Origin of the sequence: Bhargavaea cecembensis DSE10 (genome assembly GCF_000348905.1) — a bacterium.
Lineage (GTDB): Bacteria > Bacillota > Bacilli > Bacillales_A > Planococcaceae > Bhargavaea > Bhargavaea cecembensis.
Map to the genome: position 1 here is coordinate 288356 of NZ_AOFT01000001.1, position 86185 is coordinate 374540.

68 protein-coding genes and 1 other annotated feature (1 of these 69 only partly in view) are annotated in these 86185 nt (G+C 54.1%); of the genes, 53 read left to right on the top strand and 15 right to left on the bottom strand.

Annotation, left to right across the window (positions count from 1 at the left end; genetic code table 11):
• A protein-coding gene (locus tag C772_RS01330) for a C40 family peptidase (protein WP_008296733.1) crosses the window boundary here: on the bottom strand, nt 1-89 show its start. It extends 862 nt beyond the left edge of the window; only the first 89 of its 951 coding nucleotides appear in the window; its start codon is at nt 87-89; its stop codon lies beyond the left edge, outside the window.
• 361 nt (nt 90-450) lie between these two features.
• On the opposite strand from C772_RS01330, the gene C772_RS01335 reads away from it, so the two are divergent.
• The 9 genes from C772_RS01335 (at nt 451) to C772_RS01375 (ending at nt 15686) form a co-directional block, all read left to right on the top strand.
• The gene (locus C772_RS01335) at nt 451-2949 is read left to right on the top strand and encodes a phosphodiester glycosidase family protein (RefSeq protein ID WP_008296734.1); all 2499 of its coding nucleotides are present in this window, start codon (nt 451-453) and stop codon (nt 2947-2949) included.
• A 173-nt stretch (nt 2950-3122) separates the two neighbouring features.
• Nucleotides 3123-4583, top strand: coding sequence for an MBOAT family O-acyltransferase (locus C772_RS01340; protein WP_008296736.1), 1461 nt, complete (start codon nt 3123-3125; stop codon nt 4581-4583).
• An 11-nt stretch (nt 4584-4594) separates the two neighbouring features.
• Entirely contained in the window at nt 4595-5638 is a 1044-nt protein-coding gene (locus C772_RS01345; RefSeq protein ID WP_008296738.1) for a hypothetical protein, read from the top strand.
• 260 nt (nt 5639-5898) lie between these two features.
• Nucleotides 5899-7056: a polysaccharide pyruvyl transferase family protein gene (locus tag C772_RS01350; RefSeq protein ID WP_008296739.1), complete on the top strand. Its 1158-nt coding sequence runs from the start codon at nt 5899-5901 to the stop codon at nt 7054-7056.
• Nucleotides 7053-8141, top strand: a complete 1089-nt coding sequence (locus C772_RS01355; protein ID WP_008296740.1) for a glycosyltransferase — start codon at nt 7053-7055, stop codon at nt 8139-8141. The genes C772_RS01350 and C772_RS01355 overlap by 4 nt, the downstream gene beginning before the upstream one ends.
• On the top strand, nt 8138-9643 hold the full coding sequence (murJ, locus tag C772_RS01360) for a murein biosynthesis integral membrane protein MurJ (RefSeq protein ID WP_008296741.1): 1506 nt from the start codon (nt 8138-8140) through the stop codon (nt 9641-9643). The genes C772_RS01355 and murJ overlap by 4 nt, the downstream gene beginning before the upstream one ends.
• Nucleotides 9644-9842: 199 nt before the next feature.
• Entirely contained in the window at nt 9843-13631 is a 3789-nt protein-coding gene (locus tag C772_RS01365) for a S8 family serine peptidase (protein WP_235046360.1), read from the top strand.
• A 212-nt stretch (nt 13632-13843) separates the two neighbouring features.
• The gene (locus tag C772_RS01370; protein ID WP_008296743.1) at nt 13844-14884 is read left to right on the top strand and encodes an SEC-C metal-binding domain-containing protein; all 1041 of its coding nucleotides are present in this window, start codon (nt 13844-13846) and stop codon (nt 14882-14884) included.
• Between the two features lie 115 nt (nt 14885-14999).
• Nucleotides 15000-15686, top strand: coding sequence for a hypothetical protein (locus C772_RS01375; protein ID WP_008296744.1), 687 nt, complete (start codon nt 15000-15002; stop codon nt 15684-15686).
• 83 nt (nt 15687-15769) lie between these two features.
• Here C772_RS01375 and C772_RS01380 read toward each other — a convergent pair whose 3' ends face one another.
• Entirely contained in the window at nt 15770-17098 is a 1329-nt protein-coding gene (locus tag C772_RS01380; RefSeq protein WP_008296745.1) for an O-antigen ligase family protein, read from the bottom strand.
• 268 nt (nt 17099-17366) lie between these two features.
• On the opposite strand from C772_RS01380, the gene C772_RS01385 reads away from it, so the two are divergent.
• The 3 genes from C772_RS01385 (at nt 17367) to C772_RS01395 (ending at nt 20933) form a co-directional block, all read left to right on the top strand.
• Nucleotides 17367-18773, top strand: a complete 1407-nt coding sequence (locus C772_RS01385) for an alanine/glycine:cation symporter family protein (RefSeq protein ID WP_035000999.1) — start codon at nt 17367-17369, stop codon at nt 18771-18773.
• 87 nt (nt 18774-18860) lie between these two features.
• Nucleotides 18861-20180, top strand: a complete 1320-nt coding sequence (locus tag C772_RS01390) for an NAD-dependent malic enzyme (RefSeq protein WP_008296749.1) — start codon at nt 18861-18863, stop codon at nt 20178-20180.
• 42 nt (nt 20181-20222) lie between these two features.
• A complete protein-coding gene (locus C772_RS01395; protein ID WP_008296750.1) occupies nt 20223-20933 on the top strand; it encodes a glucosamine-6-phosphate deaminase in 711 nt (236 codons plus the stop codon).
• A 51-nt stretch (nt 20934-20984) separates the two neighbouring features.
• On the opposite strand, the gene C772_RS01400 is transcribed toward C772_RS01395, so the two are convergent.
• The 3 genes from C772_RS01400 to secA2 form a co-directional block, all read right to left on the bottom strand.
• Nucleotides 20985-21539 carry a hypothetical protein gene (locus C772_RS01400; RefSeq protein ID WP_008296751.1) on the bottom strand — a complete coding sequence of 185 codons (555 nt, stop codon included), beginning with the start codon at nt 21537-21539 and terminating at the stop codon, nt 20985-20987.
• 116 nt (nt 21540-21655) lie between these two features.
• Complete coding sequence (locus C772_RS01405; protein ID WP_008296752.1) at nt 21656-22549, bottom strand: accessory Sec system S-layer assembly protein; 894 nt, start codon at nt 22547-22549, stop codon at nt 21656-21658.
• The gene (gene secA2, locus C772_RS01410) at nt 22546-24903 is read right to left on the bottom strand and encodes an accessory Sec system translocase SecA2 (protein WP_008296753.1); all 2358 of its coding nucleotides are present in this window, start codon (nt 24901-24903) and stop codon (nt 22546-22548) included. The genes C772_RS01405 and secA2 overlap by 4 nt, the downstream gene beginning before the upstream one ends.
• A gap of 254 nt (nt 24904-25157) precedes the next feature.
• Between secA2 and C772_RS01415 the strand changes: the two genes are divergently transcribed.
• Nucleotides 25158-26201: a glycosyltransferase family 4 protein gene (locus C772_RS01415; RefSeq protein WP_008296755.1), complete on the top strand. Its 1044-nt coding sequence runs from the start codon at nt 25158-25160 to the stop codon at nt 26199-26201.
• Nucleotides 26202-26828: 627 nt separating this feature from the next.
• Here C772_RS01415 and C772_RS01425 read toward each other — a convergent pair.
• The 3 genes from C772_RS01425 to C772_RS01435 all read right to left on the bottom strand — a co-directional run bounded on the left by C772_RS01425 (nt 26829) and on the right by C772_RS01435 (nt 29673).
• Nucleotides 26829-27872 (bottom strand): LCP family protein, encoded by a 1044-nt coding sequence (locus C772_RS01425; protein WP_008296757.1) that lies wholly within the window; start codon nt 27870-27872, stop codon nt 26829-26831.
• Complete coding sequence (locus tag C772_RS01430; protein ID WP_008296759.1) at nt 27869-28891, bottom strand: LCP family protein; 1023 nt, start codon at nt 28889-28891, stop codon at nt 27869-27871. Before C772_RS01430 ends, C772_RS01425 begins: the two co-directional genes overlap by 4 nt.
• A 149-nt stretch (nt 28892-29040) precedes the next feature.
• The gene (locus C772_RS01435; protein ID WP_008296761.1) at nt 29041-29673 is read right to left on the bottom strand and encodes a YigZ family protein; all 633 of its coding nucleotides are present in this window, start codon (nt 29671-29673) and stop codon (nt 29041-29043) included.
• Between the two features lie 123 nt (nt 29674-29796).
• Here C772_RS01435 and C772_RS01440 point away from each other — a divergent pair, with 123 nt between their 5' ends.
• From C772_RS01440 to C772_RS01525, 18 genes are all read left to right on the top strand, one after another.
• Nucleotides 29797-30975: a sensor histidine kinase gene (locus C772_RS01440; RefSeq protein WP_008296763.1), complete on the top strand. Its 1179-nt coding sequence runs from the start codon at nt 29797-29799 to the stop codon at nt 30973-30975.
• The gene (locus C772_RS01445; RefSeq protein WP_008296764.1) at nt 30972-31646 is read left to right on the top strand and encodes a response regulator; all 675 of its coding nucleotides are present in this window, start codon (nt 30972-30974) and stop codon (nt 31644-31646) included. Before C772_RS01440 ends, C772_RS01445 begins: the two co-directional genes overlap by 4 nt.
• 161 nt (nt 31647-31807) lie before the next feature.
• Nucleotides 31808-32389, top strand: a complete 582-nt coding sequence (locus C772_RS01450) for a YybH family protein (RefSeq protein WP_008296767.1) — start codon at nt 31808-31810, stop codon at nt 32387-32389.
• A 95-nt stretch (nt 32390-32484) separates the two neighbouring features.
• Complete coding sequence (locus C772_RS01455) at nt 32485-33324, top strand: DegV family protein (RefSeq protein ID WP_008296769.1); 840 nt, start codon at nt 32485-32487, stop codon at nt 33322-33324.
• A gap of 86 nt (nt 33325-33410) precedes the next feature.
• Nucleotides 33411-34784, top strand: coding sequence for a DEAD/DEAH box helicase (locus tag C772_RS01460; RefSeq protein ID WP_235046355.1), 1374 nt, complete (start codon nt 33411-33413; stop codon nt 34782-34784).
• A 37-nt stretch (nt 34785-34821) separates the two neighbouring features.
• Nucleotides 34822-35394: a ComF family protein gene (locus C772_RS01465; RefSeq protein ID WP_008296773.1), complete on the top strand. Its 573-nt coding sequence runs from the start codon at nt 34822-34824 to the stop codon at nt 35392-35394.
• 97 nt (nt 35395-35491) lie between these two features.
• Entirely contained in the window at nt 35492-36061 is a 570-nt protein-coding gene (hpf, locus tag C772_RS01470) for a ribosome hibernation-promoting factor, HPF/YfiA family (protein WP_008296775.1), read from the top strand.
• A gap of 237 nt (nt 36062-36298) precedes the next feature.
• Complete coding sequence (secA, locus tag C772_RS01475; protein ID WP_008296777.1) at nt 36299-38809, top strand: preprotein translocase subunit SecA; 2511 nt, start codon at nt 36299-36301, stop codon at nt 38807-38809.
• Between the two features lie 72 nt (nt 38810-38881).
• Nucleotides 38882-39983, top strand: a protein-coding gene (gene prfB / locus C772_RS01480; protein ID WP_152419669.1) for a peptide chain release factor 2 whose coding sequence is annotated in 2 segments (ribosomal slippage) — nt 38882-38953 and nt 38955-39983 — 1101 coding nt in all. Because the reading frame shifts where the segments join, the coding sequence is not laid out codon by codon here.
• Between the two features lie 277 nt (nt 39984-40260).
• A complete protein-coding gene (gene cccB, locus C772_RS01485) occupies nt 40261-40629 on the top strand; it encodes a cytochrome c551 (protein WP_008296781.1) in 369 nt (122 codons plus the stop codon).
• 275 nt (nt 40630-40904) lie between these two features.
• Nucleotides 40905-41594 (top strand): cell division ATP-binding protein FtsE, encoded by a 690-nt coding sequence (gene ftsE / locus C772_RS01490; RefSeq protein ID WP_008296783.1) that lies wholly within the window; start codon nt 40905-40907, stop codon nt 41592-41594.
• Complete coding sequence (gene ftsX, locus C772_RS01495) at nt 41584-42468, top strand: permease-like cell division protein FtsX (RefSeq protein WP_035001010.1); 885 nt, start codon at nt 41584-41586, stop codon at nt 42466-42468. The genes ftsE and ftsX overlap by 11 nt, the downstream gene beginning before the upstream one ends.
• A gap of 65 nt (nt 42469-42533) precedes the next feature.
• Entirely contained in the window at nt 42534-43868 is a 1335-nt protein-coding gene (locus tag C772_RS01500; RefSeq protein ID WP_008296786.1) for a murein hydrolase activator EnvC family protein, read from the top strand.
• A 156-nt stretch (nt 43869-44024) separates the two neighbouring features.
• Nucleotides 44025-44645: a hypothetical protein gene (locus tag C772_RS01505; protein WP_008296789.1), complete on the top strand. Its 621-nt coding sequence runs from the start codon at nt 44025-44027 to the stop codon at nt 44643-44645.
• The gene (locus C772_RS01510) at nt 44642-45271 is read left to right on the top strand and encodes a redoxin domain-containing protein (RefSeq protein ID WP_008296791.1); all 630 of its coding nucleotides are present in this window, start codon (nt 44642-44644) and stop codon (nt 45269-45271) included. Before C772_RS01505 ends, C772_RS01510 begins: the two co-directional genes overlap by 4 nt.
• A 163-nt stretch (nt 45272-45434) precedes the next feature.
• Nucleotides 45435-46862 (top strand): S41 family peptidase, encoded by a 1428-nt coding sequence (locus C772_RS01515; RefSeq protein WP_235046356.1) that lies wholly within the window; start codon nt 45435-45437, stop codon nt 46860-46862.
• Nucleotides 46863-46946: 84 nt separating this feature from the next.
• The gene (locus tag C772_RS01520; protein ID WP_035001014.1) at nt 46947-48116 is read left to right on the top strand and encodes a PDZ domain-containing protein; all 1170 of its coding nucleotides are present in this window, start codon (nt 46947-46949) and stop codon (nt 48114-48116) included.
• Between the two features lie 30 nt (nt 48117-48146).
• Nucleotides 48147-48404: a CsbA family protein gene (locus C772_RS01525; RefSeq protein WP_008296796.1), complete on the top strand. Its 258-nt coding sequence runs from the start codon at nt 48147-48149 to the stop codon at nt 48402-48404.
• A gap of 52 nt (nt 48405-48456) precedes the next feature.
• Here the strand turns inward: C772_RS01525 and C772_RS01530 are convergent, their stop codons facing one another.
• Both C772_RS01530 and C772_RS01535 read right to left on the bottom strand, forming a co-directional pair.
• On the bottom strand, nt 48457-48768 hold the full coding sequence (locus tag C772_RS01530; protein ID WP_008296797.1) for an AzlD domain-containing protein: 312 nt from the start codon (nt 48766-48768) through the stop codon (nt 48457-48459).
• Entirely contained in the window at nt 48768-49493 is a 726-nt protein-coding gene (locus C772_RS01535) for an AzlC family ABC transporter permease (RefSeq protein ID WP_008296798.1), read from the bottom strand. The genes C772_RS01530 and C772_RS01535 overlap by 1 nt, the downstream gene beginning before the upstream one ends.
• Before the next feature lie 136 nt (nt 49494-49629).
• Here C772_RS01535 and C772_RS01540 point away from each other — a divergent pair, with 136 nt between their 5' ends.
• The 7 genes from C772_RS01540 to C772_RS01575 all read left to right on the top strand — a co-directional run bounded on the left by C772_RS01540 (nt 49630) and on the right by C772_RS01575 (nt 62005).
• Entirely contained in the window at nt 49630-50283 is a 654-nt protein-coding gene (locus C772_RS01540) for a TVP38/TMEM64 family protein (RefSeq protein WP_008296799.1), read from the top strand.
• 108 nt (nt 50284-50391) lie between these two features.
• Nucleotides 50392-53892, top strand: coding sequence for a helicase-exonuclease AddAB subunit AddB (gene addB, locus C772_RS01545; RefSeq protein ID WP_008296800.1), 3501 nt, complete (start codon nt 50392-50394; stop codon nt 53890-53892).
• Nucleotides 53867-57589 (top strand): helicase-exonuclease AddAB subunit AddA, encoded by a 3723-nt coding sequence (gene addA / locus C772_RS01550; RefSeq protein WP_008296801.1) that lies wholly within the window; start codon nt 53867-53869, stop codon nt 57587-57589. The genes addB and addA overlap by 26 nt, the downstream gene beginning before the upstream one ends.
• Nucleotides 57558-58718, top strand: a complete 1161-nt coding sequence (locus tag C772_RS01555) for a DUF418 domain-containing protein (RefSeq protein WP_008296803.1) — start codon at nt 57558-57560, stop codon at nt 58716-58718. The genes addA and C772_RS01555 overlap by 32 nt, the downstream gene beginning before the upstream one ends.
• Nucleotides 58719-58797: 79 nt before the next feature.
• Nucleotides 58798-59700 carry a fumarylacetoacetate hydrolase family protein gene (locus tag C772_RS01560; protein WP_008296805.1) on the top strand — a complete coding sequence of 301 codons (903 nt, stop codon included), beginning with the start codon at nt 58798-58800 and terminating at the stop codon, nt 59698-59700.
• Nucleotides 59701-59772: 72 nt separating this feature from the next.
• Complete coding sequence (locus C772_RS01565) at nt 59773-60144, top strand: YisL family protein (RefSeq protein ID WP_008296808.1); 372 nt, start codon at nt 59773-59775, stop codon at nt 60142-60144.
• 406 nt (nt 60145-60550) lie between these two features.
• On the top strand, nt 60551-62005 hold the full coding sequence (locus C772_RS01575; RefSeq protein WP_160162828.1) for an alpha-amylase family glycosyl hydrolase: 1455 nt from the start codon (nt 60551-60553) through the stop codon (nt 62003-62005).
• A gap of 45 nt (nt 62006-62050) precedes the next feature.
• On the opposite strand, the gene C772_RS01580 is transcribed toward C772_RS01575, so the two are convergent.
• Genes C772_RS01580 through C772_RS01590 form a run of 3 tightly spaced genes read right to left on the bottom strand, consistent with a single transcriptional unit; the run spans nt 62051 to nt 65106 of the window.
• Nucleotides 62051-63394 (bottom strand): FAD-dependent oxidoreductase, encoded by a 1344-nt coding sequence (locus tag C772_RS01580; RefSeq protein WP_008296811.1) that lies wholly within the window; start codon nt 63392-63394, stop codon nt 62051-62053.
• Between the two features lie 20 nt (nt 63395-63414).
• Nucleotides 63415-64269 carry a DegV family protein gene (locus C772_RS01585; protein ID WP_008296813.1) on the bottom strand — a complete coding sequence of 285 codons (855 nt, stop codon included), beginning with the start codon at nt 64267-64269 and terminating at the stop codon, nt 63415-63417.
• Nucleotides 64270-64281: 12 nt separating this feature from the next.
• Nucleotides 64282-65106, bottom strand: coding sequence for a Cof-type HAD-IIB family hydrolase (locus C772_RS01590; RefSeq protein ID WP_008296815.1), 825 nt, complete (start codon nt 65104-65106; stop codon nt 64282-64284).
• 145 nt (nt 65107-65251) lie between these two features.
• Between C772_RS01590 and C772_RS01595 the strand changes: the two genes are divergently transcribed.
• The 3 genes from C772_RS01595 (at nt 65252) to C772_RS01605 (ending at nt 68676) form a co-directional block, all read left to right on the top strand.
• Nucleotides 65252-66028, top strand: a complete 777-nt coding sequence (locus C772_RS01595) for an alpha/beta hydrolase family protein (protein WP_008296817.1) — start codon at nt 65252-65254, stop codon at nt 66026-66028.
• Nucleotides 66029-66065: 37 nt separating this feature from the next.
• On the top strand, nt 66066-66374 hold the full coding sequence (locus C772_RS01600; RefSeq protein WP_035001153.1) for a metal-sulfur cluster assembly factor: 309 nt from the start codon (nt 66066-66068) through the stop codon (nt 66372-66374).
• A gap of 172 nt (nt 66375-66546) precedes the next feature.
• Entirely contained in the window at nt 66547-68676 is a 2130-nt protein-coding gene (locus tag C772_RS01605; RefSeq protein WP_081607093.1) for an ATP-dependent Clp protease ATP-binding subunit, read from the top strand.
• A gap of 52 nt (nt 68677-68728) precedes the next feature.
• Here C772_RS01605 and C772_RS01610 read toward each other — a convergent pair whose 3' ends face one another.
• Nucleotides 68729-68914 carry a YjzD family protein gene (locus C772_RS01610; RefSeq protein WP_008296820.1) on the bottom strand — a complete coding sequence of 62 codons (186 nt, stop codon included), beginning with the start codon at nt 68912-68914 and terminating at the stop codon, nt 68729-68731.
• A gap of 183 nt (nt 68915-69097) precedes the next feature.
• Here C772_RS01610 and C772_RS01615 point away from each other — a divergent pair, with 183 nt between their 5' ends.
• From C772_RS01615 to opp4C, 7 genes are all read left to right on the top strand, one after another.
• Complete coding sequence (locus C772_RS01615) at nt 69098-70030, top strand: beta-ketoacyl-ACP synthase III (protein ID WP_008296821.1); 933 nt, start codon at nt 69098-69100, stop codon at nt 70028-70030.
• A gap of 74 nt (nt 70031-70104) precedes the next feature.
• Nucleotides 70105-71349, top strand: coding sequence for a beta-ketoacyl-ACP synthase II (fabF, locus tag C772_RS01620; RefSeq protein ID WP_008296822.1), 1245 nt, complete (start codon nt 70105-70107; stop codon nt 71347-71349).
• A gap of 292 nt (nt 71350-71641) precedes the next feature.
• Nucleotides 71642-72673 carry an ABC transporter ATP-binding protein gene (locus C772_RS01625; RefSeq protein ID WP_008296823.1) on the top strand — a complete coding sequence of 344 codons (1032 nt, stop codon included), beginning with the start codon at nt 71642-71644 and terminating at the stop codon, nt 72671-72673.
• Entirely contained in the window at nt 72670-73677 is a 1008-nt protein-coding gene (locus tag C772_RS01630; protein ID WP_008296824.1) for an ABC transporter ATP-binding protein, read from the top strand. The genes C772_RS01625 and C772_RS01630 overlap by 4 nt, the downstream gene beginning before the upstream one ends.
• 36 nt (nt 73678-73713) lie before the next feature.
• Nucleotides 73714-75453: an oligopeptide ABC transporter substrate-binding protein gene (gene opp4A, locus C772_RS01635; protein ID WP_008296825.1), complete on the top strand. Its 1740-nt coding sequence runs from the start codon at nt 73714-73716 to the stop codon at nt 75451-75453.
• A gap of 154 nt (nt 75454-75607) precedes the next feature.
• On the top strand, nt 75608-76573 hold the full coding sequence (gene opp4B / locus C772_RS01640; RefSeq protein ID WP_008296826.1) for an oligopeptide ABC transporter permease: 966 nt from the start codon (nt 75608-75610) through the stop codon (nt 76571-76573).
• A 15-nt stretch (nt 76574-76588) separates the two neighbouring features.
• Nucleotides 76589-77506 (top strand): oligopeptide ABC transporter permease, encoded by a 918-nt coding sequence (opp4C, locus tag C772_RS01645; protein ID WP_008296828.1) that lies wholly within the window; start codon nt 76589-76591, stop codon nt 77504-77506.
• 265 nt (nt 77507-77771) lie between these two features.
• Here the strand turns inward: opp4C and trpS are convergent, their stop codons facing one another.
• A complete protein-coding gene (gene trpS / locus C772_RS01655) occupies nt 77772-78764 on the bottom strand; it encodes a tryptophan--tRNA ligase (protein ID WP_008296832.1) in 993 nt (330 codons plus the stop codon).
• 46 nt (nt 78765-78810) lie between these two features.
• Nucleotides 78811-79020 (bottom strand) — a binding site (T-box leader).
• A 132-nt stretch (nt 79021-79152) separates the two neighbouring features.
• On the opposite strand from trpS, the gene C772_RS01660 reads away from it, so the two are divergent.
• The 5 genes from C772_RS01660 to pepF all read left to right on the top strand — a co-directional run bounded on the left by C772_RS01660 (nt 79153) and on the right by pepF (nt 85343).
• Nucleotides 79153-80349: a putative glycoside hydrolase gene (locus C772_RS01660; protein ID WP_008296834.1), complete on the top strand. Its 1197-nt coding sequence runs from the start codon at nt 79153-79155 to the stop codon at nt 80347-80349.
• A gap of 435 nt (nt 80350-80784) precedes the next feature.
• Complete coding sequence (spxA, locus tag C772_RS01665) at nt 80785-81183, top strand: transcriptional regulator SpxA (RefSeq protein ID WP_008296836.1); 399 nt, start codon at nt 80785-80787, stop codon at nt 81181-81183.
• Between the two features lie 238 nt (nt 81184-81421).
• The gene (gene mecA / locus C772_RS01670) at nt 81422-82081 is read left to right on the top strand and encodes an adaptor protein MecA (protein WP_008296838.1); all 660 of its coding nucleotides are present in this window, start codon (nt 81422-81424) and stop codon (nt 82079-82081) included.
• Nucleotides 82082-82331: 250 nt separating this feature from the next.
• Nucleotides 82332-83480 (top strand): competence protein CoiA, encoded by a 1149-nt coding sequence (locus tag C772_RS01675; RefSeq protein ID WP_008296840.1) that lies wholly within the window; start codon nt 82332-82334, stop codon nt 83478-83480.
• A 48-nt stretch (nt 83481-83528) separates the two neighbouring features.
• Nucleotides 83529-85343, top strand: coding sequence for an oligoendopeptidase F (pepF, locus tag C772_RS01680; protein ID WP_008296841.1), 1815 nt, complete (start codon nt 83529-83531; stop codon nt 85341-85343).
• Nucleotides 85344-86185 lie beyond the last annotated feature (842 nt).

Genomic DNA, 86185 nt, shown 5'->3' on the forward strand with positions numbered 1-86185 from the left:
GTTTTAACGGAAGCCGCTTCTGCTTCGATCTGCGGCGAGAAGGCAGTTATAGTCGCAACGGCTGCAAGTGTGCAAAGAAAACGTTTCATGTTCTTCTCTATTTCCCCTTTCAGGCAATCAGGCGTTGCCTGTTGTCTGGTGATTTATATCTGTTCTTGTCTATTCGCTATTCAGGTTAAGATTCTACGATTCTCTTTTTTAGTACAAGAAGAGTTTAGCATAGACTTATAACGGGTATGGTTACAGTTGGGTTACAAAGAGATTACAAGTTTCGAGGCTAATGACCTAAATGATATATTGTCGAATGGGACCAATCTAATCGGTTTTTCGGTGTCAGAAAACCGCAAAAAAGCAAAAAAATCGGCAGAAGCTATGAAAATAGTTCTTGCCATTCCTCTGGAAGTTTAATAAAGTTATTCCGAATTAAACTGCAGATGGAGTGGATACATAATGAAAAAAACAAAAGCAGCTCTTTCGGCGGTGTTGGCATCAGTCATGGTTTTTTCTGTGGCTGCCGTTCCGGCGGATGCCAGGCAGGTCACGGTCACGCCGGGTGTCGAGCATATTTCAGGAGCGTCGCAAGGAAGCAATATACATAGGCTATCTGTGGACATGACGCGTCCGGGAGTTTCGGTGGAAGCGCTGACCAATGAGCCGATGGACCAATTGCTGCGAACTTCTGTCTTGTCCCAAAAGCATTCCCGTGATGGGCATACGGTGGTGGGAAGTATTAATGGTTCGTTCTTTCATATGGGCGCGGTCAATCCGCTGAACTATAAAATGCCGGCTTATCTTCTGATGCGGGACGGCGTAGTCAATACATATGGCGTGATCGAAAACGACCCGAACGAGTACATGAACGTTCCGTCCGCCTTCGCGGTCACGAAAGACGGTCTTGGACACATCGGAGAATTCGGTTATGAGGCAAGCGTGATGGCCGGAGGAAAAAGTCATCCGATCACATCGGTGAATAAGAGGATGAGGGAAACCAATGAAGTCATCCTTTATACCGACTCTTATAGCTACCGGCAGACCCGACAAAATGAATATGGAATGGAAATTGTCCTGACCAATTTCAACAAACCGATCGAGGATGATTATCGTCTGGGCAATACGGTTGAAGCCACTGTAAGCGGAATTTATCACAAGAAAAAAGGAGCGGAAATCCCGGAAGGCGGGGCTGTCCTGTCCATTCATGGTCATGAAAATATCGTTGATTTCGGCGGAGTGAAGGTCGGTGAGAAACTGGCATTAAATGTTGACCTGACGTCTCCGTGGAATGAGGCCGAATTTGTGCTGGCCAGCGGACCGCTGCTTGTCCAGGATGGCCAGGTGGATATCGAAATGAAGTCGACGAGCGACAGGTCCCGCACACGGTCTCCGAGAACAGCGGTTGCGACCAATCGTGACGGGAGTGAAGTCTTTCTTGTAACGGTCGATGGCCGTGGTGCAGGCGGAAGCAAGGGAATGACGCTGCCGGAATTTGCGCAGTATCTGAAATCGATCGGTGCCTATAATGCCCTTAACCTTGACGGCGGGGGCTCCACAACAATGGCTGTCCGTCCTAGAGGGTATCAGTACCCGACTGTGGTCAACCGTCCTTCCGACGGTGCGGAGAGGGCGGTATCCACCATCCTAAGTGCCATTTCTTATGAAACCACAGGTGCTCCGGTTTATATGAGTGCCTCGATATCCAGTTCAGCCATACCGAAAGGCGGGCGTGCCAAAGTGACTGTCGACTATGTCACTGACAGCAACTACCACCCGGTCAAAGTCGATGCATCCAAGCTCACTTACTCCGTGGAAGGGGCGATCGGAACCATTTCCTCCGACGGGACGTTTACAGCGACTGCTCCCGGGAAAGGGACTGTCACGGTCCGGATGGGGAACGCCGCCAAATCGTTCCCGGTTGAAGTGACGGCATTACCCGGGAATACAATGATTCATGGGTTTAACGATGCATCTGTCTGGAAAGCTGAATCGGCCCGCGCGAAAACCACGCTTCGTTTTGATGGGGCAAAGGCCCCGAAAAAGGAGGGGGCGAACGCGCTCAGCCTCCAATATGACTTTACCGGCACCAGCGGTACGTCTGCTTCTTATGCCGTAACAGATTCTATCAAGATGAGTGTCCGGCCTGAACGCCTCGGTATCTGGGTATTCGGTGACGGAGCGAAGCACTGGCTCCGCGGGACCATCCAAGATGGAACAGGCAAAGAGTACACAATTGATTTCACAGAACAGGGCGGCCTGGACTGGATTGGCTGGAGATACCGTACCGCGGATATACCGGCCTCGGCAGTAAGCCCAATTGCATTGAAAAAGCTCTACCTTGCTGAGCCTCTCGACTCGAATAAGAACAGAGGCACCATCTATCTTGACCGCCTGATCGCCGATTATAATGGGAACCATATCGAACCATTGTTCAATGATGTGCCTCTATCCCATTGGCACCTTGAAGAAATCAGGATGGCTGTCGACAACGGCTGGATCAATGGATATCCGGATGGGAACTACCGTCCGGCCGAGCATATCAGCCGTGCGCATGCGGCGGTTCTGATCAGCCGTGCGCTCGGAATAGAAACGAAAGAAGTCACTGCTGATCCGTTCAACGACGTTTCAAAAGATTATGGCTATGCGCCCGAAATAGCATTGGTAAAAGAACTTGGCATCATGACAGGAGGTCCGACAGGAAACTTTAATCCCTATGCGAATCTGTCCAGGGCGCAAATGGCAAAGATTCTGCAGGAGACCTACGATCTGAAGCCCAAGCAACCGATTCCGGAAATTACCGATGTGGATAAGGACAACTGGTCTTATGGGCCGATTTCGACAATTGCCAGCCATGGATTGACGATTCTTGGTGAGCACGGTGATTATCGTCCGAACTCATATGTATCCAGATCACAGTTTGCCGCATTTATCGCAAGGGCGGAAGCATTGCAACAATAAAATCTCCTGAAGATCTATCAATAGGCCAGGACACCGGATGACCGGAGTCCTGGCCTTCTTGTTTCACAAATTTGCTGGTCATTTAACTTAAATGAAGCAGGAAGACGCTGCAGACTGGACATGTGATAAAATATGAGGGATTTGCATTATGCTTTACAGATTGGGTGAGCTCTTTGATTTTTTCATCGGTTGAATTTATTTTTATATTCCTCCCGATTGCCTTTGGTTTGTATTTCCTGATTCACCGTCTTGGGCTACATAGACTTGCGCTCATTTCACTATTTATAGCATCGCTGTTTTTTTATGGTTTTTGGAATCCCGACTATTTATTTTTGATTGGATTTTCGATAGTATTTAACTTTGCTTTTGGCCGGTTGGTCTCTAAGGTAACATCAAGAAAATCCAAAAAAGTGATCTTGGCATTTGGGATTGCCGGAAATCTCGCCCTACTGGGTTATTATAAATATTTCGATTTTCTTGCCGAGAATCTGAACGTCTTGTTCTCTGCCAATATTGCGCTGCGGGAGTTGCTCTTGCCGCTGGCGATCAGTTTTTTTACGTTTCAGCAGATTGCCTATTTGGTGGATGCATACCGCGGGGAGACGAAGCAATACAATTTCTTCACTTATGCTTTGTTTGTTACTTTCTTTCCACAGCTTATTGCGGGCCCAATTGTTCACCACAAAGAGATCATCCCGCAGTTTCTAGATTCTAAGAAGTATTCAATGCGCTCTGAAAACATGGCACGGGGGATCTTTATTTTCTGTATTGGACTGGCCAAAAAGGTGGCAATCGCAGATACGCTTTCTATTTGGGCTAATGAAGGCTATGCAAATGTGGAGAGTTTAGGGCCGGTGGATGCCTGGATAACAACACTTTCCTATACAATGCAACTTTATTTTGATTTCAGTGCATACGGAGACATGGCTATCGGTATAGCATTGCTGTTCAATATTAAACTACCTATCAACTTCTACTCACCTTATAAGTCAAGAAATATTCAGGAATTCTGGAGAACCTGGCACATGACGCTAAATCGGTTCCTGACACAATATCTATACTTTCCTCTTGGCGGAAGCAGAAAAGGCTCTTTTCGGACCTATGTCAATATCGCAATCATTTTTCTGGTAAGCGGCATTTGGCATGGGGCAGGTTGGACGTTTATTATTTGGGGAGCACTGCACGGCCTCGCGTCCATTATTTGCAGGTTATGGGGAAGGGCCGGAATCCGGCTTCCATATGGAGTAAGCTGGATTCTCACATTCCTATTTGTCCACTTAGCCTGGGTCTATTTCCGTGCAGAGAGTGTGGTGCAGGCCCATACTATGTTTGATGCCATGTTCTCATTGCCGGATTTCAGTTACAAACTGTTTGCTGAAGGTCTGGCATTCATGGCATCCTGGGAAAGCTTCAAGGTGATGGAATTCGCGCCGATGGTCAGCCCGGTCTTCACAATTGCATTTCTGGGAATCGCCTCACTGGCTACATTTGTATTGCCCAACTCCATTCAACTGTTGGAACGATACCGGCCGGGCTACCTTTCATTGGCCATCTCCGGAACTTGCGTTGGATTGGTGATGACGGCGGCTTATTTCGTTCATAAAAATAGTGAATTTCTTTACTTCAATTTCTAGGAGGAGACAGGTTGACAGACAGACAATGGCTCGCTTCCTTCGCTGCAATGCTCGTACTCCTGTCTTTGCCGGCGGGAGCTGTCATGGCGTTTAACTATTACATCGATCCGCATTGGAATTTTAAGCTGGATCACGAGCTGAATGACTTTCAGGTCGGATTCGACGAACGTCAGCAGAAACTGAATTATCTGTTTTCCCGGAAACCCGATTATGACAGTATTCTCATAGGGACAAGCCGGACCACATACATGAATTCGGAATCTTTTCAGACTGAGGACGTCTTCAATTTGGGCCTAAGCGGTCTTCATATCAAAGAATATGCTCCCTATCTTCGATACGCAGAGGAAGCAACCGGCGTGAAACCGGAACGAGTTTATGTAGAAATGTATCTTGATATATACAATGGAGATTTGGACTTGCCGCTTGAGCCCCCAGAGGCATATCGTGATCGTGCGAAGAATCCGTTGCTGAAGTTCACTAATCTTTACTCTTACGATACATACAAAAAGGCGAAAGAAAATTATCAGTACTCTAAAGAGGATTATTATCCGAAGGAACGCGCTTATACGAGGGATAATCAGGTAACCACCACTTTCCCGGGGGTGGATATGGAAGCGGCCAGGAAGAGGAATCAGGAAAAAAACCGGCTCAGGTCCAACGAATATCCTTATAACGAATCATTTAAGCAGGAATTGCTGAAAATCCGGGAGGCCGCGCCGGATGCCGAATTTGTTGTCTTCTCGGATTTGGAACGGCTTGACCGTTTGGCCGGATATTTTGAACTGCCCGCTTATATGGAAGCCTATGAGCGCTCTGTAAGGGAAATTGTAGAAGTCTTTGGAAGTTACCGTTCCTTCTATCTGAAAAATAAATATACAACTGAGGACCAGTATTGGTTTGACTATGTTCACTTCTATCCCGAAGTAGGCGATCAACTGATCAAAGCCTTGGAGACGGGGGAAGGTGAAGGAACATTTTTCATTGAGGTTGACAATTCGAATATCGATCGTTATTTTGCGCAGTTGCGCGAACTGGTCGGAGCGGATACTAACTGAGCAGCCGGAATCAGGAATGTGCGATATGTGCATTCCATATTACTGACCTCAGTAATCCAATCATGTCCAATGCCTCAAAGATAAAGGTTCCTGGAGGCCATCTGTAATTCGTAACCGGCTGATGCAACGTTCCTTCGTTTGGCGCGTCCTCCTTTGGAGAAGAATGAACCGGTCAGTGTTGTAGTGTGCTTTTTTCAACTGTGTTATAGTTAACAAATGGGATAGAACCGTGAACGAAACATGTATAAAGGAAGAACAGAATGAGAATCGGTATTGTGGGCAACTACGGCAATAACAATAATGGAGACGAGGCAATTCTCGCCGGGATTATCGAACAGGTGAAGGATTTCTATAAAATTGAGAATGATGCGATTACCGTCTTCAGCAATAATCCGCCGCAGACTTCAAACCGTTACGGGGTGAAGGCGGCGCCGCTTTACTATAAACGTTCGTCGGCGACGATGACGTTCATGGAAACGGTGAAGAAAAACTCGCCACTGATCCGTGAACTGGACTTGCTCGTCATCGGAGGCGGCGGTATTCTGATGGATTTCTATAACCGCGAAGCGCAGCTATTCGGTTCCTACGGGCTCATGGCCAAATGGAGCAAGGTGCCGTACATCATCTATGCATGCGGGGCGGGACCGATTAATTCGTCGATCGGCAAGTGGTTTATCCGGAAGCTGGTGAACGGTGCAGAGAGTGCGTCGGTCCGTGATCCGAAGTCGAAAAAACTGCTGCAGTCGATCGGCGTCACAACCGACCTGGACATCATCGGCGATCCTTCGTTTGCACTGGAGGCAGGGGAGCGCAGGCCGTATGGCGGACGGATCCGCCGTGTCGGCGTGACCGTTGTGCCGTACTACAGCCTGGCTTACTGGCCCGAGGCAAATGACGTCAAGTATGAAAGTTATGTTAAAGGCATGGCGGATAACCTGGATCGTCTGCTTGAGGGGCGGGATATCCGCCTGACATTCTTTTCGACAAAGTATCCGCATGATGTCGATGTTTCCGTCGAAATCCGGAACAGGATGAAGGAACAGGACAAAGTGGATGTTGTCGAGGACAATCTGATGCCGGCAGATATTCTCCGCATCAGCGGGGAACAGGATCTCGTCATCGGGACTCGGCTGCACTCGGTTTATCTGTCGCTCAACGCCGGAACGCCGGTGGTCGGGATTGCCTACCATCACAAGGTGAAGGATTTCCTGGACATGGTGAACCTGTCGGACCGATGCCATAAGATCGATGAACTGGCGAATGACGACGGCATCCTGCTTCGTGAATTCGAAGCCCTCGATGGTGACTGGGACCGGGTTGTCTCGGAGACGCAGGAGCTCAGAAAGAACTTGAAGGCAAGTGCCGATCTTGGCCGGAAGCAATTCACCCAGGTCGGCATGAAGGAGACGGTGAAATGAAGATCCTTGTACTCAGCAACATGTACCCGACACCGGAACATCCGACATACGGCATCTTCGTCCGCAATCAGGTGGACCTTTTGAGGGAAAACGGCTTTGAAGTGGACGTGGCCGCGATCACGGATCCCGGCAAGGGGAAGGCTGCTACACTCCGGAAATACGGGGCTTGGGCTCTGCAGTCCTCAAGCCGGCTCTTCCGGAATCGTAAGGCTTATACCGTCTCCCATGCCCACTATGCATTTCCGACCGGCCTCTTGTCGCTTCTCGGCAAGAGGCTGTTCGGCGTTCCGTATGTGGTGACCGTCCACGGCGGAGACCTGGACCAGATGGCAAGGAAGAATGCGAAAATCCGTGACCTGACCCAGACTATCCTCCGGGAGGCTGCCCATGTGATCACGGTCGGGGATCGGCTGTACGGGGAAGTGACCGGGCCATACGGGATTCCGCAGGAGCGGGTTTCGGTGCTCAGCATGGGTGTGGATACGGATGTCTTCAAACCGGTTCCAAAGCAGGAAGCAAGGAAGAAGCTTGGAATTGATCCCACTGGCCGTGCGATCCTGTTTGTCGGGAATATCATCCGGGCAAAAGGCACAATGGAACTGGCCGAGGCGATGGCAGATCTCGGAGAAGCAGGAGTTTCGCTTTATTATGTGGGTTCGCGGAAGGACAGCGGATATGTCACAGAGCTCCGTAGGAAAATCGCTGAACTTGGCCTGGAGAACGTGCACTTTATCGATCCGGAACCGCAGGACCGCCTATCTCTATGGATGAGCGCATGTGACGTTCTGGTGCTCCCTTCCTATCACGAGGGCTTCGGCCTGGTCGCGCTTGAAGGGATGGCCAGCGGCATCCGCGTTGTCGGCAGTGATGTCGGCGGATTATCTGTACTTCTCGGTGAAGGGCGCGGCATCGCCGTACCGCCAAAAGACCCGGCTGCCCTTGCCGAAGGGATCCGGGAAGCACTCGATCCGGCAAGCGGGCGCTTTGATCAGGAATCAATCAGGCGGGAAGTGGAGCGGCATTCGAAACAACGGATCTTGGAGCGGCTGACGGCCATCTACCGGGAAGCGGCTGGCAACAGATGAACCGGATTCTAAAAATTATCGGTGCTGTCGCCGTCATCAATATTGTCGCCCGCCTGTTCGGCTTCGCCCGCGAAGTGCTGATCGGGCATCAGTTCGGCACCGGGGCCATTGCGGACAGCATCATCACGGCCTACACGGTGCCGAATTTCATTTATCTGATCGCCGGAGGCGCGCTGACGACTGCATTCATTTCCGTGTACCACCGATCCGAGCAGGAAAAGTGGTCCCTGGTCAGGGAGACATTTACCGGAATCAGTCTCTTCATCTTCCTGGTCACTGCGCTTCTCACTGTCTTTGCCGGTCCGGTGCTCCGCCTGTTGTTCGGCGGCCTGGAAGGGGCAGGGTACGCGCTTGCGCATAAGCTTTATCTATGGATGATGCCGTCCGCTTTTTTCCTTGTTTTGTCGACTTGGCTGAGCGGACTGCTGAATGTCAACGACCGCTTCCAAATGTCGAGCTTCGCGGTGCTCCTGTATAACTTCCTGTTCTTTGCCATCCCGTTTGTTTTCACCGGTACGTTGGGGGCCGAGAGCTATGGCTATGGTGCGCTCGTGGCGGCGGTGCTGATGGCCGGGTTCCTGTTCTGGGGTGTGCGCAGGCTCAAGATGTATTCCTTCCGGGCGAAATGGCCTTCCGGCGGCAGCCAGGGCGCGCTGTGGAAGATGGCGTTACCAATCATGCTGGGCGGGGCGACGCTCCAGTTCTACTTCCTTATCCACCGGATCTACTCGGCCGGCCTCGGGGAAGGGACGGTGGCAGCCGTGAACTACGCGTCGAAGCTGACACAGTTCCCGCAGGCCATTCTCATGACTGCGGTGACAACTGTCATTTATCCGCTTCTCAGCAGGAAGATGGGGGAAGGGGACCATGCGGCCGTCCGTTCGGTTTACCGGCGGGGTATCCGTGCGCTGACGCTGCTCGTTATTCCGGCAGCCATCTTCATCTGGTTTTTCGCCGAGCCGATGACGCGGCTCGTTTTCGGGCACGGGAGCTTCACGGAAGAATCGCTTGCCCTCACGGCGCCATATGTCCAATTGTTCGGCCTGTCGATTTACTTTATCTCCCTGAATACATATATCACCCGGTTTTACTATGCGGCCGGCAATTCCCATGTCCCGGTCCTGTTTTCGATACTCGGTGTGTTCCTCGTCAACATCGCTGTGATTCAGCTGACCATAGAGGAAATCGGCGGAGCGGCAATCGCCTGGGGAACCATAGTGGGATCCGCCGTGAATGCGGGTGTCCTTATGGTTTATGCAGCCCGTAAACTGAGTCTTTCAGTTGGTGAAGACGAAGGTTCAGGGTGGAGACTGCCTGCGGTCCTCCTCCTGCTGATCCCGGCGGCTGCAATGACCCGATGGCTCTCAGGCGGCGCATCCGCAGGTGCTTTCTCGGAGGCAGCCGGAGGCGCACTGATTTTTGGTCTGATCTATCTGCTGCTCCTCTGGGTGTTCAAGTTGCCGGAAAGCAAGCAATTGATGAACATGCTGAAACGCAAATAAGATTGAATAAAAGCCCGACAGTCCTTCGTAGACCGAAAGACCGTCGGACTTTTTTTGTGTGTGAAAATTTACCTACTCCAAATTCTGCTAATAGATTCTTCCGGCATATTCCTGAATTTTGAATATAATGATAAATTCATAATTGCCACTCTATTAAGGAGTGAAATCATGAATTCATAAGGGGGAAAATGGCTTGAAAATGATGAAGCGGGCATTGCTTTTGGCACTCGCGTTTGTCCTTTCATTCAGCACGGCTGCCTTCGCGGCAATTCCGTCAGCCGGCAACGTGCCGGCTTCAGGCAAGCTTGCGCTGGAAAAGCCTGCGCCGAAGCTGCCTGAGCGGCTGGCAGATCCGGAAAAGCCGGAGGAAGAGGTGCGGGTTATCGTCGAGCTGAATGAAAAGCCGGCGATCGAGGAAGCGACGAACAGGGGAATTCTTTACAAGGACCTCTCCAAGTTCCAGAAAGAAAGCACACAACAGAAACTTAAAAACGCTCAGCAAAATGTGCTGAAGAACGCAAAAGCCAAAGCGCCGAGCATGAAAGTGAAAAACCAGTTCACCACGGTTTTCAACGGATTCTCGGCAAATTTGAAAGCGAAAGAAGTAAAGGCGCTTTCCAGCCTGAACGGCGTCAAGGCGGTCTATGAGACAACCGAATATGAACGCCCGGCGGAAAAGCCTGAAATGATCTCTTCCAAGGATCTCGTACAGGCCCAGCGTTTCTGGGAAGAGTACGGATTCAAAGGTGAAGGCATGATCGTTGGCGTCATTGACACCGGCATGGATCCGAAGCACCGTGATATGGTGCTGACAGATCCGTCCACAGGTGAGCTGACGAAAGCGGAAGTTCAGAAGGAACTGGCTGCGGGAACGCTGCAGGGCGGTAAATACTATACGCCTAAAGTTCCGTTCGGCTACAACTATATGGATGAAAACGACATTATCGGCGACATTGCACCGGATGCATCCATGCACGGCATGCACGTGGCCGGAACTGTCGGGGCTAACGGTGATGAAGAAAACGGAGGAGTGAAAGGGGTCGCACCTGAAGCGCAGATTCTAGCGTTGAAGGTATTCGGTAACGATCCGAACTATCCGTCCACTTACGGAGATGTATACGTTAAGGCTATGGATGACGCCATCCAGCTTGGCGCTGACGTCCTGAACCTGAGCCTCGGCTCCACTGCAGGCTACGTCGATGAGACAAGCCCTGAACAGCAGGCGGTCTCCCGCGCTGTTGAAAACGGGATTCTGGTCGCGATTTCTGCAGGGAACTCCGCGCTCTATGGAGATGGCTACTTCTATAACTATGCGGAAAACCAGGACTATGGCGTGACAGGATCCCCGAGTGTTTCGAAGGATTCTCTCGGGGTCGCATCGTTCGAGAACGATATTGTCCGTACGATGAGCTTCGGCTATTCAATCGGCGGCGGTGAAGAAGAGCGGAGCGGCTATTTGCTTGCCAATGACGTTGATCCACTAGCCCAAGAACAGAAGACGTTCGAAATCGTGGATGCCGGCTTCGGTCATCCGGAAGACTTTGAAGGCAAGGACTTTGACGGCAAGTATGCCCTCATCTCCCGCGGTGACATTGCATTCACAGAAAAAGGCCTGAACGCACAGGCAGCAGGTGCAGCAGGCGTCATTATCTACAACAATACGGCTGGCACCATCAACATGGCATCCGACCCTGCGATCCGGATTCCATATATGTCGATCCTCCAGTCGGATGGTCTGGCAATGTCTGTGGCGGCAAAGGCCGGCGAGGCTGTCACAGTCACATTCGACGGTGAATATGTTGATACGCCAAATGCCAATGCAGGACAGATGAGCGATTTCACATCTTGGGGTCCGACACCGAACCTGGACTTCAAACCTGAAATCACCGCTCCCGGCGGCAACATCTTCTCCACACTCGAGAACAATCAGTACGGCATCATGAGCGGTACATCGATGGCGGCGCCACACGTTGCGGGCGGTGCAGCACTCCTGTTCGAACGCGTCGATGAAGAGTTCGGCCTGACAGGGCGCGAGCGTTCCGAATTCGCCAAGAAACTCCTCATGAACACGGCCAAGCCGGTCGTTTTCGATGAAGAAAACGGTGACTACGTTTCGCCACGCCGGCAGGGCGCAGGCCTGATGCAGCTGGCAAACGCCCTCAACACAGATGTTGTGGTCACTGAATCGGCAACAGACGAAGCCAAAGTGTCGCTGAAGGAAATCAAGAACAATACAGTCACCCTGTCACTGACAGCGGAGAACTTCTCCGATGAAGAGAAAACATATAATGTCTCCACTGAAGTCCAGGCGGACCAGCCGGTTAACGCGAGCGGCTACCTTGTAACAGCTTCTAATCTCATGGGCTCCATGGTTCTCACAGAAGATGTGACAATTGATGCGCCTGAAACCGTAACAGTTCCCGCCGGTGGCACAGCATCTATCGAAGTTTCGATCGACCTTTCGGATGTGGAAGATTTGAGGACGATCTTCACGAACGGATACTTCGTGGACGGTTTTGTCTTCCTGGAAGACCCGAATGAAGACATCACAGGCAATGTCCCGCTTTCCGTGCCATTCTTTGGTTTCAACGGCGGCTGGGATGACGCTCCGATCTTCGACTACTTTGCATGGGACGAGCTTACTTACTGGGGCTACACCGCCCTTGCGGATGAGCAGGGCGAGTTTGTCGACGGAGGCGGAAACTTCGATACGGACCGCTTCGGCTTCTCCCCGAACGGCGACGGGCTCCGTGACCAGGTCACACCGGTCTACTCGCTGTTCCGGAACGCCAAGCAGATGGAAGTGAATGTTTTGGATGCGGAAGGCAAGAAAGTCCGCACGATCCGGACTGCTGCCGACCTCCGCAAGCACTACATCAGTTCCGCTACGGCACTGCCGTATACGTACAGCATGAACTATGCGTGGGACGGCAAGATCAACGGCCAGCCAGCAGAGGACGGCCAGTACTTCATCGAACTCAAGGCGGTCATCGACTTTGAAGACGCCGAATGGCAGTCGATCAAGTTTCCTGTTAAGGTGGACACCGCAGCACCTGAAGGCGAGTTCTCTTACAATCCGGAAACCGGTGTCGTGACTGCCGGCAACTTTACGGATGAAGGAACAGGCGCAGATGTATGGGAAGTCATCCTAAACGGTGAAACAGTCGATACACTGCCGGTCAGCGAAACCACTTTCGAAATTGCAGCGGATGAGGACGATGAGCTGAAAGCGCGTGTCTATGATGCGGCAAAGAACGTGAATGAGTATGAGATTTCCACAGAACCTGCAGAGAAGAACCCGCCGGTTATCTATATCGATGATCCGACCAACTTCTCCGTATACGATACCAATGAAGTGACAGTGAGCGGGCATGTCGAAGATGAATCCGCAGTGTCTTCCGTTACGGTAAACGGGGAAGCGGTTTCTGAATTCGACGGCACAAACTTCTCCCACACCATCACGCTGGAAGACGGATTCCAGACAGTGAAGGTCGGTGCGACGGACGAACACGGCAACGAGATGTCCATCGCCCGCAGATTCTTCGTTGATGCGACGGCTGCACAGCTTTCCATCAAGTCGAAGCTTCCTAAAAAGACCGAAGAAGAATCTGTCACTGTTCAGGTACAAGTGAAGGATAACTTCGATGACATCCGGCTCTATGTAAATGACAGCGAAGTGTTTGGCAATGACCTCGGCGAGCCATACGGTGCAAACAGGAGCTTCGATCAGACAATCGAAGTGGACCTTCCGCTCGTTGAAGGCAAGTTCGACTACACCTTCAAGGTGGTAGACCTCGGTGGACACGAAACCACTGAGACGGTCACAATCGAACGGAAGCCGGCAAAAGGCAAAACGCCTGGACCGGGCAAGCCGGATAAACCAGGTAAGCCAGGTAAGCCAGGAAAACCGGGTAAGCCTGAAAAACCAGGCAAACCAAGTAAGCCCGGTAAGCCAAGCCAGCCGGGACAACCGGTACTCTATTATTGACATAATCGGTCAATGAAACAGGCAATCCCGAAATCCGGGATTGCCTGCTTTTATTTCATTGTAACAAGCATGTAAAGGCCCTCTTTTTTTAAAATAATGAAATGAGAAATACATGGCTGGAGAATATGGTACAATAAGGATTCACAAAGTTTTACAAAGAGTTTATTCGGTATTTGGTTTTATGATACAATCGCCATGAATGAGGTGAAGAAATGGCAGAACGAATTGGTCGGAATGACCCATGCCCGTGCGGCAGCGGAAAGAAGTATAAAAAATGCCACGGCCTTCTTAACCAGACAAATATCGAGCAGCTGATCGATGAAGAGCTTAATCAAGTGATTGGGCAGTTTTATACAAGGGTTCCGATCCCGGCCCATGTAAAGGCAAATGCACAGCTGTTTACGGAGTGGGAGCGGAGACTGTCCCCATTCTATGACAGGGAAACTATACATAGCCAGGCTGTCGATTACATGTATCTATTGCAGGCACCTGAATATTGGCAGTCCCACGTCCGCCAAAGTTCTGAGAAATCCTCCAGGCCTGCGGTCAAAGATGTACTGTCTTCATGGGGATCGCCAATCAGTATTTTTGGCAAAGTTGAATCAATATCTGAAAGTGTTGCATATCTACGTGATGTGCTTGGCGGCGGCAACTATACGCTCCAGTTGCCGGACGACATGGACCTTTCTATAGGGGAGGCTGTATTCGGCCATTTCCTTCAGGACAACCGCTTGGAGGACAGGATCATGCTCATGAACGGACTGGTCTTCCTTGAGTCAGGAAATCCTGATGTAATCAGTGCTGCAGAGTGGTTAAGAGAAAAAAAGAGCCACTTGGATCAGCGGGAATTCCTCAAGCTTTATGCGCTGGACCTGTATGAAATGATCGGTCGTGATGAATCTGTTTTCCCTGCAGCATCCGTAGCTGAAGAAAAGGGCCAGACAGATAAGGGCGTTGAAGATGAGGGATCGGATGTTTTGTCGCTTCTTGGCCAATTCCTTTCGGAGAATGAAGTGGAATCATCCGGGCTTGAAGAAAAGACCGGCTATTTCCTGCAGCAGGTGAATCCGAAAGCACGCAAGCCGGAAGGGGTTGCTGCCGGTGCAATTCGCTACGGACAGATGGCAGGATTGCTTGAAGATCTTGACATTCCCAAGACAAGAATTGCCGAACATTTTGATGTATCTCCTTCAACCGTGCAGAAGTATGCAGATGATATGATGAAATTCCATGAGGAAAAAGCAAAGGTTTAAACTTTAAAGCGCCTGACCGTTTGAAAAGACGGTCGGGCGCTTTGAATATCCTGTTCGTTTCGGCATTCCTGTTAGCGGGTATTTTTAATGTACGACCCGACAGGAGGGAAACGATATGAACCGAGAATTTGATCCAAAACAAAACAAGCAACCATTGGAAGATGCCCATTTTGCGGGGTTGCCTGAAGCAGCCGGTCCGTTCATGGAAACCGGGCGGACTGATCCTCCGTCGCCTGAGCTGGACGGGGATCTGACGAGTGCGACGATGCCATCTGATGCGCTGCTGGAAGATAACCTGCACCCGTCCGAACAGCGGGGCTTCTATAATGCGGAGGACCGTGAAGAGGCGATCAGGGAAGGCCGGCTTGAAGAAGACGGCCGCATCGGTGTGGCGAAGTCTGAAGAAGGGATTGCTGTTACCGGCGGGGACCGGGATGTGCACGATACGTTCCGGAAACCGGATAATGGGGACAGCGATGTCGTCGGAATCGAGGATGGCAGCGTGAATGCCCCTGGAATCGACCGGGCGCCTGATGAAGGATCCGTCAGCATCGGTCCGGATGCAAGGGAGTTCAAGGAAGAGCAGTTGAACCGGAGCGGCAGCAACGCTGCCTCGGAAGGCAGGATTCCCGCCGAACTGGTGGATGAACAATATTATGACGGCGGAGTGCCTGCTCCCGGTGCGGACCCAAACCTTGGACCTGCACCGTTCGGCGAGGAAGTGGAACCGGTCATCGACAATTATGAATCCAACGTGACACGGGACCGGATTGATGATCGCCATCGGGAGAGATTCCTGTAGATTCCCTAAGTGTAAATATCCTATATTGCAAAAGCACCCGCCTCATCATGAGTCAGGTGCTTTTTGTATTTATTATCAATTGTTCAGAGTCCGGCTTGCCGCTTAATGGTGGATTTTCCAAGATAAAAGAACATGGCGAGCATAATCATAAAGTAGATACTGACTGCGGGAGCGAACCAGATATGGCCTGCTACGAATGATACCCCAAGGACAAGGAGGCCGCTGAACGCAAGCAGGATTTTTCTGTCGTTTCTGTTTTTGGAAAACAGCTCCTGAACACCCGTCCTGATCGCTTTATAGACAAAGTAAAGCATGCCGCCCGTCATGACGATTCCAAGGATCAATCCATAGGAGAAGAAGAAGTCAAAGTAATCCATCTCAACCATCTTTGCCTCTTTCTCATACTCAGAAGCGTACCCCATGCCGAATACTTTGCGGAGCGGGTGAGCGTCTTCGAAGAATTCCGTGTGCATGAGCACGAAGAGATCTCTGGAAGAAAGGACTTGTGTAAGCACCGGGTGGCTCATTGCCCGATAGCGCTGATACATGTTAATCTGCTCTACAATTTCTGGCGTGTAGTGCTTTTCTTTTTCTTTGTACATTTCCTGCCGGATTTGATTATGTTCTTCAACCACTTTCGCATTCTCTGCAACCGGAGACTGCAAAATGCCAAAGAAAGTTCCGGCTAATGCAATGAAGATAACTGCAGACTTGATCCAATTTTTTCTCAGCAGCAACAATAATGCCATACATAGTGAAAGTAAGATAAATGAACCTGTCGCAACTTTAGTTCCGATCAGGTAAACAGAAATGGTAATGCCGATTATAGCTATAATGGCCAATGGATCCCAAGTCCGTGTCCTTAAATAGTACAAAAGCGTAAAGGCAAACAAGATGACCAGGATAGCCCCGGTTTCATTGGCGGCATTAAACCAGCCGATCGAACCTGCGAAATAACTATTGTAGGACTCAAAAGAGATGCCAAATATTGTTGGAAGTACGATGATTCCAGATACTACGATGGCATTGATGGATAATGTTTTCAGGAGTTTTTCAAGTGTGATCAGCTTTTCCTTAAAGATTATGTAGAAGGCGATGAAAAGGAAAATTGGATATAGAGTTTTGACCAAGAAAGTGATCTCAGCCCCGAAACTGAACGGATCTTTGAAGAAGAAGTTAACGACAAGGCTGATAAGAAAGTAGAGGCCCAGTATGCCAATCCAAGTCAACGGCTTCCACTGCTTATTTGAAATGTAATGCTCAAAAACAAAGTAAATGACGTATAGCAAGAACACAGCCCTGATGATGATTCCCACCGAAAGTGGAGTATTGAAGACGTTTAGCATCAGGCTGGTAACAAGGTCTAATATCGGCTGTAGTAAAATAAAATAAAGCCATAACTTCTCTTTCAAACTGTACACTCCTCGACTAACACTGATTAAGACGCTCGATTAATTACAAATCAAGAAAAGGTTACTCTATCAACCCAAGAGCGTCAAGTTTATTATTGTTTGAGACGAATTTATCTTAAAATTGTTTCATTATATTATCACATTTAACTATTGGACAGGCACCTCTCTGCGGATATCCAATTCATATGCTTGTTTGTTGTAAAGTAGGGAAAGAAAAAGAGAATGCCAGGTGGGGCAACTTAAATACATATTGAAAGGGGAACCGAAAATGTTCCAGGAAGCGCTTGAGTGGATTGTCGGAAAGGGGAATGACCTTCTTTGGTCATATGTTCTGATCTATGTCCTCCTCGGTATCGGAGTGTGGTTCACGATCAGGACCAGGTTTGTACAAGTGAGGCTGTTCGGAGAAATGTTCAGGTTGATCACCGAGAAAAAAGAAGACAAGGACGGAATTTCGCCGTTTCAGGCGTTTGCCATCAGTGCGGCATCGCGTGTCGGGACCGGCAATGTGACCGGTGTGGCGCTTGCAATCGGAATCGGCGGGCCGGGTGCGGTGTTCTGGATGTGGATGGTTGCCCTTGTCGGGATGGCGACTGCTTTTATCGAGAGTACGCTGGCACAGGTGTATAAAGTTCGGGACGGGGATACGTTCCGGGGAGGGCCTGCCTATTATATGGAGAAAGCGCTCGGCAACCGGCCGATGGGCATTGTTTTCGCCATCCTGTTGACGCTGTCTTTCGGATTCATCTTTAATGCAGTTCAGGCCAATACCATCAAGGAGTCGTTCAGCAGTGTGTTTGCACTTCCTGACTGGGCAGTCGGCCTTTTATTGATCGGCCTTACCGCAGTGGTCATTTTTGGCGGTGTCAAGAGGATAGCGAGTGTGACACAGTTTCTGGTCCCGATCATGGCGGTGATTTATTTGCTTGTCGTGCTGGTCGTATTGGTCATCCATCTCCGTGAAGTGCCTGCAATGTTCTCTCTGATCGTTTCCGAGGCATTCGGCCTGCGGGAGGCAGCGGGAGGCGCAGTTGGCGCCGCCATCATGCAGGGCGTCCGCCGGGGCTTGTTCTCCAACGAGGCCGGGATGGGCAGTGTGCCGAATGCAGCGGCTACGGCCAGTGTTTCACATCCTGCCAAACAGGGTCTCGTACAGAGTCTGGGTGTCTTTTTTGACACGATCATCATCTGTTCGGCAACCGCCTTCATGATCATCCTGGCAGGAGTCTATGACTCAGCTGAGCAAGAGGGGATTGTGCTGACACAGGCATCTCTGGATGTGCTGGTCGGTTCCTGGGCCCCTTATTTCATTGCGGTCGCGATTTTCTTCTTTGCATTCAGTTCAATTCTCGGGAATTACTATTATGGTGAATCGAATATCGAATTCATTCACCCGAACAAGGCATGGCTGACGATCTACCGCATCGGTGTCCTGGCCATGGTCATGTTCGGTTCGCTGACACAGGTTCAGCTTGTCTGGAACATGGCGGATCTGTTCATGGGCACGATGGCCATCATCAACCTCATTGCGATTCTTCTCCTCGGGAAAGTGGCTTATCAGGTGCTCGAAGACTTCATGCTGCAGAGGCGCAGGGGGGAGAATCCGGACTTTCATGCATCCTCCATCCCCGGACTCAAGGGGGCTGAATGCTGGGAAGACAGAGAACAGGGATAACTATGCAGAAGAAGCTTCCGGTTTACGTGACGGGTACACAATAGTAAAATAAGTAGGCACTGTCGACAGCAGGAGGGAAACTCATCAATGGAATATAGCATCATCAGAAATCTAATCGTCGAAATCCCGCAGGTGCCGGGGAATTTCGCAAAGGTCGTCTCGGTAATCGGTTCTGAACAGGCTGATCTTGGAGACATTGAAACACTGAAAATCGGAACCCATTCAACAATCCGGGACATTTCTGTCCAGTTTGAGGACGAAGCGCATATCGAACGTGTCGTTGAGAAAATCAACCAGATAGGCGGGGGCATCACGATCCATGCGGTATCGGATGATGTGCTGAAGGCACATGAAGGCGGGAAGATCCATATGGGCAGCCGCAGGGAAATCCGTTCGCTCGGTGACCTTCGCCGTGTCTACACACCGGGAGTGGCGAACGTCTGCAAGGCCATCGAGAAAGATCCCGATCAGGCCAACTACTTCACCAGCATCGGCAACAGCGTCGCCATCGTAACGGACGGCACCGCGATCCTGGGCCTCGGCAATATCGGGCCGGTCGCGGGAATGCCGGTCATGGAAGGGAAAGCGGTCCTGTTCGACCAGTTCGTCGGCATCAGCGGCGTGCCGATCCTGCTGGATACAAGTGATCCGGATGAAGTGGTCGAGACGATCAAGCATATCCATCAAGCCTACGGCGGGATTCTCCTTGAAGACATCGGTTCGCCTCACTGCTTTGAAATCGAGGACCGTCTCAAGGCGGAGCTTGATATTCCCGTGATGCATGATGATCAGCACGGTACGGCCGTAGTGACGCTTGCAGCCATTCTGTCCGCCTGCCGGACAGCGGGTGTTGACCTGGCAAAGGCGAAGGTCGGCCAGATCGGCCTCGGAGCAGCTGGCCTTGCCATCTGCAGGATGCTCATGGCCTATGGGGTAGAAGAAATGTACGGCAGCGATCTGAGCGACGATGCCAAGGACCGCCTTGAAAAAAGCGGCGGGACTGTCGTTTCCTCTGTCGATGAAATCATGGAGAAAAGTGATATCGTTGTCGCGACTACAGGCGTGCAGGGCCTGATCAAGAAAGAGCAGGTCAGGAAAGGCCAGATCATCCTGGCACTGTCCAACCCTCATCCGGAAATCAAACCGGATGATGCGCTTGAGGCAGGGGCTGCATTCGCGGCGGATGGCCGTCTTGTAAACAATGTGCTTGGCTTCCCGGGCATTTTCAGGGGCGCGCTTAATGCCAAGGCGAAGGAAATCTCCTACCCGATGCTGATTGCAGCCGCACAGGCGATCGTGGACAGCACGCGGGAGGGAGATCTCGTCCCGCATCCTCTTGATCCGAACGTGCACGTGGCAGTGACTGAAGCGGTCGAGCGGGCAGCGAACACCGGGCAAGTTCAATAAGGGTCCATCAGGAATGGACCATAAACGAAGGACGTGAAATAATTGGCGAAAAACATTCGGTATGTGAAAGTGGCGGACAAAAATGAGGCTGCAGGGATTGTTCTTGAGCGGATGCGCGAGGAACTGGCAGGCGGCCTGGAAGTATTGGGCCTGGCGACAGGCAGCACGATGGAACCGATTTATGAGGCATGGGCCGGCTCGGATCTTGACTTCTCGGGTGTCACCTCGTTTAACCTGGACGAATATGTCGGCCTGGGTGCGGATAATGCGAACAGCTATGCCTGGTTCATGAACCAACATCTGTTCAGCAAGAAGCCGTTCAAAGAGACAAATATTCCGGACGGCACCGCCGACAACCTTGCAGAGGAATGTGAGGAGTATGAGGCCCGCCTCCGTGATGCAGGCATCGACCTTCAGTTCCTCGGTGTCGGGGAAAATGGGCATATTGCATTTAATGAACCGGGCACACCGTTCACATCGATCACGCACGTGACCCAACTCACCGATTCGACACTTGGTGTCAACAGCCAGTATTTCGAAGACCGGTCCGCAATTCCTGAAACGGCGCTGACGATGGGGATTGCCTCGATTTTATCTGCGAAGAAGATCATTCTCATCGCATTCGGAGAGAAAAAGCGGCATGCACTGGAGCAGCTGGCAAAAGGTCAGGAAACAACTGAGTTTCCGATCACGGCACTTTTAAGCCATCAGGATGTGACCATCATCACCGATCTCGACAACATCCAGCCATAATCAAAGGATCCCGCAAGCCATGTTTGCTTGCGGGATCCTTTTTGATTTTTATCAGAGCCTTGGCTGTCCGGGGCCTTCCAGGTCATCGAAGAAATCGTCAAGCGGCTCCTGTTCATCATAGCGTGACAGGCGCTCTTCCTCGCTCAGCATGTTCGCTTCGCTGCCATCATAACGGCCTGTCGGATCGCCGTAAACTGCCTCGGTCCCATAGTCGGCGCGGCTGCCTTCAGTTACATCCTCAACGGCCGCTTCTCCGCCTACCGCACCCAACTCCGTAAAATCGGAAACCGGCTGCTGTTCCGAGTAGCGGGAAGCCCACTCAGAAGTGTTGTCCTGTTCGCCGGCTGACTGGCTGCCGATATCAGGGACTGCATCAAGCTGGGCACCGTTCTGGTATTGGTTGCGTGTCTGGTATTCAAATTCACCGGCCGCATGCTTCCGCTCCTGGCCGTTCCAGCCGGTACTGCTATGATCCTGGCCGGAACCGTCTTCCATCTTTGCTCCATGGCGATCTTTCACGTCACCGAAAATCTCTTTCGTCTTGCCGGCCAGTTCTTCAAGGGAATCTTTCGCTTTGTTGATGAACTCCTTGTTGTCTTGTCCCATCCGAAATGCCTCCTTTTGGATTCTAATGGTCTTCTATAGAATTCCCGCATCTCAGGATTCGTAAACAATTGGCCGAAACAGAAAAAAACCGGCCGATCGCCGGCCGGCAATTCAAGTTATCTTGGAACACGAGCCGTCCAGCGGGACAGGTCGGCGTCAGGTTTTTGCACGGAGTCCGCCGGGAAGATGAATGTCCACGGCGTGGTCGTGTTGGCATCCACCTCAAGCGGCGGCAACTGGAACGTTCCTTTGGCGATAAGGTCGCCGGCTCCGTCAATCACTTCAAGCGGCAGCTGTTCAAGATTGATGCGGCGCGAGTAGCCGTTCCGGATCAGCAGAGCGACCGCCAATTTGCCGTCTTCCTGATAAAGAGCCTGGAAACCTGTCATGTTCAGCTCGCGCGGCTTCAGTTTCGGGAGGGAGTCGACAACCTGCTGAAGGGCTTTTTTCTGGTTGTCTGCTAGGCTCTGCTCCCACTCCGGTTTCAGCGCAAGACGGTGCGGCATAAGCGACTGGACGTTGAAGTTCAGCGTCCAGCCGGATTCCGGAGCTTCCTTAAGGAACTGTTCATTCTTGCTGAAGACGAACACCCAAGGGCTAGCGGTAGCAGGTTTGATCTCACCGAGTTCCTGCATGTCAAATTCTTTGGAGGCTGCCAGCTTGCCGTCTTCGGTCACGAGTAGCAGCTCGACAGGCCCCATCTTGACAGGCTGGCTGACCGAGGACCGGAAAAAAGCCTTGACGAGCCAGTCTCCGCTCCGGTCATCCACATCAATATCGATCCCGGCAAGGGACAGCTGATTCGGTTTCAGAGGATTAAGATCGTTTGCAAGGAACCGGAGCACATATTCCTGTTCCTGGGGCACCGTCCATTCCGGGTGAAGGCTGAGGATTGTATCGACGAGCTTGTCTTCTTCACTCACAGATTGGATATCTGTCAGCTCTTCGGATGAGACTGAACTGTCCGCACCTTTTCTTTCTGTTTTTCTGAATCGGGAAAAGAGATTCATCTGATCGCCTCCTGTTGTTGTTCCAGCAGCCGGTTCATGTCCCTGAGGATGATCCGGCGCATTTCCTGGAAGTGTTTTGCGAAAAGGTGAAGCCCTTCGCGCTGGTAAATCCGCATCGGGTCCTCCTGCTGATAGCGGCGGAGACCGATGCCTTCTTTCATCCGGGTCATCGCTTCAAGGTGGCGGACCCACATCGTATCGACCCGTGATAGGATCAGGCGCCTCGCCACAGATGCATACTGTTCATCTTCAAGAGCCGCGTGAAGCTTGTCCTTTGAATCTGTGACGGCCTCTTCGAGCGACTGGCGCAGCTCTTTCTGTCTGGTAATGCCAGTATCGATGGCAGGAGCAGCAGGGAGGAGGGAGGCAAGCACGTTCTCCAGTTCCTGGAGGTCCCACTCATCCGAGGCTCCCTGTTGCGGCGCATGTTCCTCGATTTCGAAGTCGATGGTGTCATCGATCAGCTTATCCAGAAGCTCTGAGAGTTCACTTCCATTCAGTGCCTGGTTGCGGAATCCGAAGACGACCTTGCGCTGGTCATTGATGACATCATCCAGCTTCAGGTTGTACTCACGTTGCGAGAAGTGGGCGCCTTCGACGATGCGCTGTGTCCGTTCGGTCAGCTCATGGACATTGCTGTTCAGAACAAGTCCGTCATCATCTGTCTTGATGTTCTTCTTGAACTTCTCCGTGTCGTCTTTTGCGAACCGGCGGAACATATCGTCTTCAAGCGAAATGAAGAATCGGCTCTCGCCGGGATCACCCTGGCGGCCCGAGCGGCCGCGCAATTGATTGTCGATCCGACGGCTTTCATGCTTTTCAGTACCGATCACATAGAGCCCGCCTGCATCTGCTGCGCCTTCTCCGAGCTGGATATCCGTTCCGCGTCCCGCCATGTTCGTTGCGACGGTAATGGTGCCGTACTGGCCTGCATCCGCAATCAGCTGGATTTCCTGCTCGACGGATTTGGCGTTAAGCAAATGGTAGGGGAGATTGTATTTGTCGAGATAGTCCGCCACAGCCTCAGACTGGAGGATCGATGTCGTGCCGACAAGGATCGGCTGGCCTTTAGTGTGCCGTTCTTTGACTTCACGTGCGACCGCTTCATATTTATCATGGGTGGTCAGATAGACACGGTCAGGCTGGTCGATCCGCTGCTTTGGTCTGTTGGTCGGAACCTGGACCACTTCCATCCCGTAGACACTCCGGAATTCCTTTTCCTGCGTTTTCGCAGTTCCTGTCATCCCGCACAGTCCCGGATACATGCGGAAGTAGTTTTGGATGGTGATCTGGGATTGCGCCTTGTTCTCCTCTGTGATCTCGACGCCTTCTTTTGCCTCGATCGCCTGGTGGAGCCCGTCGGAAAGGGAACGGCCTTCCATGATGCGTCCGGTGAACATGTCAACGAGCGCGATCTTGCCGTCTTCCGTGACGATGTAGTCGACGTCCTTCTTGAAGATGACATGGGCCCGGACGGCCTGGATCACATAGTGATACAGCGTCTGGTGGTCCATTTCGTACAGGTTGTCGATGCCGAATGCCTTTTCGACTTTTCCGATGCCGGCATCGGTGAGCGTAACGGCTTTTGTCTCCGGATCGAACTCATAATCGACATCCATTTCAAACCGCTTCATCAGAAGGGCGGCAATGCGATGCAGTTCGGCTGCGGGCTGCATCTTCCCGGCAATGATGAGCGGCGTCTTGGCCTCGTCGATCAGGACGCTGTCCACTTCATCGATGATGGCGAAGTGGTACGGACGCTGGACTTTCTGCTCCGGCTCGGCGACAAGGTTGTCACGCAGATAGTCGAAACCGAATTCCGTCCCGACGCCGTAGGTGATATCCGCCTGATAGGCAGCCTTTTTCGCCTCGGGGTCCATCATCGGCACATTCAGTCCGGTATCCAGTCCGAGGAACTGGTGGATCTGTCCGATTTGCTCAAAGTCGCGGCGGGCAAGGTAATCATTGACGGTGATAACATGGACGCCCTTTCCGGACAGTGCCCGGACATAGGAAGGGAGGGAAGCGACAAGCGTCTTTCCCTCACCGGTTGCCATCTCGGCAATATTTCCTTCTGCCATGACCAGTCCGCCAATCATCTGGACATCGAAGTGGCGCATGCCGAGCACACGCTTGGATGCCTCGCGCACGACAGCGAATGCCTCGGCTGTGATGGCTTCCAGCTTTTCACCTTCAGCAAGCCGGTCGCGGAAGCGGGCGGTCATGCCCCTGAGTTCATCATCAGACATTTTTTCATAGACAGGTTCAAGCTGGTTGATTTGGTCAACGGTCTTTTTATATTTTTTGAGCTGCCGGGATGTGGTGGCAGCCGGTTTTCTGAAGAGAGATAACATGATGGATGCTCCTTTAGATGAAGTCCTTGTGCGGACACTGTTTCATTTTAGCAAAAAGGCAGGCAAAAGACTACTTTACCTGAAACTTCATCGTGGTTGGAACGTCCCATATTCAGGACCGTTTGACTTATGGTTTTCAGGGAATGGATAAGTAAAAAAGCTCTGTTCTCCGGTCAGATGGTGTTTTTGACAATTTATCATGCTATAATACTTAAGATCAAAATAGATGGATTCATCTTTTTGGGAGGATCGATATGACAATCCTGCTGACAATGGTCGCAGCCTTCGTTGCTGCGCTCCTGTTGACACCGCTGGTAAAGCGGCTTGCGATCCGCCTCGGTGCGGTCGACAAGCCCAATCATAGAAAAGTTCACGCAAGAATCATGCCTCGAATGGGCGGGCTGGCGATTTATGCAGCTTTTGTCCTCGGCTACGTCCTCCTGAGACCGGAAAGCGAATATGCGGCAGCCATCATGATCGGTGCGACAATCATCGTACTGACCGGGCTGCTGGATGACTTCCTGGAAATTACCGCAAAGGCCAAGATGGCAGGGCAGCTGCTTGCTGCCGGAATCGTCGTCTTTTATGGCGGGCTGGACATCGACTTTATCAATCTGCCGTTTGGCGGCACAATCGACTTTGGTTACCTCAGCATCCCTCTCACGATTCTCTGGATCATTGGGATCACCAACGCCATCAACCTGATTGACGGCCTCGACGGCCTGGCTGCCGGGGTATCGACGATTGCCCTCATTACGCTCGCCGTGATGGCCGGATTTATGGACAACATCTTTGTTGTAGCAGTGGCGGCGATCCTGGCTGCATCCTGTGCCGGCTTCCTTGTTTTCAACTTCCATCCGGCAAAAATCTTCATGGGGGACACCGGTTCACTGTTCCTCGGATTCATGATCTCTGTACTGGCGCTGACCGGCTTCAAAAACGTTACGGTCATCTCGCTCGTCATTCCGATTATTATCCTCGGGGTACCGATTTCCGATACATTCTTTGCGATCGTGCGCCGGATCCGGATGAAGCAGCCGATTTCGGCACCGGACAAATCTCACCTTCACCACTGCCTTCTGCGGGCAGGTTTCTCTCACCGTCAGACCGTTCTGATCATATACTCGTTCGCGGCGCTGTTTGGCCTGGCTGCCATTCTGTTCTCGCAGGCAACCGTATGGGGCGCATTCCTGATCATCGGCATCATGCTCCTCGTCATTGAACTGTTTGTCGAGATCATCGGGCTTGCCGGACAGAACTACTACCCGCTCCTGAAGCTGGTTAAGGTGAAAAAGTGAACAGTAACAGGTGAACAAGCCATCACTCATTATTTTGAGTGATGGCTTTTATATTCGGCAAAACAGGAAACGAGGGTGCCTGAACCCTGTACAGAGATAGGAATTCCTTTTGGGATTCGTAGTGGAACTCGCTTTTTCTCAGATAACCTTTTTTCCCGCGCGGCCTGGTGTAAGGCAGACAAGGGCGGATTCCGTTATCAATCATGACCTTTGCTATGTGAGGCGTTTTGTATCCAGCATCAGCAGCAACGGCAATCGATTTTGAAAGCATATCCATCACCCGTTTTGTAGTCTGTTAACTCGATTATAGTAACAGGTACCGTTTGCCTCAATAAGCCTTATGGCGCGGATCGAAGCGGAGGGCCCGAGACACCTGCGGGAAAAGCGTTAGCCGAAGGCCCCGCAGAGCGCAGCTCGAGGAGTGCAGCTAATGCCGCTCAACGCTTTCGCTTTTGAGCGCAGACGCCAAACTTCGCATTGGCGTCGGCAACGCCCGCGGTAAGCGAGGGCCCGCAGCAGAAATCCGAAGGATTTTCAGTAATAGAAAAAACTGTAGACAAAGGAGTATTCCACTCACTTTGTCTACAGTCTGACCCCATCCGAAATTCGGATGGGGTTTTTGTATGTTCACTCCGGCTGGTGGCCGGCAGCAAAGTCATCGTCATCTTCTTTATTGCCCTCAGTCAGGCGGGTGGAGCCCTGTTTCAGGCCGAGGTGGACCTGGAGGTTATCCTTTACATCTGCAAGATTGCTTTCGTCCAGGATCCAGTAGTAGGTGCCTGTACTCATGTCATCGGTTCCTGCTAGCTGTAGCGGTTCGATCTCCGGCATGCCGTTCTTAAGGTAGGCCGCGAGGGACATCAACTCATCCATCTTCATGTTCGTCTTCATGTTCTTGCCGATTGCATCCAGCACATCACCGTATTTGGTAAGCGACTTGACGTCCGTCGCTTTGTCGGCGAGGGCTTCCAGGATCATCTGCTGGCGTTTGCCGCGTTCGATGTCGTTGTCGAGCATCCGTGTCCTGGCCAGGGCCAGGGCATGCCGGCCGTCCAGTTCCTGGAGGCCGGGCTCCAGCTGGATGGTGTACTGGTCGTTCTCGTCTTTCTCGAGCCGTTCGTAAGGGACATCCACTTCGATGCCGCCGAGCGCGTCGACCACATCGATGAAGGCATGGAAGTTCATCTCCACATAGTAATCGATCGGGATGTCCAGCAGTTCTTCAACCGCATCCATCGACGCTATTGTCCCGCCGTAGGCATGGGCATGGGTGATTTTGTCCTTGTAGCCCACTTCAGGAATATAGACAAGAGAATCACGGGGAATGCTCAACAGGCTGACCGATTTGTCCTTGTTGTTCAGAGTGGCGACAAGCAGGGCGTCGGACAGGCTGCTGTCCATTCCCTTGCCGCGCACTTCGCTGTCATCGACCCCGACAAACAAAATCGAGACATTGTCTTTAAGCGGCTCGACCTGCTCATCCCGCAGTGCCGACTGGTCACGGCCGATTGATTCATACGCCTCATTGGCGGCACTTTCCGCTTTCTGCATCAGGTGGACGGCATAAGCCGCCACACAGAGAAGCAGGCAGAGGGAAGTGATGATCAGGCCCTTAAGTATCGGCTTGCGCCTGGCCTTCCGCCGTTTTTTCTGATAGTCTTTCCGTTTCATGTGGATGCCCCTCCGGCTTCGGAGCCGTCCTCGCTGCCGTCTTCCGTGCCTGGCTGTTCAAGGCCCAGGTGGGAGCGGAGAAGCTGTGACGTCTCTTCCAGTTTTTCCTCGTCCAGACGCCAGTAATAGGCGCCTGTTGTCATATCATCATAGCCTTCCAGCGTGATGGATTCAATAACGAGTTTTCCGTCCTGCAGATAAGCGGCGAGTGCCTTCATATCGTTGAAGGACAAATCGGTGGTCATATTGTCGCCGATCGCCTTGATGACATCGCCGTATCTGGAAATGGAAGAGACCGAGCTCGCCTTGTCCATGAGTGCTTCCAGAATCATCTGCTGGCGCTTTCCGCGCTCCACATCATTATCGAGCATCCGTGTCCGGGCCAGTGCGAGGGCATGCCGTCCGTCCAGTTCCTGGACACCGGGTTCGAGCTGAATCGTATATTGATCGTTTTCGTCCTTTTCCAGTCGTTCATAGGGAACATCAACCGTGATCCCGCCAAGTGCATCCACCACATCAATGAAAGCGTGGAAATTCATCTTGACATAATAGTCAACCGGAACATTCAGCAGCTCCTCGACAGTCTCGATCGTTGCTTCCGGGCCGCCGAATGCGTGGGCATGCGTGATCTTGTCCTGATAGCCGACTTCGGGAATATAGACGAGGGAGTCCCGGGGGATGCTGACCAGCTTGACCGATTTGTCGTCGTTGTTGAGCGTGGCGAGCATCACGGCATCCGAACGGCTGTGTGATTCGTTCCGCACCTCGCTGTCATCGACGCCGATAAACAGAATGGATACGTTGTCCTCGTACGGTTCGACTTTCTCATCCCGGAGTTTCGACCCGTCCCGGTCAATGGATTCGAAAGCGCCGTCGGCGGCAATCTGGGCCTGGCGGTACAGATAGACCGCATAAGTGCCTGCGAGAATCAGGAATGCAGCGACCAGCACGCCGATGACTTTCAGGATGGTCTTTTTCCTGGAGGATGATTGCTTTTTCCGATATTCAGATCTTTTCATTTTGTCGCTCCTCCGTACAGGGTCGGGGCGGTTTCCGCGTCCGGGTAATCGGACGCTTTAAATAGTCATTGGTTCCGTTTGTTCCTCCCTGACGCCAATCCTATTTATTATACTACCTGCACCGGCCCTGCGTAAAACGGAATAGCGCTTTATGCGTCGAACTCCAGAAATTCCTTCCGCTCCAATCCGACAGTTCCCTGGCCATTTGTCAGATTGGCGATCCAGTCGCGAAATTTGTCTTCTTCTGCTGCCGGCACATAGACATAAGCCGATACCGCTTCGGCATAATCCAGGCGGTCCAGGGGGTAAGGCGACATATGAAGCTCATTTTCGACTTTTCCGAGCCAAGTGTAGTCAATTGTCACTTTCATGAGGTGGTGGAGCCGCCGTTCGACAATCCCCGTGTGGTTCAGCACATCGGAGACCGCGCTGCCGTAAGCCCGGATCAGTCCGCCGCCGCCCAGTTTGATGCCGCCGAAGTAGCGTGTCACGACAACGACAGTGTCCTTCAGGTTCTGCTTTTTGAGCACTTCAAGCATCGGGACGCCCGCAGTGCCGCTCGGTTCGCCGTCATCATTGGCTTTCTGGATCTGATCGTGCTCGCCGATCAGATAGGCCGAGCAGTTATGGGTGGCGGAATGATGGGCCTGCTTGATTTTCGCGATGAAGGCCATCGCCTCTTCTTCGGTCTCGGCACGGGCCGCATGGCCGATGAAGCGGGATTTTTTGATGATCAGTTCGCTTTCTCCGTTTCCTTTCACGGTGCGATAGTCGTCTCTCATGTCATCAGCCTCCTTGCTGTAATGTAATTTTAATATATTTCAACCGCTGTAATGCTATAATAAACACAGTCTAAACTCAAATGCCGGAAATTACCGGTTCCGGATGATGAGGGGATAGAAGAAATGCCTGTAGATAAAGTAGACATACATGCACTCGATGCGATCTTCAGCTCGATGGTCCGGTCGCTTGACCAGTCCAAAAGCGATATTTTCATTATTAATGAAGAAAGCCGCCGTCAGCTTGAAGAGCTGAGGGAGGATCTGAGACGGACCGATGAAGAAATTTCCCGGGCAATAAAGGAAGGGGAGAAGCTGTCGGCTGCTTCCCTGGCGGCGCGGGAAAAGCTTCAGCACGTCTCTGTCCATTTCGCTGACTATACGAAGGATGAAGTGCGCCAGGCCTATGATTCCGCACATGAAGTACAGCTGGAATTCATGCTGAACAGCACGAAAATCCGCCAGCTGAGTGACCTGAAGCTCCATCTAGAGAACCGCATCCGGACATACGAGGATTCGATGGAACGGGCAGATCATCTGGCCGGCCACGTGAACATCGTCACGAAGTACCTCACTTCGGAACTGAAGGATGTCGGCCCCGCGCTGGAGTCGGCCAAGATGCGCAAGCATTTCAGCATGAAAGTGCTGGAGGCCCAGGAGGAAGAGCGGAAGCGGCTTTCCAGGGAGATCCATGACGGCCCTGCCCAGATGATGGCGAACCTGGTGATGCAGCTCGGACTCGTTGAGCGGGTGTTTAATGACAAGGGAATGGATGCCGGGCTTGACCAGCTCGGTTTCACGAAGGAACTCGCCAGAAACACGCTGTCTGAAATCCGGCGGATCATCTACGATCTCCGGCCGATGGTGCTTGATGATTTCGGGCTAGTGCCCGCGCTCAGCAAGTATGTGGAAAAGATGCAGGATTACCATCCGGACATCCGGTTCACATTCGAATCAAAAGGGATCATGGCAAGAATTCCTCAGAGCACCGAAGTGGCCGTTTTCCGATTGGTCCAGGAAGCTGTCACAAACGCCATCAAGCACAGCGGGGCTGCAGTGATCGATGTCCGGATTGAGATTTGTGAAAACTGGATCCGGGCCTCGGTCACCGATGATGGTCGGGGATTTGATCCGTCAGAGACCGGCGATTCATCGTTCGGCCTCCAGGGCATGACGGAACGTGTGGCACTACTTAAAGGCGAATTTGAAATCAGGACAGAGGAAGGGGAAGGGACTGAAGTGCTTCTCACCCTTCCGCATGATCAGCACGCAACAGATAAAGACGCAGGGGGGAAATCAGGATGACGAACATTATTATCATCGACGATCACCAGCTCTTCCGCGAAGGCGTGAAGCGAATTCTGGACTTTGAAGAAACATTCAATGTAGTGGCAGAAGGCTCTGACGGGGAAGAGGTCATCGGACTGTACGAGCAGCACAATCCGGATGTCGTCCTGATGGACATCAACATGCCGGGCAAAAGCGGGATTGAAGCGACCGGTGAGCTGATGGCCGCCCATCCGGAAGCAAAGATCATCATCCTCTCGATCCATGACGACGAGTCTTATGTCACGCATGCAATGAAGACCGGCGCGCTCGGCTACATGCTGAAAGAGATGGATGCAGATGCCATCGTCCAGGCCATCAAGGTGGTGGCGGCGGGCGGATCGTATCTCCACCCGAAAGTCACGAAGAATCTGGTGGCCGAATTCCGCCGCCTAAGCGCGAAGGAGCATCTTGGTTCGTTCCACCAGGCGGAGATCCGCCGGCCATATCACCTTCTTACCAAGCGGGAATGCGAAGTGCTCCAGCTTCTGACCGACGGACAGAGCAACCGTGCCATCGGGGAATCGCTGTATATCTCCGAGAAGACGGTGAAAAACCACGTTTCCAGCATTCTTCAGAAAATGAATGTCAACGACCGAACCCAGGCTGTCGTCACGGCCATCAAGAACGGCTGGGTGGAAGTTCGCTGACTGCATATTAAACTACTGCCCGGACTTGTCCGGGTTTTTTATGTGCAGATTTAAAATCAACTGCTGAACTTTTCGTTCACCGCTTCGTCAAATGTATCGGATAGTCAATCCGTTGCATCGGAACCAGTTCCTATGCCAAACTATCCGAGGAGGGAATTGACATGAAAAAAATAAAATGGCTTCTGGCTCCGGCTGCGGCACTCCTGCTGTTGGCGGGCTGCGGCGGAGATGAGGAAGGAAATACGAACTCAACTGATGACAGCAATGCGCCGGCAGGACAGCAATCTGCCATCGGACATGGCACGGAAGACGGGGCCATCGGCTTTGAGATGGCGGATGACGGCTCAATTGAGGAAGCATCCGGCGTCCCTGAAGAAGAAAAGGCAGCCATCCTGGAAGCGTTTGACCGCTACATCGGGACATTCAATAATGGAGATATCGATGGTTACCTGGAAGTCCTGGCAACGGGAGAGGACGCATACGATCCGGATCAGGAACGGGCGGCATTCGAGCAGATGGCAGCCCAGTATGACAAGGTCGAGAGGACGCCATCGGATATGACAGTCGTTTCCTATGAAGAATCGGAAGCCCAGCTGTTCGCGAACCTCGAAACGACACTCGTCGAAAAGGAAACCGGTGAGTCCTTAACCGAAAAAGGGCGGCAAGTGACCGTCTTCACCAAGCAGGACGGAAAATGGAAAGTAAAGGAAGTCTATTACGTCGGCAATGCGCCGGGTCACTGACTTCCTGGAGCCCGGGCGGGATCCCGCCCGGGCTTTGATATTGATTCCGTTTTCCATCGGGATTTAGTAGAATGGGAACAACGGAGGTAGATAGAATGAAAACGGCCATCGTGACCGACAGCACCGCTTATCTGCCCGGTCCGGAACGGGACCGGCTGGGCATCCGTATGATCCCGCTCAGCGTCACCATCGACGGGAAAACCTATGAGGAAGAAGTCGACCTCGAAGCGGATCAGTTCTATGATCTCGTAAGGGAAGGGGAACTCCCTAAAACCTCCCAGCCTCCGATCGGAAAGTTTGCAGACTGTTTCGAGACCCTGAAGCAAGAGGGGTTTGAGGCGGCCGTCGTCGTCACGCTCTCAAGCGGCATCAGCGGAACGTTCACGTCCGCCGGTCAGGCCGGAGATCTGGTGGATGGTCTGGATGTCCAGGTGTTTGATTCCGAAATCGCCTGCATGCCCCAGGGATTCTACGTCTTAAGGGCGGCAAAGATGGCCCGTGACGGTGCTGCGCCGGAGGCCATCATCGCGGAACTTGAAGAGATGAAAAACTCCCTCCGTGCTTATTTCATGGTGGATGATCTGGCCCACCTGCAGCGTGGCGGCCGCCTTTCAGGCGCTCAGGCGCTGATCGGCGGATTGCTGCAGGTCAAGCCGCTGCTGCACTTCAAGGACAGGGTGATCGTCCCGTTCGAGAAAATCCGCACCCGGAAAAAAGCGATGAACCGCATTGCCGATCTGCTGGCACAGGACGCAGGAAACGGCCCGCTGGAAGCGGCCATCATCCATGCAAACCGCAAGGAAGAGGCGGAAGCGTGGCGGACGGAACTGAGCCGGAAGTTTCCGGATGTCGAATTTAAGATCAGCTATTTTGGCCCTGTGATCGGCACCCATCTCGGGGAAGGGGCGATGGGTCTCGGCTGGGTGAAAAAGTGACCGTTTATGGCGGTCATTTTTTGCAAGTTCCATGTTCTGAAAATTCTGTTCAAAGGGGGAGAGGGGGAATAGGCATTCACGATGAGTTGCAGAAATTTCTGCAGGGGCGCATTTGGCTGCGGGAACTCCTGCCGGTCGGGAAAGAGGAAGCCGGGGACCTGATCAGGGAGGGTCTGATCGGGACCGTTCCCGGTGTGGCGACCATTCGGAAATGGCATGGCGGAACCCATTCCAGGTGCAGCCGGTGTCTGACTGAAGATGCCCGGCATTTTCACGCGTTCAACTGCAGGAAATGCGGAAAGGTTTGCCGGTACTGCCGTCATTGCCTGAACATGGGGCGTGTCGCCGAGTGTGATGAACTGGTTTACTGGTGCGGTCCGGAACGTCGGACTGCCTGCAATGCGGTGCTGACCTGGGAGGGCCGGCTCACCCCGCTTCAGGAGCGGGCGGCAGGGGAACTGGAAGAGAGCCTGCTGGACGGCAAACCGCATCTTCTTCATGCCGTCTGCGGTGCCGGGAAAACGGAAATCCTTTTCAGGCCGGTCCACCGCCTTTTGTCGGAGGGGAAGCGGGTGTGCATCGCGACACCGCGCACCGATGTTGTTCTGGAGCTTCTGCCGAGGTTCGAGAAGGCGATCGGCGGGACGGTCATCCACGGACTGTATGGCGGTTCGGGCAATGGGGAAGGTCTTGCCGGACTCGTCATTGCAACTACGCACCAGCTTTATCGTTTCAGGGAGGCGTTTGATGCCGTGATCGTCGACGAAGCGGACGCATTTCCATATTCGTTCGACAGGACCCTCCGGCTGGCGGTCAGGAAAGCACTGAAACCGGGAGGAGTGCTCGCCGTCGTCACGGCGACTCCATCGCCTGCCATCTTATCGGAGATCGGAAGGGAGGGCCGCAGGTCGGTCATCCCGGTGCGTTTCCACGGACATCCGCTTCCGGTGCCCCGCATTGTTCCGCTTTTCGGTTACAGGAAAAGGATCTCCGCCGGGAAGATGCCGGAGCGGCTGAAGGCCTGGACGGAAGAACGGCTGAAGAGGAAGGAGCCTTTCCTCATTTTCTTCCCGTCCGTCCCGCTTATGGAGCAATGTCTGCCGCTTTTCTCCCATCTGGATGCCGGAATCGGCGCGGTGCATGCAACGCATCCGGACAGGCGGGATCTGGTCATGGCACTTCGCGAGGGCCGGATTCCCGGTCTTCTGACGACGACCATCCTGGAGCGGGGAATCACGATTCCGCGGCTCCAGATTGCCGTGGCCGGTTCTGAAAATGTGGTATTTGACCGTTCCGCCATCATCCAGATCAGCGGTCGGGCAGGCAGGTCACCGGAGCATCCCGACGGGGACGTTGTCCTGTTCCACCACGGTGTCACCCCCGAGATGGATGCGGCAGTGCGGGAAATTCGCAGGCTGAACAGGGAAGGGGTGAAGACCATTGGATTGCCTGCTCTGTGACGGCCCGGTATCAAGACCTCCCACTTGGAGGGGTCTATTGACCGACCGGGGGAAAAGCCTGCTTTGTCCGCGGTGCGAGGGAGGATTTGTTCCCGCAGACAGTATGCCTCCGCTCGGCGACTGGAACGGGACACCGTACGAGGGGGCGCTGGATGCCGCAGTCTCGCTCTATGCCTATAACGATGCAATGAAAACCTGCCTGCGCCAGTACAAATTTTTGAAAGATGCGGCCCTGGCCGCCGTGTTTTCGGATGCACTCCATCATGCAGAAATTTTGAAGGGCCGCACGGCGGTGCCGGTGCCGATGCATCCGGTTCGTCTCGTTGAGCGAACGTTTCCGCAGGTGGAGGAACTGCTTGTGCAGGCCGGCATCCCGTATGCCCCGTTGCTTGAAAAGACGACGGCACTGAATCTGGGCAGGCTGGGCCGGAAGGAACGGATGGCGTCTGATCCGCTTTTCCGACTGGCGGATGGTGCAGAAGTCCGTCGGGCCGACTATGTGCTTGTCGATGACCTGTATACAACAGGAACGACATTGCATCATGCAGCCCATGTGCTGAAAAAATCCGGAGCCCGCTCGGTTGCCGCCCTGACGCTGATCCGCGCTTAAATGACACCGATTCGACAATTCCGGCTTTGTTTCCAAGAGGGATATCGAGGGAAGATGTAGAATAGAACATATATAGCCTGACAAAGGAGGAGTTCATATGCTGAATTTCAATATCCGCGGGGAAAACATCGAGGTCACGCCTGCCATCCGCGAGTATACGGAGAAGAAAATCCAAAAACTCGAACGGTATTTCACGGATGAGGTGAATGCGACGGCGCATGTCAACCTGAAGGTGTACAACGACCGCCAGACAAAGGTCGAAGTGACGATCCCGATGAAGAACCTGACCCTCCGGGCGGAAGAACGGAACTCCGATATGTATGCGGCAATCGACCTGATTAACGAAAAACTCGAACGCCAGATCCGGAAGTACAAGACAAGGGTGAACCGCAAGTTCCGTGAGCGTGAAGGCGTTGCCTCCTACTTTGCAACCGTGACCGAAAGCAATGAGACGGCGGCTGCGCAGGAGGAAGGAGATGGGGAGTTTGAAGTCGTGCGCACCAAGCAGTTCAGCCTGAAGCCGATGGACCAGGAAGAGGCGATTCTCCAGATGAACATGCTGGGCCACTCCTTCTACATTTTCACCGATGCCGAATCCAACGGCACGAACATCGTGTATAAGCGAAAGGACGGGAAATACGGCCTCATCGAAACCGAGGTCGAATAACCCGCCAAAGCCTTCCAAGGCCCGCCCCTTCCGGCGGGCTTCTTTTCATTTCCCGGACGGAAAGGCGTGATTCCGGAATCGGCCCCTGAACATGGCAGTATCGGGAAAAACAGCGGATTGGCCTTCGAATCTTTCAAATTTCGATTGTTTCCGTGCGGATCTGCCGCTCGCGGATGTTTGCAACGGGTGCATGGCGGGTGTTAAAATGGACTTTGAGACTAGTTAGGAAGTGACGACATGCTAGGCGTTTTAAATAAAATGTTCGACCCGAATAAACGGGATGTCAAGAAGCTGGAAAAGGTTGCAGATGCGGTTGAATCCCATGCCTCTGCGATGGAAAAGCTCTCCGATGCGGAGCTGCAGGCAAAGACCGAAGAGTTCCGGAGCCGGATCGCTGCAGGCGAGTCGCTTGATAAGATCCAGCCGGAAGCATTTGCCGTTGTCCGCGAGGCGGCTAAGCGCGTAACCGGCATGTTCCCGTTCCGCGTCCAGATCATGGGTGCCGCTGCACTGCATGACGGAAATATTGCCGAGATGAAGACCGGGGAAGGGAAGACCCTTACCTCGACGATGGCCGTCTACCTGAACGCCCTTGAAGGCAAGGGTGTCCACGTCGTGACGGTCAACGAATACCTCGCAAGCCGTGACGCATCCGAAATGGGGCAGATCTATGAGTTCCTGGGCCTCACGGTCGGCCTGAACCTGAACAGCATGGACAAAGACGAGAAGCGGGAAGCCTACCAGGCGGATATCACGTACAGCACGAACAACGAGCTTGGTTTCGATTACCTGCGCGACAACATGGTCCTCTACAAGGAAGAACGTGTCCAGCGGCCGCTCCATTATGCGGTCATTGACGAAGTCGACTCCATCCTGATTGATGAAGCGAGAACCCCGCTGATCATTTCCGGCCAGGCCGAGAAAAACGCGAGGCTCTATATCCAGACGAATGCGTTCGTCCGCACACTCAAGAAAGATGAGGACTACTCCTATGATGAGCAGTCAAAGGGCGTCACGCTTACCGAGTCGGGGATCGAGAAGGCCGAGAAGGCATTCCAGATCGATAACCTGTTCGATTTGAGCCACGTCCGCCTGAACCACGCGATCAACCAGTCGCTCAAGGCGCATGCAAGCATGCACAAAGACGTCGACTATGTCGTGGAAGAAGGCAAAGTCGTCATCGTCGACTCGTTCACAGGACGTCTGATGAAGGGCCGCCGTTACAGCGACGGCCTGCACCAGGCGATCGAGGCGAAAGAAGCCCTCGAAATCCAGAATGAATCGATGACCATGGCCACGATCACGTTCCAGAACTTGTTCCGGATGTATGACAAATTGTCCGGGATGACCGGTACGGCCAAAACCGAGGAAGAGGAACTTCGGAACATCTATAACATGAACGTCATCGTCATCCCGACCAACAAGCCGATTGTACGGGATGACCGGCCGGATCTGATCTACGCAACGACCGAAGGGAAATATAAAGCGGTCGCGGAAGAGATCAAGGAACGCCATGAGAAGGGCCAGCCGGTCCTGGTCGGTACCGTTGCGATCGAGACATCAGAGATCATCTCCGCCTATCTGCGCAAATACGGCATTCCGCACAATGTGCTGAACGCGAAAAACCATGAGCGGGAAGCCGAAATCATCACGGAAGCCGGCAAGCGCGGTGCGGTCACCATTGCGACGAACATGGCGGGCCGGGGAACCGACATCAAGCTTGGCGAAGGCGTCCGAGATGCCGGAGGCCTCGCGGTCATCGGTACGGAACGGCATGAATCCCGCCGGATCGACAATCAGCTCAGAGGGCGTTCCGGCCGTCAGGGAGATCCCGGCATCACTCAGTTTTACCTGTCGCTTGAAGATGACCTGATGCGCCGCTTCGGTTCCGACAACATGAAGAACATGATGTCGCGTCTCGGTATGGATGATAACCAGCCTATACAGTCGAAAATGGTCTCCCGCGCGGTTGAATCCGCCCAGAAGCGGGTAGAGGGCAATAACTTCGACGCACGGAAGCGCCTGCTCCAGTATGATGATGTCCTTCGCCAGCAGCGCGAAATCATCTACAAGGAACGCAACGACGTGCTCGAAACCGATGACATGCGCGAGCTCGTGGAATCGATGATCGACGATGTCATCGAGCGCATGGTCCCTGTGTATACAGCAGACGAGAAAAGCGAAAACTGGAACCTGAAAGGCCTGGAAGATTTCCTTGCTGCGAACCTTCTTCCTGAAGGCGCGCTGACTGTATCCGACCTGCAGGGCAAATCGCAGGCCGACATCATCGGCACGGTGAAGGAAGCGGTCAGGAAGCGCTACGACGAGAAGGAAGAGGAAATGACTCCGGAGCGGATGCGGGAATTCGAGAAAGTCGTCCTGCTCCGGTCCATCGACACCAAATGGATCGACCACATCGACGCAATGGATCAGCTGCGCCAGGGGATCCACCTCCGGGCATACGGCCAGAATGATCCGCTCCGCGAATACCAGAACGAAGGGTTCCGGATGTTCGAAGACATGGTCGATGCGATCCGCGACGATGTTGCCAAGTATGCGATGAAGGCTGAAATCCGCCAGAACCTGCAGCGCGAGGAAGTCGCCAAGGGAGAGGCCGTCAACCCGAAAGAGGGCGGCGGCGAAGTGAAGAAAAAGCCGATCCGGAAAAAAGTGATCGTCGGAAGAAACGATCCATGCCCATGCGGCAGCGGCAAGAAGTTCAAGAACTGCCACGGCAGCACGGCGTGACAGCCCGGACGGCGGACAGCCGTCCCGCATGATCTGAGTGCAGTCCGACATATTTAGGAGGAATTCATTATGATGGAACTTGCTGACGCAAGAAATCAGCTCGATACTACAGCCGGGAAACTGGCGGGCTTCAGGGGGTCTCTTTGACTTAGAAAACAAAGAGGCACGGATCCAGGAACTCGACGAGCGCATGCTCGAGCCGGGTTTCTGGGACAATCAGGATGAAGCCCAGAAAGTCATCTCCGAGGCGAATGGCCTGAAGGACGTCGTGAACGAGTACCGCCGTCTGGAAGAAACCCAGGAAAACCTTGAAATGACGCTGGAACTGCTCCGCGAGGAAGACGACCCGGATCTCCACGCGGAACTTTCGGATGAACTCCAATCGTTCGGCGAAGATCTGGAAGCATTCGAGCTTGGCATGCTTCTTAGCGAGGAGTATGACAAAAACAATGCCATCCTCGAGCTTCATGCGGGCGCTGGCGGAACGGAGTCCCAGGACTGGGCTTCGATGCTTCTGCGCATGTACACCCGATGGGGTGAAAAGCGCGGCTACAAGGTGGAGACGCTTGACTACCTGGCCGGTGATGAAGCGGGCGTCAAGTCGGTCACCATCAGCATCAAGGGCCATAACGCCTACGGCTACCTGAAGGCTGAAAAGGGCGTGCACCGGCTCGTCAGGATCTCGCCGTTTGATTCATCGGGCCGCCGCCATACTTCGTTCGTTTCGTGTGAAGTCATGCCGGAGTTCGACAATGAAATCGAGCTGGATATCCGTACGGAAGACCTGAAAATCGATACGTACCGTTCAAGCGGCGCGGGCGGACAGCACGTCAACACCACCGACTCCGCGGTCCGGATCACGCACCTTCCGACCAATACGGTCGTCACCTGCCAGTCCGAACGTTCCCAGATCAAGAACCGTGAACAGGCGATGAAGCTCCTGAAGGCGAAGCTTTATCAGCTGAAAATCGAGGAACAGGAAAAAGAACTCCTGGAAATCCGCGGTGAACAAAAAGAGATCGGGTGGGGCAGCCAGATCCGCTCCTACGTTTTCCACCCGTACTCGATGGTCAAAGACCACCGGACGGACACGGAAACAGGCAATGTCCAGAACGTCATGGACGGCGATATCGACCTGTTCATCAACGCCTATCTGCGATCCCGGCTTTCATGAGACGCTGCAGGCAATAAGTTAACTGACCGGACGGAGGTAGCACCAAACAGGTGCCGCCTCCGTCTGTTTTGCTTATGGCCAACCGGAGTTTGATCCGCTGATTGCCAAATTACGGGCGTCTTGCTTTGAGCACCACTGATCTATAAAAACACAATTATTTCCTCCAAATTCATCCCTTTGTCACGAAAACCAAGACAGACCCGGCGTTTCATGTTTGAAATCAGGACGGTTTGGTATACTAATGGGGAACACATGTCGAAACTGGAGGGATCAGAGAATGAAAAAGAAACTATTGGCAATGCTGTTCGGTTCTGCACTCATTCTGGGTGCCTGCGGAGGCGGCGGAGATGACACAGCCGACGACGCAGCCGATACAGGCAACGACGACGCAGCCACAGAAGAATCCGCAGGCGAGAGCGCATCCGGCGTGGATGCTGAACAGGTTGTCCAACAGAAGTGTATTTCCTGCCACGGTGAAAACCTTGAAGGTCAAGGAAACTTCCCGGCACTTAATGATGTCGGCTCCCGACTGTCGGAAGATGAGATCCACGATATCGTTGCAAACGGTAAAGGCGCCATGCCTGGCGGACTCGTTGAAGGCGAAGAGCTGGATGCCGTCGTACAATGGCTTTCCGAAAAGAAATAATCAACAGCCGTCTTCCCGGTACCCATTCCGGGAGACGGTCTTTTTTTGTCATTAATTTGATTATTCTCTCCCTTTATGGATGAAACCATTCCCCGCCTGAGGCATGATTCTCCAGCAACTTCCCTCCTTCTTTGTCAAGCGACACGAATCCACTTATATCAACGATTTCTGTAGTCAAAATGAAATATACTTGTAATAAAATACGAGATTTATAGTGTTATAATGAGCCTGCCGGAAAATTTTAGCCCGGATAAAGGGCGTTAGGTGATTTTTTTATGATTAAAATGAAAGACGTTTACAAGAAATATGCCAATGGTGTCGTTGCGGCGAACGGATTGAATGTCAGAATCTCGCCCGGTGAGTTTGTTTATGTCGTCGGGCCGAGCGGTGCAGGCAAATCGACATTCATCAAAATGATGTATCGCGAGGAAAAACCGACATCTGGAGAAATATATGTCGACGGGACCAACCTGGCCACGCTGAAGAACAGGGAGGTCCCGTTCGTCCGGAGGAAAATCGGTGTTGTTTTCCAGGACTTCAAATTGCTTCCGAAGCTGACGGTATACGAAAATGTCGCTTTTGCAATGGAAGTCATCGAGGCACCGTCCGATTCCATCCGTGATCGGGTGACGGAAGTGCTCGACCTGGTCGGACTCAAGTCGAAATCCAGGATGCTCCCTACGGAACTGTCCGGCGGAGAGCAGCAGCGCGTGTCCATCGCCCGCTCGATCGTCAACCGCCCGAAGGTGGTTATCGCGGATGAGCCGACAGGGAACCTGGACCCGGAAACCTCCTGGGGCATCATGAACGTGTTCAGGGACATCAATGAACAATTGGGGACGACCATCGTCATGGCGACCCACAACAAAGATATCGTCAACCGGATCAGACACCGGGTCATCGCCATTGAGGGCGGACTGATTGTGCGGGACGAAGCGGAAGGGGTATACGGCTATGAAATTTAGGACCCTCCGCCGCCACTTCCGCGAAAGCTTCAAGTCGCTTGGCCGGAACGGCTGGATGACCTTTGCATCGGTCAGCGCGGTCACGGTCACACTGCTTCTCGTCGGCGTGTTCGTGGCCATCATGCTGAATCTGAACAAGATCGCAGATGATCTGGAACATGACGTCGAAATGAAGGTTTATGTCGAACTTGCGGCAGATGAAGCTTCGACAACAGCGCTTGAAGACCAGATCAGGGAAACACCGGGCGTCGCGGAAGTCATTTATTCGACACGCGACCAGGAACTGGACCAGATGATCCGGGACTTCGGTGAGGACCTGAAGCTATATGAACAGAGCAACCCGCTCCGCGAGGCGTTTTATGTAAAAGCGAGCGATCCCCAGCAGACGGCTAAAGTCGCACAGACAATCGATGAGTACCCCAACACCTATGAGGTGGTCTACGGGGAAGGCAAGGTCGAAAAACTGTTCGACTTCCTGAACTTTGGGCGCAACGCAGGCCTGATCCTGATTCTCGCCCTTCTCTTCACTGCGATGTTCCTTATCTCGAATACGATCCGCATCACGATCGTGGCGAGAAAGACCGAAATCGGAATCATGAAGCTGGTCGGGGCTTCGAACAGCTTTGTCAGGATCCCGTTTGTCCTGGAAGGGATCTGGATGGGCATTCTCGGATCGATCATCCCGATCCTGGTCGTTGTATTCGGCTATCTTGAATTCTATGACTATGCGGAACCGCGCCTCCGGGGAGAAATGATCCAGATTCTGGCGCCCGTACCGTTCCTATATATCGTTACCGGCATCCTGTTCTTCATGGGCGTCTTCATCGGAATGTGGGGCAGCTTCATGTCGGTGCGCAAGTTCCTGAAAATCTGAATCACACATAAAACAGCATGTTCAGACAGAAAGAATCGCAGTGTCCTGAAAGGGGAAATGAAAAGTTGAAGCAGTCGAAGCCACTGATCGCCACCGTGGCCGCCACGATGGCACTGAGCTTTGGGCTCGGCACGACCGGCGTGTCGGCAAGCAAGCTCAATGATCTCCAGAACCAGCAGCAACAGATCGAACAAAAGAAAAATGAGTTGAACCGGGGCATCCAGGAGAAGGCCTCCAACATCCAGGCGAACTCCGAGAAGATGGACAAGCTTCTTGCACAGATCAAGGACCTGCATGGGAAGATCGAAGCGAAGCAAAACGAAATCGCCAAGCTGGAGTCGGAGATTGAAATGACCAAAGCCGAGATCGAAGCACTTCGTGCCTCCATCAAAGAGCTGGAACAGAAAATCGCCGACCGCGATGCCCTGCTCCGCGACCGTGTACGGGCCATGCAGGTCACCGGCGGTTCCACAAGCTACCTTGATGTCCTTCTTGGGGCAAGCAGCTTTTCCGACTTTATCGACCGGGTCTCCGCGGTCAACACACTGAGGGAAGCGGACCGCCAGATCATCACCGAACAAAAGGCGGACAAGGCGACCCTTGAAGACCAGAAACAGCAGGTAGAGACCAAGCTTGCAAGCCAGGAAGAAAACAAGAAAAAGCTTGAGGCCGCAAAAGCGGACCTGGACCGCCAGAAAAAAGACCTTGACGGACTTGTCAGCCAGCTTGAAGCCGAACAGCAGCGCCTGGAGAAAGAACAGGCAAACCTGGAAGCCGAGTACTCCGAAGCGCATGAGATGAGCGCGGAGCTTAAGCAGCAGATCGTTGCCGAACAGGAGCGCCTCGCCGAAATCGCGCGCAAGGCAGAGGAAGAGCGCAAGCGCAAGGAAGCCGAAGCACGCAAGAAAGCGGCTGCTGCAGCAGCGTCCAAGCAGGCTGAAACGAACCGCAAGTCCGGCAGCTCGGTAGGCTACACGAGCGCGCCGGCACCGGCTGTGTCGGGCGGGACATGGACCCGTCCTGCATCAGGCCGGATCACATCGACTTTCGGCTACCGTAACCTGAGCTGGGCATCTTCCAACCACCAGGGTGTCGACATTGCCAATGCGACGGGCACACCGATCGTGGCGGCAGGCAACGGCATCGTGTCTTCCACGGGCAGCCACCGCACGCTCGGGAACTACATCATGATCACCCACTCCGTGAACGGCCAGAACATGACGACGGTGTACGGCCACCTTTCCGCGATCAACACAAGCAAGGGTGCGCAGGTCAGCAAAGGCCAGCTGATCGGAAAAATGGGTTCGACGGGACGTTCCAGCGGCCCTCACCTTCACTTCGAAGTCCACATCGGAACGTACGGCAATCCGGTCAACCCGATGCGCTACGTACCGCTATAAGCAAGATATCCATCCCGCCTTCCAAAAGGCGGGATTTTTCTTTTGCCGTGTCATAGAATGGACAATATTCGTCTCCGGGCCTGTGCCGGAAGGTGGACGGGCAGGCGCTCCATCCTCTAATCTTGTAGATGAAAACATCCGTCCGGAGGCGCAGCCATGCAAGTGACAGAAGCCATCACAATCTTTAAATTATCTGTGCCGTCCTCCCATCTGTCGGCACTTGCTGCACTGATCGCTGCTTATATCCTCCTCCGTGTCAGATTTGGCAGCCGGCAGGCCGGGATTTATGGGGATGCGGCGTTTTATTTTGTGCTGGTCTGGAAAGGCAGTTACGTGCTGACCGACTTCGGAAACTTTATGAAAGCGCCACTGTCCCTCCTTTACTACAACGGAGGGCTTACCGGCGCACTGGCCGGTCTTCTGGCAGCCCTCTTCTTTATCTGGAAAAAAGGCGCGGCCGGTTCACCGGCAGTCCTCATGGCGGCGGTCACTGTCCAAAGCGTCTATCAGATCATGATGGCGCTTCTGAACAATAACGGACCGGTTGCCGAGACGGTCACTGTCGTCTTGTTCGGTATCTTGCTCCTTCTGGCCGTTTTAAGGTCGGACGGCACGATTCTCAGGCAACGGCAGCTGACCGTGCTGTTTTTGGCGGTCCATCTGATGGCGGCAACTGTTCAGCCTGACGGTTTCAGCGGGTTGTCGTTTGTTTCGACCGTTATTTTTGTTGTTTATCAATTTATTTTTTTATCGGGAGGCAGGAGGCATCACGAATGAGTAAAAAGTGGATCGGTTCAATCATCGCACTGGCCGTGATTGCGGCAATGGTCGGCATCATGCTGAAAAACACGGCGGATGACGGCCTGAGCGGTCAGAAAAAGCAGCTCGAGCGGCAATTGTCCCAGTCGGAATCGCAGAAAGAGACAGACACCGGCACCGCGGCGGAACCCGAGGAGGGGATTGCCGAAGGGGAGGCGGCCCCTGACTTTACACTGGAGACGCTGGACGGCGGAGAACTGACACTGTCGGATCTCCGCGGCGAGAAAGTGATCCTGAATTTCTGGGCCTCTTGGTGCGGGCCTTGCCGCGCGGAAATGCCGCATATGCAGGAGTACTACGAGGAGGAAGCCGAGGAGGCGGGTGTCCGGGTGATTGCCGTCAATCTGTCGACTTCCGAACGCGGCGACAAGGAAAAGGTGATGGCGAATATCCAGTCGTTTGTGGATGAATTCGGCCTGACATTCCCGATCCCGCTTGACGCGGAAGGGGAGCAGATGGACGTCTACAAGGTCATTACAATCCCGACCACCTACATCATCGATACGTCCGGCATCATCCGCCATGTGGTCCGAGGACCGATGGATGCTGAAATGATGAGGAGCCTGACAGCCAGTATCGACTGAGGGGGCGAGTATTAGGCCGGACTCCCGCTTGTTTGGAAAACGCCTTTGAAAGTTAATTAAAGTTCTTTAGCCCCGGTTTTCCGGGAGATAAAAATCGGCCATGCGTGTCGTATGCTTACCAGTCTGTTCATACACTTGGACGGAGGAGGGATGCCAGATGCGCATGAGCCGATTTTTAATGTTTGTGGCGGTCTGCGCGGCAGCGGGCGGAATCTTTTACTTTGTCCAGAACGGGAAAGGCGAATCGGCGGAAACCGTAAGCGGCAAAAAGCCGATCGACGAAGCGTATGACCTGATTTTGGAAAAGGCCGTCCACCGTGTAGGAGGGGACGAGCTGGTCGAAGGGGCTGTCAGGGGGATGGCCGATGTGCTGAACGATCCGTACAGTACATACATGACCGAAGAGGAAGCGGCCGCCCATGAGGAATCGCTGTCGGACGAGCGTGTCGGAATCGGGGCGGAAATTACGGAATCCCGCGGGCGCTTTATCATTGTTGCCCCGGTCCGTAATTCCCCTGCTGAAAAAGCCGGCATACTGCCGTACGATGAAATTGTCCGTGTAGACGGGGAGCGTGTGGACGGCAAGACGATGAAAGAACTGCTTTCCCTGATCAAGGGCGCCGAAGGGACGGATGTCACGCTGACGGTTTTCCGGCCGGATGAGGACAGGCATCTGGAAGTCGCAATGAAGAGAAGCGCGATTCCGGTCAAGACAGTGGACAGCCGGATGATCGAGAAAGACGGCTATCAGGTCGGGGTGGTATCCATCTCGATGTTCGGGGAGGAGACGGCCGCTGAGTGGGAGAAACATACAAAGCAGCTGATCAGCCAGGGTGCCGACGGATTCATCATCGACGTTCGGGGCAATCCCGGCGGCTACTTGTTCAGCGTGTCCAAAATTGCGGGCAGCCTGCTTAGGGAGGGAACGGTCTTTGCCTTCATGCAGAACGCGGAAGGGGTCAAGGAGCCGGTCCGGTCCGAACCGCCCGAAGACGAGGAATACGGGAAGGCGATGCGCCGGATGAATACGGTGCTTCTCCAGGACAAGGGCAGCGCATCGGCAAGCGAAGTGCTGAGCGGTGCGCTCCAGGACAACGGTCGGGCGTTCATCATCGGGACCGTCAGCTTCGGCAAGGGGACGGTTCAGGAAACGTGGCCGCTCTCAAATGGCGGTGAGATGAAACTCTCGACCCACAAGTGGCTGACCCCTTCCGGACAGTGGATCCACGGCAAGGGAGTCAAGCCGGACCTTGAATCCGAACAGCAGTCGCTTTACGGGCTGCCCGTCATTCCGGTCGAGGGCAGCTTCCAGCCCGGCGACTACGGAGAAGATGTGGGGTATGCGCAGCGGGTGCTGGCGGCACTCGGTTATGACGTGACCCGCGAGGACGGTTACTATGACGAGACGACACTGAAGGCGGTCGAGCGGTTCAGGGACAATGAGGATCTGGATCCCGGCGGTGCCATGGACGATTCGTTTTTCCGGGCCCTCCGCGCCAAAGTGGTCGAATACAAGGCGGACGACAAAAATGACGATCAGCTGCAGCTTGCCGTCGGCTATATGAAACACGTATTAAAGTCCGGCAACTAAAACCATTCTCATCCCACCCCGGTTTTGATAGAATGAAGTAATGAAGTTGGTTTGTTGTTTAGAACCGGGGATGGTGACAGTCTGATGTTCCAGGAAATCATGTTCGAATTGTTGCATGGCGCGGGAAGGTTTTTCATGAACCCGCTGTTTTATATCATTTTGCTGTTCTCGGTACTGCTCGGCTACACGAGGGTCAGGCGGGAGCGGAAGCATTTCCGGGTGAGGGTGGATGAAGGCCTGGCCGAATTCCGCGGTTTGCTGAAGGAGTCGTGGCTGGCCGCACTCGTCCTGTCACTGATCATTACCGGTGCCGGGCTTGTCGTACCGAAGGGCTGGCTCGTGCTGTTCTGCGGCTTTATGCTGGCCGGCGTGCTTTTGTTCCGCTACCAGGCTGGGGCTCCGATTTATGCAGCCGGACTTGCCGCGCTTGCCTACTGGCTGCTGGGCCGCTACGATGTCGCGACGGACTGGCCGTTCATCGGATGGACTTATGCGGGAGTGACGGGAGAGGAGGCTGTCACCATCACGGTGATTGCCGGCCTGCTCACGGTTGCCGAAGGGATCCTGATCCGCAAGTACGGAGCGCGGGATGCCTCCCCGCTCCTGCAGGAGACGGCGAGGGGACTGCAGGGAGCCGCCTACAGGACCAAGCGCCTCTGGCTCCTGCCGCTCCTTTTCGCGGTCCCGGGCGGCCCGATTGGGGAAATGCTTCCTTATTGGCCGCAGTTCACGCTCGGCGGAACGTCTTATTACCTGATTTTCATTCCGGCCGTGATCGGTTTTGAACATACGGCCAGGCACGTGCTGCCGGGACAGGTTTACGGCGGATACGGCAAGGCGGTCTTTGTGGCTGGACTCGGTGTTACGGCAGCCGCTTTCCTGGGGCTCTGGGAGCCGCTGGCCGGATGGGCCGTCCTTGCACTCGGGTTCATCATGCGGGCCATGATCACCATCAGGGCCGCCGTGCGGGAAAGCAAAGGGAACTTCGCGGTCGCACCAAGAAGTGACGGTGTGGTCGTGGCCGCAGTCCTTCCGGGATCCCCTGCAGACAAAATGGGGATCCTTCCCGGCGAAACCATCCGGAAGGTGAACGGCGTCACGGTGACGGACGAACGGGAACTGTACGAGGCCATCCAGGTAAACGCGGCCCATTGCCGCGTCGAGGTGCTCAACCGGGAGGGGGAGCTTAGGCTCTGCCAGCATGTGATCTTCCGGCATGACCACCACCGGATGGGCCTGCTCGTCGTCCGCTGACCGGTATTCGCAGGGGAGGGGGATCGGCCTGTGGAATCTTACGCACTTAAAATCATCCTGGCGCTTTTCCTGCCGGCGGCACTGGTCGTCCTGTTCACCCGGGTGACCTACCACCATGTGGTCGGGCTGGTCCTGACTGTGGCATTGATTGCAGCGTCCGTCTATGCGGGATACACGCACACGTGGCTCCTGTATACGATTGATGCGCTTTCACTGACTGCAGGATTCTACATGGCCGGCAGGATGAGGGAACGGACCAGGCAGGGGCAAAGTCAAGATAGGGAATGAAAAATGACCCGGCGCAAAAGCGCCGGGTCATTTTTGGGGTTTGCTCACGCAGCTAGCCGACGAGAAGGCTATAAACTGCAAGTACAGCAATTGTGCCGAGAACGGTCCCCATGACGCCTCCGCCCAGCCAGGCGATCAGCGCGGCAGATGCAAAGCCGATCACTCCGAACAGCAGATCATCGGGCTGTGCATACAAAATCGCCGGGAAAATCAGCGCACCGAGTACGGCGTACGGGATATTGCGGAGCACGCCGGATACGGCCGGCGGCAGTTCTTTCCCTTCAAGGAAGGTCAGCGGGATGGCGCGCGGCAGGTAGGTCACGACCGCCATGCCAAGCAGCATCCACCAGTACCAGCTGCCCATCAGGCCCCCTCCTTTCGTTCAACCGCACGCCGGAGCACATTTCCGCGGCGGGCGTAGAGCACTTCGACAATGACGGCAGAAGCGAGCGTCGATACCATGATGGCCCAGCCGGTCGACAGCAGTTCCGTCCAGAAGAAAAACCCATTGATTGCGGCTGCCGTCAGAGCAAGCAGGACGACCTTCCGGTTGCCTTTCAGGGACGGGATGAGAAGCGCAACAAACATGGCGTAAAGCGCAATCGACATCGCTGCCTGCAGGAATAGCGGCAGGTTGGCCCCGATCACATGGCCGATTCCGCTGAAGATGACCCAGCTTGCATAGGACAGGACAATGACCCCTGCCGCATAGGAAGTCCGGACACGTCCCTCGCCGGTTGTGGAGATCACGGAAAATGTTTCATCGGTGATGCCGAATGCGTAGACCGCTTTTTTCCATCTGGCGTCAGGCTGCATCTTTTCATTGAGCGAAGCCGTCATTAGAAAGTGGCGGATATTGACGATGAACGTATTCAGCACAATCAGCACGGGGTCCACCTTGGCCGCAATCAGGCTGAGGGATATGTATTGGGCGGCACCGGCAAAGACAAAGATGCTCATGGCAACCGTCTCAGTCAGGGAAAGCCCGGTCGTCTTGGCCAGCAGCCCGAATGTCAGCGCCACAGGGAAATAGCCGATGGCAATGGTAAGCCCCGCCTTCAGGCCGGCGGCAAGGCCTTCTCTTTGCATGAAATCCCATCTTTCTTGCATGATTATAATTAGAATTATACTACAAACATTTCCCTTCGGGCGCCCGATTTTGTAGAGTTGCATGAATAGCGTAAAATAAGGGAAATGACACTTCAAACCGGGTCGGGGGTAGGACATGGAGAATTGGCTGGATCTTGACACCTTGTATGAACTGACATCACATTACCGGGCGCTGGGGCCCCTTCTGGGATTTTTGCTGCCGTTTATCGAGGCATTCCTGCCGTTTTTGCCTCTTTTTGTGTTCGTCCTTGCGAATGCCAATGCGTACGGATTCTTTTTCGGTTTCCTGATCAGCTGGGGCGGAACGGTTGCGGGGTCCTATACCGTGTTTCTCCTGATCAGGAAATACGGTGATGCGAGAGTATTCCGGTTCCTCACGAAAAGTGAGCGGGTCCGGAAACTGATCCAATGGGTGGAGCGCAACAGCTTCGGACCGCTGTTCGTTCTGCTCTGCTTTCCGTTTACGCCGTCCGCTCTTGTGAATCTCGTGGCGGGCCTTTCCAATCTGAAAAAGAAAGTGTATCTGATCACTCTGATGGCCGGAAAATTCGTGATGATCGCCATTGCAAGTTTTATCGGCCATGACCTCCGCTCATTGGTCACCCAGCCGGGACGGACGGCGGTAGTCGCGCTCGTCATTTTCCTGCTCTGGCTCGGCGGCAAGCAGTTGGAAAAGCGGCTCGATAAGCGTGTGGAAAATGACTTCAGGTCGATCCGCGAAGAACAGACGGCTGCGGAGGAGGAACAACGCCGGGAAAAGGAGAGCTGACTGCAAGGCGGCCCCGGCCCGGCATGCTTTATCTTACATATCAACAGAACGTTTGTTCGTTTTTGTATCTACTATTATAATAGACACAAACAGAAAGGAGTGGGGCTGATGTCATTCAGGCTGATTACCGGCCGGGCCGGTTCGGGAAAGACCACAATGATCCGGAAAGAGATTGCCGGCAAGCTGAAGGAAGATCCCCTCGGTTCGCCGATTTTTGTCGTTGTCCCGGACCAGATGTCATTTTCCATGGAGAAAAGCCTGTCGACGGAGTTCGGCCTTCGAGGAACGATCCGCGCCCAGGTGGCGACGTTCAAGCGACTGGCCTGGCGCATTCTCCAAGAGACGGGCGGGATCACCCGGACGGAAGTGAACGGCTTCGGTTACCGGATGCTGATCCGGAGCCTGCTGGCAGAAAACAGGGACGAGTTCAAGCTGTTCCGCCAGGCGGCCGACAAGCGGGGATTCACCGAGCAGCTGGAAGACCTGCTGAAGGAGTTCAGCCGTTACTGCCTCGATTGTACGACGATGACCGATATGCATGGCGAGCTCCAGCAGGCGGGTGCGCCGCGCGCGCTGCTGGACAAAGCCGATGACCTGGAACTGCTCATGAGCAAGATCGAGGAACGGCTCGGCACCGCCTATGTGGACAGCGAAGGCTATCTGGCGCTTCTCGCCTCCCAGATCCGGCACTCTGATCTGGTGAAGGACGCTGAAGTGTACGTGGACGGTTTCGTGACATTCACGACACGGGAGCTGGAAATCGTCGAAGAACTCATGAAGCACGCCAGACGCGTGACCGTTGTGCTTCCAATGGAAGATCCCTACGGGGGTCCGACAGGGTCACAGCTGTTCTTTAATGCGCAGGGAAGCGCCGCCCGGCTGATGGATGCCGCCAAACGGAACGGGGTGGAGACCGAAGACGGCTTTCACCTGGGAATGGCTCGCCGTTTCAAAAGCAGGGCACTTGCCCATCTTGAATCGGTGTTTGACCAATACCCGGCGGCGACCGCATCTGCAGAAGGCGATGTGGAACTGATGCGTGCGGCGGACGCAAGGGCGGAAGTCCATGCCGTGGCGAGGAGGATCCGGAATCTGATGATGTCCGGAATGCGCTATCGGGACATCGCGATCCTGTATCGCCAGCCTGAGGTGTATGACGAGCTGATAGAGACGGTGTTTCCGCTCTATGATGTCCCGGTCTTCATCAGCCGGAAAAAGCCGATGCTCCACCATCCGCTGATCGAGTTCAGCCGATCGGTGCTCGAGGCGGTGGCGGAAGGATGGGAGTATGAAGACATCTTCCGGGCCGTCAAGACCGACCTGTTTTTCCCGCACGGGGCAGATCCGTCGGAATGGCGGGACCGGGCGGACCGGCTCGAGAACTTTGTGCTGGCAAACGGCATCCGCGGGGAGCGCTGGTTCGATGAAAAACGCTGGCAGGTAAAACGGTACCGCGGCCTGGAATTTCACCGAAACGTGCAGACAGATGAAGAACTCGCGATGCAGGAAGACATCCATCTGATCCGGGATGCTGTCCGTGAGCCGCTCGCCAACCTTGAGGCGCGCCTGCGGAGGGGAAGGACGGGACGTGACATCGCGACGACCCTCTTTACGTTCATGGAGGAACTGCATGTGTTCGACAAGATCGTCGACCTGAGGCGGCGCGAGGAAGAGGCCGGCCGGCTGTTCGAGGCGGCGGAGCATGACCAGGCCTGGAATTCCTGGATTGAGGTGCTGGATCAGTTTGTCCTGATGTTCGGGGACAAGGAGCGTCCGCTCGCAGAGTTCATCCGGATTCTTGATGAGGGATTCGATACACTCGAGTTTGCCCGCATCCCGCCTTCGATCGACCAGGTAACGGTGACGACTGTCGACATCTCAAGGCTGATGGACATGGAAGCCGTCTTCATCATCGGCGTCAATGACGGCGTGTTCCCGAAACGCATCGACCAGGAAGGACTCCTGTCCGACCGCGAGCGGGAATGGTTCATGGAAATCGGCTTCGAACTGGCGCCGACGACAAAGATGCGTCTCATGGACGAGATGTACATGGCGTACCGTGCCTTCACGACGGCTTCCTCGAAACTGTTCATCTCCTATCCGGCATCCGACGGGGAAGGCAAGGCACTGATTCCGTCGCTGTACCTGAAGCGCATCCGGCAGATCCTGCCGGATGTGGCTGAAACCGATGTGCTCAATGACCCTGCGGGCCTGCCGGAAGAGGAAAGCTGGCAGGAATACATCAGCCATCCGAGGGCGACGCTCCGGTACGCATCCGCGCACCTGCGGCTAACGGAAAACGAGGAAGAACTGTCCGGTCCGTGGCGGACTGCCATCGACTTTTACCGGAACGATCCGTACTGGTCGATGATCTTCGGGAAGGTGTTCCGCCCGACCAGGCGGCGGGAGACGGAACGGCTTGAACCGGGGGTCACGGCTGCACTTTACGGCGAAGAAATCGGTTCAAGCGTCTCGCGTGTCGAGTCGTATTTCAGCTGCCCGTTCCAGCATTACGCCAGTTTCGGGCTGAAACTGCGCGAGCGCGGTGAATTCACGCTGGACCCGCCGGCCCTCGGCGACCTGTTCCACGCCGCGCTGAAGTGGATCTCGGATGAGACCGGACGGCGGAACTTGTCTTGGGGTGCGCTCAGCCGGACCGAATGCCTGACGCTGGCCAGAGATGCCGTGGAGTCCATCAGTCCGTATTTCTTCAATCAGATCCTGCTGAGTTCAAGCAGGTATGCCTATATCAAGCGGAAGATCACAAGGATCATCCAGCGTACGCTCCTCGGGCTCTCCAAACAGGCCAAGCAATCCGGGTTCAACCCGGTTGCCATCGAGGCGGCATTTGGCCCGGGTGAGAAATTCCCGCCTCTCCGCGTTCCCCTGAAGAGGGGCCGGACGATGCAGCTGAGGGGAAGGATCGACCGGGTGGATGCTGCGGAAGTGGACGGAAAGCCGTTTATCCGTGTCGTCGACTATAAGTCATCGGCCAGGGCACTGGACCTTGCGGAAGTCTACTATGGCCTGTCGCTCCAGATGCTGACCTACCTGGACGTCGCACTCCTCAATTCCGACGAGTGGTTCGGCAGGGAAGCGCTGCCTGCAGGCGTGCTGTATATGCATGTGCACAACCCGATGCTCCGTGCCGAGTCGGGCGTGATGGACGACGCGGAGATCGAGGCGGAGGCGATGAAGTCCTACCGGATGAAAGGCTATGTCCTGGACAACCCGGATGTCGTATTGGAAATGGACAAAAACCTCGATGGATCTTCCGATACGCTCCCTGTCCGGATGAACAAAAACGGCACATTTTCGAAAACGTCCAAGGTGCTCGGGCCGGAAAGCCTCTCGCTTATGCGCGAGTATGTGCGGCAAAAGCACAGGCAGGCGGGCGATTCCATGATCGACGGCGACACACGGGTACTCCCATACCGGATGAAGGACCGGATGCCTTGCCAGACATGCGCGTACCGGTCGGTCTGCCAGTTCGACCCTGCAGACCCGGCCCAGCGCTACCAGGCGCTGCGCCAGCTGACTCCCGAAGAGTCGATCAAATTGATGCAGAAGGAGGTGCTTGGAGATGAAGATACCGGTGAAACCCGCTGATGCAACGTGGACGGATGCCCAGTGGCGGGCAATCCATGCCTCGGGCAGCGACCTGCTCGTCTCGGCTGCGGCCGGATCGGGGAAGACGGCTGTCCTCATCAACCGCCTGATCGGCAAGGTGACCGATCCGGATGATCCCATCGACGTCGACGAACTGCTCGTTGTAACGTTCACGAACGCGGCAGCGGCGGAAATGCGCCATCGGATGGCGACGGCGCTCGAAGAAGCCATTGAAAAAAATCCATCTTCATCGCGTCTCCGGCGGCAGCTAAGCCTCCTGAACAAAGCGCAGATTTCGACGCTCCATTCGTTCTGCATGAACATCGTCCGGCAATACGCCTATGTGCTGGACCTCGACCCGGGCTTCCGCATCGCGGATACCGCGGAGGCGGCACTGCTCAGGGATGACGTGGTCGGCCGTGTGCTCGAGGAGGCGTACGGCTCGGAAAATCCGGAGCCCGTCTACCGGCTCGCGGACAGCTTTACATCCGACCGCGACGACCAGGCGATCGAAGTGCTGATCGACAGGCTGTACGACTACTCCCGCGTCCACCCGAAACCTGAGGAATGGCTGCGGGACATCCCGCGCCAGTATCATCTCCCGCCTGACGCGGACATCGACAGCCTGCCGTTTATCGGTCCGCTCAAGGAGGCAATCCGCCACCAGCTGGAAGAGGCGGCATCGATGGCGGCGGAAGTGGGCCGCATCGCCCGGCTTCCGGATGGCCCGGCGCCACTTGCTTCGACTGCGGAAGAAGATGGAGCCCTCATCGGCTCCCTTCTCGGGATCATGGAAGGCGGCACATGGGAGGAGGCATACCATGCCTTTTCCGCCATCAAGTGGGCCAAGGCCGGCACCATCCGCAAAGACAGCTGTGACGAGGAGCTGGCGGAGCGGGCCAAGAAAAAACGGAATGACATCAAGAAGCTTGTAAACGGGCTGAAGGAATCATACTTTGTCCGGACGCCTGCCCGTCTGCTGGAAGAGATGCGGCTCATGGCACCGATGATGGACACACTTGTCGGACTCACGATTCGGTTCGGCGAGCGGTATGCAGAGGTGAAGAGAAACAGGGGCATCGTCGACTTTTCCGACCTGGAGCACCTGGCGCTCGACATCCTTTCGGAAGAGCGGGACGGGACGCTTGTGCCGTCGGAGATCGCCCACGACTTCCGTGACCGCTTCCGGGAAGTGCTGGTCGATGAATATCAGGATACGAACCGCCTGCAGGAGACGATCGTCTCGCTTGTCAAAAGCGGGGAGAACAAGGACGGAAACCTGTTCATGGTCGGTGATGTAAAGCAGTCGATCTACCGGTTCCGCCTGGCAGAGCCGATGCTGTTCCTCGGGAAATACCTCAGATTCAATGGGGATGCGGATGGAACCGGAATGAAAATCGACCTGAACGCCAACTTCCGCAGCCGGAGGGAAGTGCTGGATGCGACGAACTATGTGTTCCGCCAGGTGATGGGTGCGCGTGTCGGTGAGATCGACTATGACGAAGCCGCGGAACTGAAGCCCGGCGCCCCATATCCGGGGGCGGGCAGCCCGGCCACACTGACGATCCTCCATGAGGAACAGGAAGAAGACGCAGATGAATCGTCAGCATCTGACGAGGAACTCAAGCAGCCCCAGCAGGAAGCGAGGGCGATCATCCGGGAAATCAGGAAGCTGATGGAGTCAGGAGCAGAGGTGACCGATCCGTGGTCGGGCAGCACGCGCCCGCTCCGTTACCGGGATATCGTCATCCTCATGCGTTCGATGACCTGGTCGGGTGAAATTGCGGAAGAGCTGAAGCATGCGGGCATTCCGGTATATGCGGAAACGTCGGGGGGCTACTTTGACGCCATCGAAGTGATGATCATGCTGAACACGCTCCGGGTCATCGACAATCCGTATCAGGACATCCCATTCGCCTCCGTGCTCCGGGCACCGTTTATCGGGCTCGGTGAAAACGAGCTGGCGAAGATCCGCCTGGCGGCACCTGATGAGCCGTACTATGAGGCGCTCAAGCAATATGTACGGAACGGGGCTTCCGCCGGCATTCCGGCAGGGACTGAAGAGAAGATCCGAAGGTTTTATATCCACTTCGAAGAGTGGCGGGATCTGGCACGCAGGGGGTCTCTTGCAGACCTGATCTGGCAGGTCTACCTGGATACCCACTACTACGAAATGGCCGGCGCCATGCCGAACGGCAAGCAGCGCCAGGCCAACCTGCGCGCCCTGCACGACCGGGCGATCCAGTACGAGCGGACATCCTTCCGCGGGCTGTTCCGCTTCCTCCGCTTCATCGACAGGATGAGGCGACGCGGTGACGATATGGGCACCGCAAAAGCGGTCGGCGAGCAGGACGACGTCGTCCGGATCATGACAATCCACGCGTCCAAGGGGCTGGAGTTCCCGCATGTGTTCGTCGCAGGAGTGGGGCGCCAGTTCAATAAAATGGACTTTAACCAGCCGTATCTCTTTGACCAGCACTTCGGCCTTGCGGTCAAGGCGGTGGATCCTGACAATCGGATCCAGTATACGTCGTTGCCTTTCCTTGCAATCAAGGAAAAAAAGGAGCTTGAGATGCGTGCCGAGGAGATGCGGGTCCTTTATGTCGCCATGACACGCGCCAAGGAGGCCCTTCATCTCATCGGATCCGTGAAGGACCCGGACGCGGCGGTCATGAAGTGGCAGGAGGGCCAGCTTGCCCCGGGCGAGCGGCTGCCAGAGTATATCCGGTCGCGCGCAGCCGGCTACCTCGACTGGATCGGGCCCGCAGTGGCGCGCCACCGGGCGTTTGCCCCACACGGAACGGTTCCCGGCGGACAGCTGCTCGATGACGGCTCTGTCTGGAATATCGAGTTTCTTGCTCCTTCCGATCTGTCTTCTGAAAGCGGACCGGCTGCGGAAATCGCAGCGGAAGCGGACCGGGAGGAGAAGACGCCGGACAGCGGGGCGGAGGAAGAGGTGCTCAGCCGGTTTACCGCCTCCTATCCCCATAGTGCCTCTGTCCGGAAGCGTTCGAAGCAGTCGGTCAGTGAAGTGAAGCGGATGTGGCTGCTGGAAAATGCGGAAGAGCCGGATCCGTTCATGTCCCGCTCCGATGAAATCCGGCCGATGTACATGCACGATAGGCCGGAATTCATGCAGGAGCGGACGCTTACGGCGGCAGAAATCGGGACGGCGATGCATACGATCATGCAGCATATCGACCTGTCCCGCCCGCAGACCGTCCGGGAGGTGCAGAACCTCATCACTGACCTCACCCGCCGGGAACTCATCACGGATGAAGAGGCAAGGGAAGTGGATGCTGCTGCAATCTCCCGTTTCTTCGGAACCCCTATCTATGAACGCATCCGGAAGTCCCCGGATATCCGCCGGGAGCTGCCGTTCACCTATGGGCTTGACGCGGGGGACGGCGACCGGCAGATCCTGCAGGGGATCGCCGACTGCCTCTTCCGTGAAAAAGACGGCTGGGTTCTGCTCGATTATAAAACCGACCGGACAGGCATGTTCCGTTCGGAGGCATCGCTCGAGGCTGCAATGGCCGAGCGGTATGGAGTCCAGCTGTCGCTCTACGCACGGGCGATCGGGGACATCCTTGACATTAACATTAAAGAGAAGCTCCTGTACCTGTTTGACGGGGAGCGAGTATTGACTATCCGGGGGGATCATTTTGCCGACACTAAAACCGACCGCATCATCTGAACGGATTGCGGCGCTGGACTATTTGAGGGGGTTCGCCCTGCTCGGCATCTTCGTCGCGAACATGCTGTTTTTCCATACACCGTACGTCTATATCGATCCGTTCACGTGGTTCCGGTCGCTCAGCGACGAGGTCTCCCACATGTGGGTGGACATCCTGTTCCAGAGCAGCTTCTATCCGCTGTTCGCGATGCTTTTCGGCTATGGGATGAACATGCAGTATGAAAAAGCAGTCAGGCTCGGAAGGCCGTTTGTTCCGACTGCCGCCAGAAGGATGGGCGTTCTCCTGCTTTTCGGGATTGTTCATGCTTTTCTCATCTGGCCGGGTGATATCCTGATCACCTATGCACTGATGGGCCTGATCTTCATGTGGATGCTCCGGCTCCCGGCAGCGGCACTCACGGCAATCGGGGCGGTCGTTTATATCGTGCCGATGGCGCTGCTGACGCTCCTGACCTTCTTTGCGGAGAAGCTGGATCCCGACGGCATGATGGGGGCGTATGCGGACATCACCAATGTCAACCGTTCAATTGATGCCTATGCCGGCGGATCGTTCGGTGAAGTGACCGCACAGCGTGCCGCAGACTGGCTGTTCATGAATACGGCATCGATTCCGATGGGAGTCTTCATGATCCTGCCGCTCTTCATGTTCGGGGCCGCGGCAGGGAAGCTCCGCCTGATCGAGAAGGCATCGGACAGCTGGAAAAAGTGGATCCTCCCCGCGGTTCTCTTTACGGCAGCAGGGCTTGCCCTGAAATCGCTGCCTTACTTCACCGATCTGCGCTTCACCACACAGATGGTGCAGGATTCAATAGGCGGGCCGCTCCTGACTGTCGGCTACGTCGGGCTCGTCCTGCTGCTCCTGCAGTCGGGACTCATCCGGAAAGTGTTCCATCCGGTCGCATCCGCGGGACGGATGTCACTGACCGTCTATCTGACCCAGTCGATCATCGCGACCCTGATCTTCTACTCTTACGGCCTCGGCTATTACGGCAAGGTGTCCGTATCGCTCGGAACCTGGCTTGCGGTGGCCATATTCGCCATCCAGTGCATCCTGGCCGACCTGTATTTCCAGAAATTCAGGCAGGGACCGCTCGAACGCATCTGGCGAAGGCTGACTTACGGTAAATGACGAAATATAAAGGATTTTCCGGATATCTGTCGTAAGTAAAGAAGAATAACCAACCCAGAATGGAAAGGATGGCGTCAAGATGAAACTGTTATCGTTCCGGTACGAAGGGAATCAGCGCTTCGGCCCCAAGGTGAAAAAGGAGGAGGCCGTATGGGATCTTGCGGCCATTCACGAAGAACTCGGGGAAGGGGAGCCGTTCCCGGCGCATATCATCGACGGCATCGCGGAAGGCCATGAATTCGTGGAGGGGATCCGCCGGCTGGTCGAGCGTGCGGAGACGTCCGGCAACCCGGAGGCCTACAAGCACGGATTCGACGAAATCGAATGGACTGCGCCCATTCCGCGGACACCGAAAAACGTCATCTGCATCGGGAAGAACTACGCCGATCATGTGACCGAGATGGGCGGAGACCGCCCTCCGGAAAAACTGGTCGTCTTTACGAAATCCCCGACTGCCATTGCGGCAGATGAAGAAGAGCTTCCTGCCCATGCCGGCATTACGGAAAGCCTGGACTATGAAGGCGAGCTTGCCATTATCATCGGGAAGGGCGGGCGGAATATCCAAAAGGCGCTTGCCTATGATCATATTTTCGGGTACACGATCGCCAATGACATCACCGCGCGGGATGTACAGGCGGCCCATGTGCAATTCTTCCTGGGGAAAAGCCTCGACAAGTCGTGCCCGCTGGGACCTTACCTCGTGACAAAAGATGAGATTCCGGATCCGCAGAACCTGTCGCTCGTGACAAAAGTCAACGGGGAAGTGCGCCAGAACGGCAACACCAAAGACATGATTTTCCCGATCGACGAACTGATCTCACAGGTCTCCCTTTATGTAACGCTTGAACCTGGTGACGTCATCCTCACGGGAACGCCGTCGGGTGTAGGAAAAGGGATGAACCCGCCATCCTTCATCAAGGCGGGCGATACGGTGAAGGTTTCCATCGAAGGAATCGGGACCCTGTCCAACACATTCGCCTGACCATCCCGCGTGATTGCCGGTGCCCGCTTGTGGTAGGATAAGAGGGCAATCATAGAAAATGAGGTGGAATAGTTGGGCGTCTTTACGGATACGACACATCTGCACATCTTCACCTGGGTCGTTGCAGTCATTCTTTTCCTGGTGGCAGCGGTCATGGCAAAAGGGAGCAAGGGACGCAAGGTGATTCATATGATCCTCCGTCTCTTCTACATCCTCGTCATTCTGAGCGGGGCTTTCCTGTTCTTTGCCTGGTCCAGCTCCGATGCAGCCATGTACGGGGTCAAGTTCCTGCTTGGCGTCGTGACGATCGGATTCATGGAGATGGTGCTTGTCCGCCAGAACAAAGACAAGCCGACCAACGTCTTCTGGGTGCTGTTCTTCATCAGCCTCCTTGCGACGATGTTCATCGGCATGAGCCTGCCGATCGGCATGGACTTCTTCTGAGCGGACAAAAAGCCGGAAACGGGTCTTCGGACCGGTTTCCGGCTTTTTTCTGTTATCCGGGAAAGATTCAATTCGGGTGAGATGTTGACGATCTTATGTGAGACGTTGACTATCTTGAGTGAGACGTTGATTATCTTGAGTGAGACGTTGACTATCTTGAGTGAGACGTTGACTATCTTGAGTGAAACGTTGACTATCTTGAGTGAGACGTTGACTATCTTGAGTGAGACGTTGATTATCTTCTTTAATATGTCGATCATCCAAGCCCAGGCATCGACTAGGTGAGGCAATTTCACATTTTTGCCCCATTTCACCGGGTTTTCATCTTCCGGTTTTCCAAACCGGTCGCCGGCTCCGGGATGGAGTGATAAAATAACGGGTGATGGAGCAAGGAGTGAAGATAGACGTGTTCAAGAAAACTGTTGCCGCATTTGGTGCGGCTTTGCTGATCGGGACCGCTGCGCTGCCGACTGTTTCGGCGGAAGAGCGGAATGTCCTCGATGAAAGCATTTACGATACCCTCGTCGACCGTTTCTTTAACGGAACGACGGAAAATGACCAGGGGGCCGACCCGACCGATAACTACGACTTTAACGGCGGTGACTTCGCCGGTCTCCAGGAAAAACTGGAGTATATCCAGGACATGGGATTCACGGCCGTATCAATCGGCCCGATTTTCGAGACGGCGACCTATGACGGCCGTGCCGTCCTCACCTACGGGGCCATTGAGGACCGCTTCGGCACGGACAAAGAGCTGAAGGATATGATTTCTGCCTATCACGATGCCGACATGGAAGTCTATGCGGACTTTCCGCTTGGCGGCGTCAGTCAGGACCACGAGTGGGCCTCTGGCCGGGAGGGCTGGGCCGTGCCTGCCGAAGACGGCGAGTCAGTTGACTGGGATCTCGAAAATGAAGAAGTGCAGGATGCGCTGATCGATGCAGCCGTCACATTTGCGGAAGAAACGGGGATCGACGGTGTCCGGCTGACCAGATTCGGCGATGCCGATACAGCTTTTCTCGACAGGATGATCGCTGCGCTGAAGGAAACATCTCCTTCGCTGGTTGTCTTTTCCGACGCACCATCCGAAGCGGAATTCGATCTCGACTATGACCCCGCTGTCATGGAGATTCTCCGATCCGCGTTTGTCGAGATGGATCCTGATTCTTCCGGCATGGACGAGCTTGGGCTCACTGACCCGCCTACGATGATGTTCTTTGATGACCTGAACACCACAAGGTTTACGACAGAGATGGTGGACCGGAAGATGTTTCCGCCGACCCGCTGGAACGTGGCCGCCACCGCGCTCTTTACTTTGCCGGGTGTGCCGGTGATGACGTACGGTTCCGAAATTGCGGTTGCGGGCAAGGAAGCCCCAGGTACGCACCCACTCCACAATTTCAAGACGGATGAAGAACTGAAGGACCATATTGCCGATGTGAACGGCATCCGGAACCAGTCGGAGACGCTCCGTACAGGTGATTTTGAACTTCTTCATAACGACAATGGCCTGATCGTGTACGAGCGGTCCAGTGACGAGGAAACATGGGTCATCGTCCTCAATAACACAAGTGAAACGCAGCGCGTCGATTTGACCGCTGAGCAGCTCGGGGAAGGGAAGAGGCTGCGTGCGCTGATCGACAATAACTTGGTCAGCCAGGCCGACAGCGGCGAATACCGCATCGTCCTCGACAGGGAGGCGGCCGACCTGTTCATCGTCGAGGAAGACACCGGACTTAACATTCCGTATATCATTGCAGCGATCCTTGTTTATGCTACATTCATCGGATTCATCTACATGGTGTGGAGAAAAGGGAAGCAGCGTGCCAAAGACGGGAAAGCAGGCAAGTCAAAAGCATAACCGCAAAAAACAAGACCGCCGTCCGGAATGGATGGCGGTCTTGTCTTAATGTTGGTTGGAAGATTTCATTGCCCTGTAACCGAGCATATTGACGGGATCTTTGGGTGACCCATAAGGTGGTGCGTATGCCGTCTCGATGGCGGAGAGGTCGTCGACGGTGAGCCCGCCCCGGATCGCTGTTGCAATCACATCGATGCGCTTGTCGGCCCCTTTTTCACCGACCGCCTGTGCACCGTAGATGGCGCGGGTATCCGGGTCATAGTGGACTTTCAGTACGAGCTTGCCGCTGTCCGGATAGTAGCCCGCATTCGAACGGCTTTTATGGATGACGGTCTCATAGTTCATGCCTTCTTCTTTGAGCATCTTCTCTGTCATGCCGGTCATCCCCGCAGTGAGGGAAAACAGTTTCGTGATGGAGGTCCCGAGAAGCCCGTCCATTTCCGTGTCGCCGCCTGCCAGGTGGTTTGCAACGATAAAGGAAGCCCGGTGGGCAGGCCAGGAGAGCGGTACGCGTTTCGGCTTGCCGGTAAACCAGTCCCGGCCTTCTGCCGCGTCACCGATGGCATAGATGTCCGGGTCATTCGTCCTCATGAACGGGTCGGTCGCAATCCCTCCGGTCGGCCCGATCTCGAGACCGGCTTCTTTGGCCAGCAGGGTATTCGGCTCAAGGCCGACGGCGGTGGCGATAAAGTCAGCCTCCATTTCGGTCCCGTCATCGAGCGTGACGGTCCTGCCTTCGATCATCCGGAGTTCGCGTCCGAGGTGGAGGGTGACGCCGTTTCTCTCCATCTCCTCTGCGAGCAGTTCCGACATGTCCTTATCACCGATCGGCATGACATGTTCATTGTGCTCGATCAGGGCCGTTTCAATGCCGCGGTGCCGGAAGTTTTCCGCGAGCTCCACGCCGATGAATCCGCCGCCTACCACTATGCAGGAGGCCGGCTTTTCTTCGTCAAGAAAGTTCCCGAACTGTTCCAGGTCGCCAAAGTGGCGGAGTGTGAACAGCGGGATGCCGGGTTTTCCGGGCACAGCGGGCTTTCGGGCCCGTCCGCCGGGAGAAAGTATGAGTTTGTCGTACGGCAGGATATCGGTTTTGCCCGTTTCCATATTGCAGACGTGGACTTCCTTTTTGGCACGGTCGATTTTGGTGGCTTCATGGAGGAGGCGGACGTCAATGGATTTCTCTTTTCCGAATCCCTCCGGGGTTGCATGGACCAGGTCATCCGCGCTGCCGATCACTCCGCCCAGCACGTACGGCATGCCGCATGTGCCAAACCCGAGCTCAGAATCCTTCCCGATCAGCGTGATGTGGGCATCCGGCAGAAAGCGCCGGATCTGAGAAGAAACGGTCGCCCCTCCGGCGACCGCTCCGATGACGACAATCTTCATCCAATCATCCTTTCTGGCTTTTATTCGGTATCGGGACCGAGGAAGAAAAGGGCGATGGTACCCGGCCCGGCGTGGGCACCGATCGCGGAGCCGATCTGATAGATGCCGACTGACTCCGGACGGTGGGTCTCCTCGATCATCCCTTTCAGGGTGAGCGCCGCTTCCTCGTCATCCCCGTGGCTGATGGCCACATGCTGGCCGGAAAAACTGCCGCCCCGTTCTTCCATAAGGCCGATCATCCGCTGGAACACTTTTTTGCGTCCCCGGTATTTCTCGATCGGCACAAGCTTTCCGTCCTCGACATGGAGAAGCGGCTTGATGTTCAGCAATCCGCCGATAAAAGCACTTGCCTTGGACAGCCTGCCTCCCTTTGCGAGATAGTCAAGGTCTTCCACGGTGAACAGGTGGACGACGCGGTCCGCCAGGGTGCGGATGGCGGCCGCAATTTCATCACGGCTTTTGCCGGCATCCCGCATCCTCACGGCTTCCCGGACAAGCAGGCCCTGGCCGAGCGAGGCACCTTTCGTGTCAATGATCACGAGATCCAGTCCGGGGTGTTCATCCATTACCTGGTCACGGATGACGACAGCTGTACTGTATGTACCGGAAAGTTCGGAGGAGAAGGCGATATACAGGCCTTCTTCACCGGACTCCGCCAGTTCGTTCCACATTCTTGTAAACAGCTCCGGCGACACCTGGGAAGTTTTTGGGCGTTCCCCGTTCCGGATCCTTCTGAATATCGTGGAGGAATTGATTTCCGATATATCATCATATGTGTCTCCCCCGATCTCCACACGGAGGGGGAGGAGAGTCACATCTTGTTCCTCAAAGAATGAAAGCGGGAGGTCTGACCCGCTGTCCGTGAACAGTTTCATCATTCTTCCTCCTTAGATCTTGCTTTCCAGTTTAAGATTCAGCCGCTCCTCGAGCACAGCGGCGATGCCGTCCTCGTTGTTCGTGCCCGTCACTTCATCCGCGATGGACTTCAGTCCGTCGATGGCATTGCCCATCGCGACACCCGTCCCGGCGTATTCGATCATTTCATAGTCATTGTCCTCATCTCCGAAAGCGATGATCCGTTCCTGCGGGATATTCAGCCACTCGGATACTTTCGAGATGCCGACCGCTTTGTTCAGGCCGTGCCGGATCACTTCGATGACATGCCAAGGCGCTCCCCAACGGCGGTGGTCGATGACTTCCGCATGGACGTCCGCGAGGTGCTTGCGGATCTTTTCCTGGTCCTCCAGTTCCGGGTGGATCAGGAGGCTGGTCGGGTTGTCAGTCAGATAGGAGCGGAGGTCACCGACTGTCACCAACGGCTCGCCCATCGTGAAGATGTTCAGGAGTTTTTCGTCATGCCGGTGGATGTATACATCATCCATCACCTCCGCCACGACATTATGGACATTGAAATCCTGCAGCGCTTCGACTACCTCACTGACGACCGGCAGGCTGATCGGCTCATGGAACGTTTTCCAGCTCCGGTCCGTCGGGTGATGGACAAATGCCCCGTTAAAGTTGATGATGGGAACATCCAGGTTCAGCTGCCGGTAATAAGGCTCGCTGGCGCGGTACGGCCGGCCTGTTGCAATCATGATCTGGTGGCCGGCTTCTCTGGCGGCCTTCAGTGTCTGCTCCGTCTTTGCGGAAATCACTTTTTCGTCGGTCAGCAGTGTGCCGTCCAGGTCAAGTACGATCAGGTGCTGTTTCATATTCGATCTCCCCCTTAATACCGAGTTTAGACCTCACAGGGAGGCCAAGTCAAAAATAGCCCATAAAACAGGGCCTGTTGCCGTTCAGGTTTTGTTTTCCCGCTCTCTCTGATACGATGAAAAGAAAAAATAGGAAGTGCTGCACATGGAGATCAGAGAAGAACAATGGGCGGGCATCCCGCTCCTGCATATATACCCCGAAACGGGCGGGGAATCCTCCCCGGTCGTCATATTCCTCCACGGTTTCACAAGTGCCAAGGAACACAATCTGCATTATGCATACAATATGGCCAAGCGCGGTCTCCGTGTCATTCTTCCTGAGGCCCACCTCCACGGTGAAAGGGAAGAAGGGCTTGATGAGGTCCAGCTGAGCCTCCGGTTCTGGGAAATCGTCCTGACAAGCATCGAAGAAGTCGGCACTCTTAAGGAAGAGATCGGCCGCCGATTCCCGGGGGCCGGGAAATTCGGACTTGCAGGGACGTCGATGGGCGGCATCGAGACGCTCGGCTGCCTGAAGGCCTACAGCTGGATCGACTGTGCGGCGGTCATGATGGGAACACCGGGTTACGTCAATCTTGCCAAGGCCCAGATGGCCCAATACGAGTCAAAAGGATTCGACATCCCGCTGACGGCAGAAGAACGGCGCAAACTTCTCGACACGCTTTCAAGATTCGATCTGACAAAGGACCGGAAAGCGCTAGGCGGCAGGCCGGTCTACTTCTGGCATGGCGAGCAGGATGAAACCGTTCCGTTCAAGCCGACAAGGAATTTTGTCGAGGCGGTCCGGGAAGACTACAAGGAAGCGCCTGAGAAACTGAAGTACCGCTTTGAACGCCAGGCCGGACATGCTGTATCCCGAACGGGCATGCTGGAATGCGCGGACTGGCTTGCAACCTATTTGAATGATGACGCAGCGGTCTGATATGATGGAGACAGCAAAGAACGGAAGGGGAATCATGATGGATCAGGAGATGAAAGACAGCATTATGGGCGCGCTCGAGAACGTCATCGACCCCGAGCTCGGCATTGATATTGTGAACCTGGGCCTCGTCTACGACGTGGACATGGATGATGCCGGCAAGGTGGATGTGACCATGACGCTGACGTCACTGGGCTGCCCGATGGGCCCGATGATCGTGGATAACGTCAAGCGTGAATTGGCCGAACTGCCCGAAGTCAAGGAAACGGAAGTCAATATCATCTGGAGCCCGCCATGGTCGAAGGATATGATGTCACGCTACGCGAAAATCGCGCTTGGCGTCCGTTAATGAATAGCTGCACCCCTGCCGCATGAGCCTTTATAGGCCGTGCGGCTTTTTTCCGTTCCCGCGCGGCCGTTTCACTTTACCGCCGGAAGGGAATACTTTATAATGAATATAGTCAAAAAAGGTCAAAGTCAAATAAGGTCAATAAGTGACGTGGGGTGAAACAACAATGCAAATGAACATGCAGGAGGAAGATCAGCGCAGCCCTCTTGAAAAGTATGGACGGAATCTGATCGATGATGTAAAAGCGGGGAAAATGGATCCCATTATCGGACGGGACCAGGAAATCCGGGACGTTGTCAGGATCCTGTCCAGGAAGACAAAAAATAATCCGGTCCTCATCGGGGAGCCGGGTGTCGGGAAGACGGCGATCGTCGAGGGACTTGCCCAGCGCATCGTGAAAAAAGATGTGCCGGAAGGGCTCAAGGGCCGCCAGCTTTATGAGCTGGATATGAGTTCACTCATTGCAGGTGCCAAGTACCGCGGTGAATTTGAGGAGCGGATGAAAGCGGTCCTGAAGCAGGTCAAGGACAGCGATGGGGAGATCATTCTCTTTATCGACGAGCTCCATACGATTGTCGGCGCCGGACGGACAGAAGGCTCGATGGATGCCGGCAACATGCTGAAGCCGATGCTGGCACGTGGTGAACTTCATCTGATCGGTGCAACGACGCTGGATGAGTACCGCCTCTACATCGAGAAGGATGCAGCGCTTGAACGCCGGTTCCAGCAGGTGCTTGTCCAGGAGCCGGATGTGGAAGATACGATTTCAATCCTTCGCGGCCTGAAGGAGCGCTTTGAGCTTCATCATGGTGTGCGGATCCATGACCGGGCACTGGTCGCTGCCGCTTCACTGTCCGACCGTTATATCACGGAGCGGTTCCTTCCGGATAAGGCAATTGATCTCGTCGATGAGGCAAGTGCGCTGATCCGGACGGAAATTGATTCCATGCCGGGGGAACTGGACGAAGTGACCCGGCGGATCATGCAGCTGGAGATCGAAGAACAGGCGCTGATGATGGAGAAAGATGACCGGAGCAAAGCACGTCTGGAAGATATCCGCAAAGAGCTTCACGAGCTCAGGACATCGACGGAAGACATGCGGGAGCAGTGGGAAAAAGAAAAAGAAGCCATCCGGACTGTCCAGGCAAAGCGGGAAGAACTTGATCGCTACCGGCGCGAGCTGGAAGACGCGGAAAACCGCTATGACCTGAACCGTGCGGCAGAACTGCGGCACGGCCGCATTCCGCAGGCAGAGAAGGAACTGCACGGGCTGGAGGCTCCCCTGACCACTTCCGAAAACCGCCTTCTCCGAGAGGAAGTGACAGAGGAAGAGATCGCCGACATCGTGGCACGCTGGACGGGAATCCCTGTCTCAAAGCTTGTGGAAGGGGAGCGGGAAAAGCTGCTCAGGCTGCATGAAACGCTTGAGAAGCGGGTCATCGGGCAGGATGATGCGGTCCGCCTTGTCACAGAGGCCATCTGGCGGGCAAGGGCCGGCATCAAGGATCCGCACCGTCCGATCGGCTCATTCCTTTTCCTGGGACCGACCGGTGTCGGGAAAACAGAGCTTGCCAAGACGATTGCTGCGACGCTGTTTGATTCGGAGGACCACTTTATCCGAATCGACATGTCGGAATATATGGAGAAGCACTCCGTTTCCAGGCTGGTCGGTGCCCCTCCCGGATATATCGGTTTTGAGGAAGGCGGGCAGCTGACGGAAGCTGTGAGGCGCAATCCATATTCTGTCGTGCTGCTCGACGAAATCGAGAAGGCCCATCCGGATGTTTCGAACATCCTGCTCCAGGCGCTTGATGACGGGCGCATTACGGACAGCCAGGGAAGGAATGTCGACTTCACGAATACGATCATCATCATGACATCGAATATCGGCTCTTCATTGCTTCTTCAGATGGAGGGGATTGAAGACCATGCGATTGAAGACGTCATCATGGCTGAGCTAAAAAAACACTTTAAACCCGAACTGATCAACCGGATGGACGATATCGTCATCTTCAACTCCCTGAAAAGTGACGATTTCCTGAAAATCGCCGGGAAGATGATGAACGACCTGGCCGGGCGTGTTGCCACACAGGGAATCCGTCTTGAGTTCGGGGAAGAGATCGCCGATTGGATCGTGGAAGAAGGAACAGACGCAGAGTTCGGCGCGCGTCCGCTCAAGCGTTTTATCCAGCGCCACGTCGAGACGGCAGTCGCCCACGGGCTCATACAGGGCGGTTTCAGGGAAGGCGACACCATCCGCGCAGTTCTTGAAAACGATAAGATCCGTATTGAAAAAGTGTGAAGACCCGGCCGACAAAAAAACCGTTCCCCATAACAGGGAACGGTTTTTTGATTCACTCGTAGTCCGGCAGCTGCTCTTCCGGCAGAATCGCCGACATGATGAAGAGCATGACCGCAACAATGACAGAAACAATGGCTCCAAGTCCAAAATCGAATGGAACCGCATTGACGGAACTGACCACATAGTTCAGGAGTGAAATAAGCAGGAACGACCAGAAAAATGTCACAATAAATTGCATTCTGTTCACCTCTGAGCGGAAATATCCGAATCCATCATACCATAGCGGACCAACATTGCAAAAGCGGCCGTTGCCACATTTTTCGCCAAAAGCAGACGCAACAGGCAAGTTGTCAAAGAACGTTCATGTATGTTAAATTGATACCAGGTACTAATAGATGATGATAAGAAAAGGGGTTTCAATATGGGCGTTGGGATGATCGGAATCGGGAAGTACGTCCCGGAACAGGTGGTCACAAATGGAGATCTGGAGAAGCGCCTGGATACATCCGATGAATGGATCCGCACAAGGACAGGCATCGAGGAAAGAAGGATTGCTCCTGCAGAGGAGGATACTTCTGAGCTTGCCTACCGCGCGGCTGAAGCGGCACTAAAGAACGCCGGAATTACGGCGGAGCAGCTGGGGCTCATCATCGTGGCGACTGTCACGCCGGACCGTCCGTTCCCGAGTGTGGCTACACAGATCCAGGAGCGTCTCGGGGCAAAAAATGCGGGTGCGATGGACCAGTCTGCCGCATGTGCCGGCTTTATGTACAGTGTCGTGACCGCACAGCAGTTCGTCCAAAACGGCTGCTATGATTATATTCTGGTTGTCGGTGTGGAGAAACTTTCGAAAATCACTGATTGGGAAGACCGCAATACAGCCGTCCTGTTCGGCGACGGCGCAGGTGCTGCCGTCATCGGGAAGGTCGGGGAAGGCCGGGGGATCCTGTCATTTGAACTGGGCGCCGACGGCTCAGGCGGCAAGCACCTCTATCAGGATGAATATATCAAGATGAATGGCAGGGAAGTCTTTAAGTTTGCCGTCCGGCAGATGGGCGACTCCGCAGTTTCTGTTTTGGAGAAGGCGGGTTTGTCAAAGGAAGATGCCGACTACCTGATTCCTCACCAGGCCAATATCCGGATCATGGAAGCGGCACGCGAGCGCCTCGGCCTCCCGCCGGAGAAGATGTCGAAACGGATCCACAATTACGGCAACACTTCCTCTGCATCCATTCCGATCGCCCTTTGCGACGAAGTCGATGCGGGAAATGTCAAAGACGACGATGTCATCGTTCTTGTCGGTTTCGGAGGGGGCCTCACATGGGGCGCGCTCGCCATCCGCTGGGGACGCTAAGTTAAAACCATCCGGTCCTGACAACAGGACATTACTTATACCAAACCATTCATACAGAAGGAAGGGAAAATAAGATGAACAAGCGACGAGTCGTAGTCACAGGGGTTGGAGCGGTCAGCCCGCTCGGAAATGATGCCAAGACGACCTGGCAGGGGATCAAGGAAGGGAAATCGGGGATCGGTCCGATGACCCGCCTGGACAGGGAACAGTTTCCGGCCAAGGTAGCAGCGGAAGTGAAGGATTTTGACATCGAGCAGTATGTCCCGAAAAAAGAAGCACGGAAGATGGACCGCTTCACCCATTATGCGCTTGCAGCGGCATTTGAGGCACTGGAGGATGCGGGACTGCCCCGCCGGCTTGAAGATGAAGACGCGCTCCGGACCGGTGTCTGGATCGGTTCGGGAATCGGCGGCATGGAGACGCATGAGCAGCAGTTCAAAACGTTCCAGGAGCGTGGGTACCGCCGGGTTAGCCCATTCTTCGTCCCTATGATGATTCCTGACATGGCGGCCGGTCAGGTCTCGATCTATACAAACGCGAAGGGAATCAACTCTTGCACGGTGACAGCCTGCGCATCGGGCGCCAACTCGATCGGCGACGCATTTGAGGCAATTCTCCGAGGCGACGCGGACATGATGATCACCGGCGGGGCCGAGGCACCGATCACGACGATGGCAGTGGCGGGCTTCTGTGCCAACACCGCACTCTCGACCAATCCGGATCCGGAGACGGCTTCCCGTCCGTTTGACGCGGACCGTGACGGGTTTGTCATCGGGGAGGGAGCCGGAATCCTCATTCTTGAGGAATACGACCGTGCCAAAGCGCGCGGAGCGAAAATCTATGCAGAGATTGTGGGATATGGCTCTACGGGAGACGCCCACCATATCACGGCCCCGGCTCCGGAAGGCGAAGGCGCTGCACGGGCGATGGGCCAGGCCATCTCAAAAGCGGGCGTCAGCCCGGAAGAAGTCGGCTATATCAACGCCCACGGGACAAGCACGCCTTACAATGACCAGTTTGAAACGCAGGCCGTCAAGGCAGTTTTCGGAGAACATGCCTACAACCTGGCGATGAGCTCCACGAAATCCATGACGGGCCACCTCCTCGGCGCAGCCGGAGGGGTGGAAGCCGTGTTCACCGCGCTTGCACTTCACGAAGGCATCCTCCCGCCAACGACGAACTACAAAACGGCGGATCCGGAATGTGACCTGGATTATGTCACGGACGGAGCAAGAAAGCAGGACATCCGATATGCCATGAGCAACTCGCTCGGCTTCGGAGGTCACAACGTCTCGCTTCTTTTCAAAAAAGCGGAATGACCAAATAGATGAAAAGCCCTGATCTCTTTGTAAAGAGATTGGGGCTTTTTGGTTAGAAATAGAATGCGAATATAGTAGTCAATTAGTATTGAATCGATATATTATTTAAATATAATTATTCTGAAAAATCACCGGAAACCCTTGATGTGATTGAGTTCTTTGACAAAAGACGTTGTATGAATTGTATAAAGGTTACAGGAAATTCAAAAAACATCTTGCGGATGTAATCTATTTGTAATAAAATTTAGCAAGAGCAGAAATAACAGAAAAATAGAAAACTTGGGGTGTATCCATGACTTCCAAATCAGCCACATCTTTGCAGACACCTCTCTTAGAGGTACGCAACCTCCAAACTGGCTTCAAGATTGATAAACAATACTACAACGCTGTTGAAGGCGTCTCCTTCACTGTTGACCGCAAACAGATTGTCGGCATCGTCGGCGAATCGGGATGCGGCAAGAGCGTCATGTCCCTTTCCATCATGCATCTGCTTCCAAAAGGGATCGGCAAGGTCCGCGGAGGCGAGATCCTTTTCGAAGGCACCGACATCGTCGGATACAACGAAAAGAAGATGAACAACATCCGCGGCAAGGATATCTCGATGATCTTCCAGGAGCCGATGACATCCCTGAACCCGGTGTTCACAATCGGCTACCAGATCTCCGAGGTGCTGCTGAATCACCAGGATATCACTAAAAACGAAGCGCGTGCGAAAGCGGTTACATTACTGAAAAATGTGGGAATCCCGCGCGCAGATCAGATTGTCGATGAATACCCTCACCAGCTTTCCGGCGGAATGCGGCAGCGTGTCATGATCGCCATGGCGATTGCCTGCCAGCCAAAGCTGCTGATCGCAGATGAACCGACAACGGCACTGGATGTGACTGTCCAGGCACAGATCCTGGATCTGCTGAAAAATATCCAGGAAGTAAACGACATGTCCATCATGCTCATCACCCATGACCTCGGTGTCGTAGCAGAAATCTGTGATGTCGTACTGGTCATGTACGCGGGCAAAATCGTGGAACGGGCAACTGTCGAGGATCTGTTTGAAAACCCTCAGCATCCTTATACACAGCTCCTCATGCAAGCCATTCCGAAAATGGAGGAAGAAAAGGAGCGCCTGGCAACGATCGAAGGCCTTGTCCCGTCCGTCAAGGACATGCCCGAAGTGGGCTGCAGGTTTGCAAACCGATGCCCGAAAGCGATGCCGGAGTGCATGCAGATCACCCCTCGCCTGGAAGATACAAAAGGCGGACATGAAGTGGCCTGCCTGCTGTATGAGGAAAGCTGGCCGAGAGAAGAAAGAGTAGGTGCACGATGACAACAAAAGAACTGACAGATAGGAAGAACACGAAGAAAGAACGTGAAAATCTCCTGGAAGTTAAAAACCTGAAGACGTACTATCCGATCCACGGCGGCTTTTTCAAGCGCGTGGTCGGAAACGTAAAAGCCGTTGATGACATCTCTTTCACCATTAAAAAAGGGGAGACGATGGGCCTCGTCGGAGAATCCGGATGCGGAAAATCCACGACGGGGAGGACAATCCTCCGCCTGATCAAGCCGACCGGAGGACAGATCATCTTCGACGGCGAGGACATCACAAAGATCAGCGGGTCCAGGCTCCGGAAGGCCCGCCAGGATTTCCAGATGGTGTTCCAGGACCCTTACGCATCGCTCAATCCGATGCAGATGGTCGGGGACATCATTTCGGAACCGATCAAAAACTTCGAGCGCCGCGACAAAAAGGAACTTGAAGAATTCGTCAAGTCCCTTCTGGTCCGGGTCGGCCTTCCGGAGGCCGCCTACTACAAATATGCGCACGAATTCTCCGGCGGCCAGCGGCAGAGGATCGGCATCGCCCGGGCACTGGCCCTCAATCCGAAGCTCATCATTGCCGATGAGCCGGTTTCCGCACTGGATGTTTCCGTCCAGTCCCAAGTCCTGAACCTCCTGAAAGATCTTCAGGAAGAGTTCGATCTCACGTATCTGTTCATTGCCCACGACCTTAGTGTCGTCAAGCATATGAGCGATACGATCGGTGTCATGTATTTGGGCAATCTCGTCGAGGTTGCTTCAAATAAAGATCTTTACAGTGAGCCGCTGCACCCTTACACACAGGCGCTCATCTCCGCAATTCCGGAACCTGATCCGAAGCTGCGGAAAGAGCGGATTGTGCTGCAGGGGGATGTGCCGAGTCCCGCGAACCCGCCTACAGGCTGCCCGTTCCATACGCGCTGCCCGATGGCACAGGAAATCTGTTCGCAGGAAAAGCCGCCTTTGAAGGAGGTGAGACCGGGGCATCACGTTGCGTGCGTACTGTACTGATCAAAAAATATCCATGAAAATGGGGGGGAATGAAGCATGAAACGCAAATCCATGCTCTGGCTGTTCGCCATGATCCTCGTCCTTTCCGCATTCCTTGCGGCTTGTGGCGGCGGCGGCAGCGACGATGCGTCCGAATCTGACTCGGGCGAAAGCAAAGACGGAGAAAAAGCGACCGAAGAACAATCCGGCGAGCCCCAACAGGGCGGAACGCTCACATACGGTCTCGATGCTACACCGGAAGGCCTCTACAACTGGGCATTCTACGGCATTGCTACTGACGCCGAAATCATCGAGTTCTTCGATGAAGGCCTCATCGAATACGATGAGAACCTACAGCCGATCCCGAACCTTGCTGAATGGGAAACTGAAGACAACCAGCACTTCACATTCAAGTTCAAGGAAGGCGTCAAGTGGCACAACGGTGAAGAACTCACTGTCAATGACTGGGTATTTGCGCTTGAAACCATCGCGCACCCTGACTATGACGGCCCCCGTTATGCGAACGTTGAAACAATCGAAGGGGCTCCTGCATTCCGCGCAGGCGAAGCTGACAGCATCTCCGGCCTGAAGGTCGTCGATGACTACACAATCGAAGTCACTTTCGATGAGCCGCGCCTGAACAACCTGACGAACATCTGGTCTTACCCGATGTCCCAGAAAGAATTTGAAGGCATCGAAGTTGCTGACATGTCCGGTTCTGAACAGGTCCGTACCAAGCCGGTCGGCCTCGGTCCGTTCAAAGTTGAAAACATCGTTCCTGGCGAGTCGATCGAACTCGTGAAGAACGAAGATTACTGGAATGGCGAAGTAAACCTCGACAAGATCATCATCCGCGTCATTGACAACACGGCGACTGTCGGCGCGCTTCAAAACGGCGACATCGACATGATCTCGCTTCAGCCGGTATCCGCACCTGACGTTGAAAAGCTTGACAACGTTGAAGTCGTAACGGCTCCTGGCCTGTCGTACTACTATGTCGGCTTCAAGCTCGGCAAGTTCGACAATGCCTCCAAGACAATCACTGAAGAACTTCCGAAATATCAGGACGTTAACCTCCGTAAGGCTATGGCCCATGCCATCAACCGCGAAGAGTGGATCGACGCATTCTTCTTCGGCTACGGCAAGCCGGTCAACAAGCCGGTTCCGACTGCTCACTGGATTGCTGCCGATGACAGCGAAGTCAATGTCTATGAATACGACCCTGAAAAAGCAAAGCAGCTTCTTGACGAAGCAGGCTTCGTTGATACAAACGATGACGGCTTCCGTGAGGATCCGAACGGCGAAGAATTCGTCGTGAAGTTCTCGCACTATGCAACAGGCAACCCTACTTTCGAATCCCGCTCCCAGGCAATTGCCCAGTACTGGGAAGAAGTCGGCCTGAAATCGGAAGTCGAAATGGTTGAAGTCAACCTCTACTACGACATGGTTGAAAAAGACGATCCGTCGATCGAAACATTCTTCGGCGGCTGGGGAACAGGCACTGACCCTGACCCGTCCGCACTTTGGAAAGCCGATCAGCTTTGGAACTACCCGCGCTACGACAATCCTGAAGCAGATGCCCTCCTCGAGCAGGCTCTGAGCGTCGAAGAAGTCGGCGACGATCAGGAGAAGCGTGCGCAAGTTTATGCTGAATGGCAGAAGAAAGTAACAGAAGACGTTCCGATGATCTTCATCGCTGAACTTGATGAAATCATGGGAGTCGGCGAAAAAGTCGGCGGCTTCTCGATGGACGTTTCGGGTTACAACAACCCTGCTGAATGGTATCTGAAACAATAATGACACTGATTTGACCTGTCAGTGGCGGGCGGCGGGCCCGTCCGCCACTGTTCTTTTTTTGCTCTTAAACACGGTAAGGCATATTTACAAGAAATATCTCTTACCGTGTTTGAGAGTCACAACGAAGAGAGACAGACAAGAAGGAGAGTACCGTATGCTTAAATACACGCTGCGCCGCGTTCTCGGCATGATTCCGATGCTATTTCTCGTATCCGTCGTGGTGTTCTTCCTTGCGAAGGCCATGCCCGGGGATTCACTGAGCGGCGAAATCGACCCGACCAACACCAACCCGGAGTACATAGCGGAGATGCGTGAAAAACTGGGCTATAATGACCCGGTGTATGTCCAGTACTACCGCTGGGTGACGGATTTCATGTCAGGAGATTTCGGCAAATCGACCCGATATAAAATGCCGGTTGCCGACCTGATCGGAGAAAAGTTGCCGAACACCATTTTCCTGGCCCTGACATCGCTGCTGATCACCTATGTGTTGGCATTTGCAATGGGGATGTATTCAGGAAGGAAACCGTATACGCTCGGAGATAACCTCATTGCCGGGTTTAACTATGCGGGCATCGCGATCCCTTCGTTTGTCGCCGGTGTATTCGCTGTCTATTTCTTCGCGTTCAAGCTGAACTGGTTCCCGTTTGCGGGATCGGTCGACATCGAAATTGATAAGGGCACGATCGAATATTGGATGAGCCGGATCCATCACGTCATGCTTCCCGCATTTGTTCTCGGGATGTTCAGTACGGCATCCTATACCCAGTTTCTCCGGAATGACCTGATCGAGAACTCAAGAAAGGATTTTGTCCGGACGGCACTTGCGAAAGGAACGCCTATGGGCAAAATCTATAATGTCCACATCCTGCGGAACTCGATCATCCCGCTCGTCACGTTCCTGGGCTTTGATATCGCTGCACTTGTCGGCGGTGCAATCATCACGGAAAAGATCTTCACTTATCCGGGAATCGGACTCCTGTTCCTGGATTCCGTCAACAACCGTGACTATCCGACAGTGATGGCCATCACGATGATGCTGTCCGCGATGGTCCTGATCGGCAACCTGATCGCCGATATCCTCTACGGAATCGTCGATCCGCGGATTCGCTTAGGTTAAGGAGGAAGCAACATCATGACAACCAATGCAGCAACGGGTGCAGTCAAGCGCACCGAAAAGAGCTCATCTCCATGGGCGATTGCCAGGAGGAAATTCCTTAGAAACAAACTGGCGATGGCCAGCACCGTGTTCCTGATCCTCGTGATCATCCTCACTTTGCTGGCTCCGTTCCTGGCTCCACACCTGTCGCCGATTCCCGATATTACCAAAGTCAACATCAGCAAGATGAGCATTCCGCCAAACGGCGACCACTTGCTCGGCACCGACAAGAGCGGGCGTGATGTGATGACGCGGCTGCTGTACGGCGGCCGGATCTCGCTTCTTGTCGGCGCGAGCGCAACATTGATCGTCGTCGTTCTCGGGACAATCGTCGGTTCCGTCGCCGGATTCTTTGGCGGTGCAGTGGACAGCCTCCTCATGCGATTCACCGATTTCGTCCTGAACTTCCCGTTCCTCGTGTTCGTCATCGTCCTGAACACCATCCTTTTCGGCATCGTGGACGGCCTCTGGGTCCTGATTCTCGTCATCGGGCTGCTCAGCTGGGGCGGGGTCGCGCGGATTGTCCGTTCGAAAGTACTTGCGGAAAAAGAGAACGAATACGTCCTCGCCGCCATCTCGATCGGCACACCGCCGGCGAAGGTCATCATCAAGCACCTGCTTCCGAACGTGCTTTCCACAATCATCGTACAGGCGACGCTCCTGTTCGCGAGCCTGATCGTGGCGGAAACCGGCCTGAGCTACCTCGGCTTCGGAGTTCCTCAGGAAACGCCAAGCTGGGGCAACATGCTCGCCTTTGCAAACGAACCGGACGTCCTTCAGGGCAAACCGTGGATCTGGATGCCGCCGGCATTGATCATCACGGCAACCATCCTGTCCATCAACTTTATCGGGGAAGGCCTGAAAGACGCCCTCAACCCGAAATCGCAGCGCTGATTAGATCAGGTTGCATACAAAAAAGCGGATCCCTCCGAAAGAAGGGATCCGCTTTTTCATATGGTGTACAAACCCTACACGGAAAGGACGCATCCGATGAACCGTATCTTCCTGTTTCTCGTATCGTACGGACTCTGCGTCATCACGATGTCGCATCTTGTGCTGTTCCTGAATTACCGGGCTTTGGGGCATTCATGGGAGACCGTGTTCCGCTATATACTGTCCACGCCGGATTTCAAGCTGATGGTGTTGTCGCTGGCCGTCCTTATTTTCTGCGTTTCCGGCCGAGGCCCATCGCGGCTTCCATCCGGGAAAGAGTAGCCGAGGCGATTGTGTTCGCTTTCTCGGCGCCCTCGTCGAGGATCCGGTCAAGTTCCTGCGAACCGATCAGCTCGTTATAGCGCTCCTGGATTGGCGTGAGGTGGCTGATGACAGCCTCTGCAACGCCTGCCTTGAATGCGCCGTAGCCGCTGCCCTCATATTTCCGGACAAGCTCCTCCACGGAATAGCCGGTCAATGATGCTTCGATATTCAGCAGATTGCTTACGCCAGGCTTGTTCTCGACATCATAGGTGACACGGCCGTCCGAATCGGTGACGGCACTCTTGATCTTTTTCTCGATTTGCTTGGGCTCGTCGAGAAGGGAGATGACCGCTTTTTTGTTAGTATCGGATTTGCTCATTTTCTTGAGCGGATCCTGCAGCGACTTGATGCGTGCCCCGTGCTGAGGCAGGCGGATATCCGGCACGGTGAGCGTCTCGCCGAAACGTTTATTGAAGCGCTCCGCCAGGTCGCGGGTCAGTTCCACGTGCTGCTTCTGGTCATCGCCGACCGGGACGATGTCCGAGTCATAAAGCAGGATGTCAGCCGCCATGAGCGGTGGATAGGTGAGAAGACCGGAGGAGACCGCTTCACGGCCTTCGGATTTGTCTTTATATTGGGTCATGCGCTCCAGTTCACCGATATAGGAAATGCACTGCATGATCCAGCCCGCCTGCGCGTGTGCCGGCACTTCCGACTGGATGAACAGCGTCGCCTTTTCCGGATCGATGCCGGCAGCGATATAAGTGGCCGCCAGCCGGCGGATCGCCTCGCTGAGTTCGTCCGGTTCCTGGGGCATCGTGATCGCATGCTGGTCAACGATGCTGAAGATGCAGTCATATTCATGCTGAAGTTCCGTGAACTGGCGGAATGCGCCGATGTAATTGCCGAGCGTGACAGTGCCGGTCGGCTGCACCCCTGAAAAAATCCGTTTCATCCTAAAAAACCTCCCAAAAATAAAAAAATCACCATGCCATCCCGTAAAAAGGGACGGATGATGTTCAATCAGCCGCGGTACCACCCGCATTGCCCGAAGGCCGCTCTAGCCCTTAACGCGGGCACACGGGACCGGCTACAACCATTCGCCGGACCGGCTCAGGAGTCCATTCGGCGGGGCGGCCGTCCTGTTCTCACCATCCACAGGCTCTCTGTGCGGCGGGGCCCCGCTTACTCTTCTCCATCAAAGCTGATCATCGATTTTCCACTATTATATAGCCGGTCCGGAGAAGATGCAACTGCCTGTCGTGAATGTTCTTGAAATTCCTTCCTTCAGGATTACAGAGCTGATAGAATAAGAGACACATAAAGAAAAGGGAGTTTTTTGCATGAAGCTAAAATGGATGGGTGCGCTGGCTCTTGCCGTCTCGCTGGGAGCCGCTCCGGCAGCGGCAGCGGAGGAGCCTGCCGACGATTTCCAGGGTCTCTCCTATGAATACGGTCAGATCAATACCGATATGGTGGCATCTTCCAAGCTGTTCAGGTTTGATTCGGGTCTGGATTTTGAATATCCGGATGCGGTTAGAGGGCTTTATGTAACCGGCCACTCAGCCGGTGGAGAAAAGTTCGGCCGGCTCGTAAATCTGATCGAAAACTCCGACCTGAACGCCATGGTCATCGATATCAAAGAGGACTTCGGGTACCTGACCTATGAGCCGGCAGAAGACTCGCCGCTGAGTGAATTGGGCATCGGGAAGCCGTACATAAAAGATCCGAGGGCGATGCTGGAGCAGCTTGAGGAAAAACAGATCTATCCGATTGCCAGGGTAGTTGTTTTCAAGGACACCGTACTCGCCGAAAAAAGGCCGGACCTCTCTTATACAAGTGGAGGGCAAGTATGGAAAAATGGCCGTAAAGAAGCCTTTGTGAGTCCGTTCATGAAAGAAGTCTGGGACTACAATGTCGAAATTGCTATTGAAGCGGCAAAGCTTGGGTTCAAGGAGATCCAGTTTGACTATGTCCGCTTCCCGGAAGGGTTTGAGACCAGGGCGGATAGCCTGCAATACAGTTTCGGAGAGTACGAGAATTCGGAGCTTGACCCGATCCAGCGGCGGGTCCAGGCGGTCACGGACTTTGTTGCCTACGCAAGAGAGCAGCTTAAGCCGTACGATGTGGAAGTCTCCGTCGATATCTTCGGTTACTCGGCCACCTTGCCCGAAGCCCCGGGAATCGGGCAGAACTTCTCGAAAATCTCGGAGAACGTTGATGTCATCTCCTCGATGATCTATCCGAGCCACTGGACCTCTTATTTCGGAATTTCCAAGCCTGATCTTGAGCCGTACCGGCTGGTTGCAGAATATGCCAAGGTGGAAAACGAAAAGCTGGCCGCACTCGAAAATCCGCCGGTGTCCCGCCCCTGGCTCCAGGACTTCACGGCGACCTGGCTGGGCAGCGGCAACTATAAGCGCTACGGCAAAGCGGAAGTGGAGGCGCAGATCAAGGCGCTCAATGACGCGGGCATTGATGAGTTCCTCCTGTGGAACGCAACTAACAGGTATACGGAAGGCGTGGACTACACGCCATGACACCCAAGGCACACACCAATTTATTTTACGGTGTGCGCCTTTTTTCGTTTATCCTCAATTAAAATGGGAAATAGTACAAATAAAGCGGAACTTATTCCCGCCTGGGACGTACTAATAGGTGGGAAGAGCGGGCAGGTCCCGCTTAGAAGCTTATTTTCAATCAATCAGGAATAAATGAGAATGGACTGTTCAACTGTGTTTGTGCCTATTCCGGAATGGGTATAACAGCTCTGACGCAAACGTCTGCTCGATTTAACCGGTAAATGTAGCGAAGGTGTGAAGGTTAGCGTCTAATTGAAAACTTTTTTCAAAACGGTGTATCGCTAAGATCAAAAATGTTGTATAATAAAGCTATCGAATTCAAAATTAGAATGATTTTAATCAGATAAATTCAAACAGATTCCAACTTCCTACCATTGAAAGGACGTGTTGTGGATGAGCGTGACCCTCTTTACATCACCTAGCTGTACTTCCTGCCGGAAAGCGAAAGCCTGGCTTGAAGAACATGAGATTCCATATACGGAACGGAATATTTTTTCCGAATCCCTGACAATCGATGAAATCAAACAGATCCTCCGCATGACGGAGGACGGGACGGATGAAATCATCTCGACCCGTTCGAAAATCTTTCAGAAGCTTGATGTCGATCTGGAGAGCCTTCCTCTCCATGAGCTCTACGAACTGATCCAGGAACACCCGGGCCTTCTCAGAAGGCCGATCATCCTGGACGACAAACGACTTCAGGTCGGTTATAACGAGGATGAAATCAGGCGGTTCCTTCCGCGTAAGGTGAGGGCGTATCAGCTCCTAGAAGCGCAGCGGATGGTCAACTGAGAAAAAATTGACTGACGGGGATGTTCCGAATGACCTGTCAGTCTTTTTCGTTTTTTTCTCTTGCTTTCCTGCATCCTGTCCCATACAATGCTAATACTACAAGCAGCCGCTCCGTCTGGACACGCCTTTCCAGATTTGAAGGTGACGGCATATACTGACATCAGGACACTTGCTATCGGCGGATTGCATTGTCACACCCTGTTTACGGAGGATACCGTCGGAAGGGAGAGGTGTAAACATGGAAATCGAACGCATCAATGAAAATACTGTAAAGTTTTTCATTTCGTATATTGATATCGAAGAGCGCGGGTTCACCCGCGACGAAATCTGGTACAATCGCGACCGCAGCGAAGAGCTGTTCTGGGAGATGATGGAGGAAGTCGACGAAGAAGCGGATTTCACCATCGAAGGTCCGCTGTGGATCCAGGTCCATGCAATGGATAAGGGGCTCGAAGTGACCGTGACCCGTGCCCAGGTGACCCGTGACGGGAAACAGCTGGAGCCGCCATTTGGCCAGGAGGGAAGACGGATGTTCCAGGAGGATGAATCCTCTTACGCCGACCTCCAGAACCTCGACCAGTACGTTCCAGGTTTCCGTCAGGAAGAGGACGACTGGGAGGACGCAACTTTCCTTGTCGGAGAATTTGATGACCTGATCCCGCTGTCGCAGATCCTGAAGGAAGAAGCACTGCGGACTTCGCTGCACCTGTTTGAGGACAGCTACTATCTCCATGTGGGCTTTGACGGCCTGGCTGGCGATGAAGAGGACCTCGACGACGTGGTCAGCGTGCTGACAGAGTATCTGCAGCGGACAAATGTCACGATTCACCGGATTGAGGAGTATGGAAAGACGATCATTGCCGAAGATGTATTTGGCACAATTGCCGAACACTTCTGATTCCCTGGCTGTACGGAACTACCGTGCAGCTTTTTCTTTTGGCCAAAATCGGCAACCCATGATGAAAAGATGCGGATTGATCAAATTCGCATCTTTTTATTTTGTGGCCATAATTGGCGGCAAAATTTGATTTTGAGAACATAACCGATGACAAATTTTAAAAATGACATTCTGTGCGGATAAAGGGCGAGTTGCCCAACGATGTGAAGGCGCTTACAATTGACGGAAAGAAAGGGGGAACGGTCAGAATATGTTGGCGGCCATCTTGGAAAACGAGGTTCAGATCATCATCACCCAGAATATGACGAGGGAAACGCTCCACCAGCTGAAAAACAAGCACCTTTTCCGATGTCCGCAGTGCCGCGGCAAGATGTGGCTGAAAATCGGGGATGTCCGGATTCCGCATTTTGCCCATGCGGCGAGAAGTGATTGCAGGCGGATGTTTTCGGAAGGGGAGACGCCTGCCCATCTGGCGGGCAAACAGCAGCTTTACGAGATGTTCACCGGACTTGGGCTCAGGACCGGCATGGAGACGGCTCTGACACCCATCGGCCAGCGTCCCGACCTGCTCGTCGAATTTGACGGCAGGGCGCATGCCATCGAGTTTCAGTGCAGCCGGATCCCGCCGGCGATTGTCCGCAATCGTACAAGGGGGTATGAAGGGGCAGGGATCATTCCTCACTGGATTCCGTCAGCGCCTGAAAGCTGGAGCTCGACGGGCCAGCCGGTCAGGACACTGTCAATACCCGAGTTTCTGCAGCTGTTCATCCGCCGGGATGCGAAAAACGGACACTTCCTGATGACTTACGACCCGGTGACAAGGCATTTCTATTATTTTGTCCATCCGATGCACATCAGCGGCAACACATTCCTTGGCAAGATGGTCGCCATTCCCTATACATTGCAGGGCTTTCCGTTTGCCGTCCCATCCCCCATTGATGAAGAAACCTTCGCAGCATACATGAGGATCTACTCATCAAGGCGCAAGTCCTATCTGAAGCGGCGGGTCCTGAGCAATCGTAAAGGGATCCGTGACCCATTGCTGAGAGCCTGCTATGAGAACCGGATCCACCCCGACCAGCTGCCTCCCCTGATCGGTGTCCCGACTTACGGAGCGTCCGCCTTCAAGGAACATGACGCAGAATGGCAGGCACAGTTCGTCTTTTTTGCCTTTGGCGCAGGGATAGGCGACACGGAAAGTTCTGACGTGGTCGGTGAGTTTCTGAGGCGCGTTCCGGCTGAAAGAGGAGACGGATTTGCTGCTGTTTCCGCCTATCTTCAATTCCTTGAGGCATCCGGCATCACAGGACTTCAGGACATCCTCGACTGCCTTGAACTGCCCGAGCGCGCCATCAGATATCTCTGGAAAGAATTCCTTGCAAGCGATAGTGAATATTGAGAAAATGTTCTTGAGTTTATTTTGGCTATCGAAGGAAGGAGCAATCCAATGACGACCGACCCGAAAAACGATGTGCTGACAAGAGACCAGGTCACAGTTGAAGAAACATGGCGGCTTGAAGATATTTTTGCATCCGATGAGCTGTGGGATGAAGAATATAAAGCGATTGTAGTCCTTGCGGAGAAAGCGGATTCATTCCGCGGAACACTCGGAAATGGTCCAAAAGAGCTGCTTGCCGCACTGCAATATCGCGACGAGATTTCCGAGCGGCTTCAGCGGCTGTATACCTATTCACACATGCGTTACGACCAGGACACCGCAAACAGCACTTACCAGGCGATGGACAGCCGCGCAAAGTCGCTGTACGTCAAAGTCTCGACGAGCCTTTCCTATCTCGTTCCTGAACTGCTATCGATTGAAGAAGGGGAGCTGAACCGCTTCATCGAAGAAGAGGACGGGCTGAAGATCTACCGGCATGCCCTTGAGGAAGTGAACCGCCAGCGCCCTCACGTCCTTCCGGCAGAGCAGGAAGCGCTTCTCGCCCAATTTTCCGAAGTGGCGAACGCATCCTCGGAGACGTTCGGAATGCTCAACAATGCCGACCTTGAGTTTCCGACGATCGAAGATGAGAAGGGGAACGAGGTCAAGCTCACCCATGGCCGCTACACGACATTCCTGGAAAGCAGCAGCCCTTCAGTCAGGGAAGCCGCATTCCGCGCCATGTACGGCACGTATGGGCAGTTCCGCAACACGTTTGCCTCCACATTGTCCGGCGAGATCAAGTCCAACAACGTCAATGCGCGGATCCGGAACTATACTTCCGCCCGGGAAGCTGCGCTTTCGAACAATCATATCCCTGAAGCCGTCTACGACAATCTTGTCTCGACCATCAATGACAATCTTCATCTGCTGCACAAATATGTCGCACTGAGAAAAAAGGTCCTCGGCCTCGATGAGCTGCATATGTGGGACCTCTACACGCCGCTGGTCAAGGATGTCGACATGAAAGTGCCGTATGAGGATGCCAAAACGATGATGCTCGAAGGCCTGGCTCCGCTTGGGGACGAGTATGCCGAGATCCTGAAGGAAGGACTCGACAACCGATGGGTGGACGTCCGAGAAAACAAGGGCAAGCGCTCGGGGGCTTATTCGTCCGGATCCTACGGAACCAATCCGTACATCCTGATGAACTGGCAGGACAATGTGAACAACCTGTTTACCCTGGCACATGAGTTCGGCCATAGTGTCCACAGCTACTACACGCGAAAGTATCAGCCGTTTGTGTATGGCGACTATACCATCTTTGTGGCGGAGGTCGCCTCGACCTGCAATGAAGCTCTTCTGAACGACCATCTTCTGAAAACGCTGGATGATGAGCAGAAGAAAATCTATCTCCTGAACCACTGGCTGGAAGGCTTCCGCGGCACGGTGTTCCGCCAGACGATGTTTGCGGAATTTGAACATGCCCTCCATCAGCTGGACCAGCAGGGAGTCGCACTCACTGCCGATAAACTGACGGAAGTGTATTACGGGCTCAACAAGAAGTACTTCGGCGATGACATCATCGTCGATGAGGAAATCGGCCTCGAGTGGGCACGAATTCCGCACTTCTACTATAACTACTACGTTTACCAGTATGCGACAGGCTACAGCGCTGCTGTCGCCCTCAGCAACAAGATCCTGGAGGAAGGCGAGCCGGCGGTCGAGCGCTACATCAACCGCTTCCTGAAGGCAGGCTCCTCGGATTACCCGATTGACGTTCTGAAACAGGCAGGCGTTGACATGACCTCCAGCCAGCCGATCGAAGAAGCCTGCAGGGCATTCGGCGAAAAACTCGATGAACTGGAAAAGCTGCTCGGCTGATCATGCCTTCAGAGTGTAGACAAAATGGGGCTGTCCCAAAGCTAGTCTAAAGAAAACAGCAAACGGCACGGACTCTGCTGACCAACGCTTTCGCTTTTGGTCGCAAAAGTGGTCGCTTACCGCAGGCCGGGGCCGAGCCCCGCGTGAAGCGGGTCTCGACTGCCCGGCTCTTCCTGCAGGTGTCTCCCGGCGTCCGTGCCGTTTGTCATACAATGTCCAGAGGTTGTGTTCTCAGACAGCACCGTTATGTCTGTTTGCGGATATTGCGCGTGTGTGTCCTTTCTTTGGATGATGGGGCGCCGGGTAGGACTGGTGACTCTCAAAAAGCGGTCCAAAGCAAAAAGTATACAGCGCTTCGTAACGGGAGGCCACAGACTGAAATGGATTCTCGACAAGAACTAAAAGCCGGAGGATTTTCAGGAATAGAAAAAACTGCAGACAAAGGGTTCTTACACTCACTGATTTTACAGTCTGGACACCGGAAGAATTTCCGGTGTTTTTTTGTGCCAAGTATTATAGGTTGCAGACAGTTCCATTTCTCATCTTTCAGAACCTTTTGCCGTAATAGCAATAAATAAAGTGAAAACGTTCACAATATGACAACCCTGTGAATTCTCTTGTGAAATCTTGCGCAAACAATTATTTCGTGATAAATTAAGAGCGTGAAATATTTCACGAAAACAAACACCCCTTTTGTTTGAACGTGAACATTTCCCCCATCCCCTTCGTGTAATACGAAAAAGCACCCGCTCCTCCCCCGGAGCGGGTGTCTTTTGTCTATAAATCTTTTCTAATCTGTTTAAGCAGTTTGGGCGGCACAGTGCAGCCAAACAAAATTAAAA

Bases quoted from the DNA above. Each gene is read 5' to 3' on its own strand.
- C772_RS01335 (WP_008296734.1), top strand. From the start codon at position 451: ATGAAAAAAACAAAAGCAGCTCTTTCGGCGGTGTTGGCATCAGTCATG.
- C772_RS01350 (WP_008296739.1), top strand. From the start codon at position 5,899: ATGAGAATCGGTATTGTGGGCAACTACGGCAATAACAATAATGGAGAC.
- C772_RS01355 (WP_008296740.1), top strand. From the start codon at position 7,053: ATGAAGATCCTTGTACTCAGCAACATGTACCCGACACCGGAACATCCG.
- murJ (WP_008296741.1), top strand. From the start codon at position 8,138: ATGAACCGGATTCTAAAAATTATCGGTGCTGTCGCCGTCATCAATATT.
- C772_RS01365 (WP_235046360.1), top strand. From the start codon at position 9,843: ATGATGAAGCGGGCATTGCTTTTGGCACTCGCGTTTGTCCTTTCATTC.
- C772_RS01370 (WP_008296743.1), top strand. From the start codon at position 13,844: ATGGCAGAACGAATTGGTCGGAATGACCCATGCCCGTGCGGCAGCGGA.
- C772_RS01375 (WP_008296744.1), top strand. From the start codon at position 15,000: ATGAACCGAGAATTTGATCCAAAACAAAACAAGCAACCATTGGAAGAT.
- C772_RS01385 (WP_035000999.1), top strand. From the start codon at position 17,367: ATGTTCCAGGAAGCGCTTGAGTGGATTGTCGGAAAGGGGAATGACCTT.
- C772_RS01390 (WP_008296749.1), top strand. From the start codon at position 18,861: ATGGAATATAGCATCATCAGAAATCTAATCGTCGAAATCCCGCAGGTG.
- C772_RS01400 (WP_008296751.1), bottom strand. From the start codon at position 21,539: ATGGGACAAGACAACAAGGAGTTCATCAACAAAGCGAAAGATTCCCTT.
- C772_RS01405 (WP_008296752.1), bottom strand. From the start codon at position 22,549: ATGAATCTCTTTTCCCGATTCAGAAAAACAGAAAGAAAAGGTGCGGAC.
- secA2 (WP_008296753.1), bottom strand. From the start codon at position 24,903: ATGTTATCTCTCTTCAGAAAACCGGCTGCCACCACATCCCGGCAGCTC.
- C772_RS01415 (WP_008296755.1), top strand. From the start codon at position 25,158: ATGACAATCCTGCTGACAATGGTCGCAGCCTTCGTTGCTGCGCTCCTG.
- C772_RS01425 (WP_008296757.1), bottom strand. From the start codon at position 27,872: ATGAAACGGAAAGACTATCAGAAAAAACGGCGGAAGGCCAGGCGCAAG.
- C772_RS01430 (WP_008296759.1), bottom strand. From the start codon at position 28,891: ATGAAAAGATCTGAATATCGGAAAAAGCAATCATCCTCCAGGAAAAAG.
- C772_RS01435 (WP_008296761.1), bottom strand. From the start codon at position 29,673: ATGAGAGACGACTATCGCACCGTGAAAGGAAACGGAGAAAGCGAACTG.
- C772_RS01440 (WP_008296763.1), top strand. From the start codon at position 29,797: ATGCCTGTAGATAAAGTAGACATACATGCACTCGATGCGATCTTCAGC.
- C772_RS01445 (WP_008296764.1), top strand. From the start codon at position 30,972: ATGACGAACATTATTATCATCGACGATCACCAGCTCTTCCGCGAAGGC.
- C772_RS01450 (WP_008296767.1), top strand. From the start codon at position 31,808: ATGAAAAAAATAAAATGGCTTCTGGCTCCGGCTGCGGCACTCCTGCTG.
- C772_RS01455 (WP_008296769.1), top strand. From the start codon at position 32,485: ATGAAAACGGCCATCGTGACCGACAGCACCGCTTATCTGCCCGGTCCG.
- hpf (WP_008296775.1), top strand. From the start codon at position 35,492: ATGCTGAATTTCAATATCCGCGGGGAAAACATCGAGGTCACGCCTGCC.
- secA (WP_008296777.1), top strand. From the start codon at position 36,299: ATGCTAGGCGTTTTAAATAAAATGTTCGACCCGAATAAACGGGATGTC.
- cccB (WP_008296781.1), top strand. From the start codon at position 40,261: ATGAAAAAGAAACTATTGGCAATGCTGTTCGGTTCTGCACTCATTCTG.
- ftsE (WP_008296783.1), top strand. From the start codon at position 40,905: ATGATTAAAATGAAAGACGTTTACAAGAAATATGCCAATGGTGTCGTT.
- ftsX (WP_035001010.1), top strand. From the start codon at position 41,584: ATGAAATTTAGGACCCTCCGCCGCCACTTCCGCGAAAGCTTCAAGTCG.
- C772_RS01505 (WP_008296789.1), top strand. From the start codon at position 44,025: ATGCAAGTGACAGAAGCCATCACAATCTTTAAATTATCTGTGCCGTCC.
- C772_RS01510 (WP_008296791.1), top strand. From the start codon at position 44,642: ATGAGTAAAAAGTGGATCGGTTCAATCATCGCACTGGCCGTGATTGCG.
- C772_RS01515 (WP_235046356.1), top strand. From the start codon at position 45,435: ATGAGCCGATTTTTAATGTTTGTGGCGGTCTGCGCGGCAGCGGGCGGA.
- C772_RS01520 (WP_035001014.1), top strand. From the start codon at position 46,947: ATGTTCCAGGAAATCATGTTCGAATTGTTGCATGGCGCGGGAAGGTTT.
- C772_RS01530 (WP_008296797.1), bottom strand. From the start codon at position 48,768: ATGGGCAGCTGGTACTGGTGGATGCTGCTTGGCATGGCGGTCGTGACC.
- C772_RS01535 (WP_008296798.1), bottom strand. From the start codon at position 49,493: ATGCAAAGAGAAGGCCTTGCCGCCGGCCTGAAGGCGGGGCTTACCATT.
- C772_RS01540 (WP_008296799.1), top strand. From the start codon at position 49,630: ATGGAGAATTGGCTGGATCTTGACACCTTGTATGAACTGACATCACAT.
- addB (WP_008296800.1), top strand. From the start codon at position 50,392: ATGTCATTCAGGCTGATTACCGGCCGGGCCGGTTCGGGAAAGACCACA.
- addA (WP_008296801.1), top strand. From the start codon at position 53,867: ATGAAGATACCGGTGAAACCCGCTGATGCAACGTGGACGGATGCCCAG.
- C772_RS01560 (WP_008296805.1), top strand. From the start codon at position 58,798: ATGAAACTGTTATCGTTCCGGTACGAAGGGAATCAGCGCTTCGGCCCC.
- C772_RS01580 (WP_008296811.1), bottom strand. From the start codon at position 63,394: ATGAAGATTGTCGTCATCGGAGCGGTCGCCGGAGGGGCGACCGTTTCT.
- C772_RS01585 (WP_008296813.1), bottom strand. From the start codon at position 64,269: ATGAAACTGTTCACGGACAGCGGGTCAGACCTCCCGCTTTCATTCTTT.
- C772_RS01590 (WP_008296815.1), bottom strand. From the start codon at position 65,106: ATGAAACAGCACCTGATCGTACTTGACCTGGACGGCACACTGCTGACC.
- C772_RS01595 (WP_008296817.1), top strand. From the start codon at position 65,252: ATGGAGATCAGAGAAGAACAATGGGCGGGCATCCCGCTCCTGCATATA.
- C772_RS01600 (WP_035001153.1), top strand. From the start codon at position 66,066: ATGGATCAGGAGATGAAAGACAGCATTATGGGCGCGCTCGAGAACGTC.
- C772_RS01605 (WP_081607093.1), top strand. From the start codon at position 66,547: ATGAACATGCAGGAGGAAGATCAGCGCAGCCCTCTTGAAAAGTATGGA.
- C772_RS01610 (WP_008296820.1), bottom strand. From the start codon at position 68,914: ATGCAATTTATTGTGACATTTTTCTGGTCGTTCCTGCTTATTTCACTC.
- C772_RS01615 (WP_008296821.1), top strand. From the start codon at position 69,098: ATGGGCGTTGGGATGATCGGAATCGGGAAGTACGTCCCGGAACAGGTG.
- fabF (WP_008296822.1), top strand. From the start codon at position 70,105: ATGAACAAGCGACGAGTCGTAGTCACAGGGGTTGGAGCGGTCAGCCCG.
- C772_RS01625 (WP_008296823.1), top strand. From the start codon at position 71,642: ATGACTTCCAAATCAGCCACATCTTTGCAGACACCTCTCTTAGAGGTA.
- C772_RS01630 (WP_008296824.1), top strand. From the start codon at position 72,670: ATGACAACAAAAGAACTGACAGATAGGAAGAACACGAAGAAAGAACGT.
- opp4A (WP_008296825.1), top strand. From the start codon at position 73,714: ATGAAACGCAAATCCATGCTCTGGCTGTTCGCCATGATCCTCGTCCTT.
- opp4B (WP_008296826.1), top strand. From the start codon at position 75,608: ATGCTTAAATACACGCTGCGCCGCGTTCTCGGCATGATTCCGATGCTA.
- opp4C (WP_008296828.1), top strand. From the start codon at position 76,589: ATGACAACCAATGCAGCAACGGGTGCAGTCAAGCGCACCGAAAAGAGC.
- trpS (WP_008296832.1), bottom strand. From the start codon at position 78,764: ATGAAACGGATTTTTTCAGGGGTGCAGCCGACCGGCACTGTCACGCTC.
- C772_RS01660 (WP_008296834.1), top strand. From the start codon at position 79,153: ATGAAGCTAAAATGGATGGGTGCGCTGGCTCTTGCCGTCTCGCTGGGA.
- spxA (WP_008296836.1), top strand. From the start codon at position 80,785: ATGAGCGTGACCCTCTTTACATCACCTAGCTGTACTTCCTGCCGGAAA.
- mecA (WP_008296838.1), top strand. From the start codon at position 81,422: ATGGAAATCGAACGCATCAATGAAAATACTGTAAAGTTTTTCATTTCG.
- C772_RS01675 (WP_008296840.1), top strand. From the start codon at position 82,332: ATGTTGGCGGCCATCTTGGAAAACGAGGTTCAGATCATCATCACCCAG.
- pepF (WP_008296841.1), top strand. From the start codon at position 83,529: ATGACGACCGACCCGAAAAACGATGTGCTGACAAGAGACCAGGTCACA.